Annotated in this window: 80 protein-coding genes, 2 pseudogenes and 1 CRISPR repeat array; of the genes and pseudogenes, 43 read left to right on the top strand and 39 right to left on the bottom strand. The window is 40.9% G+C overall.

Annotated elements, in window-relative coordinates; all coding sequences use genetic code 11:
- Positions 1 to 159 precede the first annotated feature (159 nt).
- Both BV375_RS08885 and crtO read left to right on the top strand, forming a co-directional pair.
- The gene (locus BV375_RS08885; protein ID WP_086759502.1) at positions 160 to 921 is read left to right on the top strand and encodes a DUF2993 domain-containing protein; all 762 of its coding nucleotides are present in this window, start codon (positions 160 to 162) and stop codon (positions 919 to 921) included.
- Positions 875 to 2,695: a beta-carotene ketolase CrtO gene (crtO, locus tag BV375_RS08880; protein WP_339376829.1), complete on the top strand. Its 1,821-nt coding sequence runs from the start codon at positions 875 to 877 to the stop codon at positions 2,693 to 2,695. The genes BV375_RS08885 and crtO overlap by 47 nt, the downstream gene beginning before the upstream one ends.
- 770 nt (positions 2,696 to 3,465) lie before the next feature.
- On the opposite strand, the gene BV375_RS08875 is transcribed toward crtO, so the two are convergent.
- Positions 3,466 to 3,696 (bottom strand): hypothetical protein, encoded by a 231-nt coding sequence (locus tag BV375_RS08875; RefSeq protein WP_208095635.1) that lies wholly within the window; start codon positions 3,694 to 3,696, stop codon positions 3,466 to 3,468.
- A gap of 620 nt (positions 3,697 to 4,316) precedes the next feature.
- Between BV375_RS08875 and BV375_RS08870 the strand changes: the two genes are divergently transcribed.
- The 6 genes from BV375_RS08870 to BV375_RS08845 all read left to right on the top strand — a co-directional run bounded on the left by BV375_RS08870 (position 4,317) and on the right by BV375_RS08845 (position 11,546).
- Positions 4,317 to 4,988, top strand: a complete 672-nt coding sequence (locus BV375_RS08870) for a DUF1003 domain-containing protein (protein WP_086759498.1) — start codon at positions 4,317 to 4,319, stop codon at positions 4,986 to 4,988.
- Between the two features lie 301 nt (positions 4,989 to 5,289).
- A complete protein-coding gene (locus BV375_RS08865) occupies positions 5,290 to 5,994 on the top strand; it encodes a cadmium resistance transporter (protein WP_086759496.1) in 705 nt (234 codons plus the stop codon).
- 12 nt (positions 5,995 to 6,006) lie between these two features.
- Positions 6,007 to 6,324 carry a hypothetical protein gene (locus BV375_RS08860; RefSeq protein WP_086759494.1) on the top strand — a complete coding sequence of 106 codons (318 nt, stop codon included), beginning with the start codon at positions 6,007 to 6,009 and terminating at the stop codon, positions 6,322 to 6,324.
- 546 nt (positions 6,325 to 6,870) lie between these two features.
- A complete protein-coding gene (locus BV375_RS08855) occupies positions 6,871 to 7,494 on the top strand; it encodes a hypothetical protein (protein ID WP_086759511.1) in 624 nt (207 codons plus the stop codon).
- 435 nt (positions 7,495 to 7,929) lie between these two features.
- Positions 7,930 to 11,013: a tetratricopeptide repeat protein gene (locus tag BV375_RS08850; protein WP_243713886.1), complete on the top strand. Its 3,084-nt coding sequence runs from the start codon at positions 7,930 to 7,932 to the stop codon at positions 11,011 to 11,013.
- Positions 11,014 to 11,042: 29 nt separating this feature from the next.
- Positions 11,043 to 11,546: a hypothetical protein gene (locus BV375_RS08845; protein ID WP_086759492.1), complete on the top strand. Its 504-nt coding sequence runs from the start codon at positions 11,043 to 11,045 to the stop codon at positions 11,544 to 11,546.
- Positions 11,547 to 11,708: 162 nt separating this feature from the next.
- On the opposite strand, the gene BV375_RS08840 is transcribed toward BV375_RS08845, so the two are convergent.
- Complete coding sequence (locus BV375_RS08840; RefSeq protein WP_243713885.1) at positions 11,709 to 12,083, bottom strand: hypothetical protein; 375 nt, start codon at positions 12,081 to 12,083, stop codon at positions 11,709 to 11,711.
- Between the two features lie 597 nt (positions 12,084 to 12,680).
- Between BV375_RS08840 and BV375_RS08835 the strand changes: the two genes are divergently transcribed.
- Together BV375_RS08835 and BV375_RS08830 are read left to right on the top strand one after the other, a co-directional pair.
- On the top strand, positions 12,681 to 14,939 hold the full coding sequence (locus BV375_RS08835; RefSeq protein ID WP_086759489.1) for an HAD family hydrolase: 2,259 nt from the start codon (positions 12,681 to 12,683) through the stop codon (positions 14,937 to 14,939).
- 616 nt (positions 14,940 to 15,555) lie between these two features.
- Positions 15,556 to 18,183, top strand: a complete 2,628-nt coding sequence (locus tag BV375_RS08830; RefSeq protein WP_243713884.1) for an AAA family ATPase — start codon at positions 15,556 to 15,558, stop codon at positions 18,181 to 18,183.
- A 153-nt stretch (positions 18,184 to 18,336) separates the two neighbouring features.
- Here BV375_RS08830 and BV375_RS08825 read toward each other — a convergent pair whose 3' ends face one another.
- From BV375_RS08825 to BV375_RS08815, 3 genes are all read right to left on the bottom strand, one after another.
- Positions 18,337 to 18,627, bottom strand: coding sequence for a 2Fe-2S iron-sulfur cluster-binding protein (locus BV375_RS08825; RefSeq protein ID WP_086759485.1), 291 nt, complete (start codon positions 18,625 to 18,627; stop codon positions 18,337 to 18,339).
- Positions 18,628 to 18,866: 239 nt separating this feature from the next.
- Positions 18,867 to 19,058, bottom strand: a complete 192-nt coding sequence (locus BV375_RS08820; protein WP_086687039.1) for a hypothetical protein — start codon at positions 19,056 to 19,058, stop codon at positions 18,867 to 18,869.
- A gap of 149 nt (positions 19,059 to 19,207) precedes the next feature.
- Positions 19,208 to 20,413 (bottom strand): P-aminobenzoate N-oxygenase AurF, encoded by a 1,206-nt coding sequence (locus tag BV375_RS08815; RefSeq protein ID WP_086759483.1) that lies wholly within the window; start codon positions 20,411 to 20,413, stop codon positions 19,208 to 19,210.
- A gap of 105 nt (positions 20,414 to 20,518) precedes the next feature.
- Between BV375_RS08815 and BV375_RS08810 the strand changes: the two genes are divergently transcribed.
- The gene (locus BV375_RS08810; RefSeq protein WP_086759481.1) at positions 20,519 to 21,268 is read left to right on the top strand and encodes an alpha/beta hydrolase; all 750 of its coding nucleotides are present in this window, start codon (positions 20,519 to 20,521) and stop codon (positions 21,266 to 21,268) included.
- Here the strand turns inward: BV375_RS08810 and BV375_RS08805 are convergent.
- The 7 genes from BV375_RS08805 to BV375_RS08775 all read right to left on the bottom strand — a co-directional run bounded on the left by BV375_RS08805 (position 21,265) and on the right by BV375_RS08775 (position 28,211).
- Positions 21,265 to 22,182 (bottom strand): hypothetical protein, encoded by a 918-nt coding sequence (locus BV375_RS08805; RefSeq protein WP_086759480.1) that lies wholly within the window; start codon positions 22,180 to 22,182, stop codon positions 21,265 to 21,267. The two genes, BV375_RS08810 and BV375_RS08805, sit on opposite strands and share 4 nt — an antisense overlap.
- Positions 22,169 to 23,251, bottom strand: a complete 1,083-nt coding sequence (locus BV375_RS08800) for an aromatic ring-hydroxylating dioxygenase subunit alpha (protein WP_243713883.1) — start codon at positions 23,249 to 23,251, stop codon at positions 22,169 to 22,171. The genes BV375_RS08805 and BV375_RS08800 overlap by 14 nt, the downstream gene beginning before the upstream one ends.
- Before the next feature lie 495 nt (positions 23,252 to 23,746).
- The gene (locus BV375_RS08795) at positions 23,747 to 25,447 is read right to left on the bottom strand and encodes a SulP family inorganic anion transporter (protein ID WP_243713882.1); all 1,701 of its coding nucleotides are present in this window, start codon (positions 25,445 to 25,447) and stop codon (positions 23,747 to 23,749) included.
- A 21-nt stretch (positions 25,448 to 25,468) separates the two neighbouring features.
- The gene (locus BV375_RS08790) at positions 25,469 to 26,209 is read right to left on the bottom strand and encodes a hypothetical protein (protein WP_086759478.1); all 741 of its coding nucleotides are present in this window, start codon (positions 26,207 to 26,209) and stop codon (positions 25,469 to 25,471) included.
- A 255-nt stretch (positions 26,210 to 26,464) separates the two neighbouring features.
- Positions 26,465 to 26,875 (bottom strand): hypothetical protein, encoded by a 411-nt coding sequence (locus tag BV375_RS08785; RefSeq protein ID WP_086759476.1) that lies wholly within the window; start codon positions 26,873 to 26,875, stop codon positions 26,465 to 26,467.
- 342 nt (positions 26,876 to 27,217) lie between these two features.
- Positions 27,218 to 27,430, bottom strand: a complete 213-nt coding sequence (locus tag BV375_RS08780; protein WP_086759474.1) for a bromodomain-containing protein — start codon at positions 27,428 to 27,430, stop codon at positions 27,218 to 27,220.
- Positions 27,431 to 27,533: 103 nt separating this feature from the next.
- Positions 27,534 to 28,211, bottom strand: coding sequence for a hypothetical protein (locus tag BV375_RS08775; RefSeq protein WP_086759472.1), 678 nt, complete (start codon positions 28,209 to 28,211; stop codon positions 27,534 to 27,536).
- Positions 28,212 to 28,785: 574 nt separating this feature from the next.
- Here BV375_RS08775 and BV375_RS08770 point away from each other — a divergent pair.
- Both BV375_RS08770 and BV375_RS08765 read left to right on the top strand, forming a co-directional pair.
- Positions 28,786 to 30,339: an alpha/beta hydrolase gene (locus BV375_RS08770; RefSeq protein WP_243713881.1), complete on the top strand. Its 1,554-nt coding sequence runs from the start codon at positions 28,786 to 28,788 to the stop codon at positions 30,337 to 30,339.
- An 83-nt stretch (positions 30,340 to 30,422) separates the two neighbouring features.
- Positions 30,423 to 32,147, top strand: coding sequence for an ABC transporter ATP-binding protein (locus tag BV375_RS08765; protein WP_086759469.1), 1,725 nt, complete (start codon positions 30,423 to 30,425; stop codon positions 32,145 to 32,147).
- 139 nt (positions 32,148 to 32,286) lie between these two features.
- Here the strand turns inward: BV375_RS08765 and BV375_RS35870 are convergent.
- Positions 32,287 to 32,370 (bottom strand): annotated as a pseudogene (locus tag BV375_RS35870) (IS1 family transposase); the annotation flags it as partial.
- A gap of 523 nt (positions 32,371 to 32,893) precedes the next feature.
- On the opposite strand from BV375_RS35870, the gene BV375_RS08760 reads away from it, so the two are divergent.
- From BV375_RS08760 to BV375_RS08750, 3 genes are all read left to right on the top strand, one after another.
- Complete coding sequence (locus BV375_RS08760) at positions 32,894 to 33,550, top strand: class I SAM-dependent methyltransferase family protein (protein ID WP_086759467.1); 657 nt, start codon at positions 32,894 to 32,896, stop codon at positions 33,548 to 33,550.
- 232 nt (positions 33,551 to 33,782) lie between these two features.
- Positions 33,783 to 35,003, top strand: a complete 1,221-nt coding sequence (locus BV375_RS08755) for a glutathione S-transferase family protein (RefSeq protein ID WP_086759465.1) — start codon at positions 33,783 to 33,785, stop codon at positions 35,001 to 35,003.
- A gap of 48 nt (positions 35,004 to 35,051) precedes the next feature.
- The gene (locus BV375_RS08750) at positions 35,052 to 36,053 is read left to right on the top strand and encodes an aliphatic sulfonate ABC transporter substrate-binding protein (RefSeq protein ID WP_086759463.1); all 1,002 of its coding nucleotides are present in this window, start codon (positions 35,052 to 35,054) and stop codon (positions 36,051 to 36,053) included.
- Between the two features lie 48 nt (positions 36,054 to 36,101).
- Here BV375_RS08750 and BV375_RS08745 read toward each other — a convergent pair whose 3' ends face one another.
- Positions 36,102 to 36,524 carry a GNAT family acetyltransferase gene (locus tag BV375_RS08745; RefSeq protein WP_086759460.1) on the bottom strand — a complete coding sequence of 141 codons (423 nt, stop codon included), beginning with the start codon at positions 36,522 to 36,524 and terminating at the stop codon, positions 36,102 to 36,104.
- A gap of 21 nt (positions 36,525 to 36,545) precedes the next feature.
- Here BV375_RS08745 and cutA point away from each other — a divergent pair, with 21 nt between their 5' ends.
- Positions 36,546 to 36,863 (top strand): divalent-cation tolerance protein CutA, encoded by a 318-nt coding sequence (gene cutA / locus BV375_RS08740; RefSeq protein WP_086759458.1) that lies wholly within the window; start codon positions 36,546 to 36,548, stop codon positions 36,861 to 36,863.
- Positions 36,864 to 36,958: 95 nt separating this feature from the next.
- On the opposite strand, the gene BV375_RS35860 is transcribed toward cutA, so the two are convergent.
- Positions 36,959 to 37,111: a hypothetical protein gene (locus BV375_RS35860; protein WP_208099089.1), complete on the bottom strand. Its 153-nt coding sequence runs from the start codon at positions 37,109 to 37,111 to the stop codon at positions 36,959 to 36,961.
- A gap of 209 nt (positions 37,112 to 37,320) precedes the next feature.
- On the opposite strand from BV375_RS35860, the gene BV375_RS08730 reads away from it, so the two are divergent.
- The 11 genes and pseudogenes from BV375_RS08730 (at position 37,321) to BV375_RS08680 (ending at position 49,461) form a co-directional block, all read left to right on the top strand.
- Positions 37,321 to 38,289, top strand: coding sequence for a TauD/TfdA family dioxygenase (locus tag BV375_RS08730; protein WP_086759455.1), 969 nt, complete (start codon positions 37,321 to 37,323; stop codon positions 38,287 to 38,289).
- A gap of 610 nt (positions 38,290 to 38,899) precedes the next feature.
- Complete coding sequence (gene fusA, locus BV375_RS08725) at positions 38,900 to 40,912, top strand: elongation factor G (RefSeq protein ID WP_086759453.1); 2,013 nt, start codon at positions 38,900 to 38,902, stop codon at positions 40,910 to 40,912.
- 420 nt (positions 40,913 to 41,332) lie between these two features.
- Positions 41,333 to 41,971 carry a histidine phosphatase family protein gene (locus BV375_RS08720; protein WP_086759451.1) on the top strand — a complete coding sequence of 213 codons (639 nt, stop codon included), beginning with the start codon at positions 41,333 to 41,335 and terminating at the stop codon, positions 41,969 to 41,971.
- Positions 41,972 to 42,228: 257 nt separating this feature from the next.
- On the top strand, positions 42,229 to 44,532 hold the full coding sequence (locus BV375_RS08715; RefSeq protein ID WP_086759449.1) for a heavy metal translocating P-type ATPase: 2,304 nt from the start codon (positions 42,229 to 42,231) through the stop codon (positions 44,530 to 44,532).
- Between the two features lie 13 nt (positions 44,533 to 44,545).
- Positions 44,546 to 45,130, top strand: a complete 585-nt coding sequence (locus tag BV375_RS08710) for a cupredoxin domain-containing protein (RefSeq protein WP_208099087.1) — start codon at positions 44,546 to 44,548, stop codon at positions 45,128 to 45,130.
- Positions 45,131 to 45,391: 261 nt separating this feature from the next.
- Positions 45,392 to 46,129: a 2-phosphosulfolactate phosphatase family protein gene (locus tag BV375_RS08705; RefSeq protein WP_086759447.1), complete on the top strand. Its 738-nt coding sequence runs from the start codon at positions 45,392 to 45,394 to the stop codon at positions 46,127 to 46,129.
- Positions 46,130 to 46,277: 148 nt separating this feature from the next.
- Positions 46,278 to 46,955 (top strand): annotated as a pseudogene (locus BV375_RS08700) (Uma2 family endonuclease).
- A 155-nt stretch (positions 46,956 to 47,110) separates the two neighbouring features.
- Positions 47,111 to 47,716 (top strand): VWA domain-containing protein, encoded by a 606-nt coding sequence (locus BV375_RS08695; RefSeq protein WP_086759445.1) that lies wholly within the window; start codon positions 47,111 to 47,113, stop codon positions 47,714 to 47,716.
- Between the two features lie 61 nt (positions 47,717 to 47,777).
- On the top strand, positions 47,778 to 48,383 hold the full coding sequence (locus tag BV375_RS08690) for a VWA domain-containing protein (protein ID WP_086759443.1): 606 nt from the start codon (positions 47,778 to 47,780) through the stop codon (positions 48,381 to 48,383).
- Positions 48,384 to 48,420: 37 nt separating this feature from the next.
- Positions 48,421 to 49,026: a VWA domain-containing protein gene (locus BV375_RS08685; RefSeq protein ID WP_086759441.1), complete on the top strand. Its 606-nt coding sequence runs from the start codon at positions 48,421 to 48,423 to the stop codon at positions 49,024 to 49,026.
- Positions 49,027 to 49,062: 36 nt separating this feature from the next.
- Entirely contained in the window at positions 49,063 to 49,461 is a 399-nt protein-coding gene (locus tag BV375_RS08680; protein ID WP_086759439.1) for a hypothetical protein, read from the top strand.
- Between the two features lie 435 nt (positions 49,462 to 49,896).
- Positions 49,897 to 50,746: a CRISPR direct-repeat array (repeat unit 37 nt; unit sequence ATTGCAATTAAATCTAATCCCTATTAGGGATTGAAAC).
- Between the two features lie 614 nt (positions 50,747 to 51,360).
- Here the strand turns inward: BV375_RS08680 and BV375_RS08675 are convergent.
- The 3 genes from BV375_RS08675 to BV375_RS08665 form a co-directional block, all read right to left on the bottom strand.
- On the bottom strand, positions 51,361 to 51,717 hold the full coding sequence (locus tag BV375_RS08675) for a helix-turn-helix domain-containing protein (protein WP_086759437.1): 357 nt from the start codon (positions 51,715 to 51,717) through the stop codon (positions 51,361 to 51,363).
- Positions 51,718 to 51,780: 63 nt separating this feature from the next.
- Complete coding sequence (locus BV375_RS08670) at positions 51,781 to 55,536, bottom strand: tetratricopeptide repeat protein (protein ID WP_086759435.1); 3,756 nt, start codon at positions 55,534 to 55,536, stop codon at positions 51,781 to 51,783.
- Between the two features lie 306 nt (positions 55,537 to 55,842).
- Positions 55,843 to 56,541: a hypothetical protein gene (locus BV375_RS08665; protein ID WP_243713880.1), complete on the bottom strand. Its 699-nt coding sequence runs from the start codon at positions 56,539 to 56,541 to the stop codon at positions 55,843 to 55,845.
- A 724-nt stretch (positions 56,542 to 57,265) separates the two neighbouring features.
- Here BV375_RS08665 and dnaX point away from each other — a divergent pair.
- Positions 57,266 to 59,650 carry a DNA polymerase III subunit gamma/tau gene (dnaX, locus tag BV375_RS08655; RefSeq protein ID WP_086759431.1) on the top strand — a complete coding sequence of 795 codons (2,385 nt, stop codon included), beginning with the start codon at positions 57,266 to 57,268 and terminating at the stop codon, positions 59,648 to 59,650.
- A 58-nt stretch (positions 59,651 to 59,708) separates the two neighbouring features.
- Here dnaX and BV375_RS08650 read toward each other — a convergent pair whose 3' ends face one another.
- Both BV375_RS08650 and BV375_RS35855 read right to left on the bottom strand, forming a co-directional pair.
- Positions 59,709 to 61,118, bottom strand: a complete 1,410-nt coding sequence (locus BV375_RS08650) for a glycosyltransferase family 2 protein (protein WP_086759429.1) — start codon at positions 61,116 to 61,118, stop codon at positions 59,709 to 59,711.
- Positions 61,119 to 61,278: 160 nt separating this feature from the next.
- Positions 61,279 to 61,512: a hypothetical protein gene (locus tag BV375_RS35855; protein ID WP_143842033.1), complete on the bottom strand. Its 234-nt coding sequence runs from the start codon at positions 61,510 to 61,512 to the stop codon at positions 61,279 to 61,281.
- A 245-nt stretch (positions 61,513 to 61,757) separates the two neighbouring features.
- On the opposite strand from BV375_RS35855, the gene ebsA reads away from it, so the two are divergent.
- From ebsA to BV375_RS08630, 4 genes are all read left to right on the top strand, one after another.
- On the top strand, positions 61,758 to 62,132 hold the full coding sequence (gene ebsA, locus BV375_RS08645) for a type IV pilus biogenesis protein EbsA (RefSeq protein WP_086759426.1): 375 nt from the start codon (positions 61,758 to 61,760) through the stop codon (positions 62,130 to 62,132).
- Between the two features lie 201 nt (positions 62,133 to 62,333).
- Entirely contained in the window at positions 62,334 to 63,428 is a 1,095-nt protein-coding gene (locus BV375_RS08640) for a phosphotransacetylase family protein (RefSeq protein ID WP_086759424.1), read from the top strand.
- A 397-nt stretch (positions 63,429 to 63,825) separates the two neighbouring features.
- Positions 63,826 to 64,329 (top strand): DNA recombination-mediator protein A, encoded by a 504-nt coding sequence (locus tag BV375_RS08635; RefSeq protein ID WP_086759422.1) that lies wholly within the window; start codon positions 63,826 to 63,828, stop codon positions 64,327 to 64,329.
- Positions 64,330 to 64,589: 260 nt separating this feature from the next.
- Complete coding sequence (locus BV375_RS08630) at positions 64,590 to 65,081, top strand: YajQ family cyclic di-GMP-binding protein (protein WP_086759419.1); 492 nt, start codon at positions 64,590 to 64,592, stop codon at positions 65,079 to 65,081.
- An 83-nt stretch (positions 65,082 to 65,164) separates the two neighbouring features.
- Here the strand turns inward: BV375_RS08630 and BV375_RS08625 are convergent, their stop codons facing one another.
- Together BV375_RS08625 and BV375_RS08620 are read right to left on the bottom strand one after the other, a co-directional pair.
- Positions 65,165 to 66,385, bottom strand: coding sequence for an NAD(P)/FAD-dependent oxidoreductase (locus tag BV375_RS08625; RefSeq protein ID WP_086759416.1), 1,221 nt, complete (start codon positions 66,383 to 66,385; stop codon positions 65,165 to 65,167).
- 171 nt (positions 66,386 to 66,556) lie between these two features.
- On the bottom strand, positions 66,557 to 67,021 hold the full coding sequence (locus tag BV375_RS08620; RefSeq protein ID WP_086759413.1) for a hypothetical protein: 465 nt from the start codon (positions 67,019 to 67,021) through the stop codon (positions 66,557 to 66,559).
- Between the two features lie 458 nt (positions 67,022 to 67,479).
- On the opposite strand from BV375_RS08620, the gene BV375_RS08615 reads away from it, so the two are divergent.
- Positions 67,480 to 68,175 (top strand): tetratricopeptide repeat protein, encoded by a 696-nt coding sequence (locus BV375_RS08615; protein WP_086759411.1) that lies wholly within the window; start codon positions 67,480 to 67,482, stop codon positions 68,173 to 68,175.
- Between the two features lie 237 nt (positions 68,176 to 68,412).
- Here the strand turns inward: BV375_RS08615 and BV375_RS08610 are convergent, their stop codons facing one another.
- Together BV375_RS08610 and psaM are read right to left on the bottom strand one after the other, a co-directional pair.
- Entirely contained in the window at positions 68,413 to 68,832 is a 420-nt protein-coding gene (locus BV375_RS08610) for a hypothetical protein (protein ID WP_086759408.1), read from the bottom strand.
- A 252-nt stretch (positions 68,833 to 69,084) separates the two neighbouring features.
- Positions 69,085 to 69,213 (bottom strand): photosystem I reaction center subunit XII, encoded by a 129-nt coding sequence (gene psaM, locus BV375_RS08605; protein ID WP_086759405.1) that lies wholly within the window; start codon positions 69,211 to 69,213, stop codon positions 69,085 to 69,087.
- A 157-nt stretch (positions 69,214 to 69,370) separates the two neighbouring features.
- Between psaM and BV375_RS08600 the strand changes: the two genes are divergently transcribed.
- Positions 69,371 to 70,621 carry an FGGY-family carbohydrate kinase gene (locus BV375_RS08600; protein WP_086759403.1) on the top strand — a complete coding sequence of 417 codons (1,251 nt, stop codon included), beginning with the start codon at positions 69,371 to 69,373 and terminating at the stop codon, positions 70,619 to 70,621.
- 135 nt (positions 70,622 to 70,756) lie between these two features.
- Here the strand turns inward: BV375_RS08600 and BV375_RS08595 are convergent, their stop codons facing one another.
- The 6 genes from BV375_RS08595 to BV375_RS08570 all read right to left on the bottom strand — a co-directional run bounded on the left by BV375_RS08595 (position 70,757) and on the right by BV375_RS08570 (position 77,564).
- On the bottom strand, positions 70,757 to 71,770 hold the full coding sequence (locus BV375_RS08595) for a hypothetical protein (RefSeq protein WP_086759400.1): 1,014 nt from the start codon (positions 71,768 to 71,770) through the stop codon (positions 70,757 to 70,759).
- 183 nt (positions 71,771 to 71,953) lie between these two features.
- Positions 71,954 to 73,153 (bottom strand): restriction endonuclease, encoded by a 1,200-nt coding sequence (locus tag BV375_RS08590; protein ID WP_086759398.1) that lies wholly within the window; start codon positions 73,151 to 73,153, stop codon positions 71,954 to 71,956.
- Positions 73,138 to 74,742, bottom strand: a complete 1,605-nt coding sequence (locus BV375_RS08585) for an AAA family ATPase (protein ID WP_086759395.1) — start codon at positions 74,740 to 74,742, stop codon at positions 73,138 to 73,140. The genes BV375_RS08590 and BV375_RS08585 overlap by 16 nt, the downstream gene beginning before the upstream one ends.
- A gap of 95 nt (positions 74,743 to 74,837) precedes the next feature.
- On the bottom strand, positions 74,838 to 75,800 hold the full coding sequence (locus tag BV375_RS08580; RefSeq protein ID WP_086759392.1) for a BadF/BadG/BcrA/BcrD ATPase family protein: 963 nt from the start codon (positions 75,798 to 75,800) through the stop codon (positions 74,838 to 74,840).
- A gap of 33 nt (positions 75,801 to 75,833) precedes the next feature.
- Positions 75,834 to 77,096, bottom strand: a complete 1,263-nt coding sequence (locus BV375_RS08575) for an MFS transporter (RefSeq protein WP_086759390.1) — start codon at positions 77,094 to 77,096, stop codon at positions 75,834 to 75,836.
- 42 nt (positions 77,097 to 77,138) lie between these two features.
- Positions 77,139 to 77,564 carry a GxxExxY protein gene (locus tag BV375_RS08570; RefSeq protein WP_086759387.1) on the bottom strand — a complete coding sequence of 142 codons (426 nt, stop codon included), beginning with the start codon at positions 77,562 to 77,564 and terminating at the stop codon, positions 77,139 to 77,141.
- A gap of 62 nt (positions 77,565 to 77,626) precedes the next feature.
- On the opposite strand from BV375_RS08570, the gene BV375_RS08565 reads away from it, so the two are divergent.
- Both BV375_RS08565 and BV375_RS08560 read left to right on the top strand, forming a co-directional pair.
- Positions 77,627 to 80,632, top strand: coding sequence for a valine--tRNA ligase (locus BV375_RS08565; protein ID WP_086759384.1), 3,006 nt, complete (start codon positions 77,627 to 77,629; stop codon positions 80,630 to 80,632).
- A 146-nt stretch (positions 80,633 to 80,778) separates the two neighbouring features.
- Positions 80,779 to 81,222: a hypothetical protein gene (locus BV375_RS08560; RefSeq protein ID WP_086759381.1), complete on the top strand. Its 444-nt coding sequence runs from the start codon at positions 80,779 to 80,781 to the stop codon at positions 81,220 to 81,222.
- A gap of 254 nt (positions 81,223 to 81,476) precedes the next feature.
- On the opposite strand, the gene BV375_RS08555 is transcribed toward BV375_RS08560, so the two are convergent.
- The 5 genes from BV375_RS08555 to BV375_RS08535 all read right to left on the bottom strand — a co-directional run bounded on the left by BV375_RS08555 (position 81,477) and on the right by BV375_RS08535 (position 86,596).
- Positions 81,477 to 81,800 (bottom strand): hypothetical protein, encoded by a 324-nt coding sequence (locus BV375_RS08555; protein WP_086759378.1) that lies wholly within the window; start codon positions 81,798 to 81,800, stop codon positions 81,477 to 81,479.
- A 249-nt stretch (positions 81,801 to 82,049) separates the two neighbouring features.
- Positions 82,050 to 83,009, bottom strand: coding sequence for a ribonuclease Z (locus BV375_RS08550; protein WP_086759375.1), 960 nt, complete (start codon positions 83,007 to 83,009; stop codon positions 82,050 to 82,052).
- A 225-nt stretch (positions 83,010 to 83,234) separates the two neighbouring features.
- Complete coding sequence (locus tag BV375_RS08545; RefSeq protein WP_086759372.1) at positions 83,235 to 84,818, bottom strand: B12-binding domain-containing radical SAM protein; 1,584 nt, start codon at positions 84,816 to 84,818, stop codon at positions 83,235 to 83,237.
- A 519-nt stretch (positions 84,819 to 85,337) separates the two neighbouring features.
- Positions 85,338 to 86,177: a M56 family metallopeptidase gene (locus BV375_RS08540; protein WP_086759369.1), complete on the bottom strand. Its 840-nt coding sequence runs from the start codon at positions 86,175 to 86,177 to the stop codon at positions 85,338 to 85,340.
- Positions 86,177 to 86,596: a BlaI/MecI/CopY family transcriptional regulator gene (locus BV375_RS08535; protein ID WP_086759367.1), complete on the bottom strand. Its 420-nt coding sequence runs from the start codon at positions 86,594 to 86,596 to the stop codon at positions 86,177 to 86,179. The genes BV375_RS08540 and BV375_RS08535 overlap by 1 nt, the downstream gene beginning before the upstream one ends.
- A 315-nt stretch (positions 86,597 to 86,911) precedes the next feature.
- Here BV375_RS08535 and BV375_RS08530 point away from each other — a divergent pair, with 315 nt between their 5' ends.
- The 3 genes from BV375_RS08530 to BV375_RS08520 all read left to right on the top strand — a co-directional run bounded on the left by BV375_RS08530 (position 86,912) and on the right by BV375_RS08520 (position 89,537).
- Positions 86,912 to 87,325 (top strand): heavy metal-responsive transcriptional regulator, encoded by a 414-nt coding sequence (locus tag BV375_RS08530; protein ID WP_086759365.1) that lies wholly within the window; start codon positions 86,912 to 86,914, stop codon positions 87,323 to 87,325.
- A gap of 582 nt (positions 87,326 to 87,907) precedes the next feature.
- Positions 87,908 to 88,438, top strand: a complete 531-nt coding sequence (locus BV375_RS08525; RefSeq protein WP_086759363.1) for a hypothetical protein — start codon at positions 87,908 to 87,910, stop codon at positions 88,436 to 88,438.
- Between the two features lie 121 nt (positions 88,439 to 88,559).
- Positions 88,560 to 89,537 (top strand): sucrase ferredoxin, encoded by a 978-nt coding sequence (locus BV375_RS08520; protein ID WP_086759361.1) that lies wholly within the window; start codon positions 88,560 to 88,562, stop codon positions 89,535 to 89,537.
- A gap of 456 nt (positions 89,538 to 89,993) precedes the next feature.
- Here the strand turns inward: BV375_RS08520 and BV375_RS08515 are convergent, their stop codons facing one another.
- Both BV375_RS08515 and BV375_RS08510 read right to left on the bottom strand, forming a co-directional pair.
- Positions 89,994 to 91,874: an ABC transporter ATP-binding protein gene (locus BV375_RS08515; RefSeq protein WP_086759358.1), complete on the bottom strand. Its 1,881-nt coding sequence runs from the start codon at positions 91,872 to 91,874 to the stop codon at positions 89,994 to 89,996.
- Between the two features lie 218 nt (positions 91,875 to 92,092).
- Positions 92,093 to 92,812, bottom strand: a complete 720-nt coding sequence (locus BV375_RS08510; RefSeq protein ID WP_086759356.1) for a class I SAM-dependent methyltransferase — start codon at positions 92,810 to 92,812, stop codon at positions 92,093 to 92,095.
- 249 nt (positions 92,813 to 93,061) lie between these two features.
- On the opposite strand from BV375_RS08510, the gene BV375_RS08505 reads away from it, so the two are divergent.
- Positions 93,062 to 93,592 carry a GNAT family N-acetyltransferase gene (locus BV375_RS08505; protein WP_086759354.1) on the top strand — a complete coding sequence of 177 codons (531 nt, stop codon included), beginning with the start codon at positions 93,062 to 93,064 and terminating at the stop codon, positions 93,590 to 93,592.
- 123 nt (positions 93,593 to 93,715) lie between these two features.
- Positions 93,716 to 94,480 carry an aldolase/citrate lyase family protein gene (locus BV375_RS08500; protein WP_086759352.1) on the top strand — a complete coding sequence of 255 codons (765 nt, stop codon included), beginning with the start codon at positions 93,716 to 93,718 and terminating at the stop codon, positions 94,478 to 94,480.
- 431 nt (positions 94,481 to 94,911) lie between these two features.
- Here BV375_RS08500 and BV375_RS08495 read toward each other — a convergent pair whose 3' ends face one another.
- Positions 94,912 to 95,493, bottom strand: coding sequence for a hypothetical protein (locus BV375_RS08495; RefSeq protein WP_086759350.1), 582 nt, complete (start codon positions 95,491 to 95,493; stop codon positions 94,912 to 94,914).
- Between the two features lie 856 nt (positions 95,494 to 96,349).
- On the opposite strand from BV375_RS08495, the gene BV375_RS08490 reads away from it, so the two are divergent.
- Positions 96,350 to 97,204 (top strand): 2OG-Fe(II) oxygenase, encoded by an 855-nt coding sequence (locus tag BV375_RS08490; RefSeq protein WP_143842031.1) that lies wholly within the window; start codon positions 96,350 to 96,352, stop codon positions 97,202 to 97,204.
- Positions 97,205 to 97,668: 464 nt separating this feature from the next.
- On the opposite strand, the gene BV375_RS37530 is transcribed toward BV375_RS08490, so the two are convergent.
- The coding region (locus tag BV375_RS37530) for a hypothetical protein (RefSeq protein WP_208099086.1) at positions 97,669 to 97,947 on the bottom strand (279 nt) is incomplete at its 5' end.

Here is a 97,947-nt window from a genome sequence, read left to right as displayed (position 1 = left end):
TTAAACTTAGTGTACCTAAATATGTAAAGTTTTGTATCAGCATTCAACATTTCTGATATTTTTATATATTCCATTTTGTATATACCATGTTATAGATACACTCCTGACTCTTCAAAGACTAAATTGAGTAAGTAAGAGGATACAGGAGTATAAGAACTCATGCCAGATAAAGAAAGGTTAGAGGAACATATATTATCACAGGCAGCAGAAAACCGACTATCCAACGAGCTAGACGAAGTAGAAAACATAAATGTAGCTGTACAAACCGATCTACTTAAAATAGTTCAGGGACAGGTAGATGAAGTTTCCCTAACTGGTCAAGGTCTGGTGTTCCAAAAAGACATCCGTGTACAGGAAATAAAAGTCAAAACAGATAGCGTTGCTGTCAATCCTTTAAGTGCTATTTTGGGTCAAATAGAACTAAATGAGCCAGTAAATGCTATTGCTCGAATTGTGATGACACTAGCAGATATTAATCAAGCTTTGTCCTCAGATTTAATTCGCAATCAGTCACAAAAGTGGGATTTAAATGTTGATGGTGAAATTGTGAGTTTTAATCTGCAAGAAATTCAAGTATCTCTACCAGGTAGCGGTACAATAGAATTTAAAGGAAAATTCTTGCTGAATGAAATGAACAACAATCGCTTGATAGGTTTTACAGCGAGAATTAAGCCATTCACCCATTCGCAACCATTGCTATTAGAGAGTTTTTACTGTACCCAGGGAGATGGCCTGTCAGTAAACCTCATGGCAGCATTCATGCAAAAGATTAAAGAAATGCTGCAATTACCATATTTTGAATGGCAAGATATGCTATTAAGCATCAAAGATATGAAAGTAAATCAAGACAATATAATTATGCTAGTGAGAGCACATGTTAAGCAAATACCATCTACAGATGGGATGCTTTCTCCTCAATAAAAATAAACCTAATAAACAAGGTTTTTTCACTATTAGTGTTGTAAATTTCTTCAAGCTATACCATTTCCAAATTACAAATATGCAAGAGTATGATGTTGTGATTATTGGTGCAGGACATAACGGTTTAGTATGTGCTGCTTATTTACTGAAAGCTGGCTATAGTGTCCTGCTACTAGAAAAGCGTTCTGTTCCGGGTGGCGCAGCTACGACTGAGGAATGCTTACCACAAGAAGCACCTGGATTTAAATTTAATTTGTGTGCTATCGATCACGAATTTATTCATCTGGGGCCAGTTGTTGAAGAATTAGAACTGGAAAAATACGGTTTAGAATATCTAGAATGCGATCCAGTCGTTTTTTGCCCCCATCCCGATGGCAAATATTTTTTAGCGCACAAATCTCTAGAAAAAACATGTGCAGAAATTGCTCGATACAATGAACGTGATGCTAAAAAATATGCCGAATTTACAGACTACTGGCAACGAGCACTAGGTGCAATGATTCCTATGTTTAATGCTCCACCAAAGTCAATTATAGATATCCTGGGCAACTACGATATTACAAAACTGAAAGATTTATTTTCAGTCATTGGTTCTCCTAATAAAACGCTGGACTTTATTCGCACCATGTTAACCAGCGCTGAAGATTTACTTAATGAGTGGTTTGATGAAGAATTTCTCAAAGCACCCCTAGCAAGGCTAGCAGCGGAACTCGGCGCGCCACCATCACAAAAAACCATAGCTATTGGTGCAATTATGATGGCAATGCGGCACAATCCTGGGATGGCAAGACCTCGCGGCGGGACTGGCGCACTTGTCAAAGCTTTGGTGAATTTAGTTACAAGTAAAGGCGGCGTAATTCTTACAGATCAACATGTGGAAAAAGTGTTGATTGATGATAAAAAAGCAGTAGGTGTACGGGTTGGGGGCGGCACAGAATATCGAGCTAAATACGGCGTTATTTCTAATATCGATGCCAAGCGGTTATTCTTACAAATGACTGACAAAAGTGATATTGATGCAGTCGATCCAGATTTATGGGAAAGACTAGAACGCCGCATCGTTAATAACAACGAAACTATTCTCAAAATAGATTTGGCTTTAAACGAGCCGCTGCATTTTCCCTACCACGCACATAAAGATGAATACCTAATTGGCTCTATCTTAATTGCGGATTCAGTTACTCACGTTGAACAAGCTCATAGTAAATGTACTTTAGGAGAAATTCCTGATTCTGATCCATCAATGTATGTAGTAATGCCCAGTGCCCTAGACCCAACTTTGGCACCACCAGGCAAACATACTGTGTGGATTGAGTTTTTCGCGCCCTATCAAATTGCAGGTGCAGAAGGAACAGGTTTAAAAGGTACAGGTTGGACAGATGAATTAAAAAATAAAGTTGCAGATAGGGTTGTTGATAAATTAGCGACCTATGCACCGAATGTGAAAAATGCAACTATAGCCCGTCGCGTGGAAAGTCCAGCAGAACTAGGAGAAAGATTAGGTTCGTACAAAGGGAATTATTACCACGTTGATATGTCGCTCGATCAGATGGTATTTTTCCGCCCATTGCCAGAAATAGCGAACTACAAAACCCCAATAGATAATCTATTTTTGACTGGTGCAGGAACCCATCCAGGTGGTTCAATCTCTGGTATGCCAGGGCGCAACTGTGCGCGGGTGTTTTTACAAACAAAACATCCTATCGCCCAAACTTTAAAGGATGCGAGAGATTCAATTAAGTCTACTGTTGGTTCGGTGTTTGGAATTACTTAAACTTTGTTTTGTACAGTAATTACTGTCTGGAGTGTGTCTTACCTAGCATTGATTAATTTGCTAGATAAGGCACATTTTTTTGTTCAAATTAAGTAGATAAAATTATAAACAACAGAAATAATAGTTTAGCTACTCGGGACAATGCATAATTGATTCAGCTACATTACAACTCCAGTTACCAACGACCCTAAGCAAGATGTATAACGCTCTTTAATCACTCTCGCGAGATAAAAATCTACAACCCTTATTATGCCGTACTTTTATAAATTTAGGCGTAGGTTGGGTTGAGGAACGAAACCCAACATCCTTAAACCTTGATCTAGTTGGGTTTCACTGCGTTCAAACGCCACTTCACTCAAGTCGGGAAACCCGCCCACATGAGTGGCTCCCCAACCTACTAGCGCGGCAAGTCTAAAATGTTGGGTTGAATCATCAGAGACTATTTTTATTGTTTGGGATTTTCTAGATTTTTTGAACCCAACGTTTTACGGTTGACGCGCTACTACATTTATTTTCTCTGCCCAAAGTGACGGAAGAGCGATAAATTCGTTACCGTTTAATGATGACCTTGCTTCCCCTAAAAATTGAGGAGCATCGCAACTTGTTGACAGAATAAGCGAGTGCTTTTTAGCAACAAAAAACCCCAGCAATTTGAGCCGAGGCGAGAAGGAGAAATTCAAATAATATGATGGGAGATTCCGATACCGATAATAAAAAATTTAAAATACACTTAAGGCAAGCCAAATTAGAGCAGTGACCTTCTACGCCTCCTATGCCGAACGTGCAAAAGCTAAATCGCGTATTAGCTGAGTTCTGGAGAATAGGTAAGCGTTTACAGAATTTATTTCTTCACTGCTGAGTGCTTGTATGCTATCAAGCTCTCTCAACAACTGTTTGACTAAATCTGGATCGCTGAGTCCAACAAGAGTACTGGTCTGAGTTTGTTCAACTACAGACCAAAGTTGACGCAATATTTTTGAGTTTACAAGACATACCTTCATGACAACCACTCCAACTCTTGTGAATCCAACACAGTGTTGTGAAGAATCTAAAGAAAATCTTAAATTATAAATCTAAAGAAAATCTTAAATCTTACAAAACTTAAATATTTAGATGAATATCTAAATGTCACAGAGAAGAGAAGTTGTGCGATCGCTTGCAGTTGTGTAGTTTTCGATTGGTTTGCCAGGATGGGATAAACGTCACTTCTGGGCACAAGGGGCGATCGCTTTCATAATTTAGGTTATTGCTCTGCTTAGGATTGTCTGATTTTTTGCTTTGCGGCCTGTCTAAGTATGCGTGGAATGCAGCCTAGTCTTGCGTAAAGGGCGACTATTTTGAGAAATGGTTATGAGGCATGAGCCGCTTTGGCAAACCTGTGATACCAATTCCCGAAAATCCTGATACAAATAAATTTTTCGTAGGATTTTAGCATTGCTAAACCCGGAAGCGCGTATTTGTATCATTAATTAAGGTGAAATGGTATGAGGCGAGATTTTGCTTAACTATCACTTTTATCTATCGTTTTAAAAAGAAAGAGTATTTGCTCCTATCTTTGGGTCAGCGTACATTGAAACTCATCAGGTTAAATCCAAACTGAAACGACCCAAACAGGTGCAACATGGATAACGGGAAAAAAGTATTATCAAACAATGTTGATGCCAAAGCCATTCAAAATCCCAATATTGTAGAGATACAACAATCAGCAGATCAAACCGCCTCAACAGAAAATTGGACTCGCGGACAGCGCCTGGCCGACAAATTAGCTTCTCATGTGGGTTCTTGGAAATTTCTGATTTGCCAAAGTACTGTTTTGGCAGGGTGGGTTGGGATGAACTTAATGCCTGGGGTTCCCCACTGGGATGAGTCACCCTTCATCATGCTCAACCTAGTATTTTCATTTGCTTCAGCCTACACAGCTCCCATCGTTTTGATGAGTCAGAATCGTCAGTCTGATACCGATCGCAGAAATGCTGAAATTGACCACCAAGTGAATCTGAGAGCTGGACAAAATATTGAACTGCTCCATGAAAAGTTCGATGCATTACACACTCAACAGCTAAACGAACTGACTCAAATCATCAAAGAGCAGCAACGAGTTCTCGCTGAACTGAAAGTAAATTTAGCGCCTGAATCTAAACAGATTAAAGACATTAAAGTCAGCCTAGTACCAGGCTTGCATATCCAAACTAACAGCAAATTTGTCAAGGAAACTTCCAGTAATAAACCTTTTATTGTTGATCAACCAATCGGAGATAATAACAAAGTTGTTGAGAAGCTAAATCGTCGCTAAGATTTAGCCACAGTACTTTTTTCATTGCGGCGATCGCATAAGAGCCTGATTATTATATTACTCGATGCATTTCTAGCTTAGGCTCTATACTCTTTGACTCTCAGTCAAAACCATCTTTGAAGCATTTTGATCAAAAACAATATTTGCATTAATTCCGCAAGTTCACAGAACCCAAGTGGAACCTACCCGTTGAATTGAAAATGCCATACTTTCATAACTAAATAGCAATCTACTAAGCATTTGCAGACATCAACCAACGTTACTTAGACAGCAGCAGCGATCAGATTGAGGATAGATAGAAATGAACGAACTCTTCATTGCCATTTCCACCGGAATTACAGCTTTTACAGCTACAAACTTGGATGATTTAGTCATCCTGACACTATTATTCTCTCAGGTGAATGCAACTTTCCGTCGTCGGCACATCGTAATTGGTCAGTACTTGGGCTTTTGTACTCTGGTAATTGCCAGCCTAGTTGGTTTTCTGGGAGGCTTGGTATTGCCTTCTAGTTGGATTGGACTTTTAGGTTTGGTGCCTATAACTATTGGGATAAATCGTTTGCTCAATCCAGACAACGATTCATCGTCAGATACCCAATTAGAAAGCGACTTTTCTCATTCTTCTGCCTTAGCTAGTTTTCTGTCTCCCCAGGCTTATAGTGTGGCAGCTATTACTATCGCCAATGGCAGTGATAATGTCGGTATTTATATGCCATTATTTGCTAATACTGCCCTCTCTAGTTTGCTGGTGATCGTGGGAGTGTTTCTATTACTAGTTGGGGTTTGGTGCTACGTGACATACAAGCTGACTTGCCAAGTTGCGATCGCCAATTTACTAACTCGCTACGGCAACAATCTTGTTCCCTTTGTATTGATAGGCTTAGGTGTGTTTATTATCATAGACAGCGCCTCACTCACTCCAATTGCCTTAGCAGTTAGCTGTCTATGCTTGGTGGCACTTATCAAAACCATTCAAAATTCCAAATTCAAAACTGAAAGTTTGTAATCGTTAAAAAAGATGAAAGTTTTCCCAATTTCTCTTGTGGTGTTAGTGCTTGTAATCAACTTAGTAGTTGCTAGCCCTTCTTGGGCAGATAGCTCATCTTCTTTAATGAGCAATACTGACTATTTTGAAGTAGGTCAAAAAGTTATTTGGCTTTACAAGCCTCGCGCTGATTCTACTGATGTCCAAAGAATTCCCGCCGAGATAGTCAAGTTAGGCACCAAGCAAGTACAAATTAAGGTGCCTAAACACAACAACGAATTTGTCAATCGCTGGGTGAATCGAAACAGACTTGAGAATTTTCCCAAGATTAAAGAGTCATTATTCAACTAAATGCGAGTCAAGCAAGCTACAGAACTATCTTAAGAAAGGCAGAAGGTAGAAGGGAATATAATTTTTATGCGTTCTGAGACAACGCCTTAACAGTCTTTCTAAAGACTACCTGGGACGGTTTTAGCGCCAGTTACATGAACTATAGCAATCCGATTTGATTCATGAACACTTATCTAGATAGGAAATAGGGTTATAGAAGATTAAGGTGCAAAAAAAATTTTCAAAATAAAATAGGAATCCTATATATTTCTGGACTTTAGAGATTGACTCAAAAATTCATCATTTTTATTTATTAAATTAACAACAAAGACTGTTTGTTTTTATTAAAGCAACTTAATTAAACTAAAGTTATAAAATACGGAGTGAGATTCACTATTACCTACAATTTTTCTACGCTAATAAATCAACAGAAATCTTTAGAGAAGCATCAGCCTTGCGATAGTTCTGCCTTAATAGTCTCTCACTCTAACGTATTCAGTAACTTCCAACTTCCTCATCATGTTTTTTATTAACAAGCAATACCAATCTCAAGCAAAGAAGAAAAATATGCAGTTTCTCAAAATTGTTCTTGTCGCGCTGGTGTTTATTGTGAACCTGGCGATTGCCCAGCCTTCTTGGGCTGGCAAGGATTTTACCAAGGGGGCTGACTATGCTGAGGTAACTCAAGCACTTAATCAGCTTTTAACTGTGAAGGATACACCTGACCAGGCTGGCTATACACCTGAGCAATTTCAGCAACGACTGGCACAGTTGCAATCTCAAAAATATATCATAGAAACAGCCAGGAAGCGGGCGCAGTGCCGCAATGAAACGGGAAGAACATTGGCTGTCTATGCTAATAAACCGAAAAAATATCCAACTCAACTCTACTTCTTAGCAGCAGGGCAAATCACGGATGATGATTGGGATTGCGATGGTATTTACTTACCCGCAGGTACTCAGGTAGTTTTCAGTCCTGGTACTCAAGTACAAGAACTAACTGAACCAATTGCTGTTAAGTTTGTTGATGGTACACAGTCGATAGCTAGAACCAATGCAGCAACTGGTGCGATTGAATTGAATGTTGAACCTGCTAAAGTATTCAAGACTGGTGAAAGCAACTGGTTACTCCCGACGTTATCTCAAGCAGATATCGATAGACAAATTCCCAGTCCCCAACTCATTGACTAATCTTTTTTAGATATAGCGATTTTCGAGCGATTTTCGTTACTAAACCACAGATGGACACAGATAAACACCGATTATTTGTGTCCATCTGTTCTTTTAAAAAGAATCCCTAGTTGCGTTGCAAGGAAGTTGCACATTAATGCCTTCTGAAAGCCTTGTAAATCAAGAAATTTTAACAAAGTAATCAAATTTTTCTTACTTGCACCCAATTATCGAGAACTGGCTATGAAGCAATACGGTTCAGTTAAGGTGATAAGAGTTCTCATCTGTCGAACAAAAACCAAGATTTGGGGAATTCTCCCCCAATCCCCCGATTGGGGGACGGTTGCGTCCCCCAAGCCCCCTCCAAAATAATTGTTCGGTTTTTTGTTTAGTAATTATTTGTGAACTTTGTTGTCAATGAATTTTTTTAACTGAACTGTATTGGGCTATGAAGTCTTGACTACGAAAGTTTTATGTCATTTTGCGGAATCTCAAGTAACTGAGGAGTATAAACAAAAGCAAGTAGTTAAATATACACTTGCTGGAGAAATTGCTATGCGCGATCGCTTAAAATACTTCTCATTAGTAGCTGTCATACTTCCCCTGCTGTGCTTATTTTCCTTACCCGCCATACCCTCTCCACTGACAGCACCAGCGCAAACGCCTCAAGATCGCAAAGCTGAAGCTGTACGACTTTATAACTTAGGTTTGCAACAATTCGATCAAGGACAGTATCCCGAAGCTTTAAAGTCCTATGAGCAAGCTTTAGCGATCCTCCGAGAAATCAAATATCGCCAAGGTGAAGCAGTAATTTTAAATGAAATTAGTGCGGTTTACCGCAAATTAGGGCAATATCCCAAAGCTATAGAAATTCTGGAACAAGCTTTAGTCATTGTTAAACAAACAGGCGATCGCGCTGGAGAAGGTGGAATTATTAACAATATTGGCTTGGTTTACCGTTATTTAGGGCAGTATACCAAGGCGTTAGATTACTTTCAGCGAGCTTTAGCTATTACCAAGGAAGTTGACAACAAAGCACAGCAAGCATCAATCCTCAGCAATATTGGGTCAGTATACGACAGACGAGGACAGTATGCTCAAGCATTGGAGTTATTTCAGCAAGCTTTAGCCATTCATCAAGAAGTTGGTAATAAACCTGAGCAAGCAACAGTTTTCAACGATATTGGGTCAGTTTATCAAAGCTTGGGAGACTATACCAAAGCTTTGAATTTTTATCAGCAAGCCTACGCCATTCGCAAAGAACTTGGCCTTAAAGCTGATGAAGGAATCAGCCTCAACAATATTGGCTCAATTTATCAAGATTTGGCACAGTATCCTAAAGCTTTGGAATTCTATCAGCAAGCTTTAGCTATTAGTAAACAAATTGGTGATACAGCACAGCAAGGAACAACTCTTAACAATATTGGATTAGTTTATGGCAGTTTGGCAGAGTATGCCAAAGCATTGGATTTTTATCAGCAAGCTTTAGCGATTGATAAAAAAATTGGTAACAAAGCTGGAGAAGGGGTAGTTCTTAACAATATTGGTGCTGTTTACCGCAACTTAGGAGAGTATGCTAAATCATTGGATTTCCTTCAGCAAGCTTTAGTAATTCGCAAGCAAATTGGTGACAAAGCTGGGGAAGGCGGAAATATTGCCAATATTGGAGAAATTTATCGCAACTTAGGCCAACATAGTCAAGCACTGCAATACTACCAGCAAGCTTTAGCTATTCAAAAGCAAATTGGTGATAAGGCGGGTGAAGGAACAACTCGCAATAATATTGGCGAAGCTTACCGAGAATTAAAAGAGTATGAAAAAGCCTTAGAGTATCTTCAGCCAGCTTTAGGACTACGCAAACAAATCGGTGACAAGTCAGGAGAAGGACAGACTCTTAATAATATTGGCGAACTTTACCGTAATTTAGAAAAGTACGATCGCGCCTTGGAGTACTTTCAACAATCTTTAGCGATCAACAAACAAATTGGCGACAAAGCTGCGGAAGCAGGAAATGTCAACAATATTGGAGAAGTTTACCGTAACTTAGGACAGGATGCCAAAGCCTTAGAATACTTTCAGCAAGCTTTAGCCATTGTTAGAAAAATTGGCGACAAGGTAGGAGAAGCGAAAACTCTCAACAATATTGGGTTAATTTATAATCATCAAGGTAAATATCCTGAAGCTGAGAAAACTCTGTTTACTGCTGTCGAAATTTGGGAATCTTTACGACCTGGATTAACTGATGCTCAGAAAATCTCATTGTTTGAAAACCAGACAATTACCTATCGTTCGCTACAACAATGTTTAATTGCTCAGAATAAAATTAATTCTGCATTAGAAGTAGCCGATCGCGCTAGAGCCAGAGCCTTTGTTGAGTTATTAGCCTCGAAGCAATTAGAGAAACCAAATGCTCAATTAAATATCAAACCCTTAAAACTCCAAGAAATTCAAAATATTGCCAAACTAGAAAATTCTACGCTTGTGCAATACTCAACGTTAGACGATAAATTACTTTACATTTGGGTAGTCAAGCCTACAGGGGCAATTTCTTTTGAGCAAGTTAAGCTGGAAAAACTTCTAAAATCTTCGCTACAAGACCTTGTGATTAACAGCCGCAGAGGTATAGGTGCAAGGGGTAGAAGTGACTCTGCTGAATCTATATCTGGCGATAAGCAAAATACAGGTAATCAAAAATCACAATTAAATAAACTCTATGAAATACTAGTTAAACCGATCGCTCAATATCTTCCTAAAAATCCTAACGCTCGTGTTATCTTCATTCCTCAAGAATCCTTGTTTCTCATACCGTTCCCCGCATTACAAGATGAGCAAGGCAAATATTTAATCGATAAACATACTATCTTGACTGCACCAGCAATTCAAGTTTTGGATCTCACCCGCAAACAGAGACAAAACCTTAACCAGTCTGCAAAAGATGTGTTGATAGTTGGTAATCCTACCATGCCGAGGCTTCCCATTAATAATGAACAGTTACCATCGCTACCAGGTGCGGAAGAAGAAGCAATTAAGATTGCAGAGTTATTCAAAACACCAGCAATTACAGGTAACAAAGCCACCGAGACAGCGATGGTAGAGAAGATGAAGCAAGCCAACATTGTTCACTTTGCTACCCACGGCTTACTTGATGATTTTAAAGGATTGGGTGTACCAGGTGCGATCGCACTAGCTCCTGGTGGTAAAGATGATGGTTTGCTGACATCTAGTGAAATTCTTGACATGAAACTCAAGGCGCAACTGGTTGTGCTCAGTGCTTGTAACACTGGAGGTGGTAATATTACAGGCGATGGTGTGATTGGCTTATCACGCTCTTTAATTACCGCTGGAGTTAAGAGTGTGATTGTCTCGCTTTGGTCTGTACCCGACAATTCCACAGCATTGTTGATGACTGAGTTTTATCGCCATCTCCAACATAATTCTGATAAAGCGGCGGCGCTACGACAAGCAATGCTGACTACGAGACAACAGTATAGCAATCCTGTTGACTGGGCTGCATTTACGCTCATAGGTGAAGCAGAGTGAACAATACCAAATATCACAGAAAAAAACTCATGAAACGCATCACTAAATTAGCAACTTTTGCTGTTGTCGGCTTTGCTATATCTATACAAATCGTATCTGCTCAACCGAATACCAAGCCACCAGCCGATCCGCGTATTAAAGATGCACTTGATAAACTTGGCGCTAAATATGAAATAATTTCTGATGGAGATTTTAAATTATTAGTAGAAACCGAAAATAAAAGAAGCCAAGTAGTATTTATTGAATCTAAAACCGAGAAACTCGGCAACTTAGAAATTCGCTATATTTCATCTCCAGGTTATGTATCGAAGGGTCCATTTTCAACAGAGATTGCCAACAAGCTATTACAAAATAGTGGTTTAAATAAAATAGCTGCCTGGCAATTGTTTACAAAAGATCAGACGCATATGGCTGTATTTACCGCCAAGATAGCAGTAAATAGCGATCCTGAAACTATTAAAAATACTATGTTGGCTGTGGGATATGGTGCAGATGCCATCGAAAAAGAATTAACAGGTAAGGATGAATTGTAACCGTCCAGAGACAATTAAATGAAGTTAAAAAAGTTAATCATGTAGCGGGATTAGGGGCGGCTCGAGTGGGGTAGCTGTCGCAAACATTTTTTGAATCAGTAAAATTGAAGCATTGATGCGATCGCACTCTTGAGAAGATGCAATGTCTGCGGCGGGCTACGCTTAGGCAAAGCAATGGGCATCATTCACCATGAATGATGCCGACTTGTTGCTCGTTACGCCGTCTGTGTAGAAGCCGCTTTTGAGTCTGCGGTCGATTTTAACCGAGTATATAGTGGCTTTACGAATGCGTAGGCGTAGCCCGCCGCAGGCATCGCTTGTGCGCACCCCGCCTATCATCTCGTATTCCCGGCTATCTTTGCCATATTTAAACACTACACCACTGACTAAGCGTTCTGAAGTTTTCTGAATAGTCTTTTCAAGGGTTTTCATTTCTGCCTTTGCCGAGTCAATGTCCGACCACTTATCAAACCACAAATAAATACAGCTAAATACAGCAAAAAGTAGAGTAAAGGTTTCGTATCGGGAGCATCCCACTTTTTTACAGATTCCGTCATTGCGAGCGAAGCGAAGCAATCGCATAGTATTGAGCTAAAAACGAGTCCATGCGATTGCTTCGTCGTTCCTCCTCTCTCCGAGACGCTACGCGAACGCAATGACAGTTTTATTTTTTTATTATCAAAGACTAAAAACTGGGATGTACCCTTCGTATCTTCCTGTGGTAAGAATTTTTCAACTCAATTAATCACAGAAAAATCACATAACCAAGCATGAAAATCAAAGCCCCATGCCCAATTTTTAAAACAAATTGACACCAATAAATCTCGGTATGTACCTGCATAAATTTGTGGTTACTTTTAGTCTTATTCATTTATTTGCAAGCAGTCTAGTAGATTGTGCTTCTAAGCCTATAGGTTATTCAAGTAAAAACCGCTGTATCTTTTGAATTTTGGATTTTGAATTCTGTGTAGCAGTACTAGCTGCTCTAAGTGAAATATCTACCTTAGCTTAGGGAAAATCTGTTTTATAATCTGCAAAGACCTAAATAATTATTTATTTACCTGTAGCGGTTAACAGCTATCTCTATTAGAAGCTGTACCTAGGCTTTAATGCAGTCACGTTGAGGAATGCACAATGTCAAATAGCTCAGGCCTGTATATTTTACTAGTCAGCGTTCATGGGTTAATTCGGAGTCACAATTTAGAATTAGGACGAGATGCTGATACAGGCGGACAAACGAAATATGTGCTAGAACTCGCTCAAGCCTTAGCTGAAAACCCACAAGTAGAACGCGTAGACCTAGTTACCCGTTTAGTCAACGATCCAAAAGTTAGCCCTGACTACGCCAAACCTGTAGAAGTTATTTCTGACAAAGCTCAAATTATTCGCCTTAACTGCGGTCCGCGTCGCTATCTGCGCAAAGAAGTTCTGTGGCCGCATTTGGATAACTTTGCTGATGAGTTACTCAGACACCTGCGCCAAATTGGTAAATTACCTCATGTAATTCATACCCATTACGCTGATGCGGGATATGTAGGTTGTCGGGTTTCTGGCTGGTTAGGTATCCCACTTGTGCATACAGGTCACTCCCTGGGACGTGTGAAGCAACAACGATTGTTAGAACAGGGAACGAAACCGGAAGTTATTGAAAACTATTTTCATATCAATACAAGAATTGAAGCAGAAGAAACCACACTGGCTAGTGCAGCATTAATTATTGCTAGTACCCATCAAGAAGTAACACAGCAGTATGGCATTTACGACCACTATCAACCGCAACGGATGGTTGTAATTGCTCCTGGGGTAGCACTGGAACGCTTTTATCCAGTTCCCCAAAATTGGCAGGAACCGCCTATATATAAGGATTTGCAGCGATTTCTTAAACACCCGCAAAAGCCGATGATTATGGCGATTTCCCGCCCGGCGATGCGTAAAAATGTTGGTACTTTGGTCAAAGCCTATGGCGAAGATCCACAGTTGCGTCACTTGGCAAACCTAGTCCTCGTCTTAGGAAACCGAGATGACATCACCACGATGGAATCAGGGCCGCGTCAGGTTCTCACAGAAATCTTCCAGTTAATAGACCGCTACGACCTTTACGGTTACATCGCTTATCCTAAACACCACACCGCTGATGAAGTGCCAGAACTCTATCGATTGCTGGCAAAAACACGAGGAGTATTTATCAATCCGGCATTAACTGAGCCATTTGGTTTGACTTTAATTGAAGCTACAGCTTGCGGTGTACCAATTATTGCCACATCCGATGGTGGGCCGCGAGATATATTGGCGGTTTGTGACAATGGTCTATTAATCGATCCCCTCGATATTAAACAGATTCAGGATGCTTTGCGAACAGCGCTGACCGATACCGAACAATGGCAACGTTGGTCTAGCAATGGTTTAAGTAGGGTACGAGAAAATTTCTCTTGGGATACCCATGTCGAACGCTACCTAGAATATGTGCGTCAGCTCCCACAACGACGAGTCCAATCTATGCTTAGTCCCCTGCGGCAAGGGCCAGCAAGCAACATAACTGATTGGAACATACCTGATAAAAACCGCTTACCAACCGCAGATCGTTTCCTTGTTTGCGAAATTGATAATACCCTATTAGGTGACCCAGATGCACTGCAAGGATTAATCGAGCGATTGCATAATGAAGGTCACACCACAGGAGTAGGAATTGCTACCGGGCGCAATCTAGATAGTTCCTTAGAGATGTTAGAAGAATATCGGTTTCCAATGCCAGATTTGCTAATTGTCTCGACAGGTAGCGAAATTTACTATGGTCCTCAAGTAATTCCGGATATGAATTGGCAAAGACACATCAGTTATCGTTGGCAACCAGACGCAGTAAGGCAAGTAATGGAGGAACTACCAGGAGTAACGTTGCAACCTCCAGAAACCCAAGGTAAGTTCAAGATTAGCTACTTTATCGATGAAGAAAAATCCGTGGGTTTCCGAGAAATCATGCGTCATTTGCGACGGCATCGGCTCCACGTTAAAGGTATTTATAGTCACAATATGTATCTAGATTTATTACCGATTCGGGCTTCTAAAGGAGACGCAATTCGTTATTGTGCTTTGAAGTGGGGATTACCAATTAAACGGTTTTTAGTCGCAGGTTCATCAGGTAATGACGAATCGATGCTGGCTGGTAATACGCTAGCTGTGGTTGTTGGTAACTACAGCCAAGAAATTGAAAAATTGCGCAACTATCCACAAGTTTATTTTGCTCAAGGGCATTATGCTTGGGGCATTTTGGAAGCACTCGATCACTACGACTTTTTTGGGACTTTATCTCAAACGGATTTTGAAATGAACGCACATGTCGATACGGAAACGCAAAGACGTAGTGAGGCAATTACAGAAGGAGTCTTATCCTCTTAAAAATAGATTTCGTTGTACGGCGATATGCTGTGCAACGATGAAATATTTCCAAATTAATCTAATATCAGTGCGTTCTTCTGAAAGTGTCGGTTGAGTTTCACTACGGTGCAAACAGCGATCGCGCTAGTACTATGTTAGGTCGTAGCTGTTCGCTGAGTGCGACAATATACCAAAAATCTGCAAATTGCATAGTGAGAATTCGGGGAGAGAGCGATTGTATTTAACTTATGGCAAGCTATTCAACTAAGATTGCTATATTGCTTATGAAGTCGTTTTAAGCGAAGTTCAGGAAGCGAGATTAGCTTGTAGTCTAATCATTCACATCACGGTATTAGATCGAACAAGTCAATCTAAGCTAAATCTGCGTTGAAGTTATCTGTGAAATGTCCAGACTATAGTAAGAGCTATATATAAGTGAGCATAGGACTATCCACGAAATCTGTTAAATTCTTAATTCTTATGTAGTAGCATGTCTTAAAAAAGACTGATATAACTGGGAAAGCTACGCAAACAATCTAAGTCTACCATTGGCTTTTACCCTATGTATCTCAAGACGGTCTTCATTCGCTTTTACAAATCCTTCAATGACGATTTCCTGAGAAAACAGGATAACAGAGTGAAGCCTAAACCTTGGGAACTGATAGGTACTGTTTTCTACCCATACATTGAAGTTTCCATCGAACCTAAAATTACAACAATTGTTGGTGCCAATGAATCTGGAAAGTCTCACTTGTTAAGTGCTATTGAAAAGGCTATATCTGGCAAAGATATTGAGCGAAGTGATTTCTGCCGCTATTCTCCTTTTTTCACAGTTAAACAGAATGAATTAAAATATCCTGATTTTGGTTCTGAATGGGCTGGACTCTCTAAGACTGAACAAGACAGCTTAAGAGAAATTATTACAGGAATTCATCGCAATGCTAATCTTGAGCGATTTTTCATATTCCGCAACAATGTTAATAATTTAACGATTTATCTACCAGAACAAGGAAATTACACACCGTACCCAATTAATGAAAAACAGGGCATTGAATTACACAAATTACTTCCTAGAACGTTTAGAATTGAGTCTAGCATTGCGCTTCCTTCAAGTGTACCCATTAAAAAATTAGTTCAGTTGGGTCAAGAGAACTATGTGGGTGGTAGAAAATTTGAACTCCTGGATCGAGAACAAAGAAGCAAAATAGTAGATGCACTTGATGTTTTTAGTGATAATCCAGAATTAATTACTAAGGTTCGCCTTCTTTGGGGTGAAAATAGGGAAGAGATTGACTCTGAAGCAGTTAAGTCAATTAAATCAATTATTTCCGAACTTGATGAAGTTAGTTATAGTGAAAAAGAGAAAAAAATAAGGGAGAAAAGATTCAATTTGGCTTACAAGTTAATTTGCAAAATTGCCCAAGTTGATATTAATGCTCTACTTGATTTAGCTAAAGCCATTAAAAATGAAATGCAAGGTTATGCAAATGGAATTATTGAAGATATAAATCGTAAATTAGCCACAAATTTAAATTTTCCCAATTATTGGGTTCAAGATCGCAACTTTTGTTTAAAAGTTATGGCGAGAGACTATGACTTAGTTTTTACCATAAGCGATAGGACAGGAACCGAATATTCATTTGATGAGAGAAGCCAAGGATTACAATACTTTCTCAGTTATTACATTGAGTACCGATCTCATGAACCCCATCCCAATAAAACTGAGATACTATTGATGGACGAACCAGATGCTTACCTTTCTAGTCAAGCCCAACAAGACTTACTCAGAGTCTTTGACTTGTTTGCAAATCCTCAACCAGGCTCACATATAACCCATCCAATTCAGGTAGTCTACGTAACTCACTCTCCTTTTTTAATTGATAAGAACCATTCTGAGCGTATTCGGGTCTTGCAAAAGGGAAATGAAGATGAAGGAACACGTGTAGTCAAAGATTTTGCCATAAACCGTTATGAACCTCTAAGGTCTTCAATTGGCCCTCATATCGGTGAAACAGTTTTTATTGGAAATTGTAATTTAATGGTCGAAGGTATTGGTGATCAAATTCTTATTGCCGGAGCGGCAACATATCTTCGAGCCAATGGTGTATCTAATTTAGAAACTTTAGATTTAAACCAAATTACGATTGTTGATTCAGGGGGAGCTACACAAATTCCCTATATGGTCTATTTAGCTTGTGGAAGGCATGTTGATGAAATCGCAGCTATTGTTCTCTTGGATAGTGATCAGAGTGGCAATGATGCTAAGAAGCAATTATTAGGTAAAGGAGGCCAACATAAAAGGCCTTTACTTAAAGAAAAGTTTATTCTTCAACTTGCTGATCTAAAAGAGCAATTCTGTTTGGTAGCTGACAATGTAACAGCACAAATTGAAATAGAAGATATTATTCCCTTGCCAATTTGCATACAAGCAACAAAGCTTTATTTGCAAGAGTTTCTTCAAGTAGAGGAAACGGAGCTTTTATTCCTGAATGAAGATTTAATATCAAGTAATATTGCTGATCAAACTGTTCTTGATGCTATAGAACAAACTCTAAAAGACTTTCCTGAGAAAAATTTAAAAATTAGTAAGGCTGGCTTTGCTCGGAACGTTATTCGAGTAGTGAATGAGTGGTCACGGAAACGAAATTTGCTGAATGGACGTGAAATCGATGCACTTCAATTTTTTGAGCAAAACTTCAAAATTTTATTTAAGAAGTTGAACATCATGCAGCGCAGTGCCCAGCAGAAATTAACTAGAGAAAGATTATCTCAAAAGATAGAGCGTCTAAAGAAGGGCTTTATTGCTCGTCATCCTATTTCTGCAAAACGTGAGGATGGAGTTATTCTGTTTGATGATATAGAGGGAATTTTAGAGAGCAATATAGAGAATGAATCAATTAAAGAAATTGAAGCAGTTAAGAACGAAATCCAAAATTTGCGTCGTGATTACAAGCTTGATATTGATATGAATAAAATGATTGACGACTATACTGGATTTCAAATGGGCTTACAAAGAATTAAGTATGCAGGACTTTTAGCTAGCCAAGAAGAAACTTCCGATGAGGCTCATATAGATAAGTCAGCCTCATCAGAAGAACTTCCAGATGAGACCCAAATAGATAAGTTTGTTGTGGATGAGCAACCACAAGTAGTTAGTGAACCAGTACCTACTACCTCTGAGGTAGAAACTACTGAAGTTTCTGATAACTCTGCAAATTCTAATAAAACAAGAAAGCCTAGACGACGCCAAGAGAAAAGAGCATAGGCTGTCTCCAACTTGCTCAAAAGCTGCCAAAATATCTTCTGGTAAGGGGGCGTTAAAGTCTTCTGATACTACGAAACGTCCTCGCTCCTGCCCTAGACTATCGCGTCGTTTCAAAGCGAAACGGAACTAATTTTGCGATAAGTTTAATCAAATTCATAGTTCCAGTCTGCTAATTTCTACATTATTTGTAAGGTCAAGCTGACAGGCTAATCTTGCACCGAGATTGTTGGGAGCTAATGTTTCTAGCATTTCCTGTTCATCTAGTTGAGGGAGAGGAATGTCACCAATTACCTCAACTAAGCAAGTTCCGCAAATACCAGTTCGACAACCAAACAATACAGGTGAATTATGAATTGTCAGATGTTCAGATAAATTTTGATGAGGTTGTAGATTGATGGGAGGATAATCAGTTCCGGGAAAGGATATCTTGCAAAGGTCAGACATAATCAATTCATCAATTAACCCACAGGGAGACGAATTTAAAATTTTTACCACGAAACAACCCGCGATCGCTCAATTTGAAATTGGGCATTACCAGCAGTATCATCAAGGAAAGTGTCTTTAGCGAGTATCAAAAAGACCGTCTTTTAAATAAGAAAGATCAGGCACATAATTCGCACATTGTCAGTACTGCGGATTTTACCAATGCCTAATCTCTTTTATTTACTGACTTTATTGTTTCATCAAACATCAACATTTATCTGTTCTATCTGTCTAGCAGCTTTATCCCAAAGCTTTGCTGAGGTTTCATCTTGCCAATGAGTTCTCAAATTTTCTGCTTTTTTGTGACATATTCGTTCTAACAGTTCTAAGATTGCTGATAATGTCAATTGATCGAGTAATCTTTCTAAAATCTCCATATATTCTTTTTGCATGATATTTATCTCCTTAACGTCCACTGATATCTTCTGACAAAAGCCATGTAAATGACTTTTGTTTTAGCAAATATATAAATTAAGATTTGTATCAATTGCTAGCAATATTCTACTAGCTTATACATACAGTTTAGCTTGTTTGTAATACTCTATTCATTTGTAGCAAATCTCTGTAAATCCTCACTTTGATGCTGGTTGAAACGTTGAAAAGCCTTTTGTTGAGTCGCCAAATATTGAGAAATTGAATTAGTTCCCATGAGTGACATTTCTCGATTTCGTTGCCAAAGATAATCGAGTCTTTCCACATATACTTTATAAGATGCCATTGCTTCTTGATGTGTTAAAAAACTGCGCTGTAACCCTTCGGACTCCTCGGTAAAACAGCGACGCATCATTTCTTTAGCATCCAGATCGCTCATAGAAAAAATTGGCGATCGCAACACACGATAAATTTTGCTATACAGCGCTGGATCGTACCAAAAAATCCCGTTAATCGCCGCCGAAAAGTGAAAGTGATCGCGCTGACATCCTACCAGTCCAAGATTAGCAACTAATCGCTCAAATGCAGTTGGTGGAGCAAGGCAAGTAACAACATCGTGAGATAGAATTGTCGAACTATTGAAGTGAAAGCTTTCATCCAGAAAGTGATAGTAAGATATTTTGGCAGGAATCGGAGCAGTATCTGGATGGGGATGTTTCTGATAATAATTACTGAGTTTATGCTGTACTAATTTGCCATTTAGTGTCCGCACTCCTCGGACTGTGAAATACTGACAAGCTAAAAAGGTGTTATTCGCAGAAATTAGCCCGAAGTATTGAAGTTGAATTTTTTTCCACCAAGTTTTTAGGGCGTTAGTGTCAGCATAAACCATCGTTTCGGTAAACGGGCCGCGCATGGGGTAAGTAAAGATGAGTTCCCCAAATAATGCTTGCTCAACCTGTTTAGCAATTGTGCGGAATGCGTTAATGTGCGCCCTTTCTTGAGAGGATTCTAGATCTAAAGTATCGCAGATTAAGCGGAAGTCTTCTTGAGCGTAAAGTCCGGCTGCACTGGTTTGATTGAAATAGATAGTTGCAATCTCGGCGGAAACAATTTGTGAGTAGTATGCTACCCAGTAAAGTTGATTTAAAATTACACGTTGATGTTCGCTGGACTGTTGCCATAAAGCTGTACCGTAGAGTAGGGAAAATTCTTCTGGATTCCAATACTCGTTTTGACAATCTTCATAGCGGAACTTGGCGGTCGCTTCATCCATTAAAGCAGTATGATCCTGCTGTTTGTTGCGGGTGTGGTTAATTTGTAATTTGCGATAAGTTGTTGGACTATCTGATAGTTGGTGAATAGTATTTTTCATAAAGAATATCTATAAATCGGTGAGCTAGTAGCAAGGCTTTTTGAAAATGGTGCAAGATGTAAACTAGAAGATAAACACAAATCAAAAAACTTACCTAAATTCGTTATGAGTCTTTTTTGTCTAGTTCACGGTGCATTTCAAGGCGCTTGGTGTTGGGATTTGTTAATTCCTTATTTAGAAGCGCAAGGTCACAAAACAGTAGCAATGGATTTGCCAATTGAAGATGCATCTGCAAGTTCATCGCAATTTACAGATGTAGTACTTCAAGCGCTGCCAAAAACCGATGATGATATTGTGCTGGTTGGTCATTCTATGGCTGGTACTGTTATTCCCCTCGTTGCAGAAGCTCATCAAGTACGCCAACTTGTATTCCTGACTGCGCTGATTCCATACCCAGGAATTAGTACACTCGATCAATTTTCTCATAATCTCGATGCTGATAGCCTTAAAACACTAAATTACGAACCAAAAGAGTTAAGTCAACTGAAAGAATTCGATGATGAACCTGATATGTTTAATCCAGTTTCTGTTGGTAAAGACTTTTCTGATGAAGCAGTATTAATTGAACTTTTCTATCATGATTGCCAACCGGATGTAATGCGCTGGGCACTTTCAAAGAGTCGTTCGCAGCAATCAATGGCATATATTTATGAGGTCAATCCCTTGAATTCTTTACCAAATGTAGAATGTAAATATATTGTTTGTAATGATGACCGGATAATTTCTCCTGTATGGTCACGCTACGCTGCACGTAAACGTTTGGGAGTTGATGCCATAGAATTGCCTGGAGGACATTGCCCACACTTGTCTCGTCCTGCTCACCTTGCCTCAGTGTTAACTAATGATACTTATTAATACACACATTTATGAGGGGGGAGTGGTTCAAAGGCTCCTCGTTCGTCTAAGGCTTGAACGATCGCCTCTGCGGATGCTCCTCGCATGAGCGATCGCAGTATTTGTAATCTGGTTCCACTGTGGGTTTCTGTATCCAATTCTTCGAGGATTTGGATTTTTTGCGATCGCGTCAGATGTCCTTTTACTTGCTCAATAGCTGATAGCACACTTTGCGGCCCTACTTGCACCATAGACAGAAAGCTAGCTAACACATCGATTGCAGCTGTTTGACTGGATGCTGAAACAGGATTTCGGTTAAACAGCATTGTTCCTGTACCGTGATGGCGGGCTTCTGCTTGGAGAAAACTTGAGAACAGTTCCCCTAGGATGGGATGATGGCATTCTTTCGCCAAGCGGCGGTAATGACTTAAGCCCCATCCTTCTAATACAACCTGAAGCACAAACAACAATACTGTTTTGTCTGCACTTTCAACTACTTCTGCTAGTAAACTCAGAAATGGATCGTTGCTGCTAGTTGGTTCGAGTTCTGGTAAAAAATGAGTTATTTGGCTGAGGTGAGTAGCTTCATCAGCTGTGAACAGTCCGTAGAGCATTCGCTCTTCAACTGTTTCGGCTAACAACACCATTTTTGCCATGTAGCCAACGCCTGCTTTTTCAATGAAATATGATTCTTCCAACAGGCTGCGATTGAGAAGTTGAAGTATGGCAGATTGTTCGGCTTGATTCGCTTGTTGAAAAATTTTGACTTGATGCAGGTTAAAAAATCCAGCATCCCAATAATTTGATTGAGGATGCGGCGCATTATCGCTCTGATTTGGTAATGCTGCTTTTAGTATGCGTTGCAATCGGTCATTGGGATCTATGTGCGGTAGGTCAAGTCCGGCAATTTTATATTCTAAATCAATGTTTTTCATGTTCAAATAATGAAGGATGGCGATCGCGAAGTGTCTCCTGTGGAGAATCGCTTTCTTCTGGACTATCAACAGTTTCCCAAGTTCCCCAGCTTAAAGCTTTTTGGCGATTAACGTGCTGGATAAATTGCACAATTGACTGATCCGCTTTGGTAGGTGTCTTTAAGTCAAACTGAATTGTCTGAAACACCTGCGTATCACCTTTAGCGAAGTAATTACCAACCTGCTGCGTTAGCCACAGCAACCCACGATTGACACCCCATCCTAAACATCCAGATCGCTTGGGAGTCACAAGGATTGTTTGCCCCTCGGTTTTACCATCTTCAATCATTCGCAGTGCAAATATAATATAGAAGTGGAGAAAATCCGGCCCCAGTGTCACAGTCCCAGTGCTGCCATACCAGTAACACATACTATAAGTAACTTCATTGCGGTACAAAGGACGAATCAGGCGGATTAACCAGGAATCATCGCCTCCCCGTGTCGTGTTGCTGAAGGTAATAGCGTTGGAGTTGAGGTCTTGGGAATCAAATACAATCTCCAAAGGTAGATTGTGTACTGTATTGAAGTGATGAGCATCGATCGCATTAATCAACAACACATTAGGATGGCAGTTTTTGATAAACCGAGTCCCCAATATATAATCGCAGTCTACCTGTTCTAATTCCGGTACAAAAGGCAGCGAACTTGGCTTTTCCTCTCCTACCCAAACCCAAATCATGCCGTACTTTTCTGCCGTTGACCAGGTTTTGATACACACCGGTAGCGGTTTACTTAGAGAAGGAACATCTACACAAATTCCGCGATCATCATATTTCCAATTATGAAAGAAGCAGCGAATTCCCTCACCTTCTACCTTACCCTCTGCTAAATGTGCGCCCATGTGCGGACAATAAGCATCCACCGCCACCACCTGACCACTAACTCCGCGATAAATTGCCAGGTTTCTACCCAGTAGCGTTACAGCCTTCACCCTACCAACCTTCAATTTTCTCGATGGTAATGCCCAGTACCATCCCTCAACAAATTGTTTGGGATTGTTAAAAATTGAGTTTAAGCTGGTAGGATGCATAGGATTAATACTGTTTTACCAGAAATATCTAATACCAATTCAAATAATGTTTGCGACAGATAAATTCTTTGTAGGGGCACGGCACCAGTAAAATAATTTGATATACCAAAAGATTGTGGCTGCCGTGCCCCTACTCATGTGTCGCGTTCTTTTTTCAAAATGGTATAACTTTTTTGAATAGGAATAGGACTTACGCAAAAACCCTCTTTCCTTTGTGTCCTTTGCGGTACCCTTCGGGAAGCCGCTAGCCTGCGGCAACGCTCCGCGTAGCTTGCTTCTCCGAAGGAGTACGCGTCTACGTTTTTTTATAATTTTGCGTAAGTCCTGAGGAAATAGAGAATACTTATACTAAAAGAGTTGTTGATGGTGCGTTATAGCAGTTTCTAGCCTGCTGAGGTACGGATTTATCTGTGTTCATCTGTGTACTCTGCGGGAAGCCACTTCGTGTCTAGATCTGTGGTTAAATTCATCTTCTTTCCACTCATCCATATAGTTTTAATCCTTTAATTCAATCAATTCCTTTGATGGAAAATTAGCCGCTACAGGTTGAGAAGATTGAGGAGTGATAGAGTAAATCGCATCTGTTGTTGTTTCAAAACAATTAGATAACCCAATCGTTGTTAACAATCCCGAACGTTCTAGTAATTGTTGAACTTGGGGTTGTAAACCTGTGAGAATTAAGCGGCAATTATGGCGTTCCAAATCATGGTAAATATCTTCTAGCGCGACTAATCCAGTCGTATCCATATTGGGCACAAAACGCAACCGCAGAATTAAATACTTCACTTCTGGTTGCTCTCTTAGGAAGGTAACAAACCTTTCCGCAGCACCAAAAAATACGGGGCCATCTACGCGATACACCGCAATTTCTTTGCCTAATTCCAGAGGAATACCAGGGGGAAATACTTCGGTTTCCGGAATTTTCGCCAAGCTTAAATCGCTCATGCGTTTGATAAATAAGGCTCCGGCTGCAATTAATCCCACTTCGACAGCGAGAACCAAGTCAAATAATATTGTTACTAACCAGGTGAGAATCATCACCGCAAAGTCGGAGTAGGTAGCACGTAGCAGTAAGCCAATGGCTTCCCACTCAATCATCCGCAGACTAACAACCATCAAAATCCCAGCCAGTGCCGCTAAGGGGATCTGCCCTGCTAGGGGTGCTAAAGTTAACACAATAATGGCTAAAGCAACGCCATGAATTACCCCAGAAAGTCGGGTTTTACCGCCAGAACGAACATTGACAGCAGTCCGCGCGATCGCACCTGTGGCTGGGATGCCACCAAAAAATGGAATAATAATATTTGCTAAACCTTGACCAATTAATTCGCGATCGCTATTGTGTTTCTCACTCACAGTCATACCATCAGCTACCACTGCTGACAGCAAGGATTCAATACTTCCTAGTGCTGCTAAAGCCAAAGCTGGATTAATCAGTTCCCGAATCAAGCCAAAATCATTCCAGTGGGGAATACCTTGAAGCATCGGTAAAGCTTGGGGAATGGCTCCAATTGTCGGGACATTGAGATGAAAATAAGATGCGATCGCTGTTGCCAACACCAGCCCCATTAAAGAACCTGGTATTGTAGTATTAATCTTGGGCCATAAAATATTGGTTGCAATCACCAGTATTGCCAGTACAACTGCTGCCCAGTTTAAAGCTTCTACGTGAGTGATAGATTGCCAAAGTCCTGGCAGAAAATGTTCTTGACGTGGTAGTTGTAAGCCAAAGAAATTATTTAACTGACCACAAAAAATAATAACGGCAATACCATTAGTAAAACCAGCCGTCACCGGATAGGGAATAAACTTTACTAATTGTCCGAGTTTAGCAACCCCTAAAGCAATCTGGATTATCCCAGCCATTACTCCAGCTATCCAAACTTTCTCTAAGCCGTACTTGGCGACAATTCCCACCAAAATCACAGCCATTGCACCTGTAGGGCCTGTAATCTGTACTGGCGAACCCCCAAAGATTGCCGCGACAATTCCTGCCACAATAGCAGTGTAGAGTCCCGCTTTTGGTTCCACTCCACTAGCCACAGCAAAGGCTAATGCCAAAGGTAATGCTACCACCGCCGCTGTCAATCCTCCCGTCAAATCGCCACGTAGATTACTAAACAAGCGACTGACACCGAAACGCTGTGGTGCTTCCAGGTTAGTAGATATTGCTACCTCGTCATTTTTAACTCTCATACACAAGTTGATGCATAGGTTTTAGATGAGCACAGAATCTTGCACAAATTCTAACAGCGATTCTGACTGCCACATTCTTTGTCCAGCACGGGTGAGATTGTCATAACTGATTTCAGTCAAACAAACCAATTCATCACCAAGCCGATAACCTGGGTTTTTTTCCTCAAAAAATTGGATATGGGGGTTAGTCTGTCTTCCTGTGGGAATTTCAATTAAACCTTCCCGGAGAATTTGCGGTTGCTGGAAGCGAACGATACCAGTTGCTTCTTCGTAAAAATCACCATAATATTCCTGTGCCAGATTTGCCATCAAATTCGCACTATTCGCAGGTGTTACTGCATCATAGCGGGGGTAAAACTCTTGCCAAAAAGTCGGGAGAAAGCGGTAAGTGCGGAAACCAGAGCAAATTAGCAGCCAGTACAATTTATTTTCCGTATAGTATTCGCGCAGAAAATTGACTGCGGCAATCCAAGTACGCGGTAAGGTTGTACTCGACCAAGCACTAGGATCAACAATTGTATCGCCGGAATATACTACAGTAATTCGCTCTCCAAAAAAAGTTGTTTGGGACAACATCAGAGTTGAAAACCCTTTAAGAGTATTGGTTATTTCTTCCCTTAACAACAACACCCAGTTTTTACGCTCTAGATCCGCCTGGAATGCATCCCAGGTTACACCTTTAAAGTGATTATTTAGCAACGCATACATGGCTATGCGATCGCTTGGTTGAAGCTTTTGAACAGGAACCAGCCAACTCTTCATTATTCGGATTTTACCTAAACTTTATTTGGGAGATGTTTTTAATTAACACTTTATCGAGCAATTTGGTGAAGTTACAAAGTAATGTGACAGATCTCAGAATGGTTATTTACACTACTTATTGTGGCTCCCAAGAGATGGAAACAGAGTGCGATCGCTCGTAGGTTTTGTTGAAGTGAAGAAACCTAACAAAGACTAAGCCTAATACTTCATGAATGCGCTCAGATTTCTGGAGAGTTCCTTTGCGTGGCCCTCTTCTCAATTGAGATCGTTGCGATTAGGCGTTGGCAATTGAAGCACTTCAGAAAAACGTGAATACTTAACCACATCGGTAGGAGGATAATCTGCCGAAACTGCAATTAACCCAATTTTGATATCCTCGAAATAAATCACACCCCCAATACGCCGTTCAGCTTGGAAAGGCCCATGAAAAAAATGATACTTTGCAATGTAAATCGAAAAAAAGTCAGTAATTTTTATCGCCCTGCCAAAGATTTGGTGACAAGTCTTGTTGATTACAGTATCTAGATATTCATTATGGGTAGGCTCACCCATATCAGTAAACTCCGGATGATCGGCAAAATTATCCATATAAAATAACCAGATCTGGGACAAGTCTGCAACACTCGTCAGTTTTTGCTTGAGTTCCTGCAATCGATCGATGTTCATAGTGTAGATATTAACAGCGCAACTATTCGAGCAAATTAACGGGATTACGATTACTTATTCATTTTTCTGAAAAACATGGTATTTCTTAAAAAATTCGCAAAATTGTCCAAAATGTTGAGATGAATTCTTCAGCAAAATCTATAAACTTTCAGTATAAAAATCACGTACATTTACGAACCGCAGATAGCGCTACTGTTACGCTTATTTAAGCGATCGCATTTAGATAATCTATCAAGCAAAAGTTTCCCCCCAAAGCCAGTCCACCTATACTAGGGGCGTAAAAGGATGAGGGGAGTTAATCATGAATAATTAACCGCCGATCAAAGCAGATAAACGCTACTTCTACTTCTGATCGGGGGGAGCAGCTTGAGGCAATACAGAACGGTCTTCATCTTGAGTTGTTAGAGGTACGTTTAAATGTTTTCTTGCCATTTCCTCCGCTAGGCTACGGTCTTGCTCATTTTCAAACTGACTCTCATCAAGTAAATGCCGAGTCCGTGCTGCTTCATCTCGACTTGGTGGAGCACCATTTTTCCATCTGTATTTAAAGTCCATAAGTTACACAGCAGTTAGACTGCTATTTATTTCTACGGTCTTAATAGTAGGGATGAAACAAACATTGTGCTTCTACCATAAGTCGAAGCCACATCAATTTAGGTCAATTTTTGTCTTCGTTGACCAAAGCTAGCCGCCCTTCCTGATATGCCTGTCGCAGGGCTATAGCTTCTGCTACAATTTGCTGTGCGCTCAAACCCTCTGTATCCATCATGCGTTGCAATGTTACCCCTGTGCGCTCATCTTCTTCATGAATGGCGGGGATTTGGCAATATCTTCCACCATTCTTTGTCCGCCGCCAAATACTAGGTTTTTCTGGTTTTGCTGCTTTGGGAGCACGATGTTCTTTGACTAAAGAACGCACAGCTTCTTGGGTAATGCTGCTCAGATCTAAAAGAGCATCTATGACTTGCTTGTATTTATTACTGTTATTTGCTAGCTGATATACAGTCAAGGGTTCAATTTGTGCTAAATCTTGAGGCGAAAACTCACCAAATACCGCTGCAATCTTCAGATATCTTTTTTCTTCACCCCTCCAGCCTCGTTCAACAAGTAGCTTTTTGTACTGCTTGAGTGATAGCTGCTGTTTTTGTTCGGCTAACCAAAACGCATGATGTAATATTGTTTTGGTAACATCAGCCAGCGAAAGTAAGGAAAATTTTTCTCCACTAACACTTTTGAAGGCATTGGCTTTTTCTTGGGCGTGTTGCTCAAACTCTGATTTTGTAATGGCTTTAGAGTCAACCTGCGTTGGAATTACACTCTGCACTTGTGCGATCATAATGTTGACCTCCTAAAAAATTCCCAATATGCACAACAAATCCATCGCCTTGGATTCTTCCTAGAAGGCGATCGCACTCAAGTTGGTGGACGTTGGGAAATAAACTTTCTCACTAGAACAATTGTACTATTTTTAGATAAATAAGAATCCCCAAACATACCCAAATTTTCGGGTAAGTTATGAAAGCTTTATACACGAGAGTGTCAACTCACCTATTCAAGAACGTTTCAGCTGATCCTGAATGTCTCAACCCATCCTAGAAAAGATTGGCGATCGCTTAATGAAGGAAGGTTGCATTTGCAGTACCTCAGTTGCAGGGGTTGATGGTCATCTTAACCATGCATGACCCTATTCTCTTTGCCTACTAGATGCGATCGCACTACACAAATTTTTTGGTGCTGACTTATAGAAACTAGAACTCAACACTCTCAAGTACAGTCTATTAGCTTGGTGTTGTCAGCAATTCAATTAAATTATGTGGAAATTCAAAATATTTTTAGCTAAACCATTACATAGCAGCCTAAAAATACTAAATTTAAAATCAATCTGTCAAGTTACATTTTATAACTTGATTTTGGCTATATTGATTAACCTGCCCACATTAGGAGCAGAACGTATTACATTTTCCTTTGCACCTTTTGGAGAATTCTATCTTTCGGCTGATGCATTAGAAGTATTTGCCAAACAAGGAAAAATTGATAGTGAATTTGCATTTTATGCTAAATTTGCTAATCCCCAACAATTAGCGCTGCTACGTTCTTTACTCCAGCAACACTTTCAAATCAGTCCGGTAATGATTTCTCAATTTACCTACTCACCTTTAGGAGAAGAAATAATTCGTCAATTAGGGGAACTGGTAGAAACAGAAGGTAATCAAAATGGATTTTATGCGTTGCGTTCTGCTCTAATTTTAGCTGCTACTAACCCAGAAGGGATGACTGTTCTTGATGTATTGCATCGATTCCCTAGCCAGAGCCTGAAGCTAAATCTAAACAAAGGGCTAACATTAGCTAAAAACTTTTCCAACCGTTTGAAACAACAGAAAGCGGCTGTTTCAGGAATTAAAAAGCAAGCAGCAACAGCCACTGCTGTAACTGTAGGCTTTTCCCAACGACCAGATTTGCGACAGCTTGGGCCGTTGAATTGGCAGAAAATCACGCTCTCCTTAAATGATGCATCTCGCTCCCGGCAATTTGTCAGTGATATTTATTTACCTCAAGCTGCTACTAACAAATTAATTCCCTTAGTAGTGATTTCTCACGGTGCATTTTCTGACCGCACAACCTTTGCATATCTTGCTCAACATCTTGCTTCTTATGGCTTTGCAACGGCTGTGTTGGAACATCCTGGCATTAGTCGCCAAAGATTTCAACAATACTTTGCAGGCTTGGCTCCGCCTCCTGAAACCAGAGAGTCTATTAATCAACCCTTAGATGTGAAGTATTTGCTAGATGAATTAGAACGTCGTCAAAAATCCGACCCAATGCTGAGTCAGCTTGCTTTGCAAAGAGTTGGAGTCATAGGTCAGTCTGCGGGTGGTTATACAGCTTTGGCTTTAGCAGGAGCAACAATTAACTTTGAACAACTGAGCCAAGCTTGCCAAAATAGTCATGAAATCTGGAATTTGCCGCTGTTGGTTCAGTGTAAAACGACGGAGTTATTGCCAGGAACCTACTCTTTACAAGACAAACGTATCAAAGCTGTGATTGCTGTCAATCCTTTAATTAGCAGTCTGTTGGGACAAAGCGGATTGAGTCAAATTCAAGCACCTGTAATGTTAATTGCTGGTGGTAATGATTTTATTGCTCCGGCAGATACAGAGCAAATTCGTCCTTTTACTTGGCTGAAGACTGCGGATAAATATCTGGTGATGATGGAACAAGGAACACACTTATCAACGTTAGGTGATATTAGTAATTACAACTTTGGGACAATATCATCTGCTTTAATTGGGCCTAGCCCAGAAAATGCCCGTATTTATCTGAGTGCTTTGAGTGTTGCTTTCATGCAAACTTATATTGCTAATCAAGCTGAATATCGTCCTTACTTGAGTACAGCTTATGCTAAATTTATCAGTCAGCCTAGTCTCAACCTTGACATTATTCAGTCTTTGGCGATCGCAAAATAGCCTTGATAATTAAATTTGACTTCAGAAACTCCACAAAAACTGATAGCGTCAGACAAAGGAAAGATTATTGTGGATGTGACAGCTTGAAAACGCGATCTAATTATTGGCAACTGCTACCTTATATCCGACCCCAGTGGCAAACCATCGCTAAGGGATTTATTGGCATTTTAGGATATGTGCTGGCTACATTAACGCTAATTAATCTCGCAGGTAAATTGGCAGTTCCCTTTGGAGACGGTAATGTAGTAGCGATCGCGCAAATAGCTGGAATCTGCGCTGTAGTATTTCTTGTCCGCGGCTTTTTTCAGTCTGTACAAGATATATATATGGCGCAAGCTGCTTTAAGAGTAGCTTTTAATCTCCGCAAGCAAGTCTATGCACACTTACAAAAACTTAATCTCAGCTATTTTGAAACAGCAAAAGCAGGTGATTTATCTTACCGTTTGACTGAGGATATTGACAGGGTTGGAGAAGTAGTCAATAAAATATTTCACGATTTTATTCCTTGTGTTTTGCAGCTGCTAGCAATTCCTATCTACATGATTTGCCTGAATTGGCAGCTGACGCTAGCAACGGTGATTGTTGCGCCGCTAATGGGGATTTTAATTGGCTGGTTTGGCGAACGGTTACAGAAGTATTCTCGTCGCAGTCAAAATCGTGTCTCAACTTTATCTGCCATACTTACAGAAGTTTTTAGTGGGATTCGTTTAGTACAAGCTTTTGCTGCGGAAAACTACGAAATTGCTAGGTTTAGCCGGGAAGCAGAACGCAGTCTCAAAGCCAAATACTCAGCAGAACGACTCAAAGCGATTCAAATCCCTATCGTGGGATTCTTAGAAGCTGTGAGTGCTTTATCACTATTAATGGTGGGAGGGTGGCAAATTTCTCAACGCAACTTAACGGTGGGGGAGTTTTTCAGCTACCTGACGGCGGCGGCGTTATTAATTGACCCGATTGGACACACTACTAATAACTACAACGAATTTAAGCAAGGCGAAGCATCCGTTGACCGAGTTTTTGAATTATTGGCAATTCAACCGACGGTATTAGAAAAGCCAAATGCCATAGTTCTTCCCCCTGTACAAGGTAAGGTGGAGTATGACCATGTTGCTTTTGCCTACAAACCTGGTGAACCTGTATTAAAAGATATCAGTTTGTTAGCATTACCAGGAGAAGCGATCGCTCTTGTCGGTGCTTCTGGTGCTGGTAAAACCACATTTGTGAATCTCCTTCCCCGCTTTTACGACCCTGTATCTGGTCAAATCCTAATTGATGGTGTGGATATTCGAGATGTCACACTTCATAGCCTGCGGCGACAAATTGGCATTGTTCCCCAAGAAACCATCATGTTTTCTGGAACAATTGCCCAAAATATCGCTTTTGGACAAGACTCCTTTGAAATGTCAGCAGTGGAAGATGCGGCAAAAATTGCTAACGCCCATCAGTTTATTAGCCAGCTACCTGAGGGTTATAATACTTGGGTAGGCGAGCGTGGGGTAAATTTATCAGGGGGACAAAGGCAAAGAATTGCGATCGCTCGTGCTGTTCTCCTTAACCCACAAATATTGATTTTGGATGAGGCGACATCGGCTTTAGATTCCGAGTCAGAAGCACTAGTACAGGAAGCCTTGGAAAGACTGATGCAAGGTCGCACAGTACTAATTATTGCTCACCGTTTAAGTACAGTAAGAAGATGCGATCGCATTTTAGTTCTAGAACAGGGACAAATTGTGGAATCAGGAACCCATGAAGAACTTTTAGCGCTTCAAGGACGTTATGCAAGGTTTTATGCTCAACAGTTTAGTTAGTCATTTGGCAGTTGGCGACAGGGTATAAGTGCCGTGATTGGGATATCTTTCGATTTGTGTTGTGGCCAAAGCGATCGCGGCTATTGCTTTGGCTCATCGGCTGCTTTCAACCCCTGCTCAAATGTTTAAATGTTTCAGCACTATGGTCTGCTAAAACCCAAGCTAAAATTCCTTGACGGAAGTGGTTTGCTGCTGTCCATAACCAAATTGTGTTTTGTCTAGAGTAGTGGCTACTCTTACGAGAACGCTTTCAGCGAACCCGCATGGTAGCAATCGCAAGGGTTTTGAGTAATTTACATTCTGTTACATAGTTGGATTTATTCGTGCCTGCCTACTTACTTAAAAACTATTTTTTAAGATAGGACTTACGCAAAAGTCACGGAATTCCGTCATTACGAGCGTTCGACGAAGTCGTTCCCGTTCGGCAAAGCCGTTCTCGAAGAGTAGGGTAGCGGCGTAATCGCCTGAAATTCTAGGATTGCTTCCCTACACGGAGCCTGTTGCGAGCGGAGCGTGGCAATCTCGGTCGCAATGACAAATTTTGCTTGCGTAAGTCCTGTAAGAGATTTTCTTATTGAGTCTGTTGAATATAAATATACGTTTCTAAATATGTTGAACGAGGAGTATTGCCAGCAGACTTGATTTTGCAATTGCTTATATGATACTGTGCCTTCATTGCAAAATACTGTTAATCGATAGATTTACCGTAGTTATTCACAGTTTGCAAGGAATGGGAATCAACCCTTATGCCAAAAGATTGGTTTGAATGGCACGATCTCTATAATACGGAACCAAAATTACAACAGCGCCTAGAAATCGTGCGGGAATACATAACCTACAGCTTGGATGCATCTCCAGCAGGAAGAATCCGTGTAGTTAGTGTTTGCGCTGGTGATGGAAGAGATTTACTCGGAACCTTAGCAAATCACCCCCGCTCCCAAGATGTATATGCAAGACTTGTTGAGCTAAACCCCAATTTAGTTGAACGTGGAAAAGCAACTATAGAATCATTGGGTTTAGCAAAGCAAATAGAATTTATCAATGGAGATGCAACTATCTCCGCCAACTATGTTGGTGCAGTACCCGCAGATATTGTGATTGTCTGTGGTGTGTTTGGTAATCTGGCTGATGAATCTGAACTCAAACGCTTGCTAGATAACTTGAGTTTTGTGAGTAAGCAAGGTGCTTTTGTTATCTGGACTCGCGGACACTCTAACGGTATTCCCTACTCGGAGACTGTGCGGAAAGTGCTGCAAGCATCTCAATTTGAGGAAGTGAAGTTTAAACTCACCGCTACTGGAGACATGGGTGTAGGTATTAACCGTTACCTTGGTGAAAATTTATCTGCACCGAAAGAGCAACAGTTATTCGTATTTTCTGGTATTCCCAATAAAGCCAGGTAATACAATTTGAAATTCAAGATTTGGGATTTTGAACTTTGAGTTTCTCTCATCCCAAATCTATTGAGGATCTAAAAATACTTGTCCCTCCGAAGTTCTGATGCCTGCGGCAACCCCTTCGGTGTACGGAGGAAGCCTCGCAAGAGACTTCTCTCCTTGTCCCTAATCTTATAGAACTGCTCCACTTAAATTTTTCAGTTTCATCCGGCATACTTTTTTCAAATAGGTGTCAAAAATGTCTATTCAAGACGCTGTAACTAATTGGGAACAACTGCTAGAAATCGCTCGGCAAAATACTTCAGCGCGCAGAGTACGCAGACCAGGACAATCTCCATCTACTGCACCTATACCTAGTAGTCTGCATAAACTTCCCCCAGACACTAAACCATCAATTTTGTTATATCGAGATACTAATTCTTGGTGTCCTTTTTGTGAGAGAGTTTGGTTTGCTCTAGAAGAAAAGGAAATTCCCTTTGAAACTGAGTTTATCGATTTGAGCAACAAGCCTAAATGGTACACTGATTTAGTTCCGACTACCCTTGTACCTGCTGCAAAAATTGAGGGTCAGTTGGTGTATGAATCTAAAGATATTCTCTTAGCTTTAGAAGAACGATTTCCTACACCAGCCTTACTTCCAGAAAACCCGGAAGAAAACGCTGTTGCAAGACAATGGGTAGAAGAATCAGAAACTAACGGCTTTAGAGATATTGCTTATAAATTCCTCCGAGAAAAAGTTACAGATGCTAATGAATTAGCTAATTTACAAACAGAGTTTGAAGTGAAATTAGATGAGCTAGAGCAAAGTTTAGGTAAATATCCTGGCCCCTATTTCTTAAGCAGTTTTAGCCTGGTAGATATCCTATACAGTCCTCATCTTGATAGGTTAGCGGCTAATTTACCTGTTTATCGGCGCTATCACATCAAAGGTAATCCCCGCTATCCACGAATCAATGCTTGGTTTGAAGCTCTAAATCAACGCCCAGCTTATCATCGGGTGAAATCGGATAATATCACCAACAATTTACTTCTGCGCCGCAGATGGGGTGTAGAACCAATTGGGAATCCTTTACCCCTCGATTCAGCAGAAAGCGAAGCCATCCAGTTTCGTGCAGAAGCGGCGGAGAGATTGAGTGATAATCGAGAAAATGCGATCGCAGATATTTTAAAAAACTCTGGTGTACAAGCTTTAGCTGTAGATGGTGACGTTTCCACAGTTCAAGAAGTGGTTGATTTACACCTGAGATTACTAGCTGACTACTTAATCAATGGTAACGGCGCACCTCTACCAGGTGGACGCACAGGTGGTAAGGATAGTATCGATTCCAAGATAGCTGCAATTGGCGCGATTACACTTGCCTATGTGAGAAATCGCATCTGTGCGCCACGAGATATGAGTGCTGGTGCTGCAACTGCATTCCGCGCCGCCGCCGATCAAGTTTTGGCATCTCTCTATTAATGTTTATTGGTGACAGGTTGATAGCCAGTCACCTTTCCAACTGCAAATATGAAAACCCGTCGTTATATTTTAGTTGCGATCGCCACTTGTTTATTAACCTGGCTTCTAACCCTAGCTGGCTGTAGTTCCCATACTTCACAAAGGAACGTTTCTGAGGTTGCACAAACCTCTGATGCTTCACAGATAAAGGTGATTAATATCGGTCATCAAAGCGGTACACCTGGACTGAATTTGCTGAAAGCACAGGGATTGTTGGAAAAACGGCTTGCGCCAGAAGGTATCCAAGTTAAATGGATATCCTTCCAAGGAGGGCCACCCATGATGGAAGCAATGGCAGCTGGTAGTGTTGATATCGGCAACGTGGGCAATTTACCACCTGTATTTGCTCAAGCTGGTGGTAATCCTATTGTCTATGTGGCGGCGACGGGTTCAAATGCAGGCGCTCAGGCTATTATCGTCCCTAAAGATTCTCCTATTAAAACCCTTGCGGATTTAAAAGGGAAAAAATTAGCGATTCAAAAAGGAACCGCACTACAATACTTTGTTCTCAAAGCCTTAGAAAGTGCCAAACTAACGCTGAATGATATTCAACCTATTTACTTAAAAATTCCCGATAGCACCACAGCTTTTGAAGGTGGTAATGTAGATGCCTTGCCTATTGGCGATCCCTATCTCGCCTCCAAAGAGTTAAATGATAGTATACATGTGTTAGTTAGAGGTTCTGATGTCGCACCTCAACGCGCCTTTTATATCGCTACACAAAATTTTGCCAAAGATCATCCCAATTTAGTCAAAATCGTTTTAGAAGAACAGAGTAAAGTAGAAGATTGGGCCAAGGCTAATCCTGGTGAAGTTGCCAAACTACTCGCAGAACAAACCAAATATAAGCCAGAGGTTTTGGAATTTTCATTAAAGCGCCGTCCGTACTTTGGTGTTTTCGAGATGAAGGATGAATATATCGCTGAACAACAGCAAGTAGTTGATTTGTTCTACAGTCAAAAGCTAATTCCTAAAACCTTTCAAGTCAAAGATGCTATTTGGAAACCTTAGTTAGCTGATGATAGGTTAGCCCTTGATCAAACAGAATTTTGGCAATATTCACAAACGTTTACCCATACTAATAACATCATCTATTTTGAATCCTAGATGGTCGTAGAACTGAATAACATCTATATTTGAATTACGTACCTGGATGTTTATTTTTGGACAATTTAGAGATTTGAGTTTCATAGTTGCTTGCTCAACCATATACTTACCAATACCTTGTCGTTGATACTCTGGTGCTACAGCTAAATAGTTGAACCAACCACGATGTCCTTCATACCCTACCATGATAGTAGCAACAACTTTAGCTGCAATCAAACCAACAAGAAATAATTCTGATTGTACTTGTAATTTGAGACGAATATCTTGTTTTGGGTCATTCCAAGGCATTACTAAATTGCAACGATACCACAAATTAATTACTTGTTCTTCATCTTGCTCTTGATAGGGTCGCAGCAATAAATTTATGTTTTGCATATTATAGTAAAAAAAAATTCTATGAAACTATATTACATCACCTTGAATAATACAGATGAAGCCCGCCAAATCGGTCGTGCTTTGTTAGAAGAGAAACTTGCTGTTTGCGTCAATTGGTTTCCGATTACCTGCGCTTATATATGGCAAGGAGAAATTACAGAAGAGCCAGAAGTAGTGCTTATTATCAAAACTCAAGCAGGTTATCATCATGAGATTGAAAAATTAATTAGCCAGCACATTAATTACACTAACTTCATTGCCGAAATATCACCTACTAATATTAATGAAAAATTTTTAGCCTGGTTGAATGCTGAAGTTCCCATACGTTATTCAGATTAAAAAATGGGGCGTTGCTGACAGATACATCTGCACCAGCAGCAACATTGGCGATTAAGCCGCCAAATACTGCACCAATTAGGGAAACGCCTACGGTATTACCGCAGGTACGTGATAAAGATAGCAATCCCGAAGCAATCCCCAGGCGATCGCGATCGCTCGTAACTCGCATCAACAGGTTCTTCTTCAGTATCTAGAGGGCCAAAGTTACCACCAACAGGTGCCCAAATACCATAACGTGGTTTTGACATGGTGAACTCTAAACTAAGTGGGGACAGGTCATCCAGGATGCTGAATCCAGAACTGCCGGAAATCACTGCGTTGGATTATTTTATAATACGGTAAATCTATCGATTTAGTGTATTATAATTACAGAAGCGATCGCTTGCACTTAATATCAACACCCAAGAAGTAAACAAGTGCGAATACCGCCCAGGTAAAACGCTGGAGAATTTATTAAATGAGCAACAAGCATATTGAAGTCAAACCAGTAGCCGGTTTCATCGGTGCGGAAATCGACAGTGTAGACCTTTCCCGTCCTCTATCCGATGAAGCAGTAGCCGAAATTCGCCAAGCACTGTTGAAGTGGAAAGTCATCTTCTTTCGCAATCAGAACATTGACCATGCGGCACAGATTGCATTCACATCTCGTTTTGGCGAAGTGACCTATGCACATCCCCACGAGGATGAACCAATTGAAGGCTTTGCAGAAATATTACCAATTGACCGCAGCCGCTACGAACGAAAAAATGGTCTGCGTCGTGCTAGCTACGAGAACCGTTGGCACACCGATGTTACAGCAGTTGTTAACCCACCTGCGGGATCTATTTTGCGCGCAGTTAACGTCCCCAGCTTTGGTGGTGATACACAGTGGACTAATTTAGTTGCAGCTTACGAGGGTCTATCAGCACCTCTGCGGGCGCTAGCAGACACATTAAAAGCAGAACATCGCTTCAATGCGCGTTTACGCTTATCTAGCAACAGTAAGCTTGCACAGCGCATCGCCGCCAATCCCCAGGTTTCTATTCACCCAGTTGTGCGGGTGCATCCAGAGACAGGCGAACGTGCATTGTTTGTGAACCCTGGCTTCACCTCGCATATTCTCGACGTATCGCCACAAGAAAGTGACTTACTGCTGGAGTTATTCTTCAATCAAATCACCAAGCCAGCCTACATTACTCGCTTCCGCTGGAATAACGGTGATATTGCCTTCTGGGACAACCGTGCCACCGCACATTTAGCCCCTCAGGATCTAGATCATATAGAAGTTGAGCGCGTACTTTATCGCACCACCATTACTGGTGATATTCCTGTCGGCCCTGATGGCTTTAGATCGCAAGTAGTAGAAGGTGAGCCTTTAACTAGCGAATTACCAACCGTATTGAAGAAGAAAGCCGAACACCGAGAAGCTGAACCCGTGCTTTCGTAACTTATATAGTACGGCTTATGTGAGTTGGAGTCTGGAAAGGCGTAAATACGTCAACATAGCTAAACATCTTGGCTAAACCACAGCTTGAAACCCTTGCTACCGCTTGGGTATTTTTAATTCACATAAGGCGTATAGTTTTAAACTGGGCTGCTATTTTGCAACCCAGTTTAGCAGCTTAGGAGGCACAGGCAATGGATAAAGTCGAGCTAATACCATTTCACTTTAAAAATGATACATATCGGCTAGCAGAGGGAGCAGAGGAAACAGAGGAGCAGAGGAAGTAATTTGTATCAATAATTTCGTGAATTGGTATAACAGGACGGCGATAGCCTTTAAGAGATTAAAGATAACCCGCATTCCGTTTCAGCGATTTTTTATACCCTACTGAGATAAGCGTCTCTAAACCAAGGTGGAAAAGCTTTTTGTAGTCTGCTTGACTCATAAAATCTATCATGACTTCTCGATTTCATGTTATTCAATAGCACGATTCGACTCATTGCTCAAAGCATAGCTATTGGACAATAAATCAATTTGTATTACAATTGTAATATGGATAATGTTACTGCTCAGGCAGTAACTGTTTGTTGCTTCAATAATCAAGGAAGTCATTATGGTTCCCCGAGAACGCATCCGGAATATTGGTATTTCTGCTCACATCGACTCTGGTAAAACTACGCTATCAGAGCGAATTCTCTTCTACACAGGCAGAATCCATGCAATTGAGGAAGTACGGGGAGGCGGCAAGGGTGCAACGATGGACTTTATGCCAGAGGAAAAATTACATGGTATAACCATCACTTCCGCTGCTACCACCTGTCAGTGGCATGATACACAAATTAACTTAATTGATACACCAGGACACGTAGATTTTACGATTGAAGTTGAGCGTGCTCTACGGGTATTGGATGGAGCCGTAATGGTGCTGTGTGCCGTGGCGGGTGTACAGTCCCAGTCGATCACGGTGGATCGCCAGATGAAGCGATATCGCGTACCGCGTTTAGCATTCATCAACAAAATGGATCGTGTAGGAGCCAATCCGTTTCGCGTCGTGCAAGCAATGCGCGATCGCTTGCAGTTGAATACCTTGTTACTCCAATACCCTATCGGTAGCGAAGACCAATTTCAGGGGGTGATTGACCTCATAGAAATGGAAGCTTGCTACTTTGAGGGTGAAAACGGAGAATATATGGTGAAAAAATTAATTCCTGACGCACTTGTGGAGGAAGCACAACAAGCACGAGACAAAATGCTTGATGCTTTGTCGTTGTTCTCAGAAAGAATGACCGAACTGCTACTAGCAAATGAGGAAGTTCCAAGAGAATTGATTTGGCAAACCATCCGTCAAGCTACCTTGAGCCTGCAACTAACACCAGTATTGCTAGGTTCGGCATTCAAAAACAAAGGAGTGCAGAACTTGTTAGATGCGATCGCTCTTTACCTTCCATCGCCTATAGATAGGGAAATTGTCAAAACTGTAGAGTTTGTTAGCCTTTACCCCAATCCTGAAGATCCCTTAGTGGCTTTGGCATTCAAACTCACTGTGGAATCCTTTGGGCAGTTAACCTACACTCGAATTTATTCGGGGACATTAAAACAAGGTGATACTGTCTACAATTCCCGTACCGGACAACGAGTGCAAATTGGTCGGTTGGTGCGAATTCACGCCAATAAGCGAGAAGAGGTAAAAGTTGCCGAGGCTGGGGATATTGTGGCGCTGTTGGGTGTAGATTGTGCTTCTGGGGATACATTTTGTAGTGGGGAACCATTGGTATCTTTGGAAAAAATGTTTGTACCAGACCCAGTAATTACACTGGCTGTGACACCTAAAAAACAAGAAGATAGCGATCGCCTTTCCAAAGCCCTTAACCGCTTTCAAAAAGAAGATCCAACCTTCAAATTGAGCATTGACCAAGAATCAGGGGCAACTTTGATTTCTGGTATGGGTGAACTTCATCTAGAAATCTACTTGGAGCGCATTCAACGGGAATATAACACCGAGGTATACGTTGGTACACCAGCAGTGGCATATCGAGAAACGATTGGGCAAAAAGCGCACTTCGATTACCGACTTAAAAAACAAACCGGAGGATCGGGTCAATATGCCCATGTTAGTGGGTGGATTGAACCTACAGACGAACCATTTGTCTTTGAAAGTAAGGTAGTTGGGGGTGCAATTCCCAAAGAGTATATTCCTGCTTGCGAAAAAGGTTTCCGCGAAGCGATGCAATCAGGCCCTTTGGAAGGTTATCCCGTTACTGGGGTAAAAGTCGTTCTCGAAGGGGGTTCCTATCACCCAATTGACTCTTCAGAATTGGCATTCCGTGCAGCAGCTCATCAAGCACTCTCAAGTGCGATCGCTAAAGCCAATGCCTACATCCTCGAACCAATTATGCTGGTAGAGGTGGAAACACCCAACGAGTATCTGGGTAGAGTGCAAGGTGATATCTCCTCCCGTCGGGGTTTGCTATTGGGTTCCCAAACCATGCAAGCATACTCAGTGATTCGGGCGGAAGTACCCCTAACACGCATGTTTGGCTATTCTACAGACTTGCGATCGCAAACTGCGGGGATGGCAACTTTCACAATGGAATTTGCCTGTTACAGACAAGCTAGTAGCCAATAGTTGAAAATCACAAGAGGGTAGATCGTTGGATCTATCCTCTTGTTAAATACTGAACGCATCATACGGTTTTGCTTTAAAGTTGATACACATGAGCAAGCTTTTGAAGCTCTTGAAACTGAGGGAGAGAAAAAAGGCTTATTTGAACAGTATTGCCTTCAAAAGACTAGAATGTACACACAAGTACTTTGGTTAACAAAACAAGTACTTTCAGTAGACATAAAATTTCTGCGTTCGTCGAAGACCTTGCCGAAGGCATCGCTTTATCATTGCTGAAACCACTACTTTTGTCTTCGAGTTCAAAAGTTTGTGGTTGATTGACTTTTTTGGTTGATTACTTTGTCATGGGGTCACAGATTCGATTGCAAAATTAATGCTATTTTATTTTTGCACAAACTCCTTATCCCAATCGCGATACAAGCTATGACACTCAATTTATATTTATTGCGACACGGAGAAACTACGTTTAGTCAAAGTGGTAATTTCTGCGGTGGAACTGATGCGGAGTTGACCTCGGAAGGGATGCAAATGGCAGAGAGTTTTGCCAATGTTTATCAAAAATTGAAGTGGGAAGCAGTTTATGTTAGCCCAATGAAGCGCACAATTGCAACTGCCAAGCCATTTTGTGATGCTATCGGTATGGATATGCAGTTGCGTGATGGGCTTAGAGAAGGTAGTTACGGCGAATGGGAAACTAAGAGTAAATCGTTTGTCCAAGAGAATTACCCAGACAACTATGTAAAATGGTTGACAGAACCCGCTTGGAATGCACCAATAGGTGGAGAAACTGCGGTAGATATTGCTAACCGTTCTATGCCTGTAATTGCTGAAATTCAAGAAAAATATCCCCAAGGTAATGTCTTAGTAGTTTCCCATAAAGCCACGATTCGGATTATGCTTTGCAGTTTACTGGGAATTGATTTGGGACGCTATCGTTACCGGGTGAATATTTTGGTCGCGTCGGTAAGTATGGTTAAATTTGATGTTAATGGTCCTTTGTTAGAAATATTAGGCGATCGCCATCATATACCCGATCGTATTCGCTCTCGTCCGGGAACATAATAGTCCCTACTAGTAGTTTGTCAAGAAACTATTGACATGATATCTGCGGAAGTTTTCAATTGGTGCAATTCACCTAGTCATAACACCGATCGCATTATCCTCAATCCCCAGTTCAACACTCAAGATATTTCTGCTCATAAGTATTTATAGTGTGTGCCTCGAAAAAATTCTTCATTACAACCCCTTGACTCTCCAGAGCACTGGAGGATTCAAGATGGAATCAGTTGTAAACTCCATTTGGTAGTTGGAGGAATTATATGGAGAATGCCACACTCAAACTGCGCGGCATGAGTTGTGCCTCCTGTGCTAGAGGTGTTGAAGATGCAATTCGTTCTGTCTCTGGTGTCAATCAATGCAGTGTGAATTTTGGGGCAGAGCAAGCCACAGTAGAGTATGACCCCAGAAAAACTGATTTACAAGCTATCCAAGATGCAGTGGATGCAGCCGGTTACTCTGCTTATCCGCTTCAAGAGTTAGCCGAAGAAGACGATGGGGAGAAAACGGCTCGTTTACGAGAGTCCCGCCACCTGCTACAGAAAGTTGCTGTGGGTGCGGTGATTGGTGTTGTGTTAGTAATCGGTTCGTTACCGATGATGACCGGGTTAGATTTACCTTTGATTCCTACATGGTTGCATAATCCTTGGGTGCAATTGCTACTGACAACTCCGGTGTTGTTTTGGTGCGGTGCTGATTTCTATAAAAATGCCTGGAAAGCTTTTAAACGCCACACTGCAACAATGGATACGCTAGTTTCTCTAGGCACGGGAGCAGCATATATCTATTCGCTTGCGGTGACTGTGTTCCCTGGGTTCTTGATTGCTCAAGGATTGATGCCGGATGTATATTATGAAGCCGCTGTTGTGATTATTGTCTTACTTCTTTTAGGAAGATGGCTAGAAAATCGTGCCAGAGGGCAAACCTCGGCGGCTATTCGCCAACTAATCGGCTTACAAGCCAGAACTGCGCGGCTAATTCGCAACGGACTCGAGGTAGATGTGCCAATTGCAGAAGTGCAAATTGGTGATGTGGTGCTGGTTCGTCCTGGGGAGAAGATTCCTGTAGATGGAGAATTGATTGAGGGGACATCCACAGTTGACGAAGCAATGGTGACAGGGGAAAGTGTACCAGTCAAAAAGCAAGTAGGAGATGAAGTAATTGGAGCTACCATTAACAAAACTGGAAGTTTTCAATTCCGGGCGACGCGAGTTGGCAAAGATACCGTATTGGCGCAGATTGTCCAACTAGTGCAACAGGCGCAAGGTTCTAAACCCCCAATTCAACGGTTAGCAGATCGAGTAACGGCATGGTTTGTACCTGTAGTAATTGCGATCGCTCTTTTTACTTTTATCATCTGGTTCAACTTCATGGGCAATCCCACCTTAGCGCTGATTGCTACAGTTGGGGTACTAATTATCGCTTGTCCTTGTGCTTTAGGTTTAGCCACACCAACTTCGGTGATGGTAGGAACAGGGAAAGGTGCAGAAAACAGCATTTTAATTAAGGGAGCCGAAAGCCTAGAACTAGCACACAAAATTCAAACCATCGTCTTAGACAAAACAGGAACGATTACCCAAGGTAAACCAACAGTCACGGATTTTGTCACAGTCAACGGCACTGCTAATGGTAACGAAATCAAACTACTACAACTAGCCGCATCTGTGGAACGCAATTCTGAACATCCACTAGCAGAGGCGGTTGTGAGATATGCTCAATCTCAAGAAGTGGGATTAGCAGAAGTTAAAGACTTTGAAGCAGTCGCGGGTAGTGGTGTGCAAGGTATTATTCAAGAGCGCCTAGTGCAAATCGGTACACAACGCTGGATGGCAGAATTAAGCATTAACACCCAAGAATTAGAAAAAGATAAACAGCGTTTAGAATATTTGGGTAAAACTGCAATTTGGCTGGCAGTTGATGGCGAAATCAAAGGATTAATGGGAATTTCTGATGCGATTAAACCCACTTCCGCACAAGCAGTAAGAGCATTGCAAAAACTCGGTTTAGAGGTGGTGATGCTGACGGGGGATAATCGCCCTACCGCAGAATCCATCGCCCGTGAAGTTGGGATCAAGCGCGTCTTAGCAGAAGTCCGCCCCGATCAAAAGGCGGCGGTGATTAAGTCTTTGCAAGAAGAAAAGCAAGGGAGCAGAGGAGCAGGGGAGCAGAGGAAAATTTCCGCTTCAAAATCTAAAATTGTCGCGATGGTTGGTGATGGGATAAATGATGCACCAGCTTTAGCACAAGCCGATGTAGGGATCGCAATTGGGACTGGCACAGATGTTGCGATCGCAGCTAGTGATATTACGCTGATATCTGGCGATTTACAAGGTATTGTCACAGCCATTCAACTCAGCCGCGCCACAATTCGCAATATCCGCCAAAATTTATTCTTCGCCTTTATTTACAACGTTCTTGGTATTCCGATTGCTGCTGGTATTCTTTTCCCTATCTTTGGTTGGTTGCTAAACCCAATCGTTGCAGGTGCAGCAATGGCTTTTAGTTCGGTTTCTGTGGTTACAAACGCTCTGCGTCTGCGTAATTTCCAAGCAAAAACAGTTTTATAACAAGGAGATGAAAATGTTGAGTTGCAAAGTAATTCTCCGCAGTATAGTTAGCTTGGGATTGCTGTTTGGCGTAGCTTCAGGTACAGCAGTAGCAGACATGACTCATGAAATGCCAGCCTCAGAAAAATCACCAAGGACACAATTTCAACCTATTGAACAACCACTAGCAATTAAAGGTGCAGTTACAGTTGGCGGCTTGGCATTAATTGGCTTGGAGTTATGGTGGTTTCTGTTGAGCAAACCCAAATCCCAAACAGCACAAGCTTATCACGGTATTCAAGAGGTGAGCATTACCGTAGATGGCGGCTATGAACCGAGCCGAGTTGTAGTTAATGCGAAGCAGCCAGTCCGCCTGAATTTTCTGCGACGTGACTCTAGCAATTGTTTAGCAAAAATCAAGCTCCCAGATTTCCACATCGCCCAAGATTTGCCACTCAACAAAGTCACAGCCATTGAGTTTACACCCGATAATCCAGGTACTTATAGTTTTACCTGCGGTATGAATATGTTCCGAGGCGTGATAGAAGTTCAGTCTGCTGATTTGAGCGAAGAAAGGCAGATGGCAGCTCCGATGAAAAAATTTGACCGCCAGGGGTGAAAAAGGACAAGGGGGACAAGGGAGTGTGGGAGAGGGTGGGGTGAAAAGGGAGCAGGAGAAAAAATCCTCAATGCCTAGTGACCAATGACCAATGACCAATGACAAACCCATAACTATTATCAATCTCTGCGTCTTTCTGTCCCTGCATCAGAGCATCATAGAGCATCCTCACTCTTAACTGTTGAGAATTTTTACTTACGTTATATGGCATCAACTGGTTAAAATGTTTCTCGGCAGCATTAGATCAGGCTTATCTAAAACGTGAAGCTATTCGTTTATCACACCCCGGAATTAACTCCAACAGATCAAGCTCCAGCATGTGCGATCGCAGTGGATGTTCTGCGAGCTACTAGCACAATGGCAACAGTTTTGGCAGCTGGGGGCGAAGCTGTACAAGTGTTCAGCGATTTAGATCAACTCATCGAAGTTAGCGAACAATGGCCCCCTGTTAAACGGCTGCGAGCTGGAGAACGCGGTGGTTCAAAAGTAGCTGGCTTTGACTTGGGTAATTCGCCCCTTGATTGCACACCAGAACTGGTACAGGGACGGCGGTTATTTATTAGTACTACCAATGGTACTCGCGCCTTACAACGGGTACAAAACTCGCCAACTGTACTTGCAGCAGCTTTGATCAATCGTGCTGCGGTAGTTAACTTTCTTGTTGAAAAGCAACCGGAGACTGTCTGGATTGTCGGTTCGGGTTGGGAAGGCAGTTTTTCTCTAGAAGATACAGTATGTGCAGGTGCGATCGCCCATAGTATTTTGCAACATACTCAACTATCACCTGAGGAAATAGCTGGGAATGATGAAGTGATTAGTGCGATCGCTCTTTACTCTCAATGGCAAGATAACTTGTTAGGACTTTTACACCAAGCCAGTCACGGCCAACGTTTGCTGCGCCTGGAATGTTATGAAGATCTAAAATATTGTTCTCAAACCGATATTTTAGATGTGTTGCCCATACAGCAAGAACTAGGAGTTCTTAAACCTCACCATTAACTATATTTAAAAGCTATACCAATTTTGAATTTTAGAGACGTTACTTGCAACGTCTCTAAATTTATTTTAGTCTTAAATCTATTTTTGCGAGAGATGATTAAAAGCTATGAGTCAAGCATTATTCAAGCCAATAACAATTAAATAATTTTTGGAATGGATTCCAGAAAATTCAAATAAACGTTACGAGCTACATAATGGAGCAATAGTTGAAATGTCACAGCCAACAGGAGAGCATGAAGATATTACAGGATTTTTAAATATTGAAATTTCTGCGGAAATCAAACGCTTAAAATTTCCTTACTCAGTTCCCAAAACTGCGTTGGTACAATCTGCGACTAGCCAATCCACTTACTCTCCAGACATATTAATCCTCAATAAGCCTGCTTTAAAATCAGAAGAACTTTGGGCAAAATATTCTACGGTTCAGCGTGGCGCTTCTATTCCTTTGGTTGTTGAAGTAGTGAGTCAGTGCGTTGCGCGGGTTCCCAAGGCACTCCGTTGGGCGGCTCCGCCGACTTAAAGGAAGTGCCGCCGCGTTGAAGCAACTGACGAACCCGTAAGGGTTAGTAGTAATTGGCGTGATGACTATTATAAAAAGATGGGCAAGTATGAGGAAATTAAAATACCTGAATATTGGATTGTCGATTATCTTGGATTGGGTGGGATTAAACATATAGGTAGCCCAAAGAAACCAACTTTATCAATTTATAACCTAGTTAATGACGAATACCAGGTTACTCAATTTAGGGGTGATGACCGCATTATTTCTACTGCATTCCCAGAACTCAACCTGACTGCACAACAAATTTTTAATACTACTTCATAATTGCAACAGCCTCTCAAATACTGAAAACGGTATTAAAATAGGTTGATTTGAGTAGCAAATCCGTAGCAGATATAACAATACGGGTGAGAATACTTATATCAACGTCGATTCCGGTGGTTAGACTAGAACCACAGGGTAACAATCAAAGGAATACTATGATGAGTGACCGTGACTATACATTAATTATTGATAAAAGTGGCAGTATGTCCACTCCTGACCAAGCAGGTGGGAGAAGTAGATGGGACATAGCACAAGAATCTACTCTAGCGTTGGCGAGAAAGTGCGAACAGTTTGATCCTGATGGGATTACAGTTTACGTATTTTCTGGGAGATTTAAGCGCTACGATGATGTAACATCAGCTAAAGTTGCGCAGATTTTTCAGGAAAACGATCCTGCTGGGACGACCAATTTAGCAGGTGTACTCCAAGACGCACTCAATAATTACTTTAAACGAAAAGCTGCGGGTAAAACCAAAACCAATGGTGAAACAATTTTAGTAATTACTGATGGCGAACCAGACGATCGCAAAGCTGTATTTGAAGTAATTATTCATGCTACCCGCCAAATGGAGCGGGATGAAGAATTAGGAATTTCTATTGTTCAAGTTGGTTCAGATCCTCAAGCTACTAAGTTTCTCAAAGCTTTAGATGATCAGTTGCAAAGTGTTGGCGCTAAATTTGATATCTGCGACACTGTGACTTTAGACGACTTAGAAGAAATGAGCCTTGCAGATGTCTTAATGAATGCAATAACTGACTAATTGTAACTAAGTCTGTAAGTTTTATTTAATTAATTATCAGCAAGTTGTGAGGAATTAATCGATGCTAGAAAATCGTGATTATACCTTAATTATTGATCAAAGTGCCAGTATGGCTACTACAGATCAAAAAAATGGCAGAAGTAGATGGACAGCACTGCAAGAATCAACATTTGCTTTAGCTGCTAGATGTGAAGAGTTTGACCTGGATGGGATCACGATTTATCTGTTTGCTAAAGGATTTAAGCGTTACGATCATGTCACAGTAGATAAAATTAAGCAGATTTTCACAGAAAATATACCTGGAGATACAACCAACTTAGCTGGTGTACTGCAAGACGCAATTAATAACTATTTTAAACGCAAAGCAGATGGCAAAACCAAGCCAGCAGGAGAAGTGATTTTAGTTGTCACTGATGGTGCGCCAGGCGATCGCCAAGCTGTATTTGAAGTAATTATCAATGCCACTCAACGTTTGGACAATCCTCAAGAATTAAGAATTTCTCTTATTCAAGTGGGTGCTGATACCAAAGCCACAAAGTTTCTCCACGCTATAGATGATGAGTTGCAAAGTGTTGGCGCTAAATTTGATATTTGTGACACTATTACTTTAGATGAATTAGAAGATATGAGCCTTACTGATGTATTAATCAAGGCGATAACTGACTAATTTAAAAGTTTTTACGAAATACTTGGAGAAGTTAGAAATGCTAGAGAATCGTGATTACACCTTAATTATCGATAAAAGCGGCAGCATGGCTACCCCAGATCAAAAAGGTGGTAGAACCAGATGGGTAGCCGCACAGGAATCTACCTTAGCCTTAGCTAGCAAGTGTGAACAATTTGACCCAGATGGTATTACTATTTATGTATTTTCTGGTAAATTCAAGCGCTATGAAAATGTAACTTCGGCTAAGGTATCACAGATTTTTCGAGAAAATGATCCTTCTGGAAGCACCGATTTAGCAGGAGTTCTAAAACATGCAACTGATGATTACTTCCAACGCAAGGCTGCTAAACAAAATAAGCCGAATGGTGAGACAATTTTAGTTGTTACCGATGGTGAACCAGACGATCGCAAAGCAGTAATGAAAGTCATTATTGAAGCTTCCCGCCACATGGATCGCGATGAAGAACTAGCTATTTCCTTCATTCAAGTTGGTAATGATGCGCAAGCTACTCGCTTTCTTAAAGTCTTAGATGATGAACTTCAAGGGGCTGGTGCTAAGTTTGATATTTGCGACACCATTACAATGGAAGATATGGAAGATATGAGCCTATCGGAAGTCTTGCTAAATGCCATTAATGACTAGCAGAACACTAGCTATCTTCTTTACAGGACTGAAACAATGGATGCCATTGATAAGCTGTTAGCTGAACTCAAAACTGAATATGAAGAAGCAAAACCCTCTCAGCCGCAGCCACAACCTCAGCCAAACTTAGCTCAACCATTCATCCAACCCTTACCAAAAGCAGCCTCTTTAATAGATAGCCTTTTGGAGGAAGTTAAGGCTGATTTTGTCGAACAGGATATGGCTGAGGAGTTAAAACGACAGCAAGAATTAGAACAGGAAAGAATTCGCCAAGAAAAACTCAAAGCAAAACAACGAGAAGCTTTAAAAAATCAGGCCAAAGAATGGCTAGCCAAATTAGATCCATTCTCACCAGAAGGGCTGTGGTTTGAAAGATTTGCTGAAGGATATCCTTCAAAATTAGAAGCGGCGATTGAATATTTGCACAATAGTTAGTAAATGTAAGATAAAAATTTTTGGCGTTGCATAAATACGGGATGAATCTGCGGTTGAAACCATTGATAATTCGTTCCAAATTGGGCTAGATCATCTCATAATTCAGCAACGCCAAATTTTTCAATAAATTGAATTCGTTGGTGGCAAAATGCCAATCGATACCAGAGTTTTTTTGTTTGAGTCTGGCGTCAACCAGTAGGTGTTTGAAAACAAGAGTCAAATTTTGCGCCCCAAAAGCTTACTGCCTATGGTTTTGAAGCATTTTCCATAGAGTTGGAGGTTGACGCAAACTCCCTAACCCTTACTACACAAGCTTTTGAGTGTATTTTTCTTATGTCACTCTTGACAACTCAATGCCCCAAAAGTTACTTTGATTGCAGGTTGACGCAACTGTACCTTGAAAACCAAATATATCCATGCTTTCAACTCCGGGCTATTGCAATTAAATCTAATCCCTATTAGGGATTGAAACAACTAGTTAACAAGTAGCTCAACCTCTACTACGGAAATTGCAATTAAATCTAATCCCTATTAGGGATTGAAACGGGACAAGTGCATTCATACCCACTGCCACCAGTAACAATTGCAATTAAATCTAATCCCTATTAGGGATTGAAACTGGGGAGCTTAATTATGGAATTTAAAACTTTTAAATTGCAATTAAATCTAATCCCTATTAGGGATTGAAACCAATGTGTTTGCTCGTGAGTGCCATGCTCAAACCCAAATTGCAATTAAATCTAATCCCTATTAGGGATTGAAACCAGCGGCGATCGCCAATAAACCAACTGCCCGCTATATTGCAATTAAATCTAATCCCTATTAGGGATTGAAACTACAGCTACAGACGGAAGAATTTGTAAAGAAGAATATGCATTGCAATTAAATCTAATCCCTATTAGGGATTGAAACCGCAATAATTCGAGCATCTTCCCCGTAAAACAGTTATTGCAATTAAATCTAATCCCTATTAGGGATTGAAACACAAAATAAAGCTATTCTCAACAAGGAGTAATACTGCAAAATTGCAATTAAATCTAATCCCTATTAGGGATTGAAACTACAGATATGGTTTATGTAAACGAAGCCGCAGAAAGATTGCAATTAAATCTAATCCCTATTAGGGATTGAAACAAAATTTATCCCTATTTTGCGCCAAATTATTCTGAATTGCAATTAAATCTAATCCCTATTAGGGATTGAAACTTAGAATTCCACAACGCAATGAACAGTTCAGGGTGTTCAGAGATTGCAATTAAATCTAATCCCTATTAGGGATTGAAACTTAGAATTCCTGATTTTTGGGAAAAAGTAATTATAATTGCAATCAATTAAAATCCCTGTAGCAATCATAAGTTATTCGTGAACACCAAGATACCCGACTTCTTCAAGAAGTCGGGTATCTGAACCCTTCAATTGTCATAAGTAAGTCGGTGCTGATATTTAAAGCTGGACTTCCCCCTGCAAATATACCTACATAGGCTCAAAAGCTTAGCATTCCAAGGGTTTTAATTGCTGAGTAAAATTTCTGTAGCCATGTGCTTCATTCACGCCTACAAGCGATCGCTAATCATATTGAATCTACAATGTTCTGCGCGATCACCAAAACGGCTATTGCTCAGACATGGGTACAGTTTTTTCAGTCAACAATTGAAACCTTTAATTGGTATATGTTTCAGATGCTTTAGTACATTTGTATGGGGTAAGTCCAGTTAAAGCTATGTTAAGGAATGTAAATGTAGGGTGTGTTGTCGCGCAGCGCAACGCACCGACGCATGAGCAGAGCAAGGATTCAAGGTGCGTTAGCCTACGGCATAATACACCCTACTTCAAATTTATATTTCTTAACATACATTGAATTTTTCTCAGCAACTTACTTAAATCAGCTAGAACTAACTATTACTGTTCATCGATTCGATGGCGACGTATTTCAGAAAAATGTTTCACAGCCCATTCATGCATGGCATTGAGAATTGGTTGTAGGCTTTCCCCCAAAGGTGTTAGTGAATATTCTACTTTGGGGGGAATTTGTGGATAAACCTCGCGATGAATAATGCCATCATCCTCCATTTCCCTAAGTTGCTGAGTCAGCATCTTTTGGGTAATTCCAGGTAAGGCTCGCTGCAATTCACCAAAGCGTTTAACATCTGACATTAGTTCTCTAATAATCAAAACTTTCCAGCGTCCACCAATCACCTCTAATGTAATTTCTACTTCGCAAGTTAGTCTGGTAGAGTTTTCCGCTTTAGTTTCCATAGTTTTGTTATTTGTTATTTGTCATTTGCCCTTCTAGTCCGTTTTTTAGTTCATGATCAATACTTAAATACTTTCAGTTTGGTTACCTGTGATTGTAAATGCGGCCCAATAATAAGGATGAGAATAAAGTTTTTGCTCTGGTGGAAGTTTACTGCTTCTATACATTTGTGTTGCTACATGCGTCCTAATTCTTAAATCTTCGGGATGTAGATTATTCAGTAAATCTTCATACCATTTCGTCAGTTCCTTTGCAGTTAGTTCTCTCAGCCATACTGTAACTTCAGCTAAGGTAGTAGCTGCTGATTTATTTGGCTGTAGTCGTCGATAAAACTCTACAATTGCCAAGTCATTGGCGACTGATTCTACAGTCCACAGAGTACTCACAACTTGGGAGACTCCTCCACTTAGAAAACCATTAACTAAACTCACATATTCGCTAGTAACTGTGTGATTACTTGTAATTGTACTTTCACAAGCCGATAAGTTAACCAGGTTGTAACTTACTAAAGATTGTTGACAGATTTCTTCTAACGTGAGCTTGTCTGCACCAGCTAATACCAATTCTGATTTTTTTGGTTCACTAGAATTGTTAATGATATGCCCTATGAAGTGAAATATATTGTAGTCATCAACAAATGCATAAGCTACGTTATTTTTATTAGCTTGCGCTCCCTGGATACGCTGAGAATTAGGGAATATTTGGCTGACAATTTCCGCTTGGAGTTTGGCAAATTTTAGTGAGGGATAATCTGTACTATGCGGATTTTCAATGCTGAGGAATAATTGATTATTTTTGTCTCCTATAATTTCCGGTTCTACAATTAATCCTGTTTGGACACTGGGCAAATAGCTAATAGTCAAATTCGCCTCTATGCTTGACAATTCCTCTTCAACCGAAGGAGAAAAAAGCGCATGTAAGGGTAGTTTTTGCAAGTCGCGGTGAGGAATTAAAATTATTTTGGTAATTCCTTCTAGTTCCTGCGTGATTGTGGAAATGTTGAGGATATTTTTTAGCTGTAATAGCCTTTGTTCCATATCCACTCGCCAAGAATGGTTGCTTTGATTTTGTTTATCTGAAGAGTTACTGCAATATTCTTGGTATTGTTGATTCCAATCTTCTAACCAATCCTCAAAGGCAATCAAACGTCTAACTGCTTCGGGAAGGGGAACTTCGTGCAGACGCATTGGGGTTTTTCCTAAGCTGAATACCCCTGCATCTTGCATCGGCGTGAATGCGAGGATAGGTGAAGGAGCTTGATCTTTGAGAATGAATGTGTGTAAAGCAGCTGGGCTAATATGCCAGTAAATAATTGCTGTTTGAGGATTGAGTAGTGCCTGAACTTCAGCATAACTTAGTGACTCAATCTCTTCTTGCCAACCATCAAGCAGCCAGGTTAAACAAGCATTTTTAGCTTGTTCGGCAATTTCCCACGCTTCAACTAAGTCACCGTAATCTATAGCTAAATCAACTACTAATTGCCTTAAGCCTGCAAATTTCAGAGCTAGCTGTTTTTTACTATCATCAGTACGAGTAGAATCACTGAGCAACTGTTGTAATAAATTTGTGCTGTATTTCAGGAATTCTTGTGCTTGTGCTGTTTGTCCTAAACCTACAAGCGTTTTGATTAGAGATTGTAAAACTTCCAGATGCAACTGGGGAAAATCTTCACTTGTCAAGGTTAATAGTGCCTGATTATACTCAGCTACAGCTTTTTGCCAATGACTACGGGTGACAGTATCTTTCTTACCTTGATCGTAATGCGTATTGGCGATCGCTAAATGTAATCTGCCCCAACCTTCTGGGTGAGTATCTGGGCGAACATATTTCAAGCCAGCTTCGTAGCTAGCTAATTTTCCTTCATAGCCACTTTGCTTGAGAGCCGCATTTGTAGCTGTGATGGTAGTAAACAAACCAGACAGCGCATCAGGATTAACTAAATTACCAGCCGCTGTTCCTCGCCCAATCCAAGCTTCCCAATAATCAAATTTAATTTGTAAAGCACTATCATAAGAAGCGATCGCATCTGCATATCGTCCTAAATAAAACAGCGCCACCGCTTGGTTGTACCAAGCTAAATGGAAGTCTGGTTTGATGGCTATCGCTTTGCGATAGGAGTCAATTGCTTCTTCGCGGCGTCCTAAATTTTCTAAAGCTACACCTCGGTTATACCAAGCTAGGTAGAAGTCGGCTTGAATCGAGAGTGCTTTGTCCCAAGAGGCGATCGCTTCTGACCACTGTCCCAAATTAAACAGCACCACGCCCCGATCGATCCAGACTTCATAGTAATCTGGTTGAATTTCTAAGGCTTTATCGTAAGAGGCGATCGCTTCTTCATGTTGCTCGCTAACACCCAAGGCTATACCTCGGTAATACCAGTTTTCCGGGTCTTGTGGTTGTAGAAGTAAAGCTTGGTCGTAACTGGCAATTGCTTCTAATAATTGCCCTAACTTCATGAGTGCTAAACCTCTGCTAGACCATGCTTCAGGAAAATCTGGTTTGATGGCGATTACTCGCTCAAAAGAAATCACAGCTTCGTCAAATTGCCCTAATTCACCCAGAATTCCACCCCGGTTATACCAAGCTTTGTAGTAATCGGGTTTAAGTTCTATGGCTTTTTCGTAAGATGCGATCGCCTCAACAAAATGTTCTAAATGAAATAGTGTCAAGGCTCGGTTAAACCAATATTCATCAACATGGGGTTTGAGTTCGATTGCGGCGTCGTAAGATGCGATCGCTCCTAACAAATCCCCAGTTCTAGCTTGCTGAAGACCTTGGTAAAACCAAGCTTGCGCCCGATCAATTTTTTGCTGCGGAATGATTTGCGAATTATTGCGCTGAATTGCCAATTCCGAAGCAAGTTCTTGGACTAAAGAAGTACTTTGATCTAACCTGACCAACAACTCATCAAAGGCTTGGGCTACTGTAGGCTCTAATTTCGCCAAAGATTTATCCCATGTCGCCGTTTCTGATAATTCTCCTTTGCCATCTTCTGGAGGAGGACTCAGATTCGTGTTTTCTGTGGGGGGTGTCAGGCTCGTATCTTCTGCGGGGGGTGACAGGTTAGTAACTGGTGTTGTGGTTGTGTTCTCTTGTTCTTCCGGCTCCGAAAACAAATCGAATAAGTTGGCGATCTCATCGTCTTCTTCAGGATCGAGGAGAGCTGCTCGCGTTGGAATTTCGGCATCTTCTCCTTCATACTCCCACAAAACTTCCCCTATATTCCCCGTCCATGCTTCTTCAACAGAGGCGATCTCAGGTATTGGGAGTATTTCAGTTTCATCGTCGTCATAATCCCACAAGCGATCGCCCAAGTTACGGATCAACTCCTGCCCAGGAGAGTTTAGCAAGTGGTCTTCAGGTCTTTTACTTTCCATAACCACATGATGATCTAGCTCCTCAATCTCTTCATATCGTGTCGCTGAGTTGCGCTTTAGGAGGCTTAGACCAATATCATAAGAAAGGTCTCCGATTCTGCCGATCCCCAGTTCACCCAGCTGGATCATCCGCGCTGCTAACTGATGGTTAGGTGCAGGTGAACTTAACAATCTTTCACCAAAGTTCAACAGCCAATCTATCCAGCGCTCATCAGGAATCCGATTTTCCATCCGTTGCAGGTACTTCAGCGCCCACTGTCTGCCTCGTGCTTGTTGCACGCCTTCTAACAACTGCGTAAATAACAGTTCTAAATCCGCATTGGTAAGCTCGGGTGGTGAATTTACCACCCTATATCCCCTGGCAGCATTTAGAGATCTAGCTTTCTGACTGCTAAACGGATGCTGAAATAACTTTTTAAGCCACTGAAATAGACGCCTGAGCATCTGTCACACTCTTGGATTTTGTTTAACCTAGATTGTAGCCATCGTTGTGTTAAAAAGATCGTGAATTACGTAAAAACCCACCATTAACAAGATGAAAAAGTTGTGAACTGTCTTGAAAACAGGGAACAGGGAACAGGGAACAGGGAAAGAAATATTTTCATGCCCTTGTTGTGGGCTTTATCCTGTGGGAGTTTAGCTTGAAAATGAGGCATGAGGCATAGGTCATTAGAGAATATGATGGTTGACCTCAACTGGAATTTTGAATTCTCCGCTGTGGCACTATTTTTTTGCTTTTGGCCAGGAAAGTCAAGATTCTGTTTGTTCTGTAGCCTCTTGATTTGCAGCATGGTACTGATTAATTAATGCTTGAATAATAGCTTGGGGATCGTTTGTTTCCAGACCCAGTTGTTGGGCAACCTGCTGGCATAAGGTTTCATCCTCCTGCATCATGGCAAACAATTGTTCCAATGTAACGGTTTGGTAACCTTCCTCGGAGAAATTATCTTCTGTCTGCGCTGCATCTGCTAACGATTCGCTCTCTTGGGGTGGTGATACTTTCACAGCATCTGGCCCTGCATATTCCCAAATTGGCTCACCGCCTTGATTGCGCGTCAAAAGTTGCATCCCAATATCATAGGCAACGTCTCCTACTTCACCAACACCTAGGTCACCTAATTGTACTAACCGCGTTGCTAATTCATTATTAGGTGTCGGTGATGCTAGCAATCTTTCTCCTAAAACCCCTAACCACTGAACCCAACGTTCAGTCGGGATGCGATGTTCAATATTATTTAGCCACTTTACTGCCCACGCTTGGCCTCGTGCTTGATGCACGCCTTCCAAAAGTTCGTTGAACAGAAATTCCAAATCTGTATCGCTGAGTTGTGGCGGTGGTTCTTGGGGGATATCTCTCCTAACTTGAGAGCGGGTTGGTTTCGCCCCAAACAAGCTTTGAAAAAACTTTTTAAGCCACTGAATTAGCCGCCTGAGCATCTGCTGCACCATTGAGTATTCGTTACCCTAAGATTGTAGCGATCGCACTGTACTATAGCCTTAATCAATTCAATAATTCATCTACAGTCATGAACTCCTGTTTGAAAAAACTTTCTATTGCTCATGCTGCAACGCAAAACTCGAAGAATAGACTAAAGTAGAGTTTGGTTCTCGGTAGTTTACCAGATATAGCGCAAAAGCTAAAAGCTACGCTTGATATCGAAGTAGGGGCAGCAGGAGCAGAGAACAAAGGCTAATTATAATACTTAAATTTAAAAGTATAAAATATAGCCATTTAACTTTTAAGACCAGTCCTCATCTGATATAATTGGTGTATTGCCACAGGAGAAAACCTCTTCGGTTGTGCCTGTACAAATATGGCTAAAAAAGTGCTACACGAAAGCACATAAATTTTGAATCTAACAACTGAGTAACAATAACCAATATAAAAATAGTGTACTAACTGTTAAACAGTAGTTAATGATTTGGAAACAAGAATTTGGGGTTTCCCAAGACATTTTTTCATGGGAAAAAGTAGCAAACTTGTTAATCTAGCCTCAGGTAAGCTGCCCTGCGGATCTCCTTGGGAGTAGAATTCGACTAACCCTAGTCTAGACTTAGACTCACCATGCTGCCTTACTGTTGTAGCAAGTGCCCTGAAGTCAAAAAAGGCAAGTTTAACCTCTAAAAATATCCTCATCGTAGAATCCCAAACTCGACTGGGTGCTGCAATCTTATGTCTTACGAACCACTGCACCACAAGTATCGCCCAAAGAGTTTTGCTGAACTAGTGGGACAAGAGGCGATCGCTACTACCCTCACTAACGCGATCTGCTCATCTAAAATCGCTCCAGCCTATTTGTTTACTGGACCTAGAGGTACAGGAAAAACTTCTAGTGCGCGGATTCTCGCCAAATCCCTCAATTGTCTTGGGAGTGGTAAACCGACTGCCGAACCCTGTGGCGTATGCGATGTTTGTCAGGGTATTACTAAGGGTTACTCCTTAGATGTAATTGAAATCGACGCGGCCAGCAACACTGGTGTTGATAACATCCGCGAAATTATTGAAAAGGCGCAGTTCGCTCCTGTACAGTGCCGCTATAAGGTGTATGTCATCGACGAATGCTTGACTGGAGATTCCCTAGTTTTAACTGATGAAGGACTTCTGAGAATTGATGATCCCAATATCAAGAACAAGAGAGTCCTTAGTTACAATGACTCATCAGAAAAGTGGGAATTTAAGCAAGTTGTACGCTGGTTAGACCAAGGAGAACGTCAAACTCTAGTCATCAAAACTACCAAAGGAGAAATCAGATGTACTGGCAATCATTTAGTTAGGACAGATCGGGGATGGGTAGCAGCAAAGGACGTAAAAGAAGGAGTGAAGATACTATCTCCTGTGAATGTGGATGCGGCAGCCTCATTTACAAATTTGGCGACGGTAGAATCTGTTTACCTCGCTGGGGTTGAGCAAGTCTACGATATTGAAGTTGAAGACAACCATAACTTTGTGGCAAATGGGCTGTTGGTTCATAATTGCCATATGCTCAGTACCCAGGCGTTCAATGCGTTACTAAAAACACTGGAAGAGCCACCAAAACACGTGGTCTTTGTACTAGCGACAACCGACCCCCAGCGAGTATTGCCCACAATTATTTCCCGCTGTCAAAGGTTTGATTTTAGACGCATCAACTTAGAGGCGATGGTCAAGCATTTAAGTGCGATCGCTCACAAAGAAAACATTCATATTTCCCTGGATGCTGTCACCTTAGTAGCTCAAATTGCTCAGGGAGGATTGCGGGATGCGGAAAGTCTACTCGACCAATTAGCGCTGTTGTCGGGCGAAATCATCCCAGACAGAGTTTGGGATTTAGTTGGTTCAGTCAGCGAACGGGACTTGCTAGCGCTGTTAGATGCGATCGCTCAAGATCATGCAGAAGCAGTTCTCGACTCTACTCGCAACATCCTCAATCGTGGTCGAGAACCGCTGACTATTTTGCAAAATCTCGCCGCTTGCTATCGTGATTTACTCATTGCGAAAACTGCACCTAACCGCCATGATTTGGTTGCTTGTACTCAGCAAACCTGGCAAGCATTTATTGGATTAGCCCAGAAGCTAGACATAAGTACAATTTTGGCAGGACAGAAACATTTACGCGAAGCAGAAGTACAAATTAAAAACACAACCCAGCCACGTTTGTGGTTAGAGGTGACATTGCTGGGATTGTTACCAAGTGCAAATATTCCGGTGCAAGCCGCAAGCGTAGCACCAAGAGTAAGCGCGCCAGTTGTATCACCAAGCTCACCTCCCATCATCTCCTCTGCTCCTACTGTTGCTTCACCCCCGGTTTCCCCACTCTCACCGCCAGCAAATAACATCTCTGCTTTGAAGGCTGTATCATCACAGCCTTCAGAGACTATCACCGTTTCTCAGCCACCTGAGGAACCGCAGCCATTACATCCACCGGTACAACCAGTAACCCCAGCAGCATCACCACCAGTACCAGAGTTAATTGAAGAGACAGAAGCGGATTTTACCCAAGTTTGGCAGCAAGTCCTCAGTAATATTCAACAGATACCCAGGCGAGAGTTACTGCGGCAAATGTGCCATCTCATGGAATTTGATGGTGCCTATGCCCGTGTTGGTGTGAAATCAGCATGGTATAAAAAAGTTCAAACTGACTTGCAGATGATTACAGCTGCTTTTCAGCAAACTTTCCAGCGGGAAGTCAAAGTCAGCTTAGAAATCGGAAATCCCTCAACCTCTACTTCAGCGAAGAAAGAGTCTCCAGCTAATGGCTCATCGAAGCTTAAGCAGCCATCGCCTCCCAGTTACGACAAGCAAATTCCACCACCTGCGCCAGTACAGCCAACACCCACACCAGCACCAACAAAAACTGAGTCAGCGCCTAAAGGTAACAGTAGCGTGCAAACTTTGCCACCGCCTCCAACCCCAACAACTTCTGGTGATTGGGAAACTGATGAAGTAGCGATCGCAGCTCAGCGATTAGCAGAATTTTTTCAAGGCCAAATCATCCGCCTGTCAGATGATGCAGCAGCTTTTTCTGAAACTATGGTTGGATCTGATTTGCTAGATGAATCAGATCTCGATGATGAATAGAAATCAGGAGATGAGGGAAAGGGGACAAAGGAAAAATAATCTTTGTCCCTTGACTGTTTTACGCTTTCTCTATGCCTGTATGCACAGTTTTTACCCATTTCAGGCGTTTTTGCCGTAATGACATCCGGGCAGTAGCACTGCTCATGACTACCAACCAGTGGAACATATATAAAGTGCCACGTAGAGTTTGCAGCAGTAACAGTAAATATGTAGAAAACTGGAATTTTTGCCCTTGATGAATCCGCCTCAAACCAGTGAACATCCCGATCATTGACAAGCTAACAGACAAGCCAGTGATGGGGCCTAAGATTGGTGGACGATGGCGAGCGATCGCCATTAATAAATCTGGTACTGCTGCCGTTGGTAAGATATACATAATCAGCATAAAGCTCAGTAGATCCCAGGTTTTGCGCACCCCCAAGCGATTTTTCAGGAGCAAATCCCAGTAATCCAAATAGCGCTGATATCCACCTTCTGCCCAACGGTTGCGCTGATGCCAAAGTGCGATCGCATTTGTCACCCCTTCTTCTTCTACCGCTGGCGAGAATACACACTCAATATCCCAGTTGTCTAGATGTAAGCGCAGGGTCAAATCCAAGTCATCGGTGATCGTTTCTTCGTTCCACCCACCGCAACTTGCCAACGCTGCGCGCCGGACAAATTGACCGTTACCCCGCAGTTCGCCAATCCCACCAAGGGCAGTCCGTTGTTGCTGAAAATAGGTATCAAGCGCCATCTCCGCCATTTGGCCTTTAGTCCAAAAATTTTCTTTGGCATTGGCGATCGCTTTTCGTACCTGCACCGCCCCTACCTTTTCTCTTTGGAACAAAGGTACTACCTGTTGCAACAAGTCTGGTGATACTTGAGCATCGGCATCAAACACGGCGATGATTTCGCCCTTAGTCAGAGGTAAAACTTGATTCAATGCCCCAGACTTACCGCCAGTAGCTTGCGCTGAACGCCGGAGAATCTTAAGTTGTTTGTATTCCTTTGCCAGTTCTGTTAATAACTCCGGTGTGCTGTCACTGCTGTTATCGTCAATAATCCATAGTTCGTACTTTCCATCTGGATATTCCAGACTGCAAAGACTCTTGACTAATCTGCCAATTACTGCTTCCTCATTTTTGGCTGACACTAAAACAGAAACAGAAGGTAAATCTCCCTGTATTTGTTTTGGATGACGCCGGGGTTTGGCAAATACCACCTCCAAAGCGTGAATACCCAGAATAGTGGTCAGTCCCAGTACGAATAAAAAACCCCAGGAAGCTAAATGCAGAGCGATCGTGCTACTCCAGACTATAGTCAAAACTAGAGCCGCTTTGCGTCTGCGTCCTTGAAACCGGAATGGTAGAAACAAAGGTTCTGTATCTACTACTAACTCCTCGGTTGCTGAGAGGTCAGACAACAGAGAGTTAAGCGGAGCAAGCTCGTTGCTAGAATCGTCTTCGGGCCAGAAATTCGCTGGCATAGGTTACTTGATTCAAAAACCACTATTTGTCTACGCCTGTAAAGAAGCTGAGAATCAGGTAACACCAAACTGTATAACCTTGAGCTCCCTGGATTGGCAGTAATTTTTTACCGTTTCTGACTCAAAATAGAGCCAGTAGAATTGCTGATGAATGGCAACTCTAGTTGAGGTAAAGCGATCGCCAAGTAGCAACAGCTAGTTGTTGAGAGAAGTCACAATAACAGCATCTATCTCTAGATAGAAGAGATTTTTGATTGTTATTGCTCTCAGCTTCAATAAAAGCTAATGCGACCCTATTGTACCTGACATTCACATATTTCTTAACAGTAACTTTATTGCCTTGACCACAGATGGCGCTGCCAAAGGCTTTTCCATTGATTGTTTTGCTATTCAAGTTCGTATAACTCGCAACTCAGCAGTATTCGGCAGAAAGTAGAATCCTTACCTCATCTTCCGAGAATGTGTAAACCAGAATTTTTTGGGAATACTTAGTATTGACCCCTACTTCCCCGCAATACCAGATACTCCAGTAATCGGGCGCAAGAATGGGAAAAATTCTCTCTTGTGTTCCCTACTCCTACTTCTTTACCCAAACTTTCATCCCCAGTTACTTTTACATAACTTGAGGAATAATCAACAATGTCTATTGAGCAACTTCAGCCAGCCACCCCACAGCAAGCAAGTGTTTACCTTCCATACATTCAGGGCAGCAGACGCAATTTCTTACCCTATGCCATCAGTCTTTATCAAAAAGGCGTTTTGGAAGGTCACCGTAAAATAGAGGCTAGTGACAATATTCCCTTTGTCGCCACCTGGAATGTTGCTAGTCTACCTTCAGACTTGACCCGTTGCCGAATGCAGTTTGACGGCGATGCAGATCTAAGTTACGAGGTGATGATGGCAAGTTCCGAGTTCATAACATATTTAATTGAATTGATGGACAACTATAAACGCCATCGCTTGACCGATTTCTCTCAAGCTTTTTATCGCAAGCTGCTGCGTATAGATGAATAAATCTGGCGCAGCCTGAAAATTTCACAATTATTGTCGTAATATCGCCAGTAGAAGGCTTTATCTTGAATCATTCATTTTTCTGGCGATTTGAGCAATAACTCCTATACATGAGGTTTGTAACAACAGCGATGGCTATGTTCGACCTAAAATTAGAAAACACCAAGCTGGATTCTACTTCCTTTTGAATTTAGGAGTGCATGTGTGCCAAAATCCGCGAAATATTTGCTGATTGGATCAACTGAGACTTACAGTGGTAAATCCGCTACAGTTCTAGGTTTGTCTTATCAGCTACAGCAAACAGGACTGGATATTTCCTACGGCAAACCTTTAGGTACGTGTTTCAATGTATCTGTTGGTAGCGCCTTTGAGGAAGATGTCCAGTTCATTGCCCATAGCCTTAACCTGAGCGAAAATCGTGTTGCACCAACAATGCTGGCTTTGGATGAAGTAACTGTGCAAAAACGCTTACGTGGTGAAGACAAAACTGATTATCAGCAGTCCCTAGTACAGCGATATTTACCAATTTCCAAGGGAGATTTGGTGTTGCTAGAGGGACCTGGTGATTTGGCAGAAGGTAATTTATTTAACTTATCTTTGCCAGAAGTGGCTGAAGCATTAGATGCCAGTGTATTGTTGGTAGCACGCTACAAATCTTTGCTCTCGGTTGAAGCGCTATTATCTGCCAAGCAAGGTATAGGCGATCGCTTAATTGGTGTAGTGATTAATGATATTCCAAGCGAAAAACTAGAATCTGTAACAAATCTCTTACGCCCGTTCTTAGAGCAGCAGGGAATTCCTGTGTTGGCAATGTTACCAAAAAGCGACTTACTACGCAGTGTCAGCGTCGGCGAACTAGTCAAGCAGTTAAAAGCTGAAGTTCTCTGTCGTAGCGATCGCCTAGATTTAATGGTCGAAAGTTTAGCAATTGGTGCAATGAATGTCAACGCTGCTGTCAAATACTTCCGCAAACGCCGGAATATGGCAGTGGTGACAGGGGGCGATCGCGTGGAAATTCAGCAAGCAGCATTGGAAACTTCTACCCAATGCCTAATCCTCACAGGACAACTCCCACCTCCCGAGTTTATCCTTAGTCGTGCTGACGAGCTAGAAATTCCCATTTTGTCTGTTGATTTAGATACCCTCACCACTGTAGAAATTGTAGATCGCACGTTTGGACAAGTACGTGTTCACGAACCGATCAAGGTAGAGTGCATTCGTGAGTTGATGGGCGAGCATTTTGACCTAGAACGCTTGTTGTCTAAACTTGGGTTAAGTCCAGCAGCAGCGTTACCTTAGCCTCATCAACTCAAAAGTTGAGAGCATAAATGCTCAGTTATCTATTAGAGGATTTTATTACTGCCGAGGAATCAGTTCGCTATCACCACCTAGGAGATGGCGGGCTTTTCCTCAGCCCCATGAGGATATGCTTGGTTGTAGTAGGTAATCAAAATACAAGCATATTTTTGTAAATTTACTTTCAACCTTCTTGATTTCCTCAAAAAAGTTTTATTTTCAGTACCCTTGTCAAGCGTCTAAGGGTGAGTCTGGAGGCTCCTTAGCTTTTTTTAACCCAGAAATGTAACTACCGAAGCCATTAATTGCGAAAACGTAGCAATGTCTAACTCAAGTAAGCTTCGCACTTACACTCTGTTTGGTAAAATATCTGGGTCGTTTCATCTCATTACGTTCATCTTTGAGCCAGTCAACAGACCTCATCAACCTCGATACATTAGCGCAAGAACTAGCGACAATCCAGCAAACAGGTTCTAAACGAATTGCCTTGCTGGGTTCCCGTCATGTCCCAATTACGCACCAGAATCTCATTGAAATGATGACCTATGCCTTGGTTTTATCAGGCAATCGGGTGATCACTTCTGGGGCTACAGGTACCAATTCCGCTGCCATCAAAGGCGCAATGCGCGCTGACCCCAATTTGTTGACGGTGATTCTACCCCAAAGCCTAGAACGCCAGCCGCATGAATCGCGTCAGCAGTTAGAACTGGTAATGCACCTAGTAGAAAATCCTAGTAACGATAATCTGTCCCTCGCCGAAGCGAGTTACATTTGCAATAAGGAGATAATATCCCGCTGCCAGCAACTGATTTGCTTTGCATTTCACGACAGCCGCACCCTGCTACAAACTTGTAAAGATGCAGAAGAACAGAGAAAAGTGGTCACACTTTTCTACTTTGACTAAGGTGAGGCTGAGTTTGCGTGAGTGTAATTCTAAAGAAGAGAAACTACAAATAGTTCATGGGTAATAGGTTCTCCTGATTGCCCATGATCGACAATTAATGCTATTTATGGATTTGGTTGATGATGCTATGACAACCACCTATTTCTGCTGTTCTTTTATCTGCGATCGCAAAGGAGGGATACAGAGGAGGGTAGTAATTATCAATTGACCATCTCTAATCCCTATTTCACATCCAAACATCCAGAATTCAAAGATGTGCTATGGCTTCTAATTATTCCTTTGACATTGTGAGTGACTTTGACCGACAAGAATTGGTCAACGCCGTCGATCAAGTTGTGCGAGAAATCAAAGGCCGGTACGACCTCAAAGATACTGCAACTACTGTTGAGTTAGGTGAGGAAAGCATTGACGTTAACACCGATAGTGAGTTTACTTTAGATTCTGTGCACAACATTCTTCGAGAAAAAGCTGCTAAACGCAATCTTTCTCAGAAAATCTTTGATTTTGGCAAAGTTGAATCAGCCAGCGGTAATCGTGTACGACAAGAAATTAAACTCAAAAAAGGCATTAGTCAAGAAATTGCCAAACAGATTTCTAAATTGATTCGAGATGAATTTAAAAAGGTGCAAGCCTCGATTCAAGGCGATGCAGTGCGAGTAACGGCTAAATCTAAGGACGAATTGCAAGCTATCATCCAACGTTTAAAGCAAGAAGACTTACCTGTAGCTTTGCAATTTACAAATTATCGTTAAAACATCTGTAGATTGTTGTCCAGATCCCCGACTTCTTAAAGAAGTCGGGGATCTGGAGGAGATCTATATGCAGGTAATAGAAATTAAGAAATTTTCAAACCAAAGCTTTTTCGTAAAAATGCCAGACTTTTTATAACTAACCTAACTACAAATATCTTAGAAAATTTTGCAAATTTATAGTTGAAGAGCAGATCCATTATTTCATGAATATTCAAATATTTAAGATAAGTTATTGACCGATCTACTATATTGTCACTATCAAGCAAATATTTCTTTAGTCCAAGTTTCTCGGAAATTATCCATTTTTTATAAAATATTTTGTACATCTCTTTTTGATATTTTTTAAAATCTGAAGCTTCACCATTTAAATATTTTTCAATATATTTAACAGCCACTTCAGCGCTACACATACCATGTCTAATGCCTTCACCTCCTAAAAAGTTAACAGTAGAGACCGCATCTCCTATAGCTATAATGTTTTTTCTATAATACTTATCCTGCAATCCCTGGCTATATTTTAGGGTTGCTCCATGAATATCCAAAATTTTGTATTCTTTGGGTTGAATATAGTCTTTAATTATGAGTTCAATATAATATTTTATTGGTTCAGCTTTTTGAATTAATTGATGCTGGGAATTTAATAATCCAGCCCCAACTTTTAACTTGGGTTTCTCCATAGGAAATATCCAAGAATATCCTTTTGGCATCCATTTATGCCCCAGGAAAAAAGTTAAGCGATCGCAGTGTTTTTCGTAATCCTCTGGTGCTACTTCTAAGAGATATTCAATTCCTGTGCCACTGTGGAATAATGGTTGAGCTTCTCCTTTGTTATATATGACTGCTCTAGATGGGCCAGTTGCATCGACTACGACTTTTGCGCCAACTTTGATCTCCCCTTCCTTTTTTGATTTAAAAAATAGAATAGTTTGCTCTGCTGACTCTTCTTTTCTCAGGTAAAAATACCCTAGCCAAACCTCGCCACCATTGGCTTTAACTTCATGAGCTAAGAATTCCCTTAATTTAGTAAAATCTAAAACCACACCCAGAGGTTTAGGTGAATTCCAAGTTTCATTAAGATTGGTGGTGACAATTTTAATTCCTTGCCAATAACTACCTATAACTTCATTAGGTAGATCGAACTTAGCCAATGTTTCTATGGGAGTTCCGGCACTGGAGAAGCTGTTTACAGAAAAGTTTTCGTATCGCTCTACTAGCAAAACCTTTTGACCAGCCTTCGCTAATAATCTCGCACAGTGCCCTCCAGCTGGGCCTGCACCTACAACTACCACATCAAAGGTCTTCATTATAGTTTCTACAAAAAATATGGCGAATTGAGGCTTAATATTAAAACTCAGAGGAAGCAGATTTAATTTTCGTCAATTCGCTATTAATATTTGGTTGCCCTAAAATCCGAAATCTCCAAAAAAATCAGTTTCAACAACAGAGAATAGGAAATTCTGTTCCCTTCTTGAATGTTAAAGAACTTTATGGGTGTGGGAGTGTTGTTTAACGTTGTCTTCTTTGGTAACTACCCTGGCAGCATTTAGTACACGCTTGCGTTCAGTGGAGTAATTGAACTCTGTGTAGGTTGTACCTAAAGGAATAAGAGATTTTGTAATCTCACGACGTTTATAAGTACGAGCTGCCGCAAACAGTCGTGGTACAAACTCATCCGCGAACTGAGCCGATTCTGGGAAGCTAGCTGGAGCTGAGAGTGTATCACCGTTCAGGACAGAGGCTAAATTTGTTGCCCAAGCAAACTTATATGAAGTGGGAATACCTTTCATCACTGCTTCCAAAGCCGCAGAAGGAATAGGTTCAATAACTTCAACTTGATGAACTTCTCCATCTTCCTTGACAAAGCATGTTGCCAAGCCGATCACAATGTAATCATCAGCAGTTAAATCGGGGGCATTGGGGTAAGAAATTGCAATTGTCATAAGAAAATTTTCTCAAAACTTAAAAGTCAGATTAAGGAACTAGAAGCTGGAACCGTTAGATGCGAATCTAGAAATAGACACGGTAATGAGGACAAACCCATAGCTCAAGCTAAGGGATTCGACCAAGGTTTGTTTTGCATTTCGATCATTGCTACATTCCTTTGTGCTCTGCGTCATCTCTCATGAACGGCTTGTTGGCATTCTACCAATTTGTCGCTCTCACTACTTGACTAGTCTTTGAGATTGATATTTGCTTTTTCTGGAATTTAACCTGGGGATGAGGTATCTATGATGAGATTGAATCATCAATTATTGATATGAGATAAAGTTTTTCAATTACTGTGGTTTGAATGGTTGAGTAATTATAGACACCCTCAGAACTTACATAACAAACAAGCTACTAGCAGCATAATAACTATATTTTGATTTCAAAAAACAACTATATACGGCAGGATTATATGACTAATAACTCCTATTTATCTTTTGGAGATAAGCAAAATAACTTAGATGAATTAGTATCAAATAAAACGATAAAATTAAGCAGTAATTTAGACTTAGAAGACAGTCATGTACGCTCTTGTGCTTTGAGGTTAGCTCAAAGAGGCGATTACATGAAGGCGATCGCTCTGTTAAGCCAACTCATCCGCCGTCATCCTCAAAATGCTGTTGATTACAACAATCGAGGGCTGATTTATTTTCAAAGCGGCGAAACCCAAAAAGCCTTTTGTGACTATAATACAGCACTGCAAATTAATCCTAGTTTGGCTAGTGCTTATAATAACCGAGCAAATTACTATGCTGGTTGTGGAAAATTAGCTGCGGCGATCGCTGATTACGATCGGGCGATTGATTTGAATCCTAGCCATGTGCGGGCACGCATTAACCGAGGCATCACCTGGCGCGAATTGGGGCAATACGAAGAGGCAATTGAGAATTTTGATGTCGCACTACTTTTCGGGCAGCTAGAAGGTCACATCTGGGCTGAGAGAGGCAGAACTTATCATCTTTGGGGAGACTGGAATTGCGCGATCGCTGATTATCGTCGTGCCCTGACTCAACTACCCGCAAGAAAAGATGTTCCTGGTTGGCGCTTACGTATACAACTTGAAAATTGGTTAACCGAACTGCTATCTCCTGAACATCCTGATTGGTAGATTAATCCTCTAAAGGACTGTAAAATCTAAATTTTGAGTAGAGTATAGCGACCCTGTATTATTAATGGCTAATAAATTTTAATTAGTGCAGTGTAGCGCAAATAACTATCTAGTTTTCACAGACAACATCTTTTCTGCTTTCTTGCACTAGGCACTTATTCAACAATTAGCTAATTTACTTACACAAGTTGTTGATACACAGCCACAACATAAAGAACTTCAATAATTCTGGGTTGGCTATTGTGCTGAAGTTGATGACTCCGATTGGCTAGCTGCTTCTGTTGCATCCGGATTCGTGATCACGATCTGACGCTGATTAGGGTCGAATCGGTAGCTTTGTTGTTGCATAATACTTTTGGCTTGAGAGGGATCGAAGTTTCGGCTAAATTCTGCTTGCAAAATATTCACACGTCCTTCCATTTGCTTGACCTCAGTACGCATTTCCCGCAATTTTTCTTGCTGTAACCAGTGATAGGGCAAAAGTTGCATGAGGGCGGAAACCGCGGCTGCTGAAATTGCCAGATTAACGGCTATCTTGGCTGTTACTTCCATAGCCATTACTTGATGCGATCGTTGACGCAGATGCCGCTTTGGTCGAGGCGCAACCCGGCGTTTTTGTATCGGTTGTAGCGGGATAGACGGTTGAATAGCGTTCATGATGGTAAAAAAGACCTCGTAAATTCAAGCAGAACAGCCTAAAAAGCCTACTTCTAACAATTAGGGCTTGATTTAGCTGCCATATTACTTCATTTTTCGGAAATTGCTACACGTGTATTCAAAGCCAAAAAATAAACCTGGCATACGTAAGTAGCCTTAGTCAAACACTTACTTGCCTAAGGCTCCAAGTGTCGATCAAGTTCACTCACTAATGCCAGGCTTCTTAGCCCAACAACTGTGTCACACTATGGCTTATTTGTAAAGTTCTGTAGCTAAACGCCAAGCTAGAACACCTGGAACCAGCGCCACAACCAAAGCGATGTAGACTTGAGTATCTGAGATGGACGTTACAGCGAGAAAGAAACTGTGTGATATAGGCATGGTTGGAAACCTCCTAAACTCAATGCATTTTGAATAGTTCGTTTACTACTTTTCCCTGTTTTGCGAGGATTGGGGAATATCTTGTTACAAGATGCAACAAAAGCAGCGATCGCTCAGTAGTCATTCGTTATTCTTTTTAAAGAAAATATATCAATCTATGGATTTGTTTCTGGGGATCGACTTTGGTACATCTGGCGCAAGGGCTACGTTGATTGACAATGAAGCTTGCATCCAGTTCCAGATCAAGTACCCTTGGGAAAATTCGACTGACTGGGTAGATATTTGGCAGACGGCTTTATTTACTCTCTTAGCATCGATTCCTGAACAACTGCGGCGAGAAATTAAGGCGATCGCTATTAATGGGACTTCTTCCACTATCTTGCTAGTAGACGCAGCAGGTAAGTCTGTAGATGCACCTATACTTTATAACGATCCACGGGGATCGGTGATGCTAGAGCAGTTAAAGAGTATCGCTCCAGAAAATCATACAGTAGTAAGCGCTACTTCTAGCCTGGCTAAACTTCTGTGGATGGCGCAGTTACCTTCCTTTAGCAAAGCACGATATTTCCTGCATCAAGCAGACTGGCTAGCATTTCTGCTGCATGGGCACTTAGGTGTTAGCGACTACCACAATGCCTTAAAGCTGGGTTATGACGTTGAAAAGTTGAAATACCCAGAATGGCTAACAAAGTTGCAAATACCAATCCAGCTACCTCAAATATTGCCTCCTGGTACACCTATTGCTGAATTACGCCCAGAAATTGCAGCTAAGTTTGGTTTGCGCCAAGATTGTGTAGCGTGTGCTGGGACTACAGATAGTATTGCGGCTTTTCTTGCCAGTGGAGCACAATCACCAGGGGAAGCGGTGACTTCTTTGGGTTCGACACTGGTATTAAAACTATTGAGTCGCACGCGAATTGAAGATGCAAGATATGGAATTTACAGCCATCGCTTAGGCGAGCTGTGGCTGACTGGCGGCGCTTCAAATACTGGCGGTGCAGTGTTGCGAGAATTCTTTACTAATGCTGAGTTAGAAAGCTTGAGTGGTGAGATTGATGCTACTACAGCCAGCGACTTAGATTATTATCCCTTGTTAAAGGCAGGCGATCGCTTTCCAATTAACGATCCCAATTTATCCCCACGCTTAGAACCACGCCCAGATAATTCTGTGAATTTTCTGCATGGGTTGTTAGAAAGTATTGCCCGCATAGAAGCGCATGGGTATGAATTATTACAGCAAATGGGAGCAGATAGGTTAAAGCGCGTTTACACTGCTGGTGGTGGTGCAGCAAATCATACTTGGACGGCTATTCGCGGAAGATATTTAAAAGTTCCGGTAGTTTCGTCAGTGAATACGGAAGCAGCCTATGGAACAGCACTTTTGGCAATGCGGGGGGTGAGGGGATGACGCGGGGACGCGGAGATTGGGAGAAACGGAGACAAATTTTTAAGAAAACAAGCTGAGATACAAACCTGCTGTTGAGAGGAAAAGAAAAATTTTCTTTGTCCCCGTGTCCCCGCGTCTCCTTTTCTCCGCGTCTAATTACTCACCTTGGTGAATTTGTTGATAAACCAAATCCCGTAGAATATTGGCTTTTTGATTAGTAATAGACGCATAGAGACTCCTAAGAGTCATCCGCACTAGGAGGTTTTTCTGATGGGGTTGAATACCCAAACGTTGAATCGCTTTTTCTGGAATTTGGGAGTAAGGAGTATCGCTTAATATTTCCACCGATTCTAATAGTTCAGCTTCATCTCCTAAAACTTGTAGTACTTGTTCACAAATATCTTCTAAATCAGTATCTATCCCAGTGACAATAGACATATCTCGGCTGATACTTGGTTTATTAGATACCTGATTATAGGTTTCCAGGTTCGTCATCTGGGCAGCTATTTGGGGATGGGTGCTTCGCAACAAGCGAATATCATCTATCCCCTTTACTAACATCACCAGACGATCTAATCCCCAACCAGATGCTAATCCTGTATAGCCAGGTTTAAGTAATCCAGGATGAATTTCTCCACCTTCTCCTACCTCAATCCAGTTACCATCAACTAACACTTCAATTTCTAAACCATTGCAGGTATATGGATGTGATGTTTCATTTAGGCGATAGGAAACACCTGGAAGAATTGTGTTGATAATAACAGCAATTAATTGAATTAAAGCTTCTCTACCTAATTGTTGATGTTGGCTAATCAACCACACATCCATTTGATGGGGTTCCCCGACATGACACTTATCCACCACATCCCGGCGGTAACAAATACCGGGGTGGAGAATGAGTTGTTCCCCCTGTAAGTGGGAAAGTAACTCTGGCATGATGACAGTGGTATGAGTTCTGAGTAGCCTACCGTCGCTGAGGTAACGGGTGTATTTAGGGGAACGCGATAAACTCTCTCTAGGAATATAAAGCTTATCGTAGTTGTTGGCGATCGTGGTGATGGGAGAAGAACGCCAAATAGTTGGTTCAGGATAACCGGATGCTTGCAGAACTTCGGCTATTTTGTAGACGATAAGATTAATGGCGTGAATACCATTGGCCGGGTTCGTCAAGTCCGGCTTAAGAAGTCCAGGTGGTTCATTTTTTGCCTCTTTTGATAGATTTTGTAATATGAATGTAATATAGCACAGTGAATGACTGCATCACTCAACTGGGTGAGTTTTAGGGAGACTGTGGTGTTGTGATAAACACTTGAAGAAGCGAACCACAGAGGCGCAGAGGGCGCAGAGAGAAAATTATAAAAGAGAGAGGAGTTTGTTTAAAAAGGTTTGACCTGCGCGCTCGAGGTTATCATCAAGGGAAAATGTGAGGTTGCGGACTTGAATATCGTTACTTTTAATATTTAGTGACTGTTTTAAATCTATTGGATATACCAAGAAAGCTTGTTTAGTATTTGTTGTGTTAGCGTAACTAATCATTTGATGAATATCGTTATTTGCAGTTTTTTCAGGAGATTTATATTTTGTATCGAGAACTGCTAATGGTCTGCCAGTCGCAGCATCACAAAGTAAGATATCTAAGATGAATTGCCGATTTTGACCAACATCTATGAGATGCTGTTGTTTAAAACTATAGTTTGGTGGCGCATTTTTCTTCAGCCATTCTGCAACAAAAAGCTCATATAAACGTGCCATGTCAATGAGAAAAGGTAGGATTTTATGATTTCCCATCTCATGATTTGGACTACTGTTATCTAAAAAGAATCGGCAGAGAATATGTAATATTTGATAGTCTTCATTGAGGCGATTGTACTGTCTGCCAATACAATCTTCTGCACAACAAAGTTGTGGTATTACTAATCCTTGGAGAGCGTGATAAGCTTTTCTTACTGTTGGTGATACTTTGTCTGAACACAAGCCACTGTGACCAATAATATAAAGTGTCCAAGCCAGAATTTGGTTTTCTGCAATATCAGCAGTATGTTCTTCGTAGTGACATTTAAGTTTAACATCCCAAGGCTTTTTAATTACCTGTTGCATATCCAGCCGTCCTCTTACATAGGCAAGCTGCTCTGTTCTAGGCAAGTAAGTACGATATAATCCTTTACGGCATCGTTCTATAATTTTCTGGGCTAATAAATGAGCTAGATAATTATAAAATTCTTGCAGAGATTCGCAATCCATCAGCCCATCAAGAAAGCGAAAATCCTTCAAATTATAGGCATATTCCAGCATCCCGAAAAGGTTTTTGATAGGAACTTTGGGATTGATTTTTAAGCCAAATTCAGGAGTTACAGGAATATAACCAACCCATCCTTTAGATTTTAGCCGCCACTGATATCTTGTTGTATAGCTAGGAAATTCTATATCTATTTGCGTTGTATATTTGTCATATAATTCTTGTCCTACCAACTCCGGGATATCTTGATGCGTAAATAGCTTATCTTGATATTCTGTTATTTCAATAACTCTGTGTTTTACTAGGTTGGTATGCATACATTTTTATGAATTTTATCCCAGCGAAAATTTTCAACATTCTCTGGCTGATTAAAAAAGTATTCTTCTAAATAAGGTTCAATTTCCATACACCAGATATCTTCAATATCTTCGCGTAGGTTGTCTGTTAAAAAGAATGAAATACCAATTTCGTAATTTTTATCGGAAATTACTTGATTTAATTGCTGTAGGATATTAATTAATCCCTCTACTGCAAAACCTGTCTTCTGATGATAACGTCGCAATACATCATAATTTGGACGCAGTTCAATAAATGCAAAGCGACGACGTAATGCATGATCTATGAGGGCAATAGACCTATCTGCTGTATTCATTGTGCCAATAATGCGGACATTTTTTGGGATGCGAAAGGTATTACCACCAGCTAAGGGAATTTCTTGATCGCGATACTCTAGCAGATACATCAATTCGCCAAAAACTTGAGCTAAATTTGCACGGTTTATCTCGTCTATTATCAGAACGCAAGTATGTTGATAAGACTCTGCTTTTTTGCAGAATTCTAAAAAGCGTCCAGGAACAAGTTGATATGTTAATTTTCCATCTTGGCTTTGGGGACGAATACCTTGAATGAAGTCTTCATAAGTGTATGCTGGATGAAATTGCACAAGTTCTAAAAAACCATCACCACCACCAATTAAATGTTTAGCAAAATGTTTAGCTATAAATGTTTTACCTGTTCCTGGTGAACCATATAAAATGACTTGTCTTTTTCGATTTATTGCATGTAGCCAGCGTTTTATCTCTGTATTTTCAATACCTATGTTGTCAGAAAATTGATTCAAGGTATATCTGGGTTTTAAGTCATACATTGAAAAATATTTAACTAATGACCGAGCTGCGTGTTGAATTTTATATAATTGTTCTAATTGTTCAAATTCATCATCATTATTATTTTCGTTGTCTAACCATTTTCTATATAAACTTTTATCGTATACGTGTGTTTCTAAAAGTGCAGTTTCATATATAGGGAATTGATAATCTTTGTTTTCATAATCATACACTTCAGCTAAATTTAGTAAGTTATTGATAATCGTTTTTTCAAAAATTTGTTCAGCTTCTATTTTTTGTAATGTATGTTCATCTTCATATTTTGCAAGCTGTTGTTTAAATTCTTGTATTGATTCCAATAGTATTGAATCATAATTTCTATCTAAGAGAACCAAAATTCCTTGTCCTAAATCCATCTCAACAAAATTTAACAGTGAATTATTTAAGTCAATTTCTAACTTTAAAATTGGTAGTATTTTATCTATATAATCAATTATATATTCGTCAAAAGAAGCGTTAATTTTAAGATTTTCTAACCAATCCAATAAGTGAACTTCAACATAATATTCCCAGCATTCACCATCAACTAATTCTAAAAATAAACTGACAATAGCACAAAAACGCAAAAATACTTGCCAAAATTCTTGTTGATTTGAATACGTTGCAAGTCCAGCTTCAATTATTATTTCCCATGCTTCCCAAATTAGTTCTAAAAGTTCCCATTCTTGGTCACATCCTCCAGTAGTAATTCGGACTGCATAAGCTACATCAGCCCAAGTAATAATATTTTGTTTAATCATATCGAAGATGATATAAAAAACTTAGCTCATATTTAAATAAGTTAAGACTTACTCTTCATTTAAAGTTCCCTTTATCAGCGCAATAATTACCATTCTCACCTACTTAACCTCTGCAACGCCAACAAACCTGCACCATAAGCAGGTTCATGCTTGGGAAAAATCACTTTTACTTCAGGAAAGTTCTTAGCCAGAGATGCTGTAAACCTCTCATGCATCTTCGATTTACCTTGCCAAACACTTCCTGTAGTGACTAATTCTAAAACTGGGCGATCGCTAAAAATTTTCTCAATAACTGTGGAGGTGGCTGTCACAAAATATTGTACAGCATCATCAATAATTTTATTCGCCACTTCATCACCTAAAGCTGCTGCTAAATCTACAATTTCTGCTAAAGCAGCTATTTCTGTAACTCCCCATCCTTGACGATATATTAACTCAACAAAACGTTCTATATTTGGCAGTTCAATATAAACTTTGAAAATATCTACTAGACTTGTTGGCATTCCACTGCCATCATAGGCTTTTAATGCTGCTTGTATACCAGCAAGAGCAATTTTATAGGCGCTACCTTCATCTCCTAAAATATGTCCCCAACCACCTACACGTTTAGTAATTCCCTGATGATTGCGCCCGAAAACTATCGAACCTGTACCTGCGGCGGCGACAATTCCTACAGTATTACCAATTCCAGCTACTAAAGCAATCAAAGCATCATGGCAAATGACAATATTAGATGCTGATAATGCCCAATTTATCGGCAGTAGTTCACTCTTTTGTAATTCTTGTAATAAATTTTTTACTGCTTCAACATCTTCTGCACGTCCCACACCTGCTAAACCTAAGCATATCGATGTAATTTTTATCGGCTTGGTGAGAGTTTGTGCTCGATCTGTCGCAGCCATAATTGCAAATTCAATTGATTGTCGCGCTGCGGCAATACCTATACTCTGATAGTTGGATGCGCCTGCTTCACCGCGACTGATAACTTGGCGTGTTTCATCCATCAAAACACAAACAGTCTTACTACCGCCGCCATCAATACCTAAAACATAGCTCATGGATAAATTCAAAACTCTCTATTTTATTTACTATTAACTTGTGGGACGCTTAGATTCTTCTTGTAATGGAATGAAAAATATAGTAATCATTCCTGGAATAGTTAGCAAACAGACCAAAACAAAAAATAACGGGTACCCCACTGCTTGTTGAATTGTACCGCTAATTGCTCCAGGCAACATCAGACCTAAAGCCATCAGTCCAGTAGATATGGCATAATGAGAAGTTTTATATTCACCTTGGCAAATATACATTAAATAAACACTAAAGGCTGTAAAGCCGAGTCCATAGCCAAATTGTTCTAAGGAAACTAGGGGATAAACTAATGTAAGAGATGGTTTAGCATAAGCAAGATAAACATAAAATAAGTCAGGTAAATTCAAGGCTAAAGCCATTGGCAACAGGCATTTTTTCAAGCCATAGCGGGAAATTAACATTCCTCCTAAAATTCCACCAATAATTAAAGAAAGTACGCCAAAAGTTCCATAAATCAAGCCAAATTGTTCTGTTGATATAGCTAAACCGCCTTTTTCTATTTTGTCTAATAGAAATAGCGAGGCTATCTTCAACAGCATTGCTTCACCTAATCGATAAAGTAAGATAAATGCTAAAATTGCGACTATTTTTTCTTGGCGAAAATAGGTTTGAATAATATCTACAAAAGGAATCTTTTCGGTTTGGGTTTGTGTCTGACGGGGGGTATCTGATGCGGGTAAAGGTAAAATGAAGCGATGAAAAATAAACAGAATGGCAAAGATGACCGCAGAAAATCCTATCGATATCGTCCAACTTAAAGGAATATTATTGAGTGTGGTTTCCAATCGCCCAGCTAACACTACTAACAATCCGCTACCAAATAATACGGCAATGCGATAGAAAAGCGATCGGATACCAACAAAGAAAGCTTGTTGTTCAGGATTTAAAGCCAACATATAAAAGCCATCAGTGGCAATATCATAGGTGGCGGAAATAAACGCTCCGACTGTTAAGGCTGCTAAGGATACGAAAAAGAAATTTGGTAGTTGTAAAGATAAGGCTACTAAACTCAAGCAACAAAACATGGCAAATTGGGTGACTAATATCCATGTTCTTTTTGTGGCGTAAATATCTACAAGTGGTCCCCAAAACATTTTGATCACCCAGGGGAGGTAGAGAAAACTCGTCCAAGCGGTGATTTGGTCGTTGTCGATGCCGAGTTTTTTGTAGAAGATGACGGAAACGCTGCTGATGATAACGTTGGGGACACCTTCAGCGAAGTAGAGGGTGGGGATGTAAGCCCACGGGGAGGGAGTTTTCATGGAATTAACGAACCGCAGAGACGCAGAGGACACAGAGAGAAGTTAAGAAGATAGGATAATACGTTTGATGCCGTCTTTGAGGAGAGGAACGTTAAAGTTTATGAGGAGGGCTAGAGGATAGTTAGTAATTTTAAGGTATGAGAGTACTTGTGCTTCATGAATTGGGGCTAGATTCTGGACAGCTTTTAATTCCAAAATTAGACAGTTAGCAATCAAAAAATCTAATCTACCTTTGCCTACCTCACGTCCTTTGTAATTTACTGTTACCCACTTCTCACAGTCATAAGGTATCCTGCGGCTCAAAAATTCTATAATCAACGCCTGCTTATACACATCCTCCAAAAACCCAGGCCCCAATATTCGATGTACCTCAATCGCCGCCCCAATTACCTCACCAGTCAGCCAATTCATTCCCTTCGCTAACTCTCTTCTCTCTGGGTTCTCTGCGCCTCTGTGGTTCATATCCATAAATCCCTCTCCAACCCTGTGGCAAAATTTATTAGAGTCCTTCCAAACTTAGTTTTCCCAGCATGACCGCAACTACACTTAACCTCCCTAGTCTTTACGATCCGTTCTCCACAGAAGCCAAGTGGCAAAAATTCTGGGAAGAAAACCAAGTTTACAAAGCCGACCCCAACAAAGGCGGCGAACCTTACTGTGTTGTGATCCCGCCGCCAAATGTTACCGGCAGTTTACACATGGGTCACGCTTTTGAAAGTGCGTTGATTGATGTTCTGGTGCGCTACCACCGAATGCAGGGGCGTAATACTTTGTGGCTACCCGGAACTGACCACGCTAGCATCGCTGTTCACGCCATGCTGGAAAAGCAACTCAAAACCGAAGGTAAAACTCGTTATGAGTTGGGGCGTGAACAATTCCTCGATCGCGCTAAACAATGGAAGGCGGAATCGGGCGGGTTTATTGTCAATCAGCTACGCCGCTTGGGTGTTTCGGTAGACTGGTCGCGGGAAAGGTTTACCCTGGATGAGGGTTTATCGCAAGCTGTGGTCGAAGCATTTACTCGTCTGTATGCGGAAGGCTTAATTTATCGCGGTGAATATTTAGTTAACTGGTGTCCAGCTTCTCAGTCGGCGGTGTCTGATGTGGAGGTGGAAAATCAAGAGGTCAATGGTAATCTCTGGCACTTCCGCTATCCCCTCACTGATGGTTCTGGTTATGTGGAGGTGGCGACAACTCGCCCAGAAACTATGCTGGGTGATACAGGAGTGGCAGTTAATCCCAGTGATGAGAGGTACAAGCACTTAATTGGCAAAACAGTAACTTTACCAATTACACAACGGGAAATCCCGATTATTGGTGATGAATTTGTCGATCCAACTTTCGGTACTGGTTGCGTGAAGGTGACTCCAGCCCATGACCCCAATGATTTTGAGATGGGTAAGCGTCACAATTTGCCATTTATTAACATCCTCAATAAAGATGGTACTCTCAACGCTAATGCCGGGGAGTTTCAAGGACAAGACCGCTTTGTAGCCAGAAAAAATGTGATTGCACGCCTTGAGGCAGATGGCTTTTTGGTCAAAGTTGAAGATTATAAGCATACCGTTCCTTATAGCGATCGCGGTAAAGTCCCCATTGAACCTTTGCTATCTACTCAGTGGTTTGTAAAAATTCGCCCCTTAGCAGACCGGGCGCTAGAATTTCTCGACCAGAAAAATTCGCCGGAGTTTGTTCCTCAACGCTGGACTAAGGTTTATCGTGATTGGTTAGTAAAGCTCAAAGATTGGTGTATATCTCGTCAATTGTGGTGGGGTCATCAAATCCCTGCTTGGTACGCTGTTAGTGAAACAGAGGGGCAAATCACCGATACTACCCCGTTTGTGGTCGCCAAATCAGCAGATGAAGCTTGGGAAAAAGCTAAATCACAATTTGGCGAAAATGTCCAGCTAGAACAAGACCCAGATGTGTTGGATACCTGGTTTTCTTCAGGACTTTGGCCGTTTTCCACTTTGGGCTGGCCGCAACAAACTCAGGATTTAGCGACTTACTACCCAACTACTACCTTAGTAACTGGCTTTGACATTATCTTTTTCTGGGTAGCCAGAATGACGATGATGGCTGGTCATTTTACCGGACAAATGCCATTTCAGGACGTTTACATCCACGGGTTGGTGTTGGATGAAAAAGGTCAGAAGATGTCAAAGACTAAAGGTAATGGCATTGACCCGCTACTATTAATTGATAAATATGGCACTGATGCTCTGCGTTATACCTTAGTGAAAGAAGTAGCAGGGGCAGGTCAAGATATCCGGCTAGAGTACGATCGCAAAAAGGATGAGTCACCATCGGTGGAAGCTTCCCGCAACTTTGCCAATAAGCTGTGGAACGCCGCCCGGTTTGTGATGATGAATCTCGATGGACAAACACCGCAACAATTAGGTCAACCACTAGCCACAGAATTAAGCGATCGCTGGATTCTTTCTCGCTATCATCAAGTTGTTAAACAGACAAGCAATAACATCGATAATTATGGTTTAGGTGAAGCTGCTAAGGGATTGTATGAATTTATTTGGGGCGACTTCTGTGACTGGTATATTGAACTGGTGAAGTCTCGCCTCCAAAAAGATGCTGACCCTGCATCGCGGCGAGTAGCACAACAAACCCTAGCTCACGTCCTGGAAGGAATTTTAAAACTTCTCCATCCTTTTATGCCCCATATTACTGAGGAGATTTGGCAAACTCTTACCGCACAACCAGCAGATTCCCAGCAAACTTTATCCTTACAACCTTATCCCCAAGTAGATAGCAAACTGATCAATCCAGAAATTGAGGCCCAGTTTGAACTGCTGATTGACGCTATCCGCACTATTCGCAATTTACGCGCCGAAGCGGAGATTAAGCCAGGGGCGAAAGTGACAGTGAATTTGCAAAGTGAAAGCTCTAAGGAACGGCAAATTCTCACGGCTGGACAAGCTTATATTAAAGATTTGGCTAAGGTGGAGACTTTAACCATTGCTGATAAGTCTAATAAAGCAACAGTTACACCAAAAAAACCTCTCAGAGGTTTAAAAACAATAGGCTTAATTATCGTGGCAATTGTCTTTACTAAGTTGGCTTACGCTGTTGGCAATGCAATTGATGACGTTCCTCTATTTGGAACTTTCTTTGAAATAGTAGGTCTTGGTTACACAACTTGGTTTACTAGCCGCTATTTACTATCGGCGCAAGCTAGGCAACAGTTGTGGGCAAAGTTGTTCCAACCGACCACAGACAAGCATCTACAACAGCCACAATCACAGCCTGAGTCAGCAGAAAACGCTATTGCTGGTGTTGTCGGTACAGTACAAGTGGTAATTCCCCTCAAGGGTGTGGTGGATATTGAAGCCGTACGTGCCAAGCTAGAAAAAAGCCTTAGCAAAGCAGAAGCAGAAGCCCAATCTCTGAGTACAAGATTAAGCAACGCTAACTTTGTAGATAAAGCTCCAAAAGATGTGGTACAAAGTGCGCGAGATGCTTTAGCGGAGGCTGAGAAACAAGCGGAAATTTTACGCGATCGCCTGCGTGGTTTAGCATAACAGCAATGGTAATGGGTATTTATGATTAACTTACTTACCCATTACTAATTAAAACCTTGAAATATCAAAAATTAATTTTTGATTTTTAATTTTGATTTTTGAATTAAGGCGTTCTGCACAGCAGTTCTCGAAGAGTAGCGACAGTCATGCGATATTTAGCCCAGGTACACAAAAACGAATTTTTAGAACAGTATCAGTTGCGCCTGTTGGCGCGGCAGGAAGCCGATAATCTTTGGGCAATTATTCCAGAAGAGGCGGTAATTCTTTTAGGTAAAGGAAATACCATGAGCGAAAAATTGCTGGTGTTAGTAGAACTTTCCGCGACAGGAGACATAGAAAGATTAGAAGATGCCACCAACTGGGTATTGCATTTAATACAAGCTTATTTGTCTACTGGTATTACCCCAGACTTTTTACAACAGGAGGCAGAACGAGCCGAACATTGGCGACAAGCTCTGACATTGCAAAATCAAGACCTAGCACGTCGCTCTCTAGAATTGGAAGCTCGACGAGAACAAATTCAAGCCTTAGAAGAAAGTATTAAAAAAGACAAGGCTGGCAACTATAAAGACGATCAGGGTGGTTCTTAGGTAATTAAACAGTACGAAGATATCCCAAGAGCGATCGCTTTGATGTATTTATTATGGTTTATGTGATGTCTCGTGGCTCATCACTACAAATTTATCCATCCCTCAGCCAAAGACAAAACACTTCACACCAACCTAATTTAACAAACTTAGAAATAGAATTTATTCCCAATATTTACTGCTTGTCAGAAATAGAGATAACCTAAAATTTTATTATCAATTTTTTATAAAAATTGATATTTTGAATAAGTACAATATCATTTAGAATTATCTTCAAAATCTGTCAAGGCGCAAGCAAACTCCCTAAAGGATGTTTTAATTAAAACTTCTTTCATTCCCCTGTCTAAAGAAGAGTCACGTATCAGGTCTGATAATTCTATGAATAATAGAGAAATCATAAATCGATCTTGGCGATCAATCTGTTTTAAGCAAGATTGTATAAATTCATAAAGCTCTGTTTTTCTAGTTTTGGTTTGTTCTTCCCATAGTTGAAATGCTAACCGGAAGGTTTTCAAACGTATCTCGTTAGTGTTGTAGGACGCGTCTTTGTAGCGAATTGATACGCGTTGGGGCATTTCCATAAGTTTTAACAGAGAGACTTACTATAAAGGTTTATTCACTTTTATAGTGGCTCATCCGGAGAAATAATTTTGTCAGAACGATTTAACGCTCAACCTCAAAAGTGTAGGTTTTCCAGACAAGTGTGAATTATGACTCTATTTTGAATGCAGCAATAATCTTTTGCTGCCTTGTCTATCTTGTTCCCTTTTCAGCGTTGTTGTAAAAAACCTACACTTGTGTTTATAGGAGATACTAATTCTTAGTGATTGTTATACACCAGTCTTTGTTAACTCTAACTCCCGCCGTCTCGGTACATCATAAACCATGAAATCATGAGCCATATCGGTATGAGGGAAAATTGCTCTTGCTTCCTGTAGTAAATCCTTCAACTCTAAAATATTTCCTGGAGCATAGCGGGGACTGAAATGAGTCATGATCAGGCGATGTGCGCCAGCGGCTAAAGCTGTTTGTGCTGCCATTGTGCTGGTGGAATGTAGCCGCTGAAAAGCCATATCTGCATCTTGATGGGCAAAAGTCGCCTCGTGAATTAACACATCTGCATCCTGTGCTAATTCCACTGCACCTTCACAAAAAACTGTGTCTGTACAGTAAGCAATCTTGCGTCCAATTTCTGTGGGGCCGCACAAATCTTTGCCATTAATCACTCGCCCATCATTAAGAGTCACAGTTTCACCACGCTTGAGTTGACCGTAAACTCGACCTGGCGGAATTTCCAACACTTTGGCTTTTTCCACATCAAAGCGTCCGGCTCGGTCTTTTTCGGCAACGCGGTAGCCAAAAGCTGTAATCCGGTGATGTAAAGGTCCACAGCTGACAGTGAACTCATCATCTTCATAAATTATTCCCGGACGAATGGCATGAACTTTTACAGGATAAGAAAAGTGCGTATGAGAGTAACGTAAGGCAGCTTGGATATATTCATTTAATCCTGGTGGACCATAGATATCAACTCGTTCCACATTGCCAGCCAAGCCGCAACTGGCAAGCAATCCCATCAAGCCAAATATGTGGTCGCCGTGCATGTGGGTAATAAAAATTCGGGATAGTTGGCTGGTTTTTAGGTCACTCCGCAAAAGCTGATGCTGAGTACCTTCGCCACAATCGAATAACCACAGTTCTGCCCGTTGGGGTAATCTCAGGGCAACGCTAGAAACATTGCGTGCTCTTGTGGGTACACCGGAACTTGTCCCTAAGAATGTTATCTGCACAGCGTTTTTTAGCCTTCCTCTTGCTCAATTTGACGCTCTATTCTCTATAGTGGCATGGTTGTTGAGTTTTCATACTTTTGCTAGGCAATAAGTCATACCAAGAGGTGCAAAAGCTCTGCTTCTTGTCGCCAGACATTGCTCTTTAAGTATCAAAGCAACGTGACTATCTGAAATCCTTATAGGTAAAGGATTTCAGAATAAATAGTATTTGAGAGATATTGACAATTACGACGCTAACACTTTCACTTCTGGCTGTACCTTGGCTTCCGCCTCCAAAAACTCAGCTACTTGCGCTTCAATTTCATCCCTAACAATTTGGCGATACTCCAAGAAATGCTCGATTTGCGCACAAACCGATAAATAGCTACTCACTCCACCCGGATTATGTTGATACATATTCCACAGGTTGCGCCAGAATTGCCAGCGTGTATGACGGCGCACACCTTGTCGCCAGCAGATGATCAGCAACGCCCGGAGGGATTTCCAGTTCAATGGTTTCTTGGCACCTTTACCTTTTTTGGGGTAGGTTGCTTCGCCCAAAATCCGGTAGTGACGGTAGGCGCGATCCAAAAACCGCGATGGCTCATACAGTTCCCAAAACGCCTCTACATATTCGCGGGCGATATCTGCTAAAGGTCGAGTTGGCACAAAGTTCATCAACGTGGTTTGGTTGATGTTGGCAGATTTGCTCCGGAGTCGTCCTTCTTTTTCCAATCGATGCCAAAGGGCGGTATCGGGAAGCGCTTGCAGCATACTAAATAAGGCAGTGGGAATAGCAGTTTGCTCGACAAACTTCACAATTCTTGCGCCGGCTCCTGGTTTTTCGCCATCAAACCCAATAATAAAGCCTGCCATGACTCGCAGCCCTGAGCGCGTAATTGTATGTACCGCTTCACTGAGCGAGTCTCGTGTGTTCTGGAATTTCTGAGTAAAGGTGAGGCTTTCTTCATCGGGGGTTTCAATCCCGAGAAACACAGCCCCAAAATTACACGCTACCATCAAATCCATCAGTTCTTGATCTTGGGCTAAATCAACTGAAGCCTCTGTGGCAAAAGAGAAAGGATAGTTATGTGCCACCATCCAAGGCTGAAGTTCCTTCAAGAATAATTTGACGTTGCGTTTATTACCGATGAAGTTGTCATCCACCATGAAAATGCTGCGTCGCCAACCTAGTTCGTAGAGGTAATCAAGTTCTGCTAACAGTTGTGCGGGGTTTTTGGTGCGGGGTTTGCGACCATAAAGAACAATTATGTCGCAGAACTCGCACTGGAATGGACATCCACGGGAAAATTGCACCGACATCTCCGCATAGGCATCAAACTCTAAAAGGTCAAAGCGCGGAATTGGAGTATGGGTGACATCTGGTTTTTCACCACCAGCGCGAAAAACACCTGTACGATCGCCTCGTGCGATCGCCTCTACAAATAACGGCAGCGTAATTTCCCCTTCATCCAAAATTAAGTAGTCTGTTCCCGGGGCACTCACTTCATGTGGCAAAGCTGTAGCATAAGGGCCACCCACAGCCACGCGCTTACCTCGGTATTTCGCCTCCCGAATCTGCTCTAGCAAATCTTCTTTTTGCACAATCATCGCAGACAGGATCACCAAATCTGCCCAAGCCCATTCTGCTTCTGTGATTTGACGCACATTGCGATCTACTAGCTTGAATTTCCATTCTTGAGGCAAAATCGCGGCTACAGTCACCAAACCCAGAGGCGGTAGCATTGCCTTACGGTCTAATAAAGCCAGTGTTTTTTCAAAAGACCAAAAACTTTTGGGAAAGCGAGGATATACAAGTAAAACATTCATTAAGGTGATTAAAGCCTAATTTTTGTTGCTGGTTTAGTTTATACAAACACTGAAATTGTGCTATTTTATTTGCACTTATACTTAATGTAGCAAAAGCTATAATATTGTTCCCGAAGCTATAAAGTAATTGCCAAACCAACTCATCACTCAGTAAGCTTTAAGCGATTTCAATATTAATGGTAAATTGATTAAAGCAGTATTATACTTTACGTTGAAAAACTGCTCAATCAAGAATTATCAAGTGTAAAAGTACTAATCGCTGATGTCAATTTGAGCGCTAAAAAGTATCAAATTCCATAAGATTTTTTCCCAAAGTTCCGAGGCGATTGCAAATAGGAACTTGGGATGAAATGAACAATCATACAAAAAATTACAAATGGGTAATATAGGATTCATACTTGATTTTTGAAATATACGTAGGGTGCGTTATCGCGTAGCATAACACACCCTATGGATACTTAAATTTTTTCAGAAATCAAATCATATTCCTATATAACTAGCTAATTACCCATTATCTATTTAGGTGTGGAAGATCACAGTGACTAAAGGCAGAAATGCCAACAGGAAGCTATGCCAGGAAGGCAATTGAGCCGCAGAGATTGGCTCTGGCGGTGCTAAGAGAGCTTCTATTCTCTGTTCTAAGCGATCTGCTCCTGGTGAACCTAAGGCAGCACAACAAATTTCCGATAATACAGGAGTGCTACTAACTACCAACAGTAGCGATTCTGCTAGCAGCAAGGGATCTACCTGCGATGCAGCATAACCATCAGCCCGGAGTTCGCGCAAAACTAACAGTTCTTCCCACAAAGAATCTGTATTGGGTAACCACGCAGTACAAGAACGCACCCAACCCAGCCAGAAAAACCAAAATGTATCTCGGTAATGGTAATGACCTTGCTCGTGTGCTAAGACACTTTCTAAATGTTCGCTTGAGAGCGTTTGGAATAATCCTTGGCTCACTACTAATTCGGGGTGCCAAAAACCGATTTGACCAGCGAAGAGTGCGCCTGTGTTGAGTAGGCGGATTTGTCTTTGTCCAAAATTTACCAGGGGACAGTTACGAGCAGATTCTACAGACTGCCATCCTTGGATGGCATGTTTAATACATAAAATACTAAAAAATCCTAGATATATCAACGCTAGAAGATAGCTACCCCAGCCTGTATACATTCCCCCCATTTTGCCTTGAGGACCCATGCAAAGTACAGCGATCGCAGTCATGAAAAGTAGCAAGGGGGGAAAGAGAAATAAAAATAGCGATCGCCGCCACCGGAGATTCCAATTTCCTTCAGGGCCAATCCAAGTGGATCTTAACCACCAAGCAACTGCTAAAGCAGTCAAAATCATCATTAAATGCATTATTTCCCCTCCCTGGCTTGACGTGCGGCTTGAATGCGTTTGGCGATCGCTTCGATTTGTTCGCTAGCTGTTTCATCCAGACTGTCAGCGAAGGCTGCAACAACATCCGGATTACCCACCGCCAAAAATCGCTGCAATTGCTCGTGGGCTTTAATTACCTCTGCTTGCTGCTTCGTCAGCAATGGACGCCAATAAAATGCCTTTCCTTTCTTGTCACAAACTAGCCAACCTTTATCAGTAAGGCGGCGCAAAACGGTTGTTACAGAGGTATAAGCTAACTCTCGGTTTGGGTTAGACAGAATGCGATCGTGTACATCCTTAACTGTAGCTGAACCCAGTTCCCAGATGATCTGCAAAATTTCTGCTTCTAGGGGACCTACGGACAGTTGCTTAGGGCGGTAGTCGGGTAAAGGAGCCATATCGATTTTGGATTTGAGATTATGGATGAGTGGATTGAACGCGAAAATTCTCCTCTTAATTTTCTAGGCTTCACCTGAGTGCGCGTAGTCGGAAACGCGAAAGAACTATTCTTTTTTCAGATTACCGTTGATTGAAACTGCTGTTCTGCAAACACAACTGATTTTGGCAACATTTTGTCAGGCTCAGGTTGCTGTAAGTCAGGAGAGAGCAGAGCAAACAAGGAAGAATAATAAATGATCGCTCTAGACTCTCTAGTTCACTGGAGAGTCTAGGATAAGTGTAGACAGCAATATCAAGCAGAAAAGTAGGTCAGTATGTTAGCCCAAGAAGCACCAAAACTAATTGGTTTAGTTGCCAAAGAAAGCGGTGTACCAATTAAAACAATTCGCTACTACGAGGAGTTGGGACTACTGCAAGCGTCAGGTAGAACAGAAGGCGGGTTTAGATTGTTTAACTCTGATGTTTTGGCTCGCCTGAACTTTATCAAGCGCACCCAAAATTTGGGGATGACTTTAGCAGAAATTAAGGAATTTTTGCATGTTCATGATGGGGGTGAATTACCCTGCGAACATATCAAAACTAAGCTAGAAGATAAGGTGACGGAAATCGATGAACAAATTCAGCAACTACTTACTCTGAGACAAGATTTAGTGGCCTTAATTTCTAATTGGGAAACAACTACTGAAAATTCTGAACAAGCAATCTGCCCGATTATTGAAAAAGCTTAAACAAAGCATGAGGCTCCCTCATCTCTAGAGTGCAGATTGTGGAGTTGCGATCGCTCTCCCTTTCTGCCAGAAATAGAATCGTTCTGTATGATTAGTCACTAGTAACTATCTGCAATAATTTTTAACTGTTGAGAGTCTTTATTATTTGTATAGAAGATAGCAATATTTACAGAAATTAGGACTCTCAGCCGTTAGCTACTTGTTAAGCTTTATTTAACTCGTGTTCATCAAGATAAAATTTTTAGTAAAATTTATAAAGATTAGCAAATACTTGCATTTCTTATTGACTTAATTTAGGATTAAAGTAGGTATCCCAAAAAACCTGATGTCAATTTCAGGTCACTTTCAGGAAATTAAATCAGTAAAAAAGTCAATACCAGAAGTAAAAACTAAGTATAGCTAGGAAAATTGTCATATTTTTTGAAAAATACTTTCCTGCTACTTAAATTTAAAGATTTATTAACTTACATTTACTGATTATTTTTATCACCTTACTTTTAATCAGAAAAGGGTGTAAAACAGATTATCCGGCTTCTGAGTACAATTTTATTTTTTTCAAGCTAATTGAGAATTATTTGCAATATGTTTTCAAGCAGGATACGTAGTGACGAAGAATACTTAAAACCTAATTGCCTAATTAAAGCAGTCTCGAAATCTATTACAGGACAACATCAAGCAATAGGCGTAAATTGGCAAAAAGAGATTAATTTTATTAAGTACTCATTTGAGCAGCCTAGTTCCTCTGCAAAATGGCATAAGAGTGAAAGTCTGCCTGTAGATGTAGAGACAGGGGCTGTAAATGGCTATATAGATTATTTAATTAAAAATTTAAATAAGTACCGTAATTTTAGCCAAATTTTAAAGTGTGATTTCAGCTACTTCAATAGTTTAAGTAAACTGAAGTTACCATACATAGACAGTGGCTCTTTAACCAAGAGTACGCAAGACTGTCTTCAGCAATTGACAGTTAATAAACTGTCTAACTATAAGAGATACAAAATTAACGTTGGTGGTACGGAAAAAGTTTTACAGCACTTTCCTACCGATATTGTGGAGATTTTATTAACCGGAAATAGGTTTAATAAAAATGAATGTTATAAAGTGGCTACCTAGTTAGTTACAAGCAATGCTGATTGTTTCTTGTTGTTGCGTTTCTTAGAGGCTATTGTAGCTACGATCACAATTTTACTTTGTCATAAACTTGTCCATACAATTAATGAATGAGAACAGCTAAATGAATACCTTTTTTTGTTCAGATTACGCAAGGCAAACAGGAGAAGATGTTGTTGGTAGCGCCACCAATTACGAAACTTATATTTTAGTTGAGTGTCCTCCTCCTTGGACAACAGAAGCCTTTAATTCTAAATGGGTGCCAAATAATTTAAGGATGTTGGTAGAGGAGGCAAAGCGCGCTAAACTACCGATAAGATTCCTGTTAATTGCTAACGATCAATCACACAAAATAGAACAAACAACTCTTTTGATTTATCAAAAATCAAAGGGATTAATTCAGGGATATCGTAAGCATGAATTTAAGCTAGAAAATATTGAGAATGTAGCTGCGGTTGTCAAAAAATTCTTATGGGGTAGTATTCCTGAATATGAGAAAGAAACAAGTAATACTAGAGATATTTTAGTATGTACCCACGGCAGCCATGATAAATGCTGTGCTAGATATGGTAATCCTTTCTATTTTCATGCTGGAAATACAATTTCCCATTTAGGCTTGCAAGATGTTCGGATTTGGAAATCAAGTCATTTTGGTGGACATCGATTTGCGCCAACAATCATAGACTTACCAGAAGGAAGGTATTACGGCCTTCTCGATCAAGATTCATTCAAATCGATTTTGACCCGTACTGGAGATATTCAATGCGTAAATAAAGTCTATCGAGGCTGGGGTATTTTACCAGTTCCACTTCAGATTTTAGAAAAGGAATTAATCCTCCATTACGGATGGGATTGGTTTAATTACAAAGTAGCAGGTAAAATTTTAGAACAAAGCTTAGATAATAATACAGTGCTAGCTGAGCTAACTTTTGAAAATAACAGAGGTTCGCTATATACTTGCCAAGCAAAATTAGTCAAAGATGATACCAAAACAATAGAAATCAAGAGTTCTTGCAATTCTAAGCAAGCTTCAGTAGTTGCTAAGTATAGCGTAGCTAGTCTCTGGCTTGAATCTAAAAAAGTTGTGTCTTTGAGCGCTTAACTAATACTATGTCTGGTTGATTATTTATTAATAAAAATAAGACAATCGACTACGAAAATATGATAAATGGTGCGTTATTTCTGTGTAACGCACCCTAAGAGACCATTTATAAAGTAAATATTAAGTAGGGAAGGCAAAAAGCGGTAATGAAGAATTTAGCATCTATAGCACTCATATCTGATTTTTGAAATACACGTTTGTAGGGTGGGCACTACCCACCCTAAAATTAAGCTTCAAAAGTAAAATTTTATCAAAAAAACCGGATTTATATAAGACTCGTATTTGATTTTTAAAAAAAACTCAGTAGACTCCACCTTTGTTCTTTATTGTTCCCCGTTCCCTAGCTCTATGAGTAAGTTCAAGAATCAAATCGGATTGTTATATATAAACGGTAATGGAAAGCGTGTATGCAAAATTTATATTAAATTTTCATCCTAAATTTGAAGTGAGAATTGCTTAACTTCCTAACATTTGTAAGTTATGCAACGTCGCATACATTCCTCCTTGTTGGAGTAATTCTTCATGGCTTCCTTGTTCGATCAGTTCCCCTCGCTTTAAGACAAAAATTCGATTGACATTGCGAATTGTAGATAAACGGTGAGCAATAATAATTGCCGTACGTTTTACCAAAAGCTGGTTTAATGCTTGTTGAATTAAAGCTTCTGTTCCTACATCTAGGCTAGCTGTTGCTTCATCCAATACTAAAATTTGCGGATTGCGAATGGCAGCACGAGCAAAGGCTAAAAGCTGCTTTTGTCCGCTAGAAAGATTTGTACCTCTTTCTCTCAATTGAGTATCATAGCCTTGGGGTAATATTTCAATAAACTGATCGATATTAGTTTGCTGTGCTGCTTGTTGGATTGCTTCAAAGGTGTAGTTATCTCCTAAGGTGATATTGCTTTTGACATCACCAGCAAACAAAAAGCCCTCTTGTAAAATTACTGCTAAATAACGCCGCAATTCTGCCTGTGGTAAGTCACGAATATCTATCCCATCTATGAGAATGCGTCCTTGGGTGGGTTCGTATAGGCGACACAAAAGACGAATGATCGAACTTTTACCTGCACCTGTGGGGCCTACTAATGCTACTTTTTCACCAGGATGAATGGTAAAATCTAAGTCTTTAATTACATAATCATCATCTCTATAGGCAAACCAGACGTGTTCAAAACGGATTTCTCCTAATTCTGGTTGGGGATGAGATTCTAAAGATTCTAAATTTGCAACTACCTCGTCTATGTAACCAAATTTAGCATCATAAATGGAGATGCGAGAATTGTAGCGATCGCGGATTTCTATCGGTTCATCTAAAATGTTAGAGACTCGTTCAATAGCTGTGAAACCAGCTTGAATGACAGTGAATTTTTCTGCAAAATTCCGCAAGGGGTCGAATAATTGCTGGGCATATAAAATAAATGCCGATAAAATCCCAAAAGTAATAGTTTTGCCAAGCAACAACCAACCACCTATGACTAGAACACCTGCGATCGCTACTAAGCTAATCCACTCTAAAATGGCTGAAACTGCTGAATCATAAAAAATGGTTTTATCTACTTGCTGCTTGTAACGTTGGTTAGTTGTACGAAATAACTCGGCATTAAATTTTTCTCGTCGGAATAACTGCACTACGTTAATACCAACGATATTTTCTTGTAGCTGGGAGTTCAAAATCGAAAGTTCTTCTCGTGCTTTGTAATTTCCTTGACGATACTGTTGCTGAAAGTAAACAATTACCAAGCTGATGGGTAACAGGATTACCAGTAGCAAAGATGCAAGTTCCCACTGGAGAGAAAACATCAAACCGATAATCACCAGCATCGAAAATAAATCTGATACAATGCCAACTGCCCCAGTAGAGAAAACATCTCCCAAGGCTTCCACATCGCTGGTGAGTCTGGTAATTAATTTACCTACAGGGGTTCTGTCAAAAAAACGCACAGATAAAGATGTTACGTGATGAAATAAATCCTCACGAATCACCGCTGTGATTTGTTGCCCTAGCTTTTGTACGAGATAACCTTGAAAACCTGTAAATATCAATCTGATAGTAATAGCAATCAGTAACAATCCTTCAATGATATTTAGCCCTTGCAGCAAAGGACGATTCCTCAGAAACTCGTAAACGCTGGGTTCCTTACGAATGAGCGATATAGCCTGGCCAATTAATAGCGGTTGTATGGCATTAGCTAAAGCAATCGGTACGAGTAGAAACATTGACAGCAATAGCAGTCTTCCACTACGACGGGCGTAAGGTACTAAGCGCAAAAATAACCGCCAGTCATTTTCACGCCGACGGTATTGTGTGTAAGATTTTTTAAGGGATTGGTAGGTGCTCATAGTAAGAGCATTATAATGAACTACCTACGCAGTTCGCTACACCATTTGGAGGGTTTCTGAGGTCGTATTTGTGGTTACGGATTTAGCGATCGCATTAATTTGCAATATCACTTTGATTAACGCCTATTGATGATGATTTTCTACCATTGTCAGAAATATTGCAGAGCAAGTATTGACTAGTGATTTTGCAGCTATGCTTTTGCTAATTATACTTAGTCTCAAAACTGCACCTTGTATAAATTGAATAATTCCCCTGATTGTCGCGCCACGATTTTAGCACCAGCAGCTTTAATTATTTTTTCCCACTCAGCCACAGATTCTAGAAACACCTCAGCACCTAAATAAGTTTCCAGAACTGCCCAATCCTCTGCTAAAGGCTGTTCGGGGTTGAGGATGTCAAATACAAACTGTCCACCTGGTTTTAACACCCGTTTAACCTCCAGCAACACAGCACTCCAATATTCCAAGGGAAAATAGCAGCTAAATCCTGTGGCGATCGCTAAATCAAACTGATCTGCGGCATAGTTTAAGTGATGAGCTGGGCCTAACTCTACACCTTTGAACAGCTTGGAATTCAACTGCGAGCCACGAGAATTAAGAGTCTCCTGTGCTACAATACTGACTTCTTGACCGTAAAAGAATGCTTGCCAATCACGCCAAGGATAAATTAAAAAGCTGACACCGCAGCCAATGTCTAAACAGTGCTGATTCTTTTGAGGTTTAGCAATTTCCCAAAAGCAAGAAGCAATCCTTCCTGGTAACGTGCCAGTAATCCAATCCCGAAATATGGGCATTTCCTGTACTTCTGTCGGTAAGTCAAAGGGTTGATTTTGATACTGTCGGTTAAAGCGATATGCAACTTGCGCTACCCTGTCCTGCCATTTGTCTGAGTGATGTCTAGGCGTGGTGTAAGGGGTTTGAGACGGCTTTTTAGACATTAGATGCTGTACTATTTTTCAGAACTTAGTCAAGTTATAGTGTAGATAAAGTCTCAGAAGTAGTTTTAGCGCACTAAAATTAACCCGCATAAAATTGATAGTTATAATTAAATACACTTCAGTCGCAGAGTGCTAAGGGCAAAATAACTGTCAATTATTTTCACACCAACAACATTGTGTGTAATATTTTTGAAGGAATTGGGAAGTGCTCATAGTTAGAGCATCATATTAATCTTTGCCGTTAACACCATGCCTGAGATAGAAACTTTGCGACTGCGACTAAGGCACTTTACCCTAGATGATTTTGATGATCTGTTTCGCCTGTACGCTGATGCAGAAGTCATGAGGTATCTATCACCCAGAACTTCAGAACAGACAAAGAACAGCTTATGCAACCATATTCAACAGTGGCAAGAACACAACTTGGGTATGTGGGCTGTAATACATAAGGAAACTGGCAAGATGATTGGCCGTTGTGGACTCGGTTTTTTGGCAGATACCCCGGAGGTTGAACTAGGTTACGTGTTCGACAAGTTTTATTGGAACATGGGGTTGGCGACCGAAGCGGCACAAGCAACGTTAAAATATGGATTCTGGGAAGTGAAATTAGAGCAGATAGTAGCGATCGCTCATCCCGAAAACATTGCCTCAGTACGGGTAATTGAGAAAGTGGGCATGAAATACCAAAAACATACTCGCTATTACAGCCATGATGTAGTTTACTATACTCTCCCCCGTTCACAATGGCAACCAGATGATTCTCTTTATATTCTGAGTTAGATGAGTTAAAGGCAGATAGCAAAAGAGGTTGGAAATATTTAATAAACCTCTGCGTCCTTTGAATTTACCGCAACAGATTATTGAGATTTTGGGTGAATAATTTAGCAGTTGTTCAATATTGAAATGAAGAAAAGTTTGATTGAAAAGGTAAGAAACGGCGCACCTATTATAGGAACAGTTGTCACCCTCAACTCTCCTGAAATAGTAGAGATTTTATCTTTGTGTAATTTTGACTGGCTGTTTCTCGACATGGAACATGGAACCTTATCGGTTGCTTCGGTACAACACCTGATTCAAGCAATACGCGGTGATTGTTCCGTTATTGTGAGAATTCCTGAGAACAGTACCGTATGGATCAAGAAAGTATTAGATACAGGGTGTGACGGTATTCTTGTACCACAGGTAAAGAATGCAGACGAAGCAAGACGAGCTGTAATAGCAAGTAAATACCCGCCAAAAGGTGAACGAAGTGTAGGTATTGCTAGAGCACATGGCTATGGTATGTCATTTGCTGAGTATGTGGCTTGTGCAAATGACACAACTGCTCTAATTATCCAAATTGAACATATTCATGCTGTCGATAATCTTGATGAGATACTTGATGTTGAGGGAATTGATGGGGTTTTTATCGGCCCTTATGACTTGTCAGGCAGTATGAATTTATTAGGGCAAGTAACTAGTGAACTTGTTCAAGAGGCAATACAGCAGGTTAAGCAGAAATGTAAAGCAAAATCTATGCCAGTTGGTATTTTTGTCATGAAAGGAGAAGCTGCACAGAAGGAAATTAAAGATGGTTGCAAATTCATTGCCGTCGCTATTGACAGTGTTCTTTTATGGAATGCTGCTCAAAATGCACTTACCTTGGCTAAGGGTTCAGCTACCAATTAATAGCAGGTAGTAATAGCGTTTCACTTTAATGGGGTATATACAAATTCTAGAAAATAAATTTCTCTATTACCTCCTTCCTCTGCGCCCTCTGAGGTTAAATAAACTGTTTTATGTTCGTGTAAAGTCTCCTTTTAGTCATTGCGAGCGGAGCGAAGCAATCCCAGGCGATTGCTTCGCTCCGCTCGCAATGACATATTTCTTGCCTGAATTTTAACACCCTAAAACGGCACAGAGTTAACACCCTAGGCACTACCTCAATACGGTTCAGTTAACCTCACAAACCTTATCTTGTACTTTAGACTAAAATGCTAATTTTTTGCGTTAATTAGCCAGAACCGTTGACTGAATTTTAAACTACTTAAATTAATTAGATGAAGCTAGATTTTGATAGTTTTATACCTTGTCTGATTTGCTCAATCCTACCAATAATTTTAGTTAACTTTGGCAGGAACCCAATCATCACGCTTAGGTTGGTCAATACCAGGTGATTGAATACACGTTAAATAACATTGTCCTTCGCCTTGCACTGTAAAACCATGAGCGACATTAGTGGGATTATAAATTCGATCTCCAACAGTAATAGGAAACCATGTACCCCTGCCTCCTGCCATACCTAGACTATCTGGCTCCGAAGTCGGCGACCAATTTTCTTCTACAAGAGCATAAGCATTAACTGGGTTAGGAAAACCTTCAGCTTCCGCAAGCATTACACACAACGCATGGGCTATCGGATGAGCATGTACAGAACCGGGGTAATTACTTTTAAGCCCAATGAGTATAACTTCCAGTCCCTCTGGTTCCAGGTTGTATCTTTCTATAAACGGTTGCAATATTTCTTTGCGGATCGACATTTTATCAAACCCGTGATAATCCTTTTTTGTCGACCAATCAAAGACTTCTGCCGCAGGTTTTTTCCTTAACATCTCGAGCAATTCATCGCCAATCACTTCTAAAGCTTCTCTTGATACTTTTGATAGCTTTTGAGTTGGCTTAGGGGAAGTAGCGCCTGTCATGTTATGACTCCTTAAATTGAGTTAATTGGACTTGTTTGTCTCTATTTCCACGCTGATTGTTTGCAACTGATGCGCTATTGATTGTTGCAAGTTTTCATACAAAGTTGCATTCAAAGGTGGTAATTGACGCAGCGAAGATGAGACGCGATGAATTCTCCGTCTCTTAAGTACTTTATGGTGATTTACTAACATTTTATCTAAAAAATGTTAGATTACATCTTGACTGGAGTACTTTAGTATGATATTTACAAAAAAACATCTTTTGATATAAAAGTAGCTTAACTCCTGCTATGAAGAGACACAGGAGAAACCCCATAGATAAATTTGCATTGCCAATAGACCAGATTTCTTTGGATATGGTGTATCACGGTTTGTATAGTTTTTCCCGCCATTTCTGATAAATTGAGATACTATAGTATTAGTTTTGTCAATTAGTAATTATGCTGGAAAATGAGGAAAAAGCGTGGCATCAAAGTAAACTTGGTACTTGTTTTTCAGGGCAAGAATGATGATGCGTTTAAATATTACGCGTAGACGCAAAGCGGCTTGCCTTTGGCATCGCTTCCCGAAAAAGTATGTTTTCTAGCACGATTTTCAGATGCTTTTTAAGCAAAACTACTTATTAAAAACATAGTATAACCTGAAGTTTTCGCGATCGCGGAGGCATCAATACTTATGCCAACATCAAATGCTCCGGAGTAAACAACTCCGCTTCCGTCGCACTCCTAAAATTTATTTGGTTTCCCAAAAAAATCAGTTACTTCACTTAAGTTTGCCAGTGTAGGTTGTTCTTTGATTGCTTTAATAAGATTGATTTAATTTGAGAAGTTTCCCAAAAATCAGCCAACTATGAGGAGTGACGGAAAATCCTCTAAAGCACTCTTTATACTATCCGAATGAAAAGTACAATATGGACGTTTTACATCATGACCAGACTCTTGTAGTGGAAAGTTCCCTAACTTTTAACAGTCTCTGCGGTTTACTTATGGGCAGCGTACTTGCTGTGAGGATACCTAAGTTTTATGAAACTGATAGATGTAAATATTTAAGCAACATACTATCAAATTCTGTCAAAAATGAATCTACTTCTTCAGGAAAAATATACATCAGTGATGTTGACTCTTTCTGGAATACTCTAGATAAGCCCGAACTCAAGGAAAGTTACTTTAACACTGCAATACCGACAATGAGAAGGTTGCGTAAATTAAGCTTTCCTTACGCATCCCCAATGGATTTATTGAGACTTGAGCTTGATGAGATATGGCCGAGTGGAGTATCAATCATGCATTTAGGCGGAAAAACTATGCTCTTTGGCATTACACGCATTTGGCAAGTGGGATTTGAAGCTCTTCCTCATCAAGATGTTCTCTGGAGAGAAATACCAAATTCAAATGAATCTAAAGATCAGATTTCACAACTGGGTGTGAATGTATACCTGAGTTCAGCTGACTTAGGAGGAGAACTGGAAATTTGGAATCATTCATTTTCTGATGAGGATTGTGAAAGACACGGAATTAAGGGAAGTTATGGCTTTAGTCGTAGTTTGTTATCAAATAATTCCCTAGTTATCAAACCTCAAGCAGGAGATTTAATAATGTTTAATACTACTAAAGTTCATGCTATTAGAAAAATTTTACAAGGAGAGAGGATAACTATTTCAGGTTTTATAGGCTACTGGGGTATGGATAAGCCGCTAAAATGCTGGAGCTAGTACTGCTGCACGGACTTTAAAATTAAAACTTCAAAATTTAGATAAGTACTCATGCAAAATTAAATATACATTTGTCATTGCGCTAAGCGTAGCCATGCCCAAAGGGCTTTATGGAGCGAAGCGACATGTAGACACGAATTGGCTTCCCGCAGGGTAGCAATCGCAAGGGTTTGGAGATTGCTTCGCTAAATTTCATTTCGCTCGCAATGACATAAATAATTTTGCGTAGACGCTGCGCGAACGGTATAGCTTCGCTTAGCGCAATGACATATCGCAACTGATTTAGTGGACATGATATAAGCGATCGCGAAAGCAGTTGGTAAAACTTTAGACAAAACAGTTTGTTCGGGTAGAATTCCAATACGGTTCAGTTAAGGTGATCAGAGTTCTCATCTTTTGAACAAAAACCAAGATTTGAGGGATTCTCCCCCAAACCCCCGATTGGGGCAGGGCTGTTTCATCCCCTAAAAGGTTCGCAAACGCAAGGGTTCAGGAGATAAAAAACAAGCAAGGCATTCCATTTTAAGTATCAAAATGGTCACCAATTTATGACTTTTGCCCTGATATTTATCGCCAATCATATTGACAAAATACATATCATTACGAATGAAACGGCCCTGCCTTAAAAAGCAGGGCTGTTTCATTCGTTGCTGTGTGAGATTTGTCAAGAGGATATTCTCACGCAAAAGCGCATAGACACGAAGTGGCTTCCCGTTCGACGAAGTCGTTCCCGAAGGGTAGGG

It is taken from the genome of Nostoc sp. 106C, assembly GCF_002154725.1.
Lineage (GTDB): Bacteria > Cyanobacteriota > Cyanobacteriia > Cyanobacteriales > Nostocaceae > Aulosira.
The sequence above is the reverse complement of the archived record's forward strand: the minus strand, read 5'-3'. Positions and strand labels throughout refer to the sequence as shown.

Excerpts from the sequence above, each read along its gene's own strand:
- BV375_RS08885 (WP_086759502.1), top strand. The coding sequence starts at position 160 with ATGCCAGATAAAGAAAGGTTAGAGGAACATATATTATCACAGGCAGCA.
- crtO (WP_339376829.1), top strand. The coding sequence starts at position 875 with ATGTTAAGCAAATACCATCTACAGATGGGATGCTTTCTCCTCAATAAA.
- BV375_RS08875 (WP_208095635.1), bottom strand. The coding sequence starts at position 3,696 with ATGAAGGTATGTCTTGTAAACTCAAAAATATTGCGTCAACTTTGGTCT.
- BV375_RS08870 (WP_086759498.1), top strand. The coding sequence starts at position 4,317 with ATGGATAACGGGAAAAAAGTATTATCAAACAATGTTGATGCCAAAGCC.
- BV375_RS08865 (WP_086759496.1), top strand. The coding sequence starts at position 5,290 with ATGAACGAACTCTTCATTGCCATTTCCACCGGAATTACAGCTTTTACA.
- BV375_RS08860 (WP_086759494.1), top strand. The coding sequence starts at position 6,007 with ATGAAAGTTTTCCCAATTTCTCTTGTGGTGTTAGTGCTTGTAATCAAC.
- BV375_RS08855 (WP_086759511.1), top strand. The coding sequence starts at position 6,871 with ATGCAGTTTCTCAAAATTGTTCTTGTCGCGCTGGTGTTTATTGTGAAC.
- BV375_RS08845 (WP_086759492.1), top strand. The coding sequence starts at position 11,043 with ATGAAACGCATCACTAAATTAGCAACTTTTGCTGTTGTCGGCTTTGCT.
- BV375_RS08835 (WP_086759489.1), top strand. The coding sequence starts at position 12,681 with ATGTCAAATAGCTCAGGCCTGTATATTTTACTAGTCAGCGTTCATGGG.
- BV375_RS08825 (WP_086759485.1), bottom strand. The coding sequence starts at position 18,627 with ATGTCTGACCTTTGCAAGATATCCTTTCCCGGAACTGATTATCCTCCC.
- BV375_RS08820 (WP_086687039.1), bottom strand. The coding sequence starts at position 19,058 with ATGCAAAAAGAATATATGGAGATTTTAGAAAGATTACTCGATCAATTG.
- BV375_RS08815 (WP_086759483.1), bottom strand. The coding sequence starts at position 20,413 with ATGAAAAATACTATTCACCAACTATCAGATAGTCCAACAACTTATCGC.
- BV375_RS08810 (WP_086759481.1), top strand. The coding sequence starts at position 20,519 with ATGAGTCTTTTTTGTCTAGTTCACGGTGCATTTCAAGGCGCTTGGTGT.
- BV375_RS08805 (WP_086759480.1), bottom strand. The coding sequence starts at position 22,182 with ATGAAAAACATTGATTTAGAATATAAAATTGCCGGACTTGACCTACCG.
- BV375_RS08800 (WP_243713883.1), bottom strand. The coding sequence starts at position 23,251 with ATGCATCCTACCAGCTTAAACTCAATTTTTAACAATCCCAAACAATTT.
- BV375_RS08795 (WP_243713882.1), bottom strand. The coding sequence starts at position 25,447 with ATGAGAGTTAAAAATGACGAGGTAGCAATATCTACTAACCTGGAAGCA.
- BV375_RS08790 (WP_086759478.1), bottom strand. The coding sequence starts at position 26,209 with ATGAAGAGTTGGCTGGTTCCTGTTCAAAAGCTTCAACCAAGCGATCGC.
- BV375_RS08785 (WP_086759476.1), bottom strand. The coding sequence starts at position 26,875 with ATGAACATCGATCGATTGCAGGAACTCAAGCAAAAACTGACGAGTGTT.
- BV375_RS08780 (WP_086759474.1), bottom strand. The coding sequence starts at position 27,430 with ATGGACTTTAAATACAGATGGAAAAATGGTGCTCCACCAAGTCGAGAT.
- BV375_RS08775 (WP_086759472.1), bottom strand. The coding sequence starts at position 28,211 with ATGATCGCACAAGTGCAGAGTGTAATTCCAACGCAGGTTGACTCTAAA.
- BV375_RS08760 (WP_086759467.1), top strand. The coding sequence starts at position 32,894 with ATGCCAAAAGATTGGTTTGAATGGCACGATCTCTATAATACGGAACCA.
- BV375_RS08755 (WP_086759465.1), top strand. The coding sequence starts at position 33,783 with ATGTCTATTCAAGACGCTGTAACTAATTGGGAACAACTGCTAGAAATC.
- BV375_RS08750 (WP_086759463.1), top strand. The coding sequence starts at position 35,052 with ATGAAAACCCGTCGTTATATTTTAGTTGCGATCGCCACTTGTTTATTA.
- BV375_RS08745 (WP_086759460.1), bottom strand. The coding sequence starts at position 36,524 with ATGCAAAACATAAATTTATTGCTGCGACCCTATCAAGAGCAAGATGAA.
- cutA (WP_086759458.1), top strand. The coding sequence starts at position 36,546 with ATGAAACTATATTACATCACCTTGAATAATACAGATGAAGCCCGCCAA.
- BV375_RS35860 (WP_208099089.1), bottom strand. The coding sequence starts at position 37,111 with ATGTCAAAACCACGTTATGGTATTTGGGCACCTGTTGGTGGTAACTTT.
- BV375_RS08730 (WP_086759455.1), top strand. The coding sequence starts at position 37,321 with ATGAGCAACAAGCATATTGAAGTCAAACCAGTAGCCGGTTTCATCGGT.
- fusA (WP_086759453.1), top strand. The coding sequence starts at position 38,900 with ATGGTTCCCCGAGAACGCATCCGGAATATTGGTATTTCTGCTCACATC.
- BV375_RS08720 (WP_086759451.1), top strand. The coding sequence starts at position 41,333 with ATGACACTCAATTTATATTTATTGCGACACGGAGAAACTACGTTTAGT.
- BV375_RS08715 (WP_086759449.1), top strand. The coding sequence starts at position 42,229 with ATGGAGAATGCCACACTCAAACTGCGCGGCATGAGTTGTGCCTCCTGT.
- BV375_RS08710 (WP_208099087.1), top strand. The coding sequence starts at position 44,546 with ATGTTGAGTTGCAAAGTAATTCTCCGCAGTATAGTTAGCTTGGGATTG.
- BV375_RS08695 (WP_086759445.1), top strand. The coding sequence starts at position 47,111 with ATGATGAGTGACCGTGACTATACATTAATTATTGATAAAAGTGGCAGT.
- BV375_RS08690 (WP_086759443.1), top strand. The coding sequence starts at position 47,778 with ATGCTAGAAAATCGTGATTATACCTTAATTATTGATCAAAGTGCCAGT.
- BV375_RS08685 (WP_086759441.1), top strand. The coding sequence starts at position 48,421 with ATGCTAGAGAATCGTGATTACACCTTAATTATCGATAAAAGCGGCAGC.
- BV375_RS08680 (WP_086759439.1), top strand. The coding sequence starts at position 49,063 with ATGGATGCCATTGATAAGCTGTTAGCTGAACTCAAAACTGAATATGAA.
- BV375_RS08675 (WP_086759437.1), bottom strand. The coding sequence starts at position 51,717 with ATGGAAACTAAAGCGGAAAACTCTACCAGACTAACTTGCGAAGTAGAA.
- BV375_RS08670 (WP_086759435.1), bottom strand. The coding sequence starts at position 55,536 with ATGCTCAGGCGTCTATTTCAGTGGCTTAAAAAGTTATTTCAGCATCCG.
- BV375_RS08665 (WP_243713880.1), bottom strand. The coding sequence starts at position 56,541 with ATGGTGCAGCAGATGCTCAGGCGGCTAATTCAGTGGCTTAAAAAGTTT.
- dnaX (WP_086759431.1), top strand. The coding sequence starts at position 57,266 with ATGTCTTACGAACCACTGCACCACAAGTATCGCCCAAAGAGTTTTGCT.
- BV375_RS08650 (WP_086759429.1), bottom strand. The coding sequence starts at position 61,118 with ATGCCAGCGAATTTCTGGCCCGAAGACGATTCTAGCAACGAGCTTGCT.
- ebsA (WP_086759426.1), top strand. The coding sequence starts at position 61,758 with ATGTCTATTGAGCAACTTCAGCCAGCCACCCCACAGCAAGCAAGTGTT.
- BV375_RS08630 (WP_086759419.1), top strand. The coding sequence starts at position 64,590 with ATGGCTTCTAATTATTCCTTTGACATTGTGAGTGACTTTGACCGACAA.
- BV375_RS08625 (WP_086759416.1), bottom strand. The coding sequence starts at position 66,385 with ATGAAGACCTTTGATGTGGTAGTTGTAGGTGCAGGCCCAGCTGGAGGG.
- BV375_RS08620 (WP_086759413.1), bottom strand. The coding sequence starts at position 67,021 with ATGACAATTGCAATTTCTTACCCCAATGCCCCCGATTTAACTGCTGAT.
- BV375_RS08615 (WP_086759411.1), top strand. The coding sequence starts at position 67,480 with ATGACTAATAACTCCTATTTATCTTTTGGAGATAAGCAAAATAACTTA.
- BV375_RS08610 (WP_086759408.1), bottom strand. The coding sequence starts at position 68,832 with ATGAACGCTATTCAACCGTCTATCCCGCTACAACCGATACAAAAACGC.
- psaM (WP_086759405.1), bottom strand. The coding sequence starts at position 69,213 with ATGCCTATATCACACAGTTTCTTTCTCGCTGTAACGTCCATCTCAGAT.
- BV375_RS08600 (WP_086759403.1), top strand. The coding sequence starts at position 69,371 with ATGGATTTGTTTCTGGGGATCGACTTTGGTACATCTGGCGCAAGGGCT.
- BV375_RS08590 (WP_086759398.1), bottom strand. The coding sequence starts at position 73,153 with ATGCATACCAACCTAGTAAAACACAGAGTTATTGAAATAACAGAATAT.
- BV375_RS08585 (WP_086759395.1), bottom strand. The coding sequence starts at position 74,742 with ATGATTAAACAAAATATTATTACTTGGGCTGATGTAGCTTATGCAGTC.
- BV375_RS08580 (WP_086759392.1), bottom strand. The coding sequence starts at position 75,800 with ATGAGCTATGTTTTAGGTATTGATGGCGGCGGTAGTAAGACTGTTTGT.
- BV375_RS08575 (WP_086759390.1), bottom strand. The coding sequence starts at position 77,096 with ATGAAAACTCCCTCCCCGTGGGCTTACATCCCCACCCTCTACTTCGCT.
- BV375_RS08570 (WP_086759387.1), bottom strand. The coding sequence starts at position 77,564 with ATGGATATGAACCACAGAGGCGCAGAGAACCCAGAGAGAAGAGAGTTA.
- BV375_RS08565 (WP_086759384.1), top strand. The coding sequence starts at position 77,627 with ATGACCGCAACTACACTTAACCTCCCTAGTCTTTACGATCCGTTCTCC.
- BV375_RS08560 (WP_086759381.1), top strand. The coding sequence starts at position 80,779 with ATGCGATATTTAGCCCAGGTACACAAAAACGAATTTTTAGAACAGTAT.
- BV375_RS08555 (WP_086759378.1), bottom strand. The coding sequence starts at position 81,800 with ATGGAAATGCCCCAACGCGTATCAATTCGCTACAAAGACGCGTCCTAC.
- BV375_RS08545 (WP_086759372.1), bottom strand. The coding sequence starts at position 84,818 with ATGAATGTTTTACTTGTATATCCTCGCTTTCCCAAAAGTTTTTGGTCT.
- BV375_RS08540 (WP_086759369.1), bottom strand. The coding sequence starts at position 86,177 with ATGCATTTAATGATGATTTTGACTGCTTTAGCAGTTGCTTGGTGGTTA.
- BV375_RS08535 (WP_086759367.1), bottom strand. The coding sequence starts at position 86,596 with ATGGCTCCTTTACCCGACTACCGCCCTAAGCAACTGTCCGTAGGTCCC.
- BV375_RS08530 (WP_086759365.1), top strand. The coding sequence starts at position 86,912 with ATGTTAGCCCAAGAAGCACCAAAACTAATTGGTTTAGTTGCCAAAGAA.
- BV375_RS08525 (WP_086759363.1), top strand. The coding sequence starts at position 87,908 with ATGTTTTCAAGCAGGATACGTAGTGACGAAGAATACTTAAAACCTAAT.
- BV375_RS08520 (WP_086759361.1), top strand. The coding sequence starts at position 88,560 with ATGAATACCTTTTTTTGTTCAGATTACGCAAGGCAAACAGGAGAAGAT.
- BV375_RS08515 (WP_086759358.1), bottom strand. The coding sequence starts at position 91,874 with ATGAGCACCTACCAATCCCTTAAAAAATCTTACACACAATACCGTCGG.
- BV375_RS08510 (WP_086759356.1), bottom strand. The coding sequence starts at position 92,812 with ATGTCTAAAAAGCCGTCTCAAACCCCTTACACCACGCCTAGACATCAC.
- BV375_RS08505 (WP_086759354.1), top strand. The coding sequence starts at position 93,062 with ATGCCTGAGATAGAAACTTTGCGACTGCGACTAAGGCACTTTACCCTA.
- BV375_RS08500 (WP_086759352.1), top strand. The coding sequence starts at position 93,716 with ATGAAGAAAAGTTTGATTGAAAAGGTAAGAAACGGCGCACCTATTATA.
- BV375_RS08495 (WP_086759350.1), bottom strand. The coding sequence starts at position 95,493 with ATGACAGGCGCTACTTCCCCTAAGCCAACTCAAAAGCTATCAAAAGTA.